The 115,343-nt window shown below is 40.1% G+C and carries 104 protein-coding genes and 1 riboswitch (2 of these 105 running past the window's edge); of the genes, 41 read left to right on the top strand and 63 right to left on the bottom strand.

Features of this window, described 5'->3' with window-relative positions; genetic code table 11:
- The 8 genes from AACZ73_RS16095 to AACZ73_RS16060 all read right to left on the bottom strand — a co-directional run.
- A protein-coding gene (locus AACZ73_RS16095) for a biotin-dependent carboxyltransferase family protein (RefSeq protein ID WP_339879401.1) crosses the window boundary here: on the bottom strand, window positions 1–121 show its 5' portion. Its footprint begins 773 nt before the window's first position; only the first 121 of its 894 coding nucleotides appear in the window; the start codon lies at window positions 119–121; the stop codon falls past the left edge of the window.
- On the bottom strand, window positions 118–813 hold the full coding sequence (gene pxpB, locus AACZ73_RS16090; RefSeq protein ID WP_339879400.1) for a 5-oxoprolinase subunit PxpB: 696 nt from the start codon (window positions 811–813) through the stop codon (window positions 118–120). The genes AACZ73_RS16095 and pxpB overlap by 4 nt, the downstream gene beginning before the upstream one ends.
- Window positions 810–1,529 (bottom strand): LamB/YcsF family protein, encoded by a 720-nt coding sequence (locus tag AACZ73_RS16085; RefSeq protein ID WP_339879399.1) that lies wholly within the window; start codon window positions 1,527–1,529, stop codon window positions 810–812. The genes pxpB and AACZ73_RS16085 overlap by 4 nt, the downstream gene beginning before the upstream one ends.
- A gap of 60 nt (window positions 1,530–1,589) precedes the next feature.
- Window positions 1,590–2,099 (bottom strand): YdeI/OmpD-associated family protein, encoded by a 510-nt coding sequence (locus AACZ73_RS16080; protein ID WP_339879398.1) that lies wholly within the window; start codon window positions 2,097–2,099, stop codon window positions 1,590–1,592.
- Window positions 2,099–3,577, bottom strand: a complete 1,479-nt coding sequence (locus AACZ73_RS16075) for a hypothetical protein (RefSeq protein WP_339879397.1) — start codon at window positions 3,575–3,577, stop codon at window positions 2,099–2,101. Before AACZ73_RS16075 ends, AACZ73_RS16080 begins: the two co-directional genes overlap by 1 nt.
- 101 nt (window positions 3,578–3,678) lie before the next feature.
- Window positions 3,679–5,124: an ATP-binding protein gene (locus AACZ73_RS16070; protein ID WP_339879396.1), complete on the bottom strand. Its 1,446-nt coding sequence runs from the start codon at window positions 5,122–5,124 to the stop codon at window positions 3,679–3,681.
- 9 nt (window positions 5,125–5,133) lie between these two features.
- On the bottom strand, window positions 5,134–5,577 hold the full coding sequence (locus AACZ73_RS16065; RefSeq protein WP_339879395.1) for a response regulator: 444 nt from the start codon (window positions 5,575–5,577) through the stop codon (window positions 5,134–5,136).
- Between the two features lie 100 nt (window positions 5,578–5,677).
- Entirely contained in the window at window positions 5,678–7,117 is a 1,440-nt protein-coding gene (locus AACZ73_RS16060; protein WP_339879393.1) for a CHASE3 domain-containing protein, read from the bottom strand.
- A gap of 188 nt (window positions 7,118–7,305) precedes the next feature.
- Between AACZ73_RS16060 and AACZ73_RS16055 the strand changes: the two genes are divergently transcribed.
- The 5 genes from AACZ73_RS16055 (at window position 7,306) to AACZ73_RS16035 (ending at window position 10,522) form a co-directional block, all read left to right on the top strand.
- Window positions 7,306–7,458: a lmo0937 family membrane protein gene (locus AACZ73_RS16055; protein ID WP_339879391.1), complete on the top strand. Its 153-nt coding sequence runs from the start codon at window positions 7,306–7,308 to the stop codon at window positions 7,456–7,458.
- 68 nt (window positions 7,459–7,526) lie between these two features.
- On the top strand, window positions 7,527–7,778 hold the full coding sequence (locus tag AACZ73_RS16050) for a hypothetical protein (RefSeq protein ID WP_339879389.1): 252 nt from the start codon (window positions 7,527–7,529) through the stop codon (window positions 7,776–7,778).
- Window positions 7,779–7,881: 103 nt separating this feature from the next.
- Window positions 7,882–8,298: a response regulator gene (locus AACZ73_RS16045; RefSeq protein ID WP_339879387.1), complete on the top strand. Its 417-nt coding sequence runs from the start codon at window positions 7,882–7,884 to the stop codon at window positions 8,296–8,298.
- A gap of 4 nt (window positions 8,299–8,302) precedes the next feature.
- Window positions 8,303–9,715, top strand: coding sequence for a sigma-54 dependent transcriptional regulator (locus AACZ73_RS16040; RefSeq protein ID WP_339879385.1), 1,413 nt, complete (start codon window positions 8,303–8,305; stop codon window positions 9,713–9,715).
- 318 nt (window positions 9,716–10,033) lie between these two features.
- The gene (locus tag AACZ73_RS16035) at window positions 10,034–10,522 is read left to right on the top strand and encodes a DNA starvation/stationary phase protection protein (RefSeq protein WP_339879383.1); all 489 of its coding nucleotides are present in this window, start codon (window positions 10,034–10,036) and stop codon (window positions 10,520–10,522) included.
- Window positions 10,523–10,725: 203 nt separating this feature from the next.
- Here the strand turns inward: AACZ73_RS16035 and AACZ73_RS16030 are convergent, their stop codons facing one another.
- The 3 genes from AACZ73_RS16030 to AACZ73_RS16020 all read right to left on the bottom strand — a co-directional run bounded on the left by AACZ73_RS16030 (window position 10,726) and on the right by AACZ73_RS16020 (window position 14,733).
- Entirely contained in the window at window positions 10,726–12,198 is a 1,473-nt protein-coding gene (locus AACZ73_RS16030) for a polysaccharide biosynthesis C-terminal domain-containing protein (RefSeq protein WP_339879382.1), read from the bottom strand.
- Window positions 12,199–12,367: 169 nt separating this feature from the next.
- Window positions 12,368–14,500 carry a ferrous iron transport protein B gene (feoB, locus tag AACZ73_RS16025; RefSeq protein WP_339879380.1) on the bottom strand — a complete coding sequence of 711 codons (2,133 nt, stop codon included), beginning with the start codon at window positions 14,498–14,500 and terminating at the stop codon, window positions 12,368–12,370.
- A gap of 5 nt (window positions 14,501–14,505) precedes the next feature.
- The gene (locus AACZ73_RS16020; RefSeq protein WP_339879379.1) at window positions 14,506–14,733 is read right to left on the bottom strand and encodes a FeoA family protein; all 228 of its coding nucleotides are present in this window, start codon (window positions 14,731–14,733) and stop codon (window positions 14,506–14,508) included.
- A gap of 273 nt (window positions 14,734–15,006) precedes the next feature.
- On the opposite strand from AACZ73_RS16020, the gene AACZ73_RS16015 reads away from it, so the two are divergent.
- On the top strand, window positions 15,007–15,663 hold the full coding sequence (locus AACZ73_RS16015) for a Crp/Fnr family transcriptional regulator (RefSeq protein ID WP_339879377.1): 657 nt from the start codon (window positions 15,007–15,009) through the stop codon (window positions 15,661–15,663).
- Here AACZ73_RS16015 and AACZ73_RS16010 read toward each other — a convergent pair whose 3' ends face one another.
- Window positions 15,664–16,467, bottom strand: a complete 804-nt coding sequence (locus AACZ73_RS16010; protein WP_339879376.1) for a universal stress protein — start codon at window positions 16,465–16,467, stop codon at window positions 15,664–15,666.
- 211 nt (window positions 16,468–16,678) lie between these two features.
- Between AACZ73_RS16010 and AACZ73_RS16005 the strand changes: the two genes are divergently transcribed.
- Together AACZ73_RS16005 and AACZ73_RS16000 are read left to right on the top strand one after the other, a co-directional pair.
- Window positions 16,679–17,485, top strand: a complete 807-nt coding sequence (locus tag AACZ73_RS16005; protein ID WP_339879375.1) for a sulfite exporter TauE/SafE family protein — start codon at window positions 16,679–16,681, stop codon at window positions 17,483–17,485.
- A 134-nt stretch (window positions 17,486–17,619) separates the two neighbouring features.
- A complete protein-coding gene (locus tag AACZ73_RS16000; protein ID WP_339879374.1) occupies window positions 17,620–19,143 on the top strand; it encodes a DUF4394 domain-containing protein in 1,524 nt (507 codons plus the stop codon).
- Window positions 19,144–19,206: 63 nt separating this feature from the next.
- On the opposite strand, the gene AACZ73_RS15995 is transcribed toward AACZ73_RS16000, so the two are convergent.
- On the bottom strand, window positions 19,207–19,857 hold the full coding sequence (locus AACZ73_RS15995; RefSeq protein WP_339879373.1) for a sulfate ABC transporter permease: 651 nt from the start codon (window positions 19,855–19,857) through the stop codon (window positions 19,207–19,209).
- Between the two features lie 79 nt (window positions 19,858–19,936).
- Between AACZ73_RS15995 and AACZ73_RS15990 the strand changes: the two genes are divergently transcribed.
- The 5 genes from AACZ73_RS15990 (at window position 19,937) to AACZ73_RS15970 (ending at window position 25,200) form a co-directional block, all read left to right on the top strand.
- Entirely contained in the window at window positions 19,937–21,130 is a 1,194-nt protein-coding gene (locus tag AACZ73_RS15990) for a tol-pal system protein YbgF (RefSeq protein WP_339879371.1), read from the top strand.
- Window positions 21,131–21,340: 210 nt separating this feature from the next.
- Window positions 21,341–21,823, top strand: a complete 483-nt coding sequence (locus tag AACZ73_RS15985; protein ID WP_283414458.1) for an Lrp/AsnC family transcriptional regulator — start codon at window positions 21,341–21,343, stop codon at window positions 21,821–21,823.
- Window positions 21,824–21,877: 54 nt separating this feature from the next.
- Window positions 21,878–22,420 carry an NUDIX hydrolase gene (locus tag AACZ73_RS15980; protein ID WP_339879370.1) on the top strand — a complete coding sequence of 181 codons (543 nt, stop codon included), beginning with the start codon at window positions 21,878–21,880 and terminating at the stop codon, window positions 22,418–22,420.
- 1 nt (window position 22,421) lies between these two features.
- Window positions 22,422–23,777, top strand: a complete 1,356-nt coding sequence (locus AACZ73_RS15975; protein WP_339879368.1) for an MATE family efflux transporter — start codon at window positions 22,422–22,424, stop codon at window positions 23,775–23,777.
- 70 nt (window positions 23,778–23,847) lie between these two features.
- Entirely contained in the window at window positions 23,848–25,200 is a 1,353-nt protein-coding gene (locus AACZ73_RS15970) for a M24 family metallopeptidase (protein ID WP_339879366.1), read from the top strand.
- A gap of 125 nt (window positions 25,201–25,325) precedes the next feature.
- Here the strand turns inward: AACZ73_RS15970 and AACZ73_RS15965 are convergent, their stop codons facing one another.
- The 3 genes from AACZ73_RS15965 to AACZ73_RS15955 all read right to left on the bottom strand — a co-directional run bounded on the left by AACZ73_RS15965 (window position 25,326) and on the right by AACZ73_RS15955 (window position 28,235).
- On the bottom strand, window positions 25,326–26,501 hold the full coding sequence (locus AACZ73_RS15965) for an MFS transporter (RefSeq protein WP_339879364.1): 1,176 nt from the start codon (window positions 26,499–26,501) through the stop codon (window positions 25,326–25,328).
- Between the two features lie 47 nt (window positions 26,502–26,548).
- Window positions 26,549–27,650 (bottom strand): peptide chain release factor 2 gene (gene prfB / locus AACZ73_RS15960; protein ID WP_339879363.1). Its coding sequence is split into 2 segments (ribosomal slippage): window positions 26,549–27,589 and window positions 27,591–27,650, totalling 1,101 coding nucleotides; the frame shifts between segments, so codons are not numbered across the junction.
- A 66-nt stretch (window positions 27,651–27,716) separates the two neighbouring features.
- Window positions 27,717–28,235, bottom strand: coding sequence for a hypothetical protein (locus AACZ73_RS15955; RefSeq protein WP_339879361.1), 519 nt, complete (start codon window positions 28,233–28,235; stop codon window positions 27,717–27,719).
- A 356-nt stretch (window positions 28,236–28,591) separates the two neighbouring features.
- Here AACZ73_RS15955 and AACZ73_RS15950 point away from each other — a divergent pair, with 356 nt between their 5' ends.
- Together AACZ73_RS15950 and AACZ73_RS15945 are read left to right on the top strand one after the other, a co-directional pair.
- Entirely contained in the window at window positions 28,592–28,924 is a 333-nt protein-coding gene (locus AACZ73_RS15950; protein ID WP_339879360.1) for a hypothetical protein, read from the top strand.
- Between the two features lie 411 nt (window positions 28,925–29,335).
- Window positions 29,336–29,722, top strand: a complete 387-nt coding sequence (locus AACZ73_RS15945) for a GreA/GreB family elongation factor (RefSeq protein WP_339879358.1) — start codon at window positions 29,336–29,338, stop codon at window positions 29,720–29,722.
- Window positions 29,723–29,776: 54 nt separating this feature from the next.
- Here AACZ73_RS15945 and AACZ73_RS15940 read toward each other — a convergent pair whose 3' ends face one another.
- The 8 genes from AACZ73_RS15940 to AACZ73_RS15905 all read right to left on the bottom strand — a co-directional run bounded on the left by AACZ73_RS15940 (window position 29,777) and on the right by AACZ73_RS15905 (window position 37,930).
- Window positions 29,777–30,844, bottom strand: coding sequence for a branched-chain amino acid aminotransferase (locus tag AACZ73_RS15940; protein WP_339879356.1), 1,068 nt, complete (start codon window positions 30,842–30,844; stop codon window positions 29,777–29,779).
- A gap of 37 nt (window positions 30,845–30,881) precedes the next feature.
- A complete protein-coding gene (locus AACZ73_RS15935; RefSeq protein WP_339879354.1) occupies window positions 30,882–31,433 on the bottom strand; it encodes a cob(I)yrinic acid a,c-diamide adenosyltransferase in 552 nt (183 codons plus the stop codon).
- A gap of 60 nt (window positions 31,434–31,493) precedes the next feature.
- Window positions 31,494–32,210, bottom strand: coding sequence for an ABC transporter ATP-binding protein (locus tag AACZ73_RS15930; protein ID WP_339879352.1), 717 nt, complete (start codon window positions 32,208–32,210; stop codon window positions 31,494–31,496).
- Window positions 32,211–32,277: 67 nt separating this feature from the next.
- On the bottom strand, window positions 32,278–35,049 hold the full coding sequence (locus AACZ73_RS15925) for a hypothetical protein (protein ID WP_339879350.1): 2,772 nt from the start codon (window positions 35,047–35,049) through the stop codon (window positions 32,278–32,280).
- Window positions 35,050–35,065: 16 nt separating this feature from the next.
- A complete protein-coding gene (gene gatC / locus AACZ73_RS15920; protein WP_339879348.1) occupies window positions 35,066–35,353 on the bottom strand; it encodes an Asp-tRNA(Asn)/Glu-tRNA(Gln) amidotransferase subunit GatC in 288 nt (95 codons plus the stop codon).
- A 76-nt stretch (window positions 35,354–35,429) separates the two neighbouring features.
- Window positions 35,430–36,173, bottom strand: coding sequence for a lysophospholipid acyltransferase family protein (locus AACZ73_RS15915; protein WP_339879346.1), 744 nt, complete (start codon window positions 36,171–36,173; stop codon window positions 35,430–35,432).
- Complete coding sequence (locus AACZ73_RS15910; RefSeq protein ID WP_339879344.1) at window positions 36,166–36,540, bottom strand: cyanoglobin; 375 nt, start codon at window positions 36,538–36,540, stop codon at window positions 36,166–36,168. Before AACZ73_RS15910 ends, AACZ73_RS15915 begins: the two co-directional genes overlap by 8 nt.
- Before the next feature lie 22 nt (window positions 36,541–36,562).
- A complete protein-coding gene (locus tag AACZ73_RS15905; protein WP_339879342.1) occupies window positions 36,563–37,930 on the bottom strand; it encodes an NfeD family protein in 1,368 nt (455 codons plus the stop codon).
- Between the two features lie 304 nt (window positions 37,931–38,234).
- Here AACZ73_RS15905 and AACZ73_RS15900 point away from each other — a divergent pair, with 304 nt between their 5' ends.
- The 3 genes from AACZ73_RS15900 to AACZ73_RS15890 all read left to right on the top strand — a co-directional run bounded on the left by AACZ73_RS15900 (window position 38,235) and on the right by AACZ73_RS15890 (window position 40,840).
- Window positions 38,235–39,338, top strand: coding sequence for a LysM peptidoglycan-binding domain-containing protein (locus tag AACZ73_RS15900; RefSeq protein WP_339879341.1), 1,104 nt, complete (start codon window positions 38,235–38,237; stop codon window positions 39,336–39,338).
- A 180-nt stretch (window positions 39,339–39,518) separates the two neighbouring features.
- Window positions 39,519–40,073 carry a hypothetical protein gene (locus AACZ73_RS15895; protein ID WP_339879339.1) on the top strand — a complete coding sequence of 185 codons (555 nt, stop codon included), beginning with the start codon at window positions 39,519–39,521 and terminating at the stop codon, window positions 40,071–40,073.
- Window positions 40,073–40,840 carry a TIGR02757 family protein gene (locus tag AACZ73_RS15890; RefSeq protein WP_339879337.1) on the top strand — a complete coding sequence of 256 codons (768 nt, stop codon included), beginning with the start codon at window positions 40,073–40,075 and terminating at the stop codon, window positions 40,838–40,840. The genes AACZ73_RS15895 and AACZ73_RS15890 overlap by 1 nt, the downstream gene beginning before the upstream one ends.
- 9 nt (window positions 40,841–40,849) lie before the next feature.
- On the opposite strand, the gene AACZ73_RS15885 is transcribed toward AACZ73_RS15890, so the two are convergent.
- The 4 genes from AACZ73_RS15885 to aceK form a co-directional block, all read right to left on the bottom strand.
- Entirely contained in the window at window positions 40,850–42,067 is a 1,218-nt protein-coding gene (locus AACZ73_RS15885; protein ID WP_339879335.1) for an ATP-grasp domain-containing protein, read from the bottom strand.
- Between the two features lie 2 nt (window positions 42,068–42,069).
- Window positions 42,070–43,497 carry a leucyl aminopeptidase gene (locus AACZ73_RS15880; RefSeq protein WP_339879334.1) on the bottom strand — a complete coding sequence of 476 codons (1,428 nt, stop codon included), beginning with the start codon at window positions 43,495–43,497 and terminating at the stop codon, window positions 42,070–42,072.
- 20 nt (window positions 43,498–43,517) lie between these two features.
- Window positions 43,518–44,648 carry an alpha/beta hydrolase-fold protein gene (locus tag AACZ73_RS15875; protein WP_339879333.1) on the bottom strand — a complete coding sequence of 377 codons (1,131 nt, stop codon included), beginning with the start codon at window positions 44,646–44,648 and terminating at the stop codon, window positions 43,518–43,520.
- Window positions 44,649–44,726: 78 nt separating this feature from the next.
- Window positions 44,727–46,454 carry a bifunctional isocitrate dehydrogenase kinase/phosphatase gene (aceK, locus tag AACZ73_RS15870; RefSeq protein ID WP_339879332.1) on the bottom strand — a complete coding sequence of 576 codons (1,728 nt, stop codon included), beginning with the start codon at window positions 46,452–46,454 and terminating at the stop codon, window positions 44,727–44,729.
- A gap of 318 nt (window positions 46,455–46,772) precedes the next feature.
- Between aceK and AACZ73_RS15865 the strand changes: the two genes are divergently transcribed.
- Genes AACZ73_RS15865 through AACZ73_RS15850 form a run of 4 tightly spaced genes read left to right on the top strand, consistent with a single transcriptional unit; the run spans window position 46,773 to window position 49,648 of the window.
- The gene (locus AACZ73_RS15865; RefSeq protein ID WP_339879331.1) at window positions 46,773–47,456 is read left to right on the top strand and encodes a hypothetical protein; all 684 of its coding nucleotides are present in this window, start codon (window positions 46,773–46,775) and stop codon (window positions 47,454–47,456) included.
- A 1-nt stretch (window position 47,457) separates the two neighbouring features.
- Window positions 47,458–48,096, top strand: a complete 639-nt coding sequence (locus AACZ73_RS15860) for a CoA pyrophosphatase (protein ID WP_339879330.1) — start codon at window positions 47,458–47,460, stop codon at window positions 48,094–48,096.
- Between the two features lie 56 nt (window positions 48,097–48,152).
- On the top strand, window positions 48,153–49,406 hold the full coding sequence (locus tag AACZ73_RS15855) for a DUF819 family protein (protein ID WP_339879328.1): 1,254 nt from the start codon (window positions 48,153–48,155) through the stop codon (window positions 49,404–49,406).
- Entirely contained in the window at window positions 49,406–49,648 is a 243-nt protein-coding gene (locus AACZ73_RS15850; protein WP_339879326.1) for a (2Fe-2S) ferredoxin domain-containing protein, read from the top strand. Before AACZ73_RS15855 ends, AACZ73_RS15850 begins: the two co-directional genes overlap by 1 nt.
- Before the next feature lie 18 nt (window positions 49,649–49,666).
- Here the strand turns inward: AACZ73_RS15850 and AACZ73_RS15845 are convergent, their stop codons facing one another.
- Window positions 49,667–49,987, bottom strand: a complete 321-nt coding sequence (locus tag AACZ73_RS15845; protein ID WP_339879324.1) for a YbjQ family protein — start codon at window positions 49,985–49,987, stop codon at window positions 49,667–49,669.
- Between the two features lie 413 nt (window positions 49,988–50,400).
- Here AACZ73_RS15845 and AACZ73_RS15840 point away from each other — a divergent pair, with 413 nt between their 5' ends.
- From AACZ73_RS15840 to metF, 5 genes are all read left to right on the top strand, one after another.
- Window positions 50,401–50,814: a response regulator gene (locus AACZ73_RS15840; protein WP_339879323.1), complete on the top strand. Its 414-nt coding sequence runs from the start codon at window positions 50,401–50,403 to the stop codon at window positions 50,812–50,814.
- A gap of 68 nt (window positions 50,815–50,882) precedes the next feature.
- Complete coding sequence (locus tag AACZ73_RS15835; protein WP_339879322.1) at window positions 50,883–52,199, top strand: hypothetical protein; 1,317 nt, start codon at window positions 50,883–50,885, stop codon at window positions 52,197–52,199.
- Between the two features lie 89 nt (window positions 52,200–52,288).
- Window positions 52,289–52,387, top strand: a riboswitch (SAM riboswitch).
- A 65-nt stretch (window positions 52,388–52,452) separates the two neighbouring features.
- On the top strand, window positions 52,453–53,505 hold the full coding sequence (locus AACZ73_RS15830) for a homocysteine S-methyltransferase family protein (RefSeq protein ID WP_339879320.1): 1,053 nt from the start codon (window positions 52,453–52,455) through the stop codon (window positions 53,503–53,505).
- Window positions 53,506–53,509: 4 nt separating this feature from the next.
- Window positions 53,510–56,206 carry a methionine synthase gene (metH, locus tag AACZ73_RS15825; RefSeq protein WP_339879318.1) on the top strand — a complete coding sequence of 899 codons (2,697 nt, stop codon included), beginning with the start codon at window positions 53,510–53,512 and terminating at the stop codon, window positions 56,204–56,206.
- Window positions 56,203–57,156 (top strand): methylenetetrahydrofolate reductase [NAD(P)H], encoded by a 954-nt coding sequence (gene metF, locus AACZ73_RS15820; protein ID WP_339879316.1) that lies wholly within the window; start codon window positions 56,203–56,205, stop codon window positions 57,154–57,156. The genes metH and metF overlap by 4 nt, the downstream gene beginning before the upstream one ends.
- 67 nt (window positions 57,157–57,223) lie before the next feature.
- Here the strand turns inward: metF and AACZ73_RS15815 are convergent, their stop codons facing one another.
- A complete protein-coding gene (locus tag AACZ73_RS15815; protein ID WP_339879314.1) occupies window positions 57,224–57,745 on the bottom strand; it encodes a hypothetical protein in 522 nt (173 codons plus the stop codon).
- 294 nt (window positions 57,746–58,039) lie between these two features.
- Between AACZ73_RS15815 and AACZ73_RS15810 the strand changes: the two genes are divergently transcribed.
- A complete protein-coding gene (locus AACZ73_RS15810; protein WP_339879313.1) occupies window positions 58,040–58,891 on the top strand; it encodes a hydroxymethylglutaryl-CoA lyase in 852 nt (283 codons plus the stop codon).
- An 11-nt stretch (window positions 58,892–58,902) separates the two neighbouring features.
- Here AACZ73_RS15810 and dprA read toward each other — a convergent pair whose 3' ends face one another.
- The 9 genes from dprA to AACZ73_RS15765 form a co-directional block, all read right to left on the bottom strand.
- The gene (dprA, locus tag AACZ73_RS15805) at window positions 58,903–60,021 is read right to left on the bottom strand and encodes a DNA-processing protein DprA (protein ID WP_339879311.1); all 1,119 of its coding nucleotides are present in this window, start codon (window positions 60,019–60,021) and stop codon (window positions 58,903–58,905) included.
- Window positions 60,002–60,355 carry a MerR family transcriptional regulator gene (locus AACZ73_RS15800; RefSeq protein ID WP_339879309.1) on the bottom strand — a complete coding sequence of 118 codons (354 nt, stop codon included), beginning with the start codon at window positions 60,353–60,355 and terminating at the stop codon, window positions 60,002–60,004. The genes dprA and AACZ73_RS15800 overlap by 20 nt, the downstream gene beginning before the upstream one ends.
- An 88-nt stretch (window positions 60,356–60,443) precedes the next feature.
- The gene (locus tag AACZ73_RS15795) at window positions 60,444–61,148 is read right to left on the bottom strand and encodes an RsmE family RNA methyltransferase (protein WP_339879307.1); all 705 of its coding nucleotides are present in this window, start codon (window positions 61,146–61,148) and stop codon (window positions 60,444–60,446) included.
- Between the two features lie 74 nt (window positions 61,149–61,222).
- A complete protein-coding gene (locus AACZ73_RS15790; RefSeq protein WP_339879305.1) occupies window positions 61,223–63,004 on the bottom strand; it encodes a DEAD/DEAH box helicase in 1,782 nt (593 codons plus the stop codon).
- A 326-nt stretch (window positions 63,005–63,330) separates the two neighbouring features.
- Window positions 63,331–64,122 carry a queuosine precursor transporter gene (locus AACZ73_RS15785; protein ID WP_339879304.1) on the bottom strand — a complete coding sequence of 264 codons (792 nt, stop codon included), beginning with the start codon at window positions 64,120–64,122 and terminating at the stop codon, window positions 63,331–63,333.
- Window positions 64,119–65,036, bottom strand: a complete 918-nt coding sequence (locus AACZ73_RS15780; protein WP_339879302.1) for a ribonuclease Z — start codon at window positions 65,034–65,036, stop codon at window positions 64,119–64,121. The genes AACZ73_RS15785 and AACZ73_RS15780 overlap by 4 nt, the downstream gene beginning before the upstream one ends.
- Window positions 65,033–65,413 carry an STAS domain-containing protein gene (locus AACZ73_RS15775; protein ID WP_339879301.1) on the bottom strand — a complete coding sequence of 127 codons (381 nt, stop codon included), beginning with the start codon at window positions 65,411–65,413 and terminating at the stop codon, window positions 65,033–65,035. Before AACZ73_RS15775 ends, AACZ73_RS15780 begins: the two co-directional genes overlap by 4 nt.
- Before the next feature lie 107 nt (window positions 65,414–65,520).
- Window positions 65,521–66,459, bottom strand: a complete 939-nt coding sequence (locus tag AACZ73_RS15770; RefSeq protein ID WP_339879300.1) for a phosphoribosylaminoimidazolesuccinocarboxamide synthase — start codon at window positions 66,457–66,459, stop codon at window positions 65,521–65,523.
- A 59-nt stretch (window positions 66,460–66,518) separates the two neighbouring features.
- A complete protein-coding gene (locus tag AACZ73_RS15765; RefSeq protein WP_339879298.1) occupies window positions 66,519–67,628 on the bottom strand; it encodes a toxin-antitoxin system YwqK family antitoxin in 1,110 nt (369 codons plus the stop codon).
- A gap of 484 nt (window positions 67,629–68,112) precedes the next feature.
- On the opposite strand from AACZ73_RS15765, the gene AACZ73_RS15760 reads away from it, so the two are divergent.
- From AACZ73_RS15760 to AACZ73_RS15750, 3 genes are read left to right on the top strand one after another with little or no spacing between them, the layout of a single operon-like run.
- Window positions 68,113–69,507, top strand: coding sequence for a TolC family protein (locus AACZ73_RS15760; protein ID WP_339879296.1), 1,395 nt, complete (start codon window positions 68,113–68,115; stop codon window positions 69,505–69,507).
- 15 nt (window positions 69,508–69,522) lie between these two features.
- A complete protein-coding gene (locus AACZ73_RS15755) occupies window positions 69,523–72,792 on the top strand; it encodes an efflux RND transporter permease subunit (RefSeq protein WP_339879294.1) in 3,270 nt (1,089 codons plus the stop codon).
- Window positions 72,793–72,839: 47 nt separating this feature from the next.
- Window positions 72,840–73,958 carry an efflux RND transporter periplasmic adaptor subunit gene (locus AACZ73_RS15750; protein ID WP_339879293.1) on the top strand — a complete coding sequence of 373 codons (1,119 nt, stop codon included), beginning with the start codon at window positions 72,840–72,842 and terminating at the stop codon, window positions 73,956–73,958.
- 35 nt (window positions 73,959–73,993) lie between these two features.
- Here the strand turns inward: AACZ73_RS15750 and AACZ73_RS15745 are convergent, their stop codons facing one another.
- The 4 genes from AACZ73_RS15745 to AACZ73_RS15730 form a co-directional block, all read right to left on the bottom strand.
- The gene (locus tag AACZ73_RS15745) at window positions 73,994–75,172 is read right to left on the bottom strand and encodes an acetyl-CoA C-acyltransferase (RefSeq protein WP_339879413.1); all 1,179 of its coding nucleotides are present in this window, start codon (window positions 75,170–75,172) and stop codon (window positions 73,994–73,996) included.
- Window positions 75,173–75,264: 92 nt separating this feature from the next.
- Window positions 75,265–75,894 (bottom strand): hypothetical protein, encoded by a 630-nt coding sequence (locus AACZ73_RS15740; protein ID WP_339879292.1) that lies wholly within the window; start codon window positions 75,892–75,894, stop codon window positions 75,265–75,267.
- On the bottom strand, window positions 75,884–76,528 hold the full coding sequence (locus AACZ73_RS15735) for a hypothetical protein (protein ID WP_339879290.1): 645 nt from the start codon (window positions 76,526–76,528) through the stop codon (window positions 75,884–75,886). Before AACZ73_RS15735 ends, AACZ73_RS15740 begins: the two co-directional genes overlap by 11 nt.
- Entirely contained in the window at window positions 76,529–77,494 is a 966-nt protein-coding gene (locus AACZ73_RS15730; protein ID WP_339879289.1) for a VWA domain-containing protein, read from the bottom strand.
- A gap of 234 nt (window positions 77,495–77,728) precedes the next feature.
- Between AACZ73_RS15730 and AACZ73_RS15725 the strand changes: the two genes are divergently transcribed.
- The 6 genes from AACZ73_RS15725 to AACZ73_RS15700 all read left to right on the top strand — a co-directional run bounded on the left by AACZ73_RS15725 (window position 77,729) and on the right by AACZ73_RS15700 (window position 84,089).
- Entirely contained in the window at window positions 77,729–80,062 is a 2,334-nt protein-coding gene (locus tag AACZ73_RS15725; RefSeq protein ID WP_339879412.1) for a TonB-dependent receptor, read from the top strand.
- A gap of 1 nt (window position 80,063) precedes the next feature.
- Window positions 80,064–80,900 (top strand): DUF4249 domain-containing protein, encoded by an 837-nt coding sequence (locus AACZ73_RS15720; RefSeq protein ID WP_339879288.1) that lies wholly within the window; start codon window positions 80,064–80,066, stop codon window positions 80,898–80,900.
- Between the two features lie 187 nt (window positions 80,901–81,087).
- On the top strand, window positions 81,088–81,459 hold the full coding sequence (locus AACZ73_RS15715) for a BlaI/MecI/CopY family transcriptional regulator (RefSeq protein WP_339879287.1): 372 nt from the start codon (window positions 81,088–81,090) through the stop codon (window positions 81,457–81,459).
- Window positions 81,459–82,796, top strand: coding sequence for a M56 family metallopeptidase (locus tag AACZ73_RS15710; RefSeq protein WP_339879286.1), 1,338 nt, complete (start codon window positions 81,459–81,461; stop codon window positions 82,794–82,796). Before AACZ73_RS15715 ends, AACZ73_RS15710 begins: the two co-directional genes overlap by 1 nt.
- 90 nt (window positions 82,797–82,886) lie before the next feature.
- Complete coding sequence (locus AACZ73_RS15705; RefSeq protein ID WP_339879284.1) at window positions 82,887–83,306, top strand: energy transducer TonB; 420 nt, start codon at window positions 82,887–82,889, stop codon at window positions 83,304–83,306.
- A 345-nt stretch (window positions 83,307–83,651) separates the two neighbouring features.
- Window positions 83,652–84,089: a lipocalin family protein gene (locus AACZ73_RS15700; RefSeq protein ID WP_339879282.1), complete on the top strand. Its 438-nt coding sequence runs from the start codon at window positions 83,652–83,654 to the stop codon at window positions 84,087–84,089.
- A 70-nt stretch (window positions 84,090–84,159) separates the two neighbouring features.
- Here AACZ73_RS15700 and AACZ73_RS15695 read toward each other — a convergent pair whose 3' ends face one another.
- Window positions 84,160–86,709, bottom strand: a complete 2,550-nt coding sequence (locus AACZ73_RS15695; protein WP_339879280.1) for a M14 metallopeptidase family protein — start codon at window positions 86,707–86,709, stop codon at window positions 84,160–84,162.
- A gap of 128 nt (window positions 86,710–86,837) precedes the next feature.
- On the opposite strand from AACZ73_RS15695, the gene AACZ73_RS15690 reads away from it, so the two are divergent.
- Both AACZ73_RS15690 and AACZ73_RS15685 read left to right on the top strand, forming a co-directional pair.
- Window positions 86,838–87,605, top strand: a complete 768-nt coding sequence (locus AACZ73_RS15690) for a DUF1080 domain-containing protein (RefSeq protein WP_339879279.1) — start codon at window positions 86,838–86,840, stop codon at window positions 87,603–87,605.
- Between the two features lie 82 nt (window positions 87,606–87,687).
- Window positions 87,688–89,028 carry a Gfo/Idh/MocA family oxidoreductase gene (locus AACZ73_RS15685; protein WP_339879277.1) on the top strand — a complete coding sequence of 447 codons (1,341 nt, stop codon included), beginning with the start codon at window positions 87,688–87,690 and terminating at the stop codon, window positions 89,026–89,028.
- A gap of 119 nt (window positions 89,029–89,147) precedes the next feature.
- Here the strand turns inward: AACZ73_RS15685 and AACZ73_RS15680 are convergent, their stop codons facing one another.
- From AACZ73_RS15680 to AACZ73_RS15670, 3 genes are all read right to left on the bottom strand, one after another.
- Entirely contained in the window at window positions 89,148–89,561 is a 414-nt protein-coding gene (locus tag AACZ73_RS15680) for a hypothetical protein (RefSeq protein ID WP_339879276.1), read from the bottom strand.
- 260 nt (window positions 89,562–89,821) lie between these two features.
- Complete coding sequence (locus AACZ73_RS15675; protein ID WP_339879274.1) at window positions 89,822–90,319, bottom strand: hypothetical protein; 498 nt, start codon at window positions 90,317–90,319, stop codon at window positions 89,822–89,824.
- 114 nt (window positions 90,320–90,433) lie between these two features.
- Window positions 90,434–91,108 carry a CAP domain-containing protein gene (locus AACZ73_RS15670; protein WP_339879272.1) on the bottom strand — a complete coding sequence of 225 codons (675 nt, stop codon included), beginning with the start codon at window positions 91,106–91,108 and terminating at the stop codon, window positions 90,434–90,436.
- 344 nt (window positions 91,109–91,452) lie between these two features.
- Here AACZ73_RS15670 and AACZ73_RS15665 point away from each other — a divergent pair, with 344 nt between their 5' ends.
- The gene (locus AACZ73_RS15665) at window positions 91,453–94,695 is read left to right on the top strand and encodes a PDZ domain-containing protein (RefSeq protein ID WP_339879271.1); all 3,243 of its coding nucleotides are present in this window, start codon (window positions 91,453–91,455) and stop codon (window positions 94,693–94,695) included.
- Between the two features lie 469 nt (window positions 94,696–95,164).
- Window positions 95,165–100,507: a CHAT domain-containing protein gene (locus AACZ73_RS15660; RefSeq protein WP_339879270.1), complete on the top strand. Its 5,343-nt coding sequence runs from the start codon at window positions 95,165–95,167 to the stop codon at window positions 100,505–100,507.
- 4 nt (window positions 100,508–100,511) lie between these two features.
- On the opposite strand, the gene AACZ73_RS15655 is transcribed toward AACZ73_RS15660, so the two are convergent.
- The 16 genes from AACZ73_RS15655 to AACZ73_RS15580 all read right to left on the bottom strand — a co-directional run.
- Window positions 100,512–102,086 (bottom strand): glycoside hydrolase family 99-like domain-containing protein, encoded by a 1,575-nt coding sequence (locus AACZ73_RS15655; protein WP_339879268.1) that lies wholly within the window; start codon window positions 102,084–102,086, stop codon window positions 100,512–100,514.
- A gap of 82 nt (window positions 102,087–102,168) precedes the next feature.
- A complete protein-coding gene (locus AACZ73_RS15650) occupies window positions 102,169–102,708 on the bottom strand; it encodes a GNAT family N-acetyltransferase (RefSeq protein ID WP_339879267.1) in 540 nt (179 codons plus the stop codon).
- Between the two features lie 223 nt (window positions 102,709–102,931).
- Window positions 102,932–103,900, bottom strand: a complete 969-nt coding sequence (locus AACZ73_RS15645; protein WP_339879266.1) for a transketolase C-terminal domain-containing protein — start codon at window positions 103,898–103,900, stop codon at window positions 102,932–102,934.
- Between the two features lie 36 nt (window positions 103,901–103,936).
- Window positions 103,937–104,788, bottom strand: coding sequence for a transketolase (locus AACZ73_RS15640; protein ID WP_339879265.1), 852 nt, complete (start codon window positions 104,786–104,788; stop codon window positions 103,937–103,939).
- Between the two features lie 11 nt (window positions 104,789–104,799).
- Window positions 104,800–105,249, bottom strand: coding sequence for a thioredoxin-dependent thiol peroxidase (gene bcp, locus AACZ73_RS15635; protein WP_339879263.1), 450 nt, complete (start codon window positions 105,247–105,249; stop codon window positions 104,800–104,802).
- A gap of 24 nt (window positions 105,250–105,273) precedes the next feature.
- A complete protein-coding gene (locus AACZ73_RS15630) occupies window positions 105,274–107,148 on the bottom strand; it encodes a M23 family metallopeptidase (protein ID WP_339879262.1) in 1,875 nt (624 codons plus the stop codon).
- On the bottom strand, window positions 107,135–107,746 hold the full coding sequence (locus AACZ73_RS15625) for a fumarylacetoacetate hydrolase family protein (protein WP_339879261.1): 612 nt from the start codon (window positions 107,744–107,746) through the stop codon (window positions 107,135–107,137). The genes AACZ73_RS15630 and AACZ73_RS15625 overlap by 14 nt, the downstream gene beginning before the upstream one ends.
- 160 nt (window positions 107,747–107,906) lie before the next feature.
- Complete coding sequence (locus AACZ73_RS15620) at window positions 107,907–108,557, bottom strand: DUF4377 domain-containing protein (RefSeq protein ID WP_339879260.1); 651 nt, start codon at window positions 108,555–108,557, stop codon at window positions 107,907–107,909.
- 234 nt (window positions 108,558–108,791) lie between these two features.
- Window positions 108,792–109,520: an SGNH/GDSL hydrolase family protein gene (locus tag AACZ73_RS15615; protein ID WP_339879259.1), complete on the bottom strand. Its 729-nt coding sequence runs from the start codon at window positions 109,518–109,520 to the stop codon at window positions 108,792–108,794.
- 66 nt (window positions 109,521–109,586) lie between these two features.
- Entirely contained in the window at window positions 109,587–110,627 is a 1,041-nt protein-coding gene (locus AACZ73_RS15610; RefSeq protein ID WP_339879257.1) for an LD-carboxypeptidase, read from the bottom strand.
- Between the two features lie 289 nt (window positions 110,628–110,916).
- Window positions 110,917–111,504 (bottom strand): hypothetical protein, encoded by a 588-nt coding sequence (locus AACZ73_RS15605; protein ID WP_339879255.1) that lies wholly within the window; start codon window positions 111,502–111,504, stop codon window positions 110,917–110,919.
- Window positions 111,494–111,997 (bottom strand): sigma-70 family RNA polymerase sigma factor, encoded by a 504-nt coding sequence (locus AACZ73_RS15600; RefSeq protein ID WP_339879253.1) that lies wholly within the window; start codon window positions 111,995–111,997, stop codon window positions 111,494–111,496. Before AACZ73_RS15600 ends, AACZ73_RS15605 begins: the two co-directional genes overlap by 11 nt.
- Window positions 111,994–112,851 (bottom strand): alpha/beta hydrolase, encoded by an 858-nt coding sequence (locus tag AACZ73_RS15595; protein WP_339879251.1) that lies wholly within the window; start codon window positions 112,849–112,851, stop codon window positions 111,994–111,996. The genes AACZ73_RS15600 and AACZ73_RS15595 overlap by 4 nt, the downstream gene beginning before the upstream one ends.
- Before the next feature lie 332 nt (window positions 112,852–113,183).
- A complete protein-coding gene (locus AACZ73_RS15590) occupies window positions 113,184–114,476 on the bottom strand; it encodes a D-alanyl-D-alanine carboxypeptidase (protein ID WP_339879250.1) in 1,293 nt (430 codons plus the stop codon).
- Window positions 114,477–114,478: 2 nt separating this feature from the next.
- Window positions 114,479–114,856 (bottom strand): DUF423 domain-containing protein, encoded by a 378-nt coding sequence (locus AACZ73_RS15585; protein WP_339879248.1) that lies wholly within the window; start codon window positions 114,854–114,856, stop codon window positions 114,479–114,481.
- 216 nt (window positions 114,857–115,072) lie between these two features.
- Window positions 115,073–115,343, bottom strand: the final stretch of a protein-coding gene (locus AACZ73_RS15580) for a GNAT family N-acetyltransferase (protein WP_339879246.1). Its footprint extends 668 nt past the window's final position; only the last 271 of its 939 coding nucleotides appear in the window; its start codon lies beyond the right edge, outside the window; it ends in the stop codon at window positions 115,073–115,075.

The following is a 115,343-nucleotide window of genomic DNA, read 5'->3' as shown; positions in this document are numbered from 1 at the left end:
GGGTATCTACAGCTCCTGAGAATGGCACACCATATTCTGCAAATCCAAATCTGCCCAAATCCTGCACTGATGTTCCTGGTCCGGTTTTCAGTATTTTCAAATATCCTATTTCCTGGCTCATTTAGATGCTGGCATTTGAGGATGTCTTGTCAATCGGTCGAATTCCTTATTGGTGATAGGAAAGAATTCTATTCGTTCTCCTACTGAAGCAAATACAGGATGATTTTGATAGGGATTAAAAAGTGAAATAGGGGTTTGTCCTATCAAGTGCCAACCTCCTGGACTTGGGCTAGGATAGACGCCAGTTTGCGATCCACCTATGGCCACCGAACCCTTTGGTACTGAGCGGTCAGGAATACTTTTTCTAGGAGTATATAAGCTTTCAGAAAGTCCATTTAAATACATAAAACCAGGCAAAAACCCATAGAAATGAAGTCTGTAAAGAGGTCCAGTGTGAACTTCTACTACCTGTTCCTGGCTAAGGTTTTTGTTTTTGGCTAAGACCTCGAGGTCGCGTCCAGTTTCTATGGAATAGCAAACTGGAATTACCCAGATTTTTTCAGGAAGCTGATTGGAAGTTTGTTCCGGAGTAAAAGAGTTGAGCCAATCATGAAGGATAAATGATTCAAAAGCTTTTCGAAATACTATTGAAAGAGTTTTGAAGCCTAACCGAAGTTCGTGAATCTCACTTATGAAAGCTTCCTGAATCTTAGTTTTGAAACTTAATTGATACTGAAGTAATTCATCTGAAACGATAGAATTCCATTCAAACTCATAAATCACTGGGGTGATTTGCCTTACTTTTGGCTTCATGACCAAAACTTTTTTCTGATCGATGGTAAAAAGTCTGCAATTCCTGGATTGTCTCCGTGAAAGCAGATCGTGTCAGCTTTTATTTGAAGTTTCTTGCCCGTATCTGAGAGAAAATATCCATTCTCCACTAAGGTTTTCAAGTGTTGTGAAATATCTATTTCCGAAATCATATGAGATCCAAAAACTGACCTGGGTACCAACTGATAATTTTCCAAATACCGCCGATCTCCAAATACTTCAACTCTATGTTTTAAACCTTTCTGGATTATATATTTTTCCATTTGGGAATGTGGGGGCGCTAGAATTGGCGTGTTATGAAAATATGTGGCCACAAAGTCGGTCAGACTATCAGCTAATTCAGGATTTGCGGCAGCATCATTATAAAGTGCTCCATGAAATTTGATATGATCCATGGGCAGACCAGCTTTTTCAGCCATTTGCTCAAACTTGAGAATTTGAATTAAAATTGATTTTTTCAAATCCTTATCAGCGATTTTCATCGATTTTCTACCAAAGTTTTTCTGGTCAGGATAGGAGGGGTGGGCACCAACTTTCTTTTTTTGCTCTAATGCTAATTGAATGCTTTGACTGATCGTACTTTCGTCGCCAATATGCCCTCCACAGGCGATACTGGCCGTGTCGATCAAAGGAAAAATTAGTTCTTCATTTGGCATGCCTTCACCTAAATCGCAATTTATTTCTGGCAGTTTGTTCATTATTAGGGGAATTGAGTAAATTCTAAAATACAAAATGTCTTTTAGGTCAGCGACTATTCCTTATAAGTTATTGTAATATTTAATAAGTTCATTGAGTTGTTTGTAGTCAAGTTTGCCTTTCACCAGTTTGAGATGATGAATGATGGCAAGAGCTTTTTTCATTCTACTTTCAGGATTTTTTACTTTGGTCACAGTGTAGACCATCATGCGCTGCTTACCTCGAGTGAGAGTTTTGAAATATCGAGCACCTTCTTCATCCTGATCCATTAAGACTTGGAGTTCTTCGGGCATTTCGTGGCCATATTCGCTATGATCACGATCAATTTTTACGGCAAATGAATTCTTTTCATCTAGCTTAAAACGATTTCTGAGTTCCTGATTCACCAAGACATACCAGTAATCCTTCGCTTTCATAAGAGCCATATGAAATGGTCCTTCATCTTTAATCCAAACCAATACCCGGCGATGTGTGTCATCCATCATTTTGCTGGAAATATCCTCAGGTATAGGTATATGGTATTGCCAGTGATTAAATTCAAATGCAGCGATTTTTGCCTGAAACTCGATCATTAAAATTCTTTTGTTGGAGTAATTTTTAATGCTATTTCACCATTTATCAGCGAGACAGGAAATTCTAATTTCCCGTTATTGGTGGTGACATTTCCAAGATATTTAGTTTCACCAGTCAGTGTATCAATGCTCTCAACATTGAAACTAGTATGGTCTTCAGCATGAATGATTACTTGTGAATTGGATTCTCCCGCATCGATGAAATATGCCAGCCAACTTTCATCTTCAGTGCTGAGCATGTATCCGATCATGCCTGGCGCTGCCAATAAATATGACTGGGCCGGCTTAGCACTTTTTAGATCAATAGAATGAAGCGCCTCAGAAAGGATCATAAGTTCTTTCCTCAGAGCTTTGCTTCCCCCTCCCGGAGCCTCATTAGCTCCAGTTCCGTTTTCTTTCCCAGCAAAAAAGGAATAATCCAGGTTGTTAAATAGCCCGCCTCCAGAAAGCATAAACGCCCAAGCTTGCCTGCGATATACCATATCCTCTGAGCCTGCAAATCCTGATTCGTCAAATCCGATAACTCTATTCCAATGGTAATTCCAAGTAGCAGACTCTGGCCAGTTATAATGAAAATTAAGAATAGAGATATGTGGTGATACGGAAGTCAGGGGAGCTTTGAAATTGGAATAATTTTGTGCGATCAGGTGCTTTTTAGGAAGATTAGTCTCTGTACTGGAAATGGTTTCTGCAATAATTTCCTGCCATGCTAAAGATTTTTCATCCGCTACGTCCACTTTTACTTGCCAGTTTGGGCCATCGAGTGCATAGGTATTTGCGATGTTTAAAGCTGTTTGAGGTCTGTCAGACCAAGGTTCATTTTGGATTTCGAAAAAGAAATTGTTGTAGCCATTAAGTTCTTTCACCAAGTTTGAAACATACGTTTTTTGGAGACTCAGTAATTCACCATTCTCTGCGGTATGAACTAGTTCCCTATCCAAGCTAGCGGAATCCCCCAGACGATTTTTGGGATTTTGTGGGTTCATCTCCCAATGATCGTCGTTATAAATGGAGGAAAAAAGAGTGACCTCTACGATGATATCCAGTTTCTGCGCTAGTTCCATGAATTTGTTTAAGCGTTCATAATAGGCTGGATTTGTTGAGTTCCAATCATATTTGATCAAGCCGTTTTCAGCACTTGTCAGCCAAGGAACAGTAATCTTATCCGCTTCTGGAGCGAGTGTGTTGTGCTGTATAGAAAAACTTTTTGAGGGAATTTCAAAATAACTTCCCATAAATATCCGGGTATAGTTCATCCCTTCATCCTTCAGTGTGTGAAGGTATTCTTCATAATTAAAACTCTCATTCAATACAGCACCATAATGCTCTGCGGAGGTGATGAGTGCTAGAGGCTTGCCATTGAATTCAAAATAATGGGGATTTTCTGCTAATAATTTAATGGGTTCATCCTGTGCCATGCAAAGATTCAATGTTGAAAATGCGAAGATTACAATTCCAGTAAAAAGTACAAATTTCATTTGGTTGGGGTTATAGTGGGCATCCGATAGTAAGTAATTAAGGTAAAAAAAATCCCCTCAAATTTTATGTTTGAGGGGATCGAAATTTGTTTTTAGTAATATCAACCTGGTATATTAAAGGTAATCAGGAATGAAGTTCCTTTACCAATTTCGCTTTTCACACGAATTGCCCCGCCATGACTAAGGATAATATTTTGTGTATTAGTAAGTCCAAGTCCTGATCCTGTGGCCTTGCTGGTAAAGAATGGTTCAAATAAGCGCTCTAGATTTTCCTTTGGTATTCCTTCGCCGTTGTCCTTTATCTCAATTCTACATTGATTTCCTTTTGCACTGGTTCTTAGCATAAGTTTTCCAGTCCTTTCAGCCATAGCTTCTATCGCATTAACTATAAGGTTGACAAGTGCAATTTTTACTTTCTCCCCATCTACTTCAATATCACAAATATCAGCTTGATATTGCTTCTGGATGGTTATGCCCTTAAAGTCTATTCGGTCTTTGACATGTTCCAGAGCTTCGTCGAGTAGAGAATTTATAGAATGGATTTTTGCATCCAATTCTGAAAATCTGGTGCTGTCCAAAAGCTGTGTAACGAGGTGATTGATCCGGTCACAGTTTCTTCTGATTACATCGATCAAGTCGCCGCTTTCTTCCAAAACTGCCTCGGGTAACTCCATGTGTAATTGATCAGCCGAAAGTAAAATTGTAGTCAAAGGATTTTTTACTTCATGAGCCAAAAGCCTGGCAATCCTACCGGTAGATGAGAATTTTTTAAGGTTCAATTCTTCTTCTTCCTTGGCCTTGATAGCACTTAGATCTTTTATCAAAACCTGATAGATACTCACATCCTGCTTCACTATGCTGATAAGGCTGTTAATACTGTGACCATTCTCCACTGTCATTAACGATTCCATATCATAAATCTCTTGATTCTTAAAGAATATATCTTCAAGTTCCTGACGGGAGGATTCGTCCGGAAGGAGATTCTTAAAGAAAAAACTTTTGTGGGAATCAGGGTCGAAGGCATTTGTACCAAATTTCCTGAGGAAAGCAGGATTGGCTTCAATTATTTCACCTTCATCATCCATTAACAGAAAAGGATCACTTGCCAATTCAAAGATTGATCTGAATTTGACAGCAGCACTATCCAGTGATTCCATCAAATGGGCGTCCCGGATTGCGTACCGAAGTGTTCTATCTAGGATTTGTGCATCAAAGTCACCCTTGACAAGATAGTCTGAAGCTCCTATGGTAAGGGCTTCTCTATCAATATCTCCTGTACTCATACCGGTAAGCATGATTACAGGGGCATGTTTTCTGATGTTTTTAATTTCGTGAATAAGCTCAAGACCGGTGTCTTTTCCCAATCTATAATCTACCAGAAATACATCGTAGTTTTTGTCTAGCTTAGGAATAGCTTCTTCCAGACTGGTGGCACTTTCTAATTCATAGGTAGTATCAGTGATTCTCTTTAAAAGTGTAGATACCAGAAAGAAATCGTCCGGGTCATCATCTACGTAAAGTATTCGTATTCTTTCTGAACTATTCATGTTTTATAATTATCCTGGTAACAGTACTGTTTTAGACCAGTAATTTTCTATTTCCTCAGTGACTCTAACTAATTCCTCAAAGGATCCTGGCTTAGTGATGTAACTACTGGATCCCATTTTATAAGTAATCTTGATATCATCCACACTATTAGAAGTAGTGAAAATTATTATTGGAATGGATTTAAGCTCGTCAATACTTTTTATTTCTGCCAGAGCTTCCCTGCCATCTTTTCGTGGCATGTTGAGATCAAGAAGAATGATGTCCGGAGTGGGGTATTTGTCCAGATCATTGTAAGGGGAACTCCGTTTTAAATATTTCAAAAGTGCTTCTCCGTCTTCCACACAGGTTACTTTTTCCTTTGGCAGGGTCCTTTCAAAGGCTTTTAGGATTAATAACTTATCATCTTCATCGTCTTCTGCGACTAGGATTTGGATGGGTTTCTCGAAGGACATGAGCATAAAGTCTTTGACTGACAATGGTTGATAATTGATGAAAAGATAAGAATGATTTTGATAATAATAATTTTCCCTTGCTATTTTGGATAATAAGCACTTATGTGCTTATGGATGGTAGGATTATATTAAATGTTGCTCCTTTTCCAGGGCTGCTTTCAGCAAAGATAAGGCCTCCATTCTTTTCTATTATTTTTCTGGTGATAGAAAGACCTATTCCGGTTCCTTCATATTCCTCTTTGCCATGCAACCGTTGAAAGATGGAAAAAATTCTATCCGCATGTTCTTTTTCAAATCCGATTCCATTATCACTTACTTTGATCAAGTAATATTTTTGTGTCGTGTCCAGACTAGGGTATTTTGTTATGAGCTCATTACTTGCTTTTTCAGAAGTAATACTGATTTCCGGCGTGATTTTCTGATTTGAGAACTTTAATGCGTTTGAAACTAGATTTTGAAATACCTGCCGATATTCTGTTTCAGTCCCTTGTACCTTAGGTAATTTACCTAAAGTAATTTTTGCGGATTTATCATGAATAGCCATTTCATAATCATCCAACATATCGGAAACTACCTTGGATAATTTGACCGTTTTGACCTTTTCAATATCAATTCTTCCTGCTCTACTATACTCCAATAGATCAGTAATCAATCGCCTCATTCTTATTGCTGAAGCGGTAATTCTGTTCAGATACAAATCCCCTTCACCTTCCAACTTATCAGCATATTGTTCCTTTAGTAGATCAGAGAACGCCGTTATTTTACGTAATGGTTCTTGTAAATCATGGGAAGCTACATAGGCAAATTGCTCCAATTCTTTATTAGAGTCATCTAGAAGTTTGATTTGGTCTCTTAATTTTTCCTGATACACCGCGATCTCGGCATTGGCTGTGACCTGGGCCTTATTGTATTGGTAGATGGAGAAGAAAGTGATTAATCCTACGGTAATTGAGAATATAGAAATAAGGCCAACGATAAACGGAAGCGCATTAATATTATTAATCAAACTTTGATTTCTTCCCCTAAAAAGATTGTCTTCCACCTTATTGATCCGAAGAACAACCGCTCTAATCATCTTATAGCCGCTGAGTGCACTATTTGTTTTGGATGGATCGAGGAAGCCATCTAAGTCACCATGCTCCTTAATATAATCAATCGTAGCATTGAAGGTCCTTACTCTCGAGTTAATTAGACCTCTGAGTTCCTCTACATTGTTTTGCTGGATTCCGTTATCAACGGTCAACCGCTTAAGCTGTATCAACAGTGCATCTGCGTTCAAATTGGATTGGTGGTACTGAGTAAGAAATTCTTCATTTCCTGTAATGATATATCCTCTGATGTTAGTTTCTCTCTCCAGAATGCTTGAATAAAGCTGATCTGTACATTGAAGCACTTCGGATGTATGTCTTACAGCATCAGTATAAAATTCTATTCTTCCTGCGGTCCAATAGGAGACCCCACTTCCAATGACAATAAGTATAACGGTCACTATCGAATAGATCTTGACCTGACGGATAGAGGGATTTTGTTCGCTTTTCATTTTTATTTTCCCAGAATTGGGGAATTTTATACTCAAAAATCTAAAATTATATGAAATCGTTTTTTTGAAAATTCTAATTATGGCACTATTTGGGGCTGTTAACCCTGATTTGATACTAATATTCTATTTAGGGCATACCTGTTGAACTAACAGATTTAAATAAATCAAACAACCTAAACACCAAAACTATGAGTTCGTTATTGTATTTCATCGCAGTAATTCTTCTAATCGGATGGCTTGTAGGCGTTTTTGCCTATAGTGCTGGAGGATTGATTCACGTATTACTTGTTTTAGCTATCATTGCTGTACTATTCAGATTGATTTCGGGTAGGTCAGTTTAACATTTAAACAATTACTCTACTCATTTTATTATTAAGAATTTAAAATTTAACCACTAAGTACTAAAATCATGACTAAATCAACAATAAATAAAACTATATGGCTGAGCGGATTACTTACCGGAGCCATGGTAGGTGCCTATCTTTATAAGAATAAAGATGATTTTGGCCCCCAGAAAGAAAAACTTAATAGCCTGCTAGGTGATTTTCAATCCCTGATGGGCGACGTTAAGAGTAGACTTTTGGAAGCTAAATCCGAAGGTCTTGAAGCTACAAAGACAGCTCTTCAAGCTGCCAAAGATAAAGTAGATAAAGCGAAATGAAATAGGTTTAGAATAGTTTTGAAAAGGTGTGGCCTTTAGCTGCACCTTTTCTTTGAATCTAATCCTATGTTTTTCATACAAAAACATCCAACCGAAAAAATGAATGTGCCCTAGATTAAATAGAGTAGATGACTACGTGATGAAGAGTAAACTAATTCTAGTAATAGATGATGAACCGGAAATAAGATCCCTTTTATCCAGATTTTTGGGTCGGAAAGGTTATTCTGTAATGTCAGCAGGCACACTCGAAGAGGGTAGAAAGCTATTTAATAATTCCAGCCCAGAGTTGGTTTTTTTGGATGTAAACCTTCCAGACGGAAACGGGTTATCAGAACTTAAGCATATCAACTCAGGTGACAAAAAATTTAAAGTTATAATGATGAGTGCTTTTGATCACAGTGAAGTAAAATTGGAAGCAATTCAATACGGAGCTTTGGATTTTTTAAGCAAGCCATTCAATATTGCTCGACTGGATCAAGTGGTCCAAACCCAACTAATAAACTCAAACAATACTAAATAATATCATGGCGAAGATTCTCGTAATTGATGATAATATCGACATCTGTCAGCTTTTGGATAGATTCCTTACTAAAAAGGGCTATGATGTCGAAACTACAATTTCAGGAAAGAATGGGCTGGATATGGTCAAAAAAACATTTTTTGATCTTATCTTCTGCGATTTCAAGTTGCGCGACATGGAAGGTAGAGATGTGCTGATGAAAGTAAGAGAAATTTCACCTGGTACTCAAGTGGCTATCATTACTGGTTATGCCGACGTAAAGATAGCTGTAGAGGTAATCAAAAACGGTGCATTTGATTATGTAACCAAACCGTTGATTCCTGATGAAATAATTAATCTGATTGAGCGGGCACTTTCAGCTTCTAAAGCGAGCAAATCAAATACTCAAACATTTACCAAAGCTACCCAGCTAAAAAATCAATCTGACAGTAAAACTCAGAAATCCAATTCAAGATTTCTAAAAGGAACTGGACCAGAATCAAAAAAATTATACAAAGAAGTTGCCTTAGTTGCTCCGACAAGTCTAAGTGTAGTAATCTACGGAGAAAGTGGTGCAGGTAAAGAAAATATAGCACGAACAATTCACGATCAAAGTGAGCGTGCAGGAAAACCATTTATAGCGGTAGATTGTGGCGCACTTACCAAAGAACTTGCTGGTAGTGAGCTTTGGGGACACGAGAAAGGATCATTTACGGGAGCTCTGGCTGAGAAGCCAGGTCAGTTTGAGCTGGCCGATGGAGGTACGATCTTTTTGGATGAGATAGCTAACTTATCTTATGAAACCCAAGTCGGACTATTGAGATTGGTTCAAGAGCGTAAGTTGAGAAGGATAGGAGGAGCGAAGGATAAATCCATAGATGTTAGGATCCTGGTGGCTTCCAATGAAGATCTGAGAAAAGCTGTTTCTGATGGCAAATTCAGAGAGGATCTTTATTTTAGATTCAATGAATTTAGCATAACGGTACCACCTTTACGAAATAGAAAAGGGGACATTGAAGCATTTGCATATCATTTCCTTGAGCTCTCCAATGAAGAATTAAATAAAAAAGTATTTGGATTTGATGAGCAGGTAATGGATGTTTTGAAAGAATATCCTTGGCCTGGAAACTTGCGGGAAATGCTTAATGTAATCCGTAGGGCCACTCTTCTGACAGACGGAGGCAAGATGTCAGTCTCTGCACTTCCACCAGAGATAGTTTATTCCAATAAATTTAGTTTCTCTGAATCTGATTCTGAGAGATCAGAGAGTCGATCGAATAAAATGCCTTTAAATTTAAAGGATGCGGCTGCAGAAGCAGAAGCAGAAGTTTTGAAAAAAGTGCTCGAAGAAGTGAAATACAATCGTACTCAGGCTGCTAAGCAACTTGGTATTGACCGTAAAACTCTTTTCAATAAGATGAAACAGTACGATTTATAAGAAAAGTTGACAACACCTAGCCTGGAATTTATTCCAGGCTTTTTTGTGGAAATTTCATATAATCATAGGTTAGCCGTCAAACTTTTTCGCATATTCCTTAATTTAATTTCAACGGTTTGGGGAATTTTTTACTCCGTACTGATTTGGGGTAAATTATCATAAAACCTTCAATACCAATTTAAATTTCATCCTCTAACTATAATTCAAAATACTATTGTCTTGCAAGTGGTAAGAGTCTTGTTTCCTTTTGAATGCAGCATGATGGCACGGCCCTTGGATAATAATGCATATAAATTTTAATCTAAAAAATATATTGATATGACAACCACTAAAGCAACACTCGCAAATCATTTGAAATTGGACAATAAGGCGATGAAAAATGTTTCAGATAAGCTTAATGATTTGCTTTCCGATTACCACATCTATTATCAAAATGTAAGAGGATTTCACTGGAATGTTAAAGGAGAAAATTTCTTTGACCTGCACGTTAAATTTGAAGAACTTTATACACAGCTCTATGAAAATATTGATGAACTGGCAGAGAGAATTGTAACCATTGGTTTTAAACCTTTGCATGCATATTCTGATTATTTAAAAAACACGATTCACAAAGAAATTACTGATGTTTCCAACGGAGACGAATGTGTAAAGCATGTAATAGATGGACTAGGTATTCTAGCCCAGTCGCATAGAAAAGCTGCTAAAGCCGCTGAAGAAGCAGATGATATTGCAACTGCCGATTTGCTTACAAAATTTGTGGGTGACATTGAGAAAAGAATGTGGATGTTTACCATGTTCTCTAAATAAGCATCCCCAATTTTAAACAAGTTTATAAGCCACAGCGAAAGCTGTGGCTTTTTTATTTTATTATAAAATAAAATTTGGATAAGGCTAGGATATTTTATGCTCTCCATTTAAATGTTTTGGCAGGAATTTACTTATCTACCATTACTTTCTACTTTTTTTCAGTGACTGAAACGGGATGAATTCTTTTCCTGAATTGGATTACACTATTTATTAAATTTTAGTCTGCTTTTTACCCATTCCATTTCTTCCTTTCCTGCACCCAGAAGTTTAGATGCAAGAAGGTAAAGTCCAAAAATCAATAAGCTGTTAACTATTATATTAATAATGGGATGAATGTCAAGTGATAGGTAGTTTACTGGTAAAAAGGCTATTGTCGCTACGGAAATTATCTTGATAGTCTCTCTAGAAAATGGCTCAAAGCCTAATTTGATTTTCAAAAATAGGTACTTAACTAGATTGAAAAGAAACATAACTGCCACCGATGCCATGGCCGCTCCTTCTATTCCATAAATGGGGATCATCAAATAGTTCAAGGCTATAATCAAAATACTCATGCCTATGGTAGCTACCAGATTGAAATGGTAGTGCTTAGAGAATACTAATATTTCGCTATTCACCGAAAATGCTACATCCATGAGTTTGCCAAGCCCAATCAGCACAACTACATACTTCCCTGTTTCATAAATTTCACGGTTTGGGATAAAGTGATAAAGTGAATTGAGATTTGACCAGAGTAATATGAAAAGAAGCAAACAGATGTAAAGTTGCCTGTTAGAGACCTGCTTATATAGTGTATTGATTTCCTCGTGATTTCCTTTGGAGAAGTGATCAGCGATGACTGGCATTACCACCTGAGATATGGCTCGGCGCGGCAACTCTATTACCAAAGCCATGCTAAATGCAATGGTATAAATAGCATTTGCTTCTAAACTTATCATAGAACTCACCATGATGCTGTCTATTTTCATAATCAAAGTAGAAGCTGCCGTAGCCAAGAAGGTGACCAGACTGAATTGGATAAATGACGTACGAAATCCTTTTGGGAAGGTATTCCAGCGAAAATCAAGCTTGAGTACGCCGAGCCATAGCAAATATACCAGTACACCTATAAACGCAAATCCATACACTGCTACCAGTCCAAACATTACTTGTTCGAAATTTATCCATTTGAGCAGATATGCTCCAACCAAAATTCCCGTGAGAAGTCGAAGAAACACTTCCCGCATCAATGTAGGAACTGCTACCTTGACGTATGAGCGACTGTAAGCATCCAAAATACTACTCAGCAAGGCGAATAATGTGATCAATAGCACCACTCCAAAAAAGTCTATGACTTCCGGTGAGTTTACCGCAAAGAGATCAATGATTTGTGTTTTAAATCCTAGGAAGACAGTGCTCACTAGAACAAACCCAGCCATGGAAAATGCCAGTCCATAGCTAAGGAATGCCGATTGATTGGATTTGAGCTGAGGAAAATAGCGGGTAATTCCGTGTCCCACACCCAATTGGGCAAAAGGAACAAATAGTAACCCCAAATCCTGAATAGTTCGAAATGCACCTAGCTGCGAGGCATCTAAGGCATATGGGTATAGCCAAAGTACATTGACATATCCTATTACTACGCCCAGATAAGAAAAAATGGTGGTCTGAATACTTTGTTTGGCTACTTTGCCCATGAGCCTAAAAGTATCAAAAAACTGCTAATAAGAGACTGTTGTAGACAATAATCAGGGTTTGGCGCATTTATCACATCCAGCCTCCGTCTTTGATTTGAAGAAGTATTTTCTTACCAAAAAAGCCGTAGCTAACAAAATGATAACACCAACTAGAATTTCCTGCCACATATTACGATAGAATTTGATAGACCAGTAGCGCAGAGAAGTACGCTAAAGCGGTCATGTAAACTGTCTGTATCAACGGCCATTTCCAGCCTTTAGTTTCCCTATACACTACGGCAAGTGTACTCATGCACTGCATAGCAAAGGCGTAAAATACCATTAGGGAAAAGGCAGTGGCTGTATTATATACTTTTTCTCCAGTATCCGGATTGATCTGTTGATTGAGCTTTTGTCTGATAGTCAGCTCATCTTCAGTGTCTCCGCCTATACTATAAATGGTAGCAATCGTTGACACAAATACTTCTCTTGCAGCAAATGATGTAATTAACGCTATTCCTATTTTCCAGTCGTAGCCTAATGGTCTGATCGCGGGCTCGATCGCTCGACCCATGATACCGATGAAGGAATTTTCCAATAAATGTGAAGCTGTTACATTTTCGATTTCTGCTATTTGTTCGTCCGAGGTTGCAGCGTCAAGTTGTGTTTGAGCTTCTGCTCTAATAGCATCCATACGTTCAGGGGGACCGTATGAAGCCAGAACCCATAGAATTACTGAAATTGCTAGAATAACCTTACCCGCTTCAAAGACAAAGGTCTTTGACTTATTATACATTGTAAGTAGGACATCCAGCCATCGAGGCGCGCGATAAGTAGGAAGCTCCACCATCAGGAAGCTTTTCTCATCCGTTTTCAGAATATTCTTTAGAAGTAATGCAGTTAAGAAAACTCCAACGACGCCTAAAAGGTAAAGTCCAAGTAATGAAACTGCCTGAAGGTTAAAGATGCCAAAAACAAATTCATCAGGTACTACTAAACCTATCAATATGATGTAAACAGGCAGACGGGCGGAGCAACTCATCAATGGGGTTACCATGATGGTAATAATCTTTTCTTTCCAATTACCTATGTTTCTTGCGGCCATCACACCTGGTATCGCGCAGGCTACCCCGGATACAAGGGGAACAATACTTTTACCGTGTAATCCAAATGGTCGCATCCAGCGATCCATCAGGAACACAACTCTGGACATATAACCGGTGTCTTCCAATATAGCTAGGAAACCAAATAACATGGCGATCTGAGGGATAAAGATCACCACTCCTCCTATACCTGGGATAATACCTTCTGTAATTAAGCTTGTGAGAGGACCTTCCGGAAGCATGGATGAAACCCAACCGGAAAACTCTGCAAAGAAGCCGTCTATCATATCCATCGGGAAAGACGCCCAAGCGAAGATGGCTTGAAAAATAAGTAGAAGAATAGCTCCGAATATCGCATATCCAAATATTGGATGAAGCAAGATTTTATCTATCCCGGCCTCTTGTTTTGCATCCGGAGTTTTGATCACGGCCTTTTCTACGATTTCTGTAATCAGCCTATAACGAATCTTGGTTTCTTCCAATTGGGCTTTGTCAAGATCTATAGCAGCTATATCTAATTTTTCCTTGATCCAATTTCTGTCTTCTGACGAAAATGCTTTATCCTTTTCCCCAAACCGAAGTAGCTGATATGCCTGATAAGAATTTGAAAGCTGGAATTTATCTTTTACATCATCCAGCAGAGTCGCTGGAACTACTTCTTCGATGTTGATAAAAGATGATTTTTTACTGAAATTTTGCTGATGAATCAGCTCCCGGATTTGTTCCAGCCCTTTTTCTCCCCTTGCATCCGTGCTTAATATCGGGACACCGAGAGCTTTAAATATCTCGAAGCTTTTGATGGCGATATTTTTCCTAGTAGCTATATCCGCCATGTTGAGCACCAAAGCAAGATTTAATCCTAGGTCTATCAGTTGCGTAGCTAAAAATAATCCTCTTGAAAGCTGACAGGAGTCGATGACCATCAAGACAAACTCTGGCCTTTCCTCTTCACTCAATTCGTTCAATACACGATGTGCAATGATTTCATCCTCAGAATTTGGGTAAAGACTATAGGTGCCGGGAAGGTCGATAATCTGATAATCACTTCCATGGTAATGCATCCAGCCCGTCTTCTTATCCACAGTGACCCCAGGGTAATTGCCGATTTTTTGACTCAGACCTGTAAGTTGGTTGAAGATGGTCGACTTGCCAACATTCGGATTTCCGATGATAGCAACTTTTGGTGATTTTACTAAGGAAGGAATAGGGGACTCGGGCATGTAAGTTAAAGCAATTGTACTTCGATGAGAGAAGCTTCGGTTTTTCTTAAAGCAAGAATGGTTTCTTCAAGTTTGAACGCCATAGGGCCTCCCAATGGAGCAGAATGGTGGAGTGTAATGGTTTTTCCTGGTAAAAAGCCAAGTTCCATCAAATTGATTTTTAAGGGAGAATCCAAAATTTCTCGGATAATCGCTGCTCGGGTGACAGGTATTGTATCAGCTGTTATTAACATAGAATAGCATTGGTCTTTTGACCGAATGCAAAAATAGAATTATTTGGAATGAATCTAAAGAAAAATAGAGAAGTTTTTACCTTTCAAGTGAAATCCGCCATATGAAATTCATCTTCTGTACACTTGCTCTGTTTAAATGTAGAATCGTTAATCCAATTAGTTTGACTATTTAACACCTCCCAAATATTTTGAGAGGTATTTTTATGTATTTGTGACATTGATTACAATCGCAAAATTTATTACATCTTAGCTTTGAAGCCAATCCAAAACGATATGAGTATAGAGGAACTTAAGGAAGCATTGCCATTTTTCACTGACACTGAGCTCCTGCAGCAGATTTTGTCAAAGAGTCAGATCATGGATTTAAAAGCCGGAAAAGTATTGATGGAGCCCGGCCAGTTTATTAAGATGGTTCCAATTGTTTTAGAGGGTTCCATTAAAATATCCAGAATAGGTGATGATGGCAGGGAGTTGTTCCTGTATTTCCTGGATGCGGGAGAGACTTGTGCTTTGTCTTTGACTTGCTGCTCCTCCTCAAAGCCCAGTGAGATTAAAGCTGTAGTGGAAGAGGACGCAATCATAATTGGCATACCTATCACATCCATTGATCAATTATCTGATGAATTCAAACAATGGAAAGATTTTATATCGAATACGTACCAAAGACGGTTTCAAGAAATGCTTGTAGCTCTGGATGCTGTGGCTTTCAAGCGAATGGATGAACGGCTTATGAGATACATCGTCACTAAAATGAAGCAACATAAAACCAATGAACTTCATATTACCCATCTAGAAATAGCAAATGAACTTACCACTTCCAGAGAAGTTGTGTCCCGGCTTTTGAAACAGTTGGAGAAAAAGAAGTGGATAGAGCTTGGCAGAAATGTGATCTATATTCGAGATGATTTTGAAGAATTGATCAGCAGATAATCATACCATTACTAATAAAGGGACTTTTGAATGAAAGACCATTTCTATAGTTTGACTTCTGCTAAGGACCTGTTCCCATAGATTTTTGTGTTCATGACACATGACCAAGATTACTTTTTCATTTTCTTCCAAAAACTGATCTAAGCCCTCTACGGGAGTTTTCGCATAAAAAGTATGGATTTTAACAGGTAACCCAGGATGTTGGATTGCTAAAAAATTTTCTAAATTTTTGATTCCTGGTTCTTCCTCGAAATTAGATGAAGTCTGCACATGTACAAATTCCAGCCCGCGATCCCATCTTTTACTCATGTCGATTACCCAATCTATAAATTTTTCCTCGTGGGTGGCGAATTCCAATGCCAGAGCAACTTTCCGGATTTCTCTAGCATTTGATTCGGTAGGGACGACTAGAACTGGAATAGAAGATTCTTTGATCAGATTGATAGTCGTACTGCCTATCAGCGCTACCTTAATTCCACTGCTTCCTTGCGTTCCCATCACAATTAACGTGGCGTTTAATTCTTTAGCAATTCTGGTTACAGAAATAGAAGCAGTCCCCTCTTTGATGATTGTACTAAATTTTAGATTACTGGGCTGATACCTTTCCAGAATATTTTGCATCTCGGATTCTGCATCATCGCGCATGCTTTCCATTGCCACTGCTGCCTGGGATGCGAAGTCAAATACTGCCTCAATTACGTGAACCAATATTATCTCGCCATCTCTTTTTCCGGCAAGAGCTATCGCAAAATCTAGCGCGTTTAGTGAGTTGTCCGAAAAATCTATTGGAAGAATAATTTTCATTAGTTTGGGTTTATATAGTTTAATTTAGGCAATTGGCTGGAAAAAATCAGGTATTTATAGATGTTCTGATATTTAATTTGGAACTAGAGCCTTTAGGATTTTTATGCTTTTAATCTTAAGAGGTTCTTCTGAAAACAACCAATGTAACTTTTGTCACTTCCTAGCTTACAGGTCACACGTACTTTTGTGAGATCAAAAGCGAAATAGTAATATGGAGATTATAGTTTTAGTAGGGTATGCGGCGGCGGTGTTAATTGGAATAAGTTTGGGCTTGATCGGTGGAGGGGGTTCAATTTTGACTGTTCCTGTCCTAGTTTACATACTTGGTATTGACCCTGTTTTGGCTACAGCATATTCACTTTTTGTAGTTGGTAGCACTTCTTTGGTTGGCTCGATTACTTATATGAGAAAGCAGCTGGTGGATTACAGGACAGCACTGGTATTCGCCATTCCTTCATTCATAGCAGTATTCTTAACCAGGAAATTCATTGTTCCGTCACTTCCCGATCCTTTACTTGAGTGGGGCGACTTTGCGTTGACCAAGAGCATCGCAATAATGGTTTTTTTCGCATTTATTATGCTTGCCGCTTCCTATTCTATGATCAAAGAGAATGGTAAAAATGGTTCTGAAGAGAAAAGTGAAGTGAAATTTAATATTCCTTTAATTGCCGTAGAAGGAATTGTGGTAGGATTGATTACAGGAATAGTGGGAGCTGGAGGAGGATTTCTAATCATTCCTGCATTGGTGCTTCTGGCAAAACTACCTATGAAAATGGCTGTTGGCACATCATTATTAATCATTGCAGCAAAATCATTAATAGGTTTTTTAGGAGATATCAGTAATCAACCCATAGATTGGAATATGCTTTTGTTATTTACAGGATTATCGGTTGTTGGTATTTTTATAGGAAGCGCCTTATCCAAAATGATTAATGAAAGGGCTCTGAAGAAAGGATTTGGATGGTTTGTGCTAATAATGGGAGTCTACATTATCACAAAGGAATTAATGCTGATCTGATTTATATTCAGCACAATTTGAAATACAAACTACATCTTAGATACTATTTCTATTGTTTTTTTAAAAATTTAACGAATGTTAAAATCCAGTTGAATAGGTGGCTTCGTAAGTGTGGGAAATCAACTAATCAACTTATGAAAAGATCAACCATTTACCCAACACTGCTCGCCAGTATGATGCTCTCTCTCGTATTTATATCCTGTGATGACAAGGATGATGATATGGGACCGGTAATAGACATGCCAGGCACAGCACCTGAAGTAAGCTTCACGGCTTTGACTTCGGACAATAAAATTTTGATGTACGATGCCCAAAATCTAACGACGCCTACTAGCTCTGTGGATGTTACAGGTCTTGGATCAGGAGAGATGATCGTATCCATTGATTACCGCCCAGCGACTGGCCAGCTTTATGCGCTAAGTTCAATGAGTAGATTGTATCATATCAATGAAAATTCAGGAGCAGCAACTGCACTAGGCACTACAGCTTTCACTCCAGCATATAATGGTGCAAATCCTTCTTTGGACTTTAATCCGACTGTGGATCGTGTAAGATTAGTCACTGAATCCGGTCAAAATTTGAGACTTCATCCTGAGCTGGGTACAGTAGTTGCAATTGATGGATCTATCAATGGTGGTATGAATCCTCGTATTGGAGCTGTAGCTTACTCAAATAGTTTTTCAGGCACCACGACTACTACTCTTTATGATATCGATTTTGAGCAGGACAAATTGTATAAGCAAGTTCCTCCAAATGATGGAGGTTTAGAAGAAGTTGGAGATCTAGGAGTAGATTTCGACGGAATGGGTGATATGGATATCAATCCTGATAATTCTGTTGCATTGGCAGTAAATAGAAGTGATGATGAGACAAGACTATACACTATTGATCTATCTACTGGTGAAGCTATGTGGGTAGGAACTTTCTCTGCTCCAGTAGTTAGTATTGCATTTAAAACAAATCCAATCGCATATGCAACTTGCTTGGATAACAGACTGTACCGTTTTGATCCTACAAGCCCAAGTCCACTTGCAGTAGACATTATGGGATTAAAGGATGGCGAGAAAATCGTTGGTTTGGATTTCCGTCCAGTAAATGGTCAACTACTTGCAGTGTCTAACATGAGTCAATTGTACTCTGTAAATCCTTCAAGTGGAGCAATTACACCAATTGGAGATCCATTTATGCCAGCAGCAATGGGTACATACATTGGCTTTGATTTTAACCCAACTGTAGATAGAATAAGATTGATCACTGATCAAGGTCAAAACCTTAGATTACACCCTGATTTGGGAACAGTGGCTTTTGTGGACGGAAGTCTTAGCCCAGGTACACCAATGGCTAGTGGAGCGGCATATACCAAGAATTTTGCAGGAACAACTTCTACAGCACTTTATGTAGTTGATGCGCAAACAGATATGTTATATCAAGTTTCCCCTCCAAACGACGGTATATTAGTCGAAATCGGCCCACTTGGAATTGATATTACAGATGATAATGGATTTGATGTAGGTGGTACATCTGATATGGCCTATGGAGTATTTACTGTAGGTGGTGCTTCAGGAGTTTATTCAATCAATTTGATGACTGGAGCTGCTACTAAAGTATCTGATCTTAACTTTACGCCAAATTCTATGGCTCTAGGTTTAGGTTTCTAAGCTAAAAAATAAATAAGTTTAAAAGAGGGACCTGCATATTCTGCACGGTCCCTTTTTTCATTCTCAAGCTCTGTACACCATGATATACCAAGAGAGCCAAATAGCCAAAGGAATATAGTAAGACACGAAAACCACTATACTACATTCGCCAAATGGTCTTCGGCTGATCATGTGAAATCCGTACAGCCATACAATTCCGTAAATAATCTCAAAGACATTGAGCGTAGCCATAGCATAATGATATTGCGGAGCCACATTTCCCGGTCCCACTAGAGAGAGCAAGGAGAGCGCCCGAAATTCATCAATTTCAGTATAGGTAACTCCAGACTGTGGAGAGATATAAAGCAAAAGGCGGATCAATTCTGGGAATACAAAAACTACTTCGGCAATCAAGGCAAACTGCCACAGCTCTTTATAAGGGACTTTATAACCGATCAAAAAGGCTCCTAACCAAAATAAAAAGGAGATTACAGTGAATTTCCAAAGCAGTGCAAAAGGAGTCCAGAGATAATTGAGGGCATTAAAAATATGAAAAATCATGAAATCTCCCCTAGCTTCCAAATTATCGTAATCAGGTATAGCTTCGATAATTAATGTATTGGTGAGAAATCTGATTAGCAAAAACAGGAAGACTAATACAAAAAAATAAATCCGCTTGTCGAAATCAATTAGTTCTTTGAGACGTCGTCCTTCTGGAGTTAAAGTTTTAGCCATTTTTAAGATGAATCTGGCTCAAATCTAAAATTTTGTTTGGGAATACCTCTAATTTTGAGGTCTAATTAGATAGAAATATATGTTCAAAAAAATTGCCGTTATTTTAAGTATTTGGTTGGCTGGACTGGGCGTTGCTCAGGCTCAGGTTGCGGAAGAGGACTCTATGATCTTTGCTCCATCCAGATATTTATTGCTAGATCGTGGTTTACAGTTTAGAATTACCAAGGCAATCAATAGCATGTATAATTTTGATTTCCCTACAGCTGAGCATGACTTTGCCGTTTTGGCGCTTCAATATCCAGATCATCCTTTGCCAGAATTCCTTGTTGCGCTGGGTTATTGGTGGAGGATAGAAGTAGATGTTGCTAATGAAAAATACGATGCCACATTTGTAAAATACCTGGACAGAGCTATCGCTAAGGCGGAAGTAATGTTTGATGAAGATGAAACCAACAAAGAAGCTGCCTTTTTTCTGGCTGCGGGATATGGTTTCCAGGCAAGGTTGTACTCAGAAAGAAAAAGCTGGACAAAGGCGGCATGGGCAGGACGCAATGCGCTCAAGTACATGGATCTGAGTAGGGGTGAGGAGGAGTTTAATCCAGAACTTCTTTTAGGAGATGCATTGTTTAATTACTTCTCAGAATGGATTCCTGAAAACTATCCACTTTTAAAGCCAATTATGGCGCTTTTCCCCAAGGGAAATAAGGAGCTAGGCTTAAAACAGTTGGAGCAAGTCGCATCAAATGCTTTTTACACTCGGGTGGAAGCTCAGTACTTTTTATTCAGGTTATATGCCTCTGAGGAAAAGGAACCATTTAAAGCCTTACAAATTTCTGAATATTTGCACACCAAGTTCCCCAATAATCCCTATTTCCATAGATCCTATGCCAGGCATCTTTATACTGTTGGCCGATGGACTGAATCAGTAGAAGAATCAAAGGAAATCCTCGAAAGAATAGATGCAAAGCAAACTGGATATGAATCCAATAGCGGAAGATATGCAGCATTTTATATTGCGCAGTTTAATGAGCGCATGGGTGACCGGGAGGAAGCGAAAAAATATTATCAGAAAACACTTTCTTATGGCGAAGAGTCAGAGTCCCAGGAAAGTGGCTATTATCTCCATGCTTTATTGCAATTAGGAAAGATGGCAACCATCGATAAAAATAAGACCTTGGCAAAGAAGTACTTCAAGGAAGTAAAGAAATATGCAAAGCGTAAACACCCCGCTCATCAAGAAGCCAGAGAATTTATCAAAAAGAATAAACTTTAACTTAAAAAGTGACGTTCTACAAACTAGTCAACAGGAGATAATTTGAATTTGGCCAAGCAAGCATGTGATTTTATAAGGATTGTTTGTTGAAAGGCTTAGAAATATCAAGAAAATTTCGAATGTCAGCTTTAAAATTCTGATGAATGGTTTAAAACAATCATCAATTATATTAACTTTGCACGATATAAAATTTCGTAAATGCAAGAGATCATGGATCATAGCTTAAGAATAAAATTCGATAAAATCGATAGAAAGATTCTGGAAATCCTTCAGGCTAATGCCAAAATAACGAACGCTCAGCTTTCAAAAGATATTGGTCTTTCTCCCGCTCCAACATTGGAGAGAGTGAAGAAGCTCGAGCAATCAGGTATCATCAAAAGCTATCACGCAAAGCTTGATCCTGAAAAGATTGGGTTGGGAGTCAGTACTTTTGTATTAGTTAGTCTGATAGGACACAACAAAGGAAATATTGAAGCTTTTATGAAAGAGATCAATATTATTCCTGAGGTGATCGAATGTCACCACATTACCGGTACTGGTGATTTTATCCTGAAAATTATAGCAAAAGACATTACTTCTTACCAAAACCTGATGTTGGAGAAAGTGTCCGAAATCAAAGAAGTGGATTCCATGCAATCCATGGTAATTTTGTCTACTTTCAAGGATTCTAAAGTAATGCCTATCCCGGCTTAATGAGCCTAAATTATTTGTAAAGGGTGGCGAAAGTCACCCTTTTTTTTTGAGCATATGGAACACAACCCCTGGACTACCAAAAAGATTAATCCGATTTATGAAAATCCTTGGATTAAAGTAGAGCATCATGATGTCTTAAACCCTGCTGGCAAGGAAAGCATTTACGGGAAAGTGCATTTTAAGAATAGGGCCATGGCAATTATTCCAATTGATGAGAGTGGAAATACCTGGCTCATCGGACAATATAGATATCCGCTGGATGAATATTCTTGGGAAATACCAATGGGCGGAGGGCCTATGGCTGAAGATAAATTGGAAAGTGCCAAACGGGAACTGAAAGAAGAGACAGGATTGATAGCTGAAAAGTGGACCGAAATAATGAAAATCCATACTTCCAACTCGGTAACTGACGAGGTGGGTTTTGTTTACTTGGCTGAAGGACTTACTCAAGGTGAAACTGAGTTTGAAGAAACTGAACTATTGAAAATAAAGAAATTGCCTTTTACAAAAGTAGTGGAAATGGTAATGCACGGAGAAATCACAGATGGGATCAGTGTAGCAGCAATTCTCAAAGCTGCCAGGATTCTCAAATTATAGTATGACTATCAAGGATCATTTTAAAACCACTTTTACTCTGGCATTTCCGGTAGTGTTGAGTCAACTGGGTCAGGTATTGGTAGGCGTGGCTGATAGTATGATGGTAGGCCGCACAGGAGCAGTTCCTTTGGCAGCGGCGTCTTTGGGCAATAGTATTTTTTTTGTGATACTGATGTTTGGGATGGGAATCTCGATGGGAATCACTCCCTTAGTATCCGTAGCTGAAGGCAAAGGTAAATTCAAGCGAATCGGGCATCTTTTCCAGCATGGATTGTGGATCAACATCGTAACAGCTCTGCTTTTGACAGTGGTGGTGGTAGGCTTATCACAAGGTTTACATTTCTTAAACCAGCCCGAAGAAGTAGTTACTCTTACTATCCCTTATCTATTTATCATCACTGCATCGCTTTTGCCTTTTATGATTTTCCAATCATTTAAGCAGCTTGCTGAGGGTGTTGCCCAAACTAAGCAGGCGATGTATGTTACCATTTTCTGTAATCTGGTCAATGTATTTCTCAATTGGGTATTGATCTATGGTAACCTTGGTGCTCCGGAATTAGGATTGAACGGAGCAGGACTCGCCACATTGATTTCCCGCATTATGATGCCTATTGCGATGGGACTTTATGTGATGCGTTCCAAAAGATATAGTGTATTTAACCTTAAGCTGGGCATAGGTAAACTCAGGTTTTTACTCCTGAATAGAATACTGAAAATAGGAGTGCCAACAGGTTTTCAATACATATTTGAAGTAAGTGCTTTTAGTACTGCAGCTATAATGATGGGATGGATTGGAGTAAATGCGCTCGCAGCCCATCAGATTGCTATTAATCTAGCCTCAGTAAGTTATATGATGGTGTCAGGTTTGAGTACTGCAGGGATGATTCGTGTGAGTAATCAGGTTGGCAGAGGCAGTTTCAAAACCATGAGAGAAGCTGGAATGGTTGTTTTTGGCATGACATTGATTTTTATGTCAATCACTGGATTGATATTTATCCTCATGAGATCTTATCTTCCAACACTATATATAGACAATGAAGAAGTGGTGTCCCTTTCCGCCTCCTTGTTGATTATTGCTGGTTTGTTCCAACTTTCCGATGGTGTGCAGGTGGCAGGTTTGGGAGTGCTAAGAGGTCTTGAAGATGTGCGTTTTCCTACCTTGATCACATTGGTTGCCTATTGGGTAATAGGACTTCCGCTCGGATATTTCCTTGCTTTTGAACTTGGCTTTGCGGAAAAAGGAATTTGGTATGGTTTGTTAATAGGATTATCAGTGACAGCTGTGGTTTTATTTTACCGTTTTCATAAGTTGAGCCATCGCATGATCGCGGCAAATAAACCGGTGGTCATAGCCTAAGAGTCTTCGGACATTCTTGTGCTTCCAATTATTACTTTTTGTTTTATCTTCAAGCTTAATCCCGCCTAATATGATCAAAAACCTACTCTTTGCATTTTCTTTAGTTACACTATCTAATTGTGCTTTCGCACAAAACCTGGCTGTGCTGACCCAGCGCGATCAAGCTGAGGTAATAGACCGCTGGTTAGAATACCGTATTGAAAATCTTCTCCCGGAACTAATGACCGAAACGGGAATAGATATGTGGGTGGTGATCTCCAGGGAATACAATGAGGATCCGGTGATCCGCACTATGCTTCCTGCCACTTGGCATGCAGCGCGTAGAAGGACGATCTTAGTAATGTATCAACCTTCGGCAAGTGCGCCAGTAGAAACTTATGCAGTAGCTCGATATGATGTAGGAAAATCTTTCAAAAGAGCCTGGGATCTGGAAACACAGCCTGATCAGTGGAAAGCCTTGATGGATTTGATTTCATCCAAAAACCCAAAAAAAATAGGACTGAATTACGCAAAGGATTATGGCCATGCGGATGGCTTGACTACTAATGAGCATCAGGTGTTTTTGGAATATTTGCCTAAAAATCTTCAGCAAAATGTAGTCTCTGCCCAAACACTGGCCGTTCGTTGGCTGGAAACTAGAACTGAGCCTGAAATGGCTACTTACAAGCACATTCAGGAAATTGCCCATTCCATTGTAAGTGAAGGGTTTTCTGAGGCTGTAATCACCCCCGGTGTGACGACCACCGAAGATTTGGTTTGGTGGTACAGGGAGAAAATCAAGGAAATGAAGCTAGATACTTGGTTCCACCCTTCTGTGGACATTCAGCGTGCAGATCCTGCAAATACTGAACAGAATAGAAACTTCGCTACCAAGTCTCCAGAATCAGTGATCATGCCTGGCGATTTACTGCATGTGGATTTTGGAATTACTTATCTCAGATTAAATACCGATACCCAGGAAATGGCTTATGTGCTGAAAGCTGGTGAAACTGAAGTGCCGGAATATTTAAGTAAGGCTTTTGCGCAGGGAAATAGAGTTCAGGATATTTTGACTTCCAATTATGTAGCTGGTAAGACGGGCAATGAAATTCTTCGTGCTTCCCGAAAAGTACTGGACTCGGAAGGAATTCGTGGAAGCATCTACACTCATCCATTGGGTTACTATGGTCATTCTGCCGGACCTACTATCGGGATGTGGGACAATCAGGGAGACACTCCTGGAGCAGGTGATTTTCCTCTTCATGCAAATACCGGTTATGCGATTGAACTGAATGCTGTGGTTTTTGTGCCCGAATGGAATAAGGACGTGAGGATAATGCTGGAAGAAGGAGCTTTTTTTGATGGTCAAAAAGTCACGTATTATAATGGCAGACAAAAAGAGATTTTATCCATTCCGCGGATAAATAAGCACTTGGGAAATTAAATTCCTTTTGGAACGTCCAACTGATAAAGCCGCAGATTAACGCTGATCTTAAGATAACCTCCGATTATCAGACAGAATCTGCGCTTTCAAAACTTTAATAATCTGAGGAAATCTTTTGGAACAGATTATTCCAGTGCCATCCTCCGATTTGTTTTCGCAAAAAGCAAAGCAATAAAGGCCAATCCTGCAATTCCTGCACTGGTTAGAAATACCAAGCGGAAGTTGTCTGCGCTATTTGCAAAAAGAAATCCCGAAGTAAGTGCGCCAATTCCAATACCGGCCTCCAAAGCGATATACATGGTGGCTAGCGCCCTTCCCCGGAATTTGTCCAGCGAAAGATCTACCACCCAGGCTGCAGTAGTTGGACTGTACATTCCTACCGCACATCCGAACAACACGGCAGAACCCATCAAAGCAAATCTGCTCTCAGCATAAGCAATCAATACCATAGCACAAACCAGTGTGGCACTTGCTGCACGCATTACGGGAACACGGCCATATCTATCTGAGGTTTTGCCTGCCAATAATCGGATTCCTAATGAAGACAGCGTAAATACTCCAAAGAAAAGTCCTTTGTTTTCTATACCCAAGTGAGCCGAAAAATCCGGTATAATAGTGAGTATAACCCCGAAGGAAAAGCAGCAAAGGAATAGTATTCCAGAAGGAACCAACACGCGTGTTTCTATGATTTCGTCTCTTTTCAACTGAAGCAACCTCCATGAAATTGGCTTTTTTGGAGGGAGGGTTTCTTTTAGCCTAAATAAAATCAGGATAGACAATATGGCTACGGAAGCGGATACATAGAAAACCGTGTCGATCGTGAATAGCGTCGCTAGCCATCCGCCAATAGCTGGGCCAGCGGCCATTCCCATAGATCCAAAGAGGGAAAACATACCCATTGCTTCACCTCGCTTTTGGTAGGGAACTATGTCTGCGATGTACGCTGATTCTCCCGTGGGGGTGAAACCTGTGGAGAAACCATGAACCAGTCGAAGAAAAAGAAATCCACTTACAAAGCTGAGTAGGGGATATAATATGCCTACCAGAAAGCATACAGAAGCGCCAATCATCATAACGGGTATCCTGCCAATATTGTCGGCAAGCTTTCCACTAAAAGGTCTGGAAATACCCGCTGTCAAGGTAAATAAAGCAATGATCAATCCCTTGTAATCTTCCCCCCCAAGCGAAGTCAAATAAGCTGGTAGCTCCGGAATAATCATATTGAAGGATGAGAAAAACAGAAATGAGCTCAGGCAGAGTAAGGAGAAGTCCAGGGTAAAAAATGATGAACGTGTTTTCATAAAATCTGTAATAGAAAAAAGGCCAGGATTAACGCCTGGCCTAAATATTACTCTTTACTCGCCTGCTCTTCACTCTGTGCGAGTAGGAAGGCTTTCATAAACTCATTTAATCCCCCGTCCAGCACATGTTGTGTATCTGAGGTTTCATGTCCGGTACGGTTGTCCTTCACCAGCTTGTAGGGATGAAGCACATAGTTTCGGATTTGTGATCCAAAATCTACCCGCATCTTGGAAGATTCGATCTTTGCGATTTCCGCATTTCTCTTCTCCAATTCCAGCTGGAACAAGCGGGATTTTAGCATTTGCATTGCTTTCTCCCGGTTGGCAAGTTGAGAACGCTCGATCTGACATACTACCACGATTCCCGTTGGCTTGTGGGTCAACTGAACTTTGGTTTCTACCTTGTTCACGTTTTGTCCACCGGCACCACCTGATCTAGAGGTGTGCAATTCCACATCTGCAGGATTGATCTCGATTTCTATAGAATCATCCACTTCCGGATAGGCATACACCGAGGCAAAAGAGGTATGTCTTCTTCCTCCTGAGTCAAATGGAGAGATTCGGACCAATCGGTGAACACCAGTTTCAGATTTCAAAAATCCATAAGCCAGCGGACCTTCAAATTCCAACGTACAGGATTTGATCCCGGCTACTTCACCAGGTTGCATATCCACTTCCTTCACTTTGTAGCCATTTTTCTCACCCCACATTATGTACATTCTCATAAGGATAGAGGCCCAGTCATTACTTTCTGTTCCTCCGGCTCCCGGGTTGATTTCCAATACGGCGTTGAGCTGATCCTCCTCCGAAGAGAGCATTTTCTTGAGTTCCAACTCCTGTACGGCAGCCTCAGCTTTAACGTACTCAGCTTTCATTTCTTCTTCAGAAACTTCGTCTGCGCTGTAGAATTCAAATAAAACGTCGAGATCTTCGATGGTTTTATTGAGGGATTCAAATGAACCGGTCCAAGCTTTTCGGGCCTGAATCTGCTTCATGCTTTTTTCTGCCTCTTCTGGGTTGTTCCAAAAGTCAGGCTGGGCCGATATGGCCTCTAGGTCTTCTATTTCGGCAATCTTACGATCGTAGTCAAAGATACCTCCTCAAAGCCGATGTGCGGGCTTTCAAGTCTTTCAGTTGTTCTGAAGTCATCTGTCTAGGTTAAAATTTAGGGTGCAAAAGTCCGAAAAAATATCTGCTTATACCAATAAACTTCGATTAATCCATTCTCATTTGGATCAACTGAATCTTATTTCGACCAGTATTTTTAAAGGTTTTATAACGTAAAGGCAGCATCGCAAGGCCAGTTCCCAATAAAATCCCAGAGGTAAGTCCTACACCACTGTCAATGGAGAATTCATTGCCGTGATAAATGCTGTTTATTGATTCGGCTCCTAGTAAGATTATTCCAGCCCCAAGAGTTAATACATTCAAAGCTCTCAGCGTGCCATTCCGGCGATCTTTATACCGGATATCTATTTCGGTGATTGATTCTGGCGAGAGAATATTTTCACTTAGATAGATGAAATTCTGATCTATGCTTTGGATCACATCCGTGACAAAATAGTTTATTTTTGTGCTTTTATAGGTGATTTCTTCCCCTGGATAATATCGGATCTGAGACTTTTGTTTGGTTCCACGCTTCAAAAGTAAAAAGTCGGTTGACTGAGCAAATGCATGATTAGCACTGAAAAAAAGCAGGAGGGAAAAAAGAGTTAAAATTAGAAACTTACTCAATTTTTGAATTTTTGTTTTCGAAAAATATAAAGCAAACATTGTTTTATAGTGACTTAGTTGAACAGCCTATCTTTGTTTTCAATAGGTGAAAATAACACTTTTGAGGTATGAATTTTAAAAGTATAGGTTTACTGGTCTTATTTATCTTTTCATCCGTTGTATTATCCTGCAGTGAGGATCAGTGCCCCGAAAGCATCCCATATTTTTATGTCAGCGGAATAAGCAGTTTGATTCTGAATAACAGATCCCGACAGCCAATCAGCACTTCAAATCCCATGGTTTGGGAAGATATAAGCTATTAAATCTGGCTAGAAACAAAAGGGATTACACAGGGCAACTACTCTCCAAATGGATCTTTGCTCGCACAGGAATGCCATGTTATTGGATATGCAGGATCTAAAAATGGGATATTGGAGTTGGACATAATCAGTAATTCCAATTATTCCAATGAGATCCCAATTGGAGATTCAGCCACAAGTTTATTTGAGGTTGAAGTATCAGATAAAATACTTAGTGTAGAAGAATTTATGTCGATTTATAGGCAAAATTATAATTTCACTGATTTCAGATTGAAATTGTTAGAATCTCCCGCCGAAGGAGGAGAATTGCAAAGCTTTATAATTAAGCTAAAGTTTGTCGACGGTACATCCTTCGAGACAACTACAAGTTCTGTTCGGATTTTGAAATAGAAACAGCAGGAGAAAATTCTCAGATAAATTAATGGGATTGAAACACAATTCAGATCTATAGGCTTGACTAGTAAAAATTCCTACAGAAAATGATTCGGAGTTGCAGAGTATAGATTAACCTTATCCCGGAACTGTCGTAAGAGTATTTGTATTCAGGTAGCGATCAGTCAGAATGGTCGCTATTTTTTTAAATAGCTTCCCTTGAAATCTCAGCTATCACATAAATCCCTCCGTCTTTTTGCTCCAGCTTATGCTGGCAGACCGGACATTTGTGTGTTTTGCCAAAAGAACAAAGACTTTATTTCTTAGCCCTCGGTGATTTCCAATATTACGTAAGGAGGGCAATTTTCAAGATTCTTATCCTTCTATTCCAAGCATTATGACTTGGGTCCACTATTAATTTTCAACAAAATGAAGCCTATACTAACCAAAACGGACTATTCAATTATAAAAGAGTTAATTCTTAATACTCCGTCACCTATGATCACTAAGGAGATTTCTTTGCTGGCAAGGGAAATAGAAAAAGCCAGGAAAGTGACTGATTCTAAAATCGAACCTCAGGTAATCCGGATCAATTCCCATTTCGAAGTTCAGGACGTGGGCTCAGGCCAACTTTTGAAATTTCAACTGACCTTACCTAAAACCGCTAATCTTGCTGAAAAGCGACTTTCTCTTTTTACACCTTTGGGAGTAGCCTTAATAGGTTTTCAGGAAGGAATGGAGATAGAATGGACTCTTCCCGGAGGATTGAAAAAACTTAAAATTCTTAGGGTTCAGAATCCTGTTCATTCAGAATGAAAAAAGGCTGTCTACTAAAGTAGGCAGCCTTTATGCTAATAAGAAGTTCGGTCATTAGATAGATATGATCCAGTCATGAGAATCAGCTACTTGACCATATTTGATACCGTCTAGCTCTGCCAAAACTCTGTGGGAAAATGCATCTGCAGGTTTAGAAGGAAGTGTAAAATCTTTCCCGTTTACATTGATTCGCTCTACATGAGCGATTGTAGCTGCCGTACCTGTCCCAAATGCTTCTTCTAAGGTTCCATCTAATAAAGCAGTTTCCAATTCACCTACAGTCAGGAATCTTTCTTCTAAAGGCTCATTCCAATCTTTTGCCAGTTGGATAACTGAATCTCTGGTGATGCCTTTAAGTATAGTTCCAGTATTAGTTGGTGCAGTGATTAATGTTCCATTGATTTTGAACATTACATTCATTGTACCACTTTCTTCTATTTTGCTATGGCTTCTTCCGTCAGTCCATAGTAGCTGATCGTAGCCTGCCTTTTGAGCTTGACGCGCCGGGTAGAGAGAAGCAGCATAGTTGCCAGCTGTCTTCGCTGCACCTGTTCCACCTTCAGTGGCCCGGGTGAACGTAGTTTCTACTTTTACGCTTACTGGCTTATTGTAATAATTTCCCACCGGGCAGGTAAGAATGATGAATTTGTAGGTATCTGAAGGTCTTACTCCTATGTAATCATCCATGGCAAACATGTAAGGTCTCACGTAAAGTGAAGCTCCTTTTGCAGTGGGAACCCAATCTCTGTCCAAGTCAATCAGTTGAGTTAGTCCTTCCATGAAAATTTCTTCGGGAAGCTCAGGCATACACATGCGCTCAGCGGATTCATTAAGTCGTCTCCAATTTGCATCAGCGCGAAATACCAAAATCTTTCCATCCTCATTTCTGTAGGCCTTCATGCCTTCAAAAATTGATTGTCCGTAGTGAAGAGTTGCGTTAGCAGGATTTATGCTCAGCGGCCCATACGGCTCAATTCTAAGGTCAGTCCATTCACCGTCTTTGTAATCAGCCACAAACATATGATCACTGATCGTGCGTCCAAATACTAGGTTGGAAAAGTCTGTTTCAGGTATTCTAGAGTTCTGAACTTTAGTTACCGGTAGGGCAAGTTGTGTCTTCATTGGTTTTGCCGTTAGTCTGGCTGAGCCAGGTAGCTAATTATTTATTTCTGGGATTCCAGATTACTTCATTTACGTTGAGTTCTTGGGCCATTTTTCTGCATAATACAAAAAGATAGTCCGAAAGCCTGTTTAGATATTGAATCACTAATTCGGATACTTCCTCCATCGCTGCGAGCTCAGTGACTATTCTTTCACATCTCCGGCACACAGTCCTTGCAAGATGGCCAAAAGATATGGATGGGTGACCTCCTGGAAGAATGAAAGAGGTGAGTGGGGCTAGGGGCTTTTCCATTTCATCGATTTGCTTTTCAAGCATCTCAATGTCGGATTCCAATAAATCCGGCTTTTTCACATTTTGTTTGGAGGGATCTGTGGCCAAGTCTGCTCCAATAGTGAAAAGTCTATCCTGAATTTCTTTGAGAATTTCTGCCCTCATCCAGTTGACTTCCTGATCACGAAGCATACCTATATAGGAATTAAGCTCATCCACGGTGCCATAGGCATCGATTCTTACATCAAATTTTGGAACGCGTGTGCCTCCCAAAAGTGATGTTAATCCCTCATCTCCTGTTTTTGTATAGATTTTCATCTCCTTGCCCTGATTCTCTTAGGACAAAAATAACAATCTATTTGTAATAATAAGGTGTGATTATGCGTGCATTGCAATTCCACGGGTAGGATTCGGATTTATAGTATCCGTTTCCACCAAACCATCTCGTAATCTTACGATTCTGTGGGCATAATGGGCGATGTCATCTTCGTGAGTAACCATGATAATGGTATTGCCTTTGGAATGTAACTCATGAAAAAGCTCCATGATATCGTAGGAAGTTTTAGAGTCCAAGTTACCCGTAGGTTCATCGGCAAGAATGATGCTTGGCGTATTCACCAAAGCTCTGGCTATAGCCACACGTTGGCGCTGACCACCTGAAAGCTCGTTTGGACGGTGCTTGGTCCGCTCTCCCAATCCCACATTGCTCAGTGCCTGAAAAGCGATTTCTTCCCGATCAGATTTGGTCATACCTGCATACACTAGCGGAAGAGCTACATTTTCTAAGCAACTTGCTCTAGGAAGAAGATTGAATGTCTGAAAAACAAATCCAATTTCCTTATTTCTGATTTCGGCCAATTCATTCTCTGTCATATCTGACACATCCTTATTGTTCAGTACATAAGTACCTGAAGTAGGTGTGTCCAAACAACCTATGATATTCATCAAGGTTGACTTACCCGAACCAGAAGGTCCCATGAAAGCTACATATTCGCCCTTGTCCACAGATATGGAAACAGATTTTAGCGCTTGAATTACTTCTGAGCCCATTCTGTAGGTTTTGTTGATTTCGTGGGTTTCTATAATTTTCGTCATGGCTAGGGGTTTTGATAAAGTTAATGGTTTGGGTCAATTCCGCCTACACAAAAAACGTTAATAGGAATCAATAGTTCAAGTTCTGAAGCGTTAGAAGTTCATCTTCACTCAGCCATTGTTTTAGAATCTCCAAAGATTCATTCGCATAGGTATCAAGACCACTTTCCCTTGCCGCCTTGATTTTTCTTAGCCAGAGGATTGGATCCTGATTGAATTCAGTAGCTGCATTTAGTATTTCATATTGCGCCAAAGGATCCGAATTAGCAGCTACTGCGCTAATTATCAATGGACTAAGGTATGGATTTGCAGTGAGATCATTATTCGCTTTGATCCAGGAAACGAAGTGATTAACTGATTCTGAATTTGTGACATCAGGGTCGTTTACGAATGCACTAAGTTGTTCCTGCGGACCAATTTTTTCAGTTATAAATTTTTCCAATTCTTGTAAATTCGATTGGATTAGGCCATGAGACTTGTAGGCAACTAGCCTGATTGCTATGTCCGTTTTCAATTCACTTTCCGGTAGTGTTCGCCACTGTGACAATAAGTTTTGAGGGGATTTTTGGTGAAAATTGCTGATGATTTTAAAATACTCCCGAATTGTAGTATCCTCATTCGAAATGTACGCAGGCAAAGAGAATTGGTAGTTTTCTTGGATATCTACCGCTTTATCCGGCATGCCTGCTAATCCAAAAATACTCCAGTGATGGGTAGTGAAACCTTGAAATCCTTTCTCTTCGGCTGCTATAAATTCATTTGCAGCTTTTTGAAAATCCAGATTTTTTGCTAAAATACTTCCGGAAAGCTGAAGGTAATAGGCAGCATCATTAGGGTTTCGGAATGCTAACCCGTTAAGATTTTTCACTGCTTCAATTATTCTTCCAGCTGCTAAACTTCTTATTACTGCAGTCTCCTGAATTGACATAATGTATTCTGTCATTTCCGACTTCTGACCAAGACTATCCAAAAAATCTAAATCTGCGCTGGGATCGTTTGTATTGATCTCTGATAGTATATTTCTCCATCCGGCATTGATAAGCATAGGAGAGGATTCGGATTTGAGGCGTTCCCTGATGGAAGAAAGAAGTGCTGGATCAGGAATATTAGCCAAGGCATTAGACGCCGCGAGCTCATTGACCTGAGAAATCAAATCAGAAGATCCGTCTGAATTTACTTCGGGTTTTCCAAGCTTAGTCTTTAAAGCTGTTAAGTTAGCCTGCAAAACCGGATCAGTACTTTCTATGCTATCCATCAATTTTAAGGCTTCAGCAGACTTATTGACTTTGGTATAAAACAGGCCCAGGTTATTTAACAGGTGCGGTTCATCCGGGAAAATTGAAAGTCCATTTTCGAGGTAATATATTGCTTCAAACACTTTGTTCTCTTGGTGTAAACGATCTGCCAGCAATAGGATATTGTCAACCTGTGGGACTTCAGTAAAGCTTTCTTCCAGATGACTTTTTGCCAAAGTAGGTTGTTTAAGATCTATCAGCAATTGTGCAGCTGTAAACTTGGCCTTTGGGTTTTTGCGATAGCGCATCCATGCATTTTCGTATAGAATGCTTGCTTCCAGTTTTTTACCAATTTTATAATAATATTCTGCCAAAATATTACTTGTCATGGCATTTGCCTGCACTCCAATAATACCTCCGGTGTAGGTGGTCAAAACCAGAATAATTATCAAGCCACCAATCCTAACGTGATAATAAACAAGAGAATAGGGTTTAAATACCACTTTCTCAATTGCCTTTCCCGAATTCATGACAGACATAAAATTTGCCATGAGGTAGATGAAGAAAAACAGGGAGAACCCAAGTTGGGAATAAATAAGCAGGTGCTTGAACAGTTCCTCAGCAGGTTGATTTCCTGACAATTTCATTTTCCAGACTAGCCATAAAGCAAGGCCAAAGCCAATCAAATGCAGGGTCTTGATAACGATGGGAGTGGAGACTAACTCGTCACTTTGCTCTAATTTTTCTCCAATAGAAATCCTGCCGAAAATCCCGATTGGGATGAGTAGGAAAAGAGCCGAAAAGACTGGAAAAGGGAAATTCAAGTCTCCCTGCAAATCCATCAGGATAAAGAAGAGGGTTGATAGGTAGATGATTGCTACCAGAATGATTTGCACCCTGACATTCAGATTGAGATTACGGTTTGCTCTGGCGAGCAAAATGTAAATTCCCGAAAGAACTCCGTGTCCATTCCAAAATACCCAGCTTATTGCTAGCCCAAAACCAATTGTCAAGGTGTGCTCAGCAAGGTATATATCTGGACTTGCTATGGGACTTTGTGTCAAAAGAATAGCGAGTGCAGCAAAGGTTCCTGTGAAAATCCCTACCCATTTTATTGCCAGATGTATTTTTTGGCCCCAGAGGTGGAAGTAAATCAAAGGAATCAATGTGCCGGCAAGAAGAATTATCAAAGGATAATTAGCGCTTTGTCCTCCTATATTGAGCCCATTGAAATTGCTAAAAGTTAGCAGAACGATCCAACCTATTCCCCCAACTATGAAAAAGGTTTTTTTAAATTCAGTTATTAAGGTCAACACTGTGACAACTCCAAGCCATACTAGGATCGCATAGACATAAGATTCTGTCTGATAAAATTTAGGGGCCAAAGTCTTGAATTCTTGAAAGACCAGGTAATTGTCGACTTTGATTGGAAAAGAAATAGGACCAATCTGTACCCAGTCAAATGGAATTGCGATGGTATCGAGAAATGATCCAGCCTGAATATTGACGTAAGGCCGTGGGTCAAAAATTAAGTAATAAAGGGAAAAAAGCCCTCCCGAAACAATGAATAGGAGGGCTATAATTTTAATTAGGGTTGAGTATTTCAATGCGTTATTCAAAAATCTATTCCATTACTTTCGGTACGCGGAAGTATTCTGAGTCTCTTTTAGGCGCATTTTTTAAACCAGCCTCATGATCTAATTGGTGCCCGATTTTATCTTCCCGCATATCATTTACTTCTGAAGACATCGTAGTCAATGGCGCCACATTTTCGGTATCAATTTCATTCAATTTTTCCACCCAGTCCAAAATCTGACTCATGTCTTTTGACATTTTCTCCGCACTGCTTTCGTCAAATTCCAATCGGGCCAAGTGAGCGATTTTCTTGATTGAGTTAGTATCTATTTTCATGTCTTAATTTTTTTGTTTCACTAATTATCCCTCTCAGAAGAAATCTCTTATTATTACTTTTATGAGATACCTTTTGTCATGCTCCACTTGATGAGTTCGAATTATCTAAGTCAAGTTGACGCTGAATCACTTCAAAGCATTTTTCTTTTAAGCTATTTTCGGAAGCATATTGCGCAGGGAGTAGAGGATCGTGAAGCACCATTTTAGCACGCCTCCAATAAAGCAAAAGCTTCCCGTCGTCTGGCAAAATTAGGTGATTATAGGATAAAGTGACAGGTATGATGGGGATTTGTTTGTCATAGGACATCCGGAATGCTCCATTTTTGAAAGGAATCATCTCAGGAGGATTCTTAGTGAAAATCCCTCCTTCCGGAAAAATAATTACACTACTGCCAGATTCCAGTGCATTATCCGTTCGTTTCATTGTTTCAGCCCTACTTTTCAATCTTTCCCTGTCCACTGCTATGTGGAGATTTTTGAAGTAATATCCGAAGAGTGGGGCTTTTCTGATTGATGCTTTTCCCACAAAAAGCACATCTCCGGGAATAAAACCCATCATAGCGATATCTAGGTAGCTAAAGTGATTTGCCAGATAGATATAGGGTTTGCTTTTATCTATCTTTTTAGCTATTTCGATCTTGACTGGAAGAAAAATGCAAAGGAAGTAGCTTCTTGCCCAGTAGCGATTGATTTTTCTGCCAAATTTTTTCCAACCGGGCACCCAGATACAAATCAGGATAAATGGAAATATCAGAAGAAAACTCACTATAAAAATTAGTGCTGCATAAATGGAATACAGCCTTGCAAGCAAATTACGCATGGTTAATCATGTGATTTGCGGCTTTCACAAAATAGCTCATCATTGCTTCGCGTACATTTGCATCCAATGCTATCTGATCTAAAGCTAAGAGCATAGCATTCATCCAATGATCTCGCATTACAGCATCTATTTTCCAACGAGCATGCCGCATCCGAAGTCTTGGATGTCCTCTTTGCTCAGAATAGGTTTCTGGTCCTCCTAATACTTGTTGTAAGAAAAGAAATAACCGCTCCTCGGCAGGTTCCAGATTTTCTGGATACAATTTTTTTAATGCTTCATTTTTGGAGACTTCCTGATAGAAATACTTTGTCAACAAGCGGATCTGTTCTTTGCCGATCAGGTCATATATGGTCTGAGAGGAATTCATGGGGCAAACTTATTAAATTCTACTAAGCCTCATGCTTTTTTACTTTCAGAGAAGTGCCTTCAGTAGATATCACTATGATTTTTTCCCCTTGATCGATAAACTCTCCGCGGGAATAAGCGTCGAAGATATCCCCGTCTATTTCTATTCTTCCACTTGGTCTAAGGCGTGAGTGAACTACGCCAGTTTTTCCATTTAACGTGTCAGCATAGGATGAAGAAGTGTATCCTTCGCTTCTTTGCTGGGTGGAAGCAAGGGTTATGGTTTTAAAGGCACCCCACTCATTGACTTTCGGTGTCAGCCAGAATACTAGACCAACGGAAGCAATGGCGGCCAAAATAACAGTCAGTAAGGCGGCAAAGAGATCACCAGCGGGAACGAACTCGAAGTCAAAATTCTGGTTTGGAATCATTCCCAATACAAGCCCCGCTAAAATGCCAATAATTCCCAGAACTCCGAAAATCCCGAATCCAGGGATGACGAAGAGTTCTACTGCCAGCAATATCACTCCAATAAAAAAGACCAAAATCTCCCAGTTTTCAGCCAAGCCATTTAAGTAATAAGGAATAAAATAGAGTAAAACAGCTACTACCGATGCAAGGATAGGAAATCCTATACCGGGAGTTTGTAACTCAAAGTACAATCCTCCTATTATTATTAAAATCAAAAAACCGCTGACTGCTGGATTTAAGAAAAATGCTATAATCTGCTCAATGGACGCCGGTTCATAAGCAATCAATTGTGAATCACTCATGTTCTGAGCTTCTAGAATTGCCTCGATCGAATCAAATTGTCCTTCACAGAAACCGTATTTCTCTGCCTCTGATACGGAGAAAGTAATGACTGAGCCAGCTTCTGATATTCCTTCAATCTCGATTTTTTCATCTACCATTGCCTCTGCAATTTTCGGATCACGACCTTTGGCTTCAGCAGTACTTCGCATCATCGAGCGCATGTAGGATTGGTATTTGTCTGGTGCTGCAGCTCCATCAGTGTTATTGACCACTGTTGCTGCGCCTATGCTCGCACCTGGAGCCATGTAGATGCTGTCCGTAGCGATAGATATCAGAGCACCTGCTGAAGCTGCATCTTTATTTATAAACACATAAATAGGGATGGTAGAATTTAGAAGCATTGTTCTGATCTCGTCCGCATCATTAACGGCACCACCGTAAGTATCCATTTCAATAATAATGAGATCAGTATCCTGCTTTTCTGCACTTTCCAAAGCCAATTTTACTCGACGAGTCATGGCAGGATCAATGTCTTTATCGATTTTGAAAGTGAAAACTTTTTTGTCAATTCCATTATCCGATTGGGCAAGAACCAGTTGAGAGGAAAATAAGAGGAAAAGAATTAATGAGCTGAAATAGATTTTCATTTTTGATTTCATGTACGAATGATAAAAGATACGAAATACGAGTAAAAACTGATTCATTTGTTTATTTGGCAGCAATAAGAAAAAGTATTTTTCCAGCTTAAATTCCTATTCTTGGACTATTATTCGATCTTTGCGGGGAATGCAAGGATACTCATGGTCCATTTCGATTCTAGCATAATTCTTGCACCCTTGGCCTTTGGAAATTAATCTTGTATTTCTAATTAGTTTACTCCCAACTCAGTACATCTCTATGATTAATAGATCACAATTATTCTGGTCCTTTCTTCTTTTTTTCTCACTTTCTTCTTCAATATCAATGGCTTCCGAGAGAACTTCTGTCGATTCGGTGGGAGTGACACGCATCGGGGATCAATCATATATTCTTCATGAAGTAGATCCAAAAGAGACACTTTTCGGTATATCCCGTCGCTACAAATCTCCCGTAAGTGACATTGTGAATGCAAACCCTGCATTAAAGGAAGGCTTGAAAATTGGCCAGACGATCAAAGTACCTTTTATTTCAATGGCGGAAGTTCCTGCTGGTTCGGTAGTTCATAATGTAGTTCCTGGTGAAACACTTTTCTCGATCTCAAAAAAATATGGCGTATCGGTAGAAAGTGTAATGAAAGAAAATGGACTGAAAGGAAATGATCTCAGTGTAGGTCAGTCCCTCATTATTGAGCCTGCGGTGCCGGTGTCTGTGGCAAAAGAACCTACTCAGGAAGTGGCAGTTGCCAGTAGTCCGGTAGTATCCAATAAAAATGAAGGGAAAGGAAAGCCTGCAAAGAAAGTCGAAGAAACTCCTAAAGTAAAAGCAAAGCCAGAGCCTACTCCAAAAACAGAACCAACAAAGGCTTCAGCCCCGGAACCTGTAGTAGAAACAAGCAAACCGATGGTTCCAGGAGATTGGAAATCACACACAGTTCAGAGCGGTGAAACTCTATTCTCTATCGCAAATCAATATTCCGCTAAAGTTGAAGATTTGATAACCTGGAATGCTTTGACTTCAAACAATCTTCAACAAGGTCAGGTTTTGAAGGTTGGCCGTGGTGCAATGCAGGAATCTACAGTACCTGTGATTGGAGATCCAAGAGTTGTGAACAGCGTAGATGAAATGATGGTAGAGCCTGCAGATGCATCTACATCAGGAGGATTTAAAAATATCAAGGAAACTGGTCAAGCTGAACTGATTGAAGGAACAGGTGGGCATAAGAAATATTTGGTCCTTCATAGAACTGCCCCTGTTGGTACTATCATGAGAGTGAAGAATGAGGAGAACGATGTAACGATTTTTGCCCGGGTAGTCGGAACTCTTCCAGAAACAGGAGATAACAGCAAATTGGTGATTAAGCTTTCTCAGGCCGCTTTCGATCAGCTGAAAGCTGTAAATGGCAGATTCCCGGTAGAAGTAATGTATTAAGTTGAATGGCTAATGTCAGATGTTATCTGATTAATGAATGCCACTTTGCAATCAATAAATGCTCAAAGAAGACCGTCAATTCTGACGGTCTTCTTTCATTTTGAACCTATAGTTTACGCCCTAGGTTTTATCAGGGAATTTTGGTTTCCGCAAAGTCACTACTAATTTTGCGTATACGCTATGAATAAAGTCCAACTCATATTTCATCACATTTTCAGATTCATCTGGAATGTTATTTTTATTGTTTCTTACCCGATCCTGGCGAGTTTTGGATTGCTTTTTATAGGAGTGACTTATGTGTTTTCCTTACTCTCCAGATTTCTCAATAGACTTCGTCCTGAAGGGAAAAAAGTAGTGCTGAAGGAGTCTGAATGGGAGGACTTGCCATACTCAGGTGAATTACTCGAAGCAAAATTGATCAAGCAAATAGTATTTGGCCCATCTGGATTTAAGTTTAGAAGGAAGGACGGTGTCCCTTCTGTGCTTTCTGATTTTGTATTTGGAAATAAAGTACGCGTACTGGAAGAGGGTTATATTTTGGAAAAGTGGAATAGTACAGAAGCAAAGGACTTACCTGATTTCGATATTTGCCTTTATGATCCTGACGAAGATTCTCTTCGATCACTTACGAATATTAAATCCTTTGACTGGCACGTCTCAGATATAGTAGATAATGAATTGTGCTTCAAGTGGTTTGATGGTACTCAGGGCGGAGAAGTTAAAGTCGCGCTTTGATGCAAAACATCAAGGACTTTTTAGACGAAAAGGTAGAGCATTACAATCGTCCAAGCTTTATAACGCTTGATCCAATTTCGATTCCACATCGATTTTCAAAAAAACAAGACATAGAAATTGCAGGTTTTTTTGCTTCAATTTTAGCTTGGGGACAGCGGAAAACAATCATTAATAAATGCATTGAGCTTTTTGATAGAATGGACAATGCTCCACATGACTTTCTACTGAGTCATCAGGAAGATGACCTTAAACCGTTTGTACACTTCAAACATAGAACTTTTAATGATGTGGATACGCTGTACTTTATTCACTTCCTGAGCTGGTTTTACAGGCAGCATGATTCACTTGAAGAAGCCTTTCTCCTTGGACAAACCCATGAAATAGATTCAATGGAATCTATTTTAATCAAGTTCCAGGAGTTTTTCTTTTCTCTTCCAGATTCTCCACACCGCACGCGAAAGCATATTGCAACTCCAAGTCGCAAAGCAGCATGTAAGCGGATCAATATGTATCTACGCTGGATGGTGCGTGATGATGATAAGGGAGTTGATTTTGGGCTATGGAAAAGTATCTCGCCAGCTCAGTTGATTTGCCCATGTGACCTGCACGTGGATAGAGTTGGTAGAAAGCTTGGGATAATTACCAGAAAGCAAACAGATTGGTTGACGGCTTTGGAATTGACCCAAAAACTACGGGAATTTGATGCAGCTGACCCCGTCAAATATGACTTTGCACTTTTTGGGTTGGGAGTGGAAGAGAAGTTCTAAAGTTTTATCTCAATGAAACTTCTTCAGCTCAGGAGCATTAGCCACGGTAGAAAATTCTCTCGCAATTCTTTCTGCATAATCATCCAAAAGCTGCATCACCCGTTGCTGATTTTTAGACTTCACAATCAAACCAGCATGGTATTCCAGCGGAACCCGAAAGTAAACTTCTGGATCATCGAAACTACTCAGATCAGGATGTTCATATTTGGAAAGCGTCAGTAAAATTCCAGCATAGTTTTTGGCAACTTTTGGAAGTTTGTAAGTATAGTTTTTGGCAAGAGAATCTTCGATTTTGGCCCATTCAGCCCAAAGATTGATGTCAGTAGCAGCTTCCACCATTTCTGCCAAATGTGCTCCGCCCACGCGGGAAGATGTTTCCAGGAAGTAGATTTCCCCATCTTCACGGCACTTTATGAATTCCGTATGGGTAGCGCCTGACCTCATTCCAAAGGCTTTCATTATCGCAGCATTTACTTTTTTAATTGCTTTCTCATCTTCCGACCCAAATTTCAAATTAGCAGAACGGAATATTCCACCACCTTGGGAAATTTCCATTGGTGTAGATAGATATCTAGAGACGGAGCAGAAAAGATTTTTCCCGTCGAGCATTAATCCATCAGCATGATAGACATCACCTGGTTTGAATTGCTCTACCAAATAGTAAAGTCTATTGTCGCCTAATTGATGGATATTTTCCCATAAAGATTCCTTGTCGTGGACTTTGATGATTCCATGCGCAGAGGCTTCTGAACGCGGCTTCAAGACCCAAGGTGCAGGGATATGATCAGCAAACTGATTGATGTCGTCGTCATTGAATAACGGTGCAAAAGCCGGGACTTTTATGTCTGAGTCATGAGCTTTGATACGCATGGCCAGCTTGTCACGGAAAAAGCGACCAGTGGTCTGGCCCATTCCAGGAATTCTTAGGTTTTCGCGGAGATAGGTAGCTTTTTCCACGTCATAATCATCGAGTGCTACTATGCTTTCGATCTTATGACTCTTCATCAAACCCCCGACGCCCTTCATCAAAAGGTCTAGGTCCCAGTCCAAATCCTGACCAGGCATGTAAAAAATCTCATCTATGTATTCGAAGGCCCAAGGCTTGTTTTTTAACTTTTCAGAGGTGATCAGAAAAACCCGATTGCCCTGCTTTTTCAACTGGGTTAAAAAAGCATTCCCTTTGAAAAAATTGGAAATGCAAAGAAAAGTCTTGCCCTGATCATCCATAATTACAATTGATTTTCGATGAATTTAAGTAATAATTGAACTCCAAATGCAGTTCCTGATTTGGTTTTTGAAAATTCACTGTCTCCAAATGCTACTCCTGCAATATCCAGATGTGCCCATGAAGGATGATCATGGATAAAAGCTTCCAAAAATTTCGCCGCAGTGATAGCTCCGGCAATTGGTTTACCATGGTAATTTTTGATATCGGCGATTTCAGAATCCATTTCAGACCGGTAGCTTTCCCACATAGGAAGAGGCCATACTTTTTCCCCTGACTGCATTCCAGCTTCGCGAAGGGAGTCTGAAATTGCGTCAGAATTGGAGAAAAGAGCTCCGCATTCGTAACCGAAGGTTCCCACACTACTACCAGTCAACGTAGCCAAATCTATAAGTTGATCAACCTGATAATTTTTTACAAGGTAGGAGAGACCATCTGCCAGAATTAAACGTCCTTCCGCATCGGTGTCAATCACTTCTATACTTAATCCCGCATGTGATCCAATTACTTCTGAAGGTAGATAAGCATCTTTATCAACTGAGTTTTCTACTGCAGGGACAATGGAAGTGAGGTTAATCGGTAACTCAAGGGAGGCGATCAGTTGGGTGGCAGCTAGAACAGCCGCCGCACCTCCCATGTCTGACTTCATATAAACCATCCCTTGGGTTTTGATATTCAGTCCCCCTGTGTCAAACGTAACTCCTTTACCAACCAAGCCTAAATTAAATTTGGCCTCAGGATGTCTGTATTCCATGATGATAAACTTTGGCGCTTTTGCACTGCCACGTGCTACAGCCAAAAAAGCATCAAGACCTTCATCTTTGGCTTTTTCTTCGTCTAAAATAGTAACGCCAAAGGCGTGTTGTGCACCTTGCATTACTGCCCAGTTCGCCAGGTATTCTGGAGTGATAACATTTGGGGGAAGATCAACTAATTTGAATCCTTCAGTCTTTGCTTCTGCAATTTTAGTTGCTCGATCTATCGTTTTTGCAAGGTCAGTGGTTGCAGCAGTCACATTGACTGTCAGATTTTCAAAATTCTTTTGATCCTCCTTTTTTTGCTTGAAAAATCCAATTGAATACGCGCCAAGTTGAAAACCTATAAGGGCACTTTCGATTAATTCAGCCGTAAAATCCTCTGGAAAATCTATGGTGACAGCATTTTCAACCAATCCAGCATTTTTCGAAAGAACTCTTCGAAAAGACTTTTCAATGCTGGAAACATCCGGTTTCTCTCCCAATCCAATCAGTAAAATCAATCTTCCGTTGATTTCAAATTGATATGAAGTATCCTTTTTTCCCGAGAAAAGGGCAGAGTTTACAGTGAAGCCGTCAAGCTTGTTCTTAATAATTTCCTCGGAGTTGTTATTTATAACAGGAATGATAAGAAGTCCTGTGTTTTCGTCTGCTTCTTTTTGAGTATTGAATTGCATATAATATGGCTTTCGCTCTTTTAATCCTCTTTAGAACTGAAAAATAGCCATTCTATGGCTTTTGGGAACTCATCACTCCAATAAGTCTCATTGTGTCTGCCTTCTTCATTGATGCTGAGATGAACCTTCATTTTTCCCTTCAAACTCTCTCTTTTGAGTAAGCGCTTCCGAAATTTGGTTACATGCTCGACCATGGTTTCACCTTCATCACCGCCTGCATACATATAAAGTCTAGTATCCTGAGGTTCGAAAATATCCAGGAATCCAAGTTTGATTTTAGGAATCACCCAAAGGGAGGGAGAAAAAACCATTAGCTTTCCGAAGACCTCTGGATAAATCAATCCCGAGAATATACTTACCAAACCTCCCATGGAGCTACCGCCTATTCCGGTGAATTCCCGCTCAGGTTTTGTCCTATAAGTTTTGTCCACGAATGGTTTCAGGGTATCGGTGATAAAACGTATGTATTTCTTCCCACTTCCTACTCCTAAGACAGTTTTACCTACATTATACTCTTGCAATCTCTCAGATTCCCCATGTTCTATGGCGATGATGATGATCTTGCCAATGCCATAATCTGACATTACAGCCAGTTTTTTATCTATCTGCCAGCTTCCAAATGGAGCGTTTTCATCGAAAAGGTTCTGTGCATCCTGCAGATATAATACCGGATAAGATTCGTCGCTGTTATTATAATCATGCGGCAGAAGTGCCCAGACTTTCCTGGTTTTATTGAGTTGGGGTATTTCAAATTCCTCGGAGATCAGTCGTATAATGGGAAGCTGGCTGGGGCGATATGGAAGCCAGTTTTTGCGCCATTTTGCTACTTTTTCAATTTTGATGGCATTGTCGTCATTCCAATGTCTGTTCGGAGTTCTATTACCGTATCGGTCTATTTCTACCTCAGACCAATCTCCTTTGGTAAACTTATAGATTAGCTCTTTATTAAATTCTTCGCCTTGGGGAAATGTGAATTCATATTTTCCTTTAGCTGTTTTTTTCATCTGAAAACGACGGTCCTGTGTAGTCCAATTATTAAAATTGCCCGAGATGTAGACTGGTCTTTCGTCATCAAGGGGTGTATTCAGAATTATAGTTTTAGTCTTGATCTCAGGGTTGGGTGATATATTCGATGTTGATTCAGAAGTCATTCTAATGGGTGATTATGGGATAAACCCAGATTGCAAAAATAACTCTTGCAGCCATAGCAAAGAAATAAACTTCTAATCTTAAATAGTTTCCTCTGGCCTAAACCTGATTTCATCCGGATATGGAAAGGCATGAATGAGTTCACCTGAAGTAATTCTCTCTTGGACTTCTTGCCAATAAAGAGGGTCAAAAAGATCTTTATGATATTCCAGAAAATGATCTTTGAGGTCTTTTCTTCCAATCATCCATCTCTTGAAATCTTCCGGAAACACATCGTTTTTGGCAATGGAATACCAAGGTTCTGAAGCATAGATTTGCTCGTAGGTTTCAGCTTTTGGCTTTACACGGAAATTCATATCAGTCAGAAACTCGATCTCATCGTAGTCGTAAAAGATCACCCGTTTTTGCCTCGTCAAGCCGAAATTTTTGGTCATCATATCACCAGGGAAAATATTAGCCTGTGCCAGTTGGAGGATGGATCTCCCGTAATCCTCTGTTGCTCTCATTCCTTCCTCTGTGCTACAGTGCTCCAAGAATAGATTTAAAGGTTCCATTCTCCTTTCTGTATATAAGTGTTTGATTATTAGGTGTGAATTTGTGATTTTCAAAAGTGAATTAGTGGTCTTTCGAAGTTCAATCATCAACTCTGGACTAATTCGCTCAATGGGAATCTTGAAATATTCAAACTCGTGTGTATCTGCCATTCTTCCCACGCGATCATGAAGAGAAACCAACTTATATTTTTCACGGACTTCCTGTCTAGTCATGGTTTTTGGAGGTTCAAAATGATCCTTAATCATCTTGAAAACTATATTTAAGGAAGGCAAAGTAAACACAGTCATTACCATTCCTTTGATTCCTGGCGCTACTTCAAACTGATCATTGCTGGCATCCAGATGGTGTAGGAAATCCCGGTAGAATAAAGTTTTACCATGCTTGTTAAAGCCAATAGCATTATATAGCTCATGGATTTTCTTGTGAGGAATCACGGAATTCAAAAAGCCCACAACCTGAGATGGAACTTCAGCTTCGACCATAAAATAAGATCGGGTGAAGCTAAACATGCTGCTCATCAAGTTTGGATCAAAAATAAGTGTATCTACAAATACTCCATTTTTCCCGTGCAGCACGGGTATAATGAAAGGCATCCATTTGTGACCCAAAAAAGTCCTTCCAATTAAGTATGCCGCCTTATTTCTATAAAATACAGATTTCAAAATCTGTGTTTTGGAATCGTCTCCAGCTCTGTACCTAGTCAAGATTACTTTCTTTACACTGGAGATCAAAAATTTAATATCCTGCTCTTTATCCATAAAGGGAGCGCCGAAATCATAATCGTCGAGAATTTGTCGGATATTTTTTTCTAGCCCAAGGAAGGAAGGGTAAGTTCTTAGCAATTTATCTGACTCTAATACTGCACAGGAATCAAAACCTTCCATGACAAACATCAAATCTTCCTCAATAGTCAGTTTCGGAAAAGCTTTCCGGATCACCGAGTTGAAAAAAGTTTCAGCCAGTTCCAGATCTGGTCTCATGGCTATAAGCGAATGATATTCAGACTTTATCTGCATCCAACTCTCGAAATCTGTCGATTTTTCACTTAGGATTTCTGAACATTCCTTTGCCAACGGGAAGAGCAGATCCTTATACAGCCGGAGGCGCTGCTTATTGTTCAACTGCGTAGCATGCCATGCTTTTTCGCTGAAATATTTTGGAGCCAATCGAGTGTAAGTATTAAAAAGCTCCATATAAGTTATGAAGCCAGTTTCTATTTTTTTAGCAAGTTGTTGCGGAAGTGTCAAGGGCATAAAATTTTATTGGCTCAAACCTTAAAGTAAAGTTAAATTTTGAGTGAAAATATTTTTGGTGCATGTTAAGATATAATTTCATTGATTTTTAGCACTTTATCATATAAAACGGTAGGGGAAATATAATTTTGAAAATCTTTCGCAATCGATTGTTTGGAGTATATGAAAACATTTTATAATTTTCGCAGGTATTCATAAAACGAATATCTACAATAGGTTTAATAGGTTTGAGAGCAGGAAAAGGTTGGGTCAATGTCCCAACCTTTTTTGATTTTTAGTCGTCCTGACTTAGCTTAACCTTCTCAATTCAAAACTTCCATGAGGAGCCCAAAATTATCATCTACGTATTTGCCAGTCATATGCTTTCTAGTGCTTTCCATCTTTGGTTGCGAAAGTGGGGAAAAACTGGGAGAAGAGCGAATAGAAAGTGCTTCGGCTAATGAAGAAGAACTTAATAGGAATAGAGCCCAGATTGATTTGGCACTTGCCCAAAATAAAAGTTGGTATACACACTGGAGCAGTGATGTAGGAATGTTTGATGCCTCGCAATTTGAATTGATGATGACAGATTCCATAGATCCTATGGAAATGCCTGAGCGAAACCCTATTCTTGAAGGCGATCCTCTTTTTCCATATCAGATTTCCCATCCTACGGGCAACGGAACTATGGATATTTACAGTTATAAAGTGGAGGCGCAGGAAGCAATTGATACTCCTTTTCTAAATCCGGATTCTGAAGTGATCTGGTACAAGGAAGATGGGATGAAGGAACGCCTGCTTTTTATGGGGCCTTCCGGCATGTTTGAAGAGGGACTCTGGCTAAATGATAAGGAATTTTTAGTATTTGGTTTTTTTCAGGAAGAGGCAGGGTATAGACCCATGGCATGGCTTATCGATGTGGAAAAGCATTTATTGAAGCAATTTCAACTTAATAAATTATCCCGGGATTACGAGTCGACTTCTTATCTCAATTCTAAAATCAAGCAGGTAGATTTAATTTGATATGGATTTTAAGGAAGTGTTGAGCTTGTTGGAAAAAGGGATGAAGCATCCACTTCCCGGCAAGGAAGCGCAGCTCTCCATGTCACCAAATCCACAAGATCTCCGAAGATTTGATACTAAACTCCCTCTTAATCATAGAAAAAGTGCAGTCCTGATTCTTTTTTACCCCAATGAGGACAAAGCTTTTTTTCCGTTGATCAAACGGCCGGTATATCCTGGTGTTCATAGTGGACAGATTGCGTTGCCGGGAGGGAAAATGGAAGAAGAAGATCAGGATGTAATAGATACTGCGCTCAGGGAAGCATGGGAAGAAGTAGGAGTTCTTCCGCAGCAAGTGAAATTGATCGGCAAAATGAGTGATTTATTTATCCCTGCAAGTAATTTTCTAGTAAGTCCTATTTTGGGCTATTCTGAGGAAATGCCCGATTTTGTGCCTGAGGAAAAAGAGGTTGCTAGGATTATTGAAACTGCCGTCAGCACACTATATGAACCAACTATTAGAAAGAAAAAGATTTTGGAATTCAGTAATAATTTTCGGCTAGACACTCCATATTTCGAAGTGGACAAAGAAATGGTTTGGGGAGCTACCGCAATGATATTAAGTGAGCTGCTACAGATTTTGGAAAACGGGAAGTATTAGATTCTGGGCTTTTTGGACAATTGTTGGTATTGTTGCAGTCGGTTAACCCAGATATAATGGAAGAAAATATCCCTTTGCTTACAAATGATGCCGTGGTATTTGGATTGCTTATGGCGATCCTTGCAGTAATTTTTGCCACTTCAGCTAGTGATAGACCTTTTTGGAAGAAATTCTATGGAATAGTACCCACTGTTTTGCTGTGCTATTTTATACCTGCGCTTGCCAATTCATTTGGATTGATCTCTGGAGAAAGTTCCTCCCTTTATCAGGTAGCTAGTAGGTATTTGCTTCCGGCTTCTTTGGTTCTTTTTACCATCAGTATAGACATTAAGGGGATTTTAAAACTGGGGCCAAAAGCCCTGACTATGTTTTTGGCCGGTACAGTTGGAATAATGTTAGGAGGACCACTTGCACTGTTGACAGTCGGAACATTTTTTCCGGATCTGTTGGGAGGGAGTGGACCAGATGAAGTTTGGAGAGGGTTATCGACTATAGCGGGCTCGTGGATCGGAGGTGGTGCAAATCAGACCGCAATGCTGGAAGTATTTGGACCAAGTCCTGAACTTTTTAGTCAGATGATTGCCGTCGATGTACTGGTGGCAAACCTATGGATGGCTTTCTTGCTTTACTGGGCAGCCAAACCGGAGAAAATTGATAAATTTTTCAAAGCGGATAGTACCAAAATCTATGAGTTAAGAGATAAAATTGAAGAATTTAGAAAAGGGATTATGAAGATCCCAACTTTATCAGATACTATGATCATTCTTGGAGTAGGCTTTGGAGTGACTGGATTTTCCCATTTAATTGCGGATTATGTTGCTCCGTTTATTAGTGATAACTATCCTAACTTGAAACAATATTCCTTGGACTCAGCCTTCTTTTGGATTGTGGTGATAGCCACTACTGCAGGGCTACTTTTATCCTTTACCAAAGTAAGAAAACTGGAAGGTGCTGGAGCTTCCCGCATGGGAAGTGTTCTGTTATATGTGCTGGTAGCTACCATCGGAATGCAAATGGATCTCGGAGCGGTTCTTGACAATCCACTTTTGTTCGTTGTGGGGATTGTATGGATGATTTTTCACATCATTATCATGCTCATCGTCGCATTTATTATCAAAGCACCATTTTTTTATGTAGCGGTAGGATCTCAGGCAAATGTAGGCGGGGCGGCATCAGCACCAATAGTTGCGGCTGCTTTTGATGCATCACTAGCTCCTGTTGGCGTACTTTTGGCAGTGCTTGGATATGCTGCTGGAACTTATGGTGCGTATCTTTGTGGCTTAATGATGCAGGCTATTTCGGGAGGATAATGAAACATAAAAGGAAATTAGTTTTTATTTGCAATGGTTCCGACTGTAAAAAATCCGGAGCCAAAAAATTGTATAAAGAACTAAAAGGAGCTACTGATGAGCCTTCGTTAAGGGGCAGTTGCAAATTCATCAAGACCAAGTGTATGGACATGTGCAAAACGGCTCCCAATATAATCGTAGGAGATCATTTCTGTAAGAAAACTAGTGTTGAGAAAGTTTTGACTGAAATAAAAAAGTCCTGATCTACAGGACTTTTAAGTTTAATTCTTGAGAACTTTTACTGCCGTTCCACTTGCGGTCACCATCAGCATCCCATCCCGAATTGTTTCATAATCCAGATCAATTCCTATTACGGCATTTGCTCCGAATGCCCTTGCCTGCATTTCCATCTCAGTCATTGCAGTTGCCTTTGCCTCACGAAGTACGCGCTCATAGGCAGAAGATCTTCCACCGACTATGTCGGTTATACTGGCAAAAAAGTCCTTAAATACATTAGCTCCAATAATGGTTTCCCCGGAAACGATTCCTAAGTATTGCTCCACAGTGTAGCCATCAAGTGTGTTCGTGGTAGTTACGATCATTTTAAATAGTAATAGTTTTGGAATGAATAGTTTTAACTGACTTCACTAATTTACATATCAAATGGTTTTTATGGAAATGGAGACAGTTTTCTTTCGAAGTAAATTATTTGACCCTCAGGAATGACATCAATAATCTTATCTATTTTTCTAGCTACCCGTCAAAAATCTGGAATGGTCTAAATTGTTGGATGTAACAATTTATATAAACCACTATTTGATTTTCTGGAGCATGTGCATTGGAATTGTTAATGCATCCGGAAAATTGGAGAAACCGAAATGAGGTTAGTATTTTTAAAAAGATAAGTAGAACTTAATGGGTCGATTATCCAGAGATCTCATAGTTGAATGGAGAATATGTTTTTGAGCTAAAATAGAATTCTGTGGAATCACAACGTAAAGCCAACCCAAAACAGGTGGAAAATATTGATAGTACTCTGATTACTGCATCAATCCTAGTGGCAGAAGATAATTTGGTCAATCAGATCTTGATTAAGAAATTTTTAAAGAAATGGCATATCGGAAAACTTGTAATTGCATCAGATGGGCAGGAGGCCTTAGAGGAGTTTGAGAAATCTGATTTTGATGTGGTTCTCTTGGATATCCAAATGCCTGAATTGGACGGTTTTTCTGTAGCAAAAATGATTCGTGAAAATAAGTTTTCACGCAATCAGGATGTCCCAATTTTGGTATTGTCAGCTTCGACATACGAAGAAATTAAGAGCGATATGGATAAGCATGGGATTAATGATTTTATAGAAAAACCTTTTACTCCCGAAGATTTATATATAAAAATAGCAGCCTATCTTAGTCCAAAAGATCGCAATTGATATTGGTTTAGCATTAATTTTGCCTGTCAGCTGTGGGTTTTACCCATTTCAAACAAACCAACCATTCAATGCCCCTTTTTAATAGAATCTTAGTTCTGCTTATTGTTTTTTTTATAGCTGCAGATATTCATGCGCAGCAACTAATGACTAAGAGGTCCACTTTCTATGCCTTGATGGGTACTTCAGGTGGTAGGCTCAATCAATTTGATGAAATGCTGGCAGACCGTGGACTGACTGGCTTGAGAAATAGATATCAAACTATTGGACTGGGATACCAGGCAAGGATTAATGACTTTGTTATCGGAATGGATGTTTTCCATAATAGAGGAGGAGTTAGTGAGCTAGATGATTTTAGAATGAATTATCGGACATCCAGAGCATTGCTGAATGTTGGATATGCTTTTACGGAGGAGTCGAGATTTCAGCTAATTCATTACATGTCCATAGGAGTAGGATTCCTTAATTTTCAGATGTTACCGTCTGAGCAGTCGAAGGATTTGGATTCATTTTTATCCGATCCTGAGCAAGGTTTTATATTGAGGGAAAAGGATATTCAAAAGGGGACATTTCACTATGGAAATTTTCTAACTGAAATTGGATTTCAACTTAGCTATGATTTTGATTTACCCGGTAGACCGGAAGCACTTCAAGTCATGACCAAATTAGGTTATTCTTTCAGTCCGTTGGAAGGAAAGTGGAATATGAATGGGATATCTTTTGATAATGCACAAAGTGGGGCTTTTATTAGGGTTGGTGCAGGAATTTCACTTCCCGACAGGAATTTTTTCTATAAGGACGCTAGTGTAGAAATATCCCTGATCAGAGGTATTCACTTTACTTCGGCTTCAAGTTTCAATAAGCAATTAGAGAATGCAGGTCTGAATCCATTGATTGGTTCTCCTTCCAATTGGGGATTAAGAATTTTAGGTAATACAGAGCGAATACTTTATGGAGTAGAACTTTATAATCTTGCTCTGCATGGGGATGCAAATGCTGAAAAAACTCATTCACTAAATAGCTTAAGAGTCTATGGCAACCTTGGCTACAACCTGATAGAATATAGGAATTTTGGATTAGGGGCTCTTGCAGCACTTGGTTATGGTAATATTCGTTATACTTTGACATCTAATGGGAAACCTGATTTTCCTGAGCTTTTTGAGCAGAGAGAATTTGATGGGTATCTGAAAAATAGCGGTCTAATGGTTAAACCGGAGGTTTTCGCCGAATATGGAATACCAATGACTAAGCGCAAACTTTTTGATTTGGTATTTACAGCTGCGGCTGGTTATGAATTGCCTTTGGCTAATTATAAACTTGGAGATTTTAGCATGTCCAGCTTTATGGCAGGCCCCTATTTGAGTTTTGGAGTAGGTGTAAGGCCATAGTCTATCAATTTGTCAATCTAAATGAGTTTTAGTGTAGTCCTTTTAGGTTATTCTACTGTTTTATTGCCAAAATGCTATTAACTTTGTGTTGCTTATCGAGAAAGACTGAGGGAAGGGCCCGACGACGTCTTAGCAACCTGGAAATAAGGTGCTAACTCCCATCCCGATACTTCGGGAACAGATGAGCGGATCGGTACTTTGTACTATATTCCGTGTGTTGCTCGATAAGCTTTTTGATTAACAAAAGACTAGTATGCAAAACAGAACGGAATCCCTGCTTCAACAACTTTCTCAACGAATATTGATTCTCGATGGAGCCATGGGTACCATGATTCAGCGATACACGTTGACTGAGGAGGATTTTAGAACTCCTGAGCTAGCGTCTCACCCAAAATCATTGAAGGGGAATAATGATCTCTTATCTCTGAGCAAACCTCAGATCATTAAGGAAATTCACTCTGAATATTTCAAAGCAGGAGCGGATATTATAGAAACCAATACCTTCTCGGCAACTACTATCGCTCAGGCAGATTATGACCTTTCACATCTGGCATATCAGATCAATTTTGAGTCAGCAAAACTGGCTCGAGAGGTAGCGGATGAATTCACAGCAAAGAATCCAGATAAGCCTCGATTTGTAGCAGGAGCTATAGGACCAACCAATAGAACGGCCTCACTTTCTCCCGATGTAAATGACCCTGGGTACCGGGCTGTTACATTTGATCAATTGGCAGAAGCGTATTCAGAGCAAGTAAATGGACTTTTGGACGGAGGAGCAGATATTATTTTGGTAGAGACAATTTTCGATACGCTAAATGCTAAGGCGGCTCTATATGCGATTCAAGAGGTATATGAAAAGCGGAATATTCCCTTGGATCCTAAAGAAGGTGGTATTCCGATTATGATTTCGGGTACAATCACAGATGCGTCTGGACGTACACTTTCCGGTCAGACTACAGAAGCGTTCTTGATTTCTATTTCTCATGTGCCTTTACTTTCAGTAGGATTGAATTGTGCTCTGGGAGCTAAAGAGTTGAGACCATATTTGAAAGTCTTGGCGAATAAAGCACCATTCTTTGTCAGTGCTTATCCGAATGCCGGGCTGCCAAATGAATTTGGGCAATACGATCAAGGCGCAAATGAGATGGCCGATCAGGTTAGAGACTTTTTGAAAGAAGGAATGCTAAATATCCTAGGTGGATGCTGTGGCACTACACCTGAACACATTGCTGCTTTGGCACATATGGCTGCTAATTTTCAGCCTAGAAAATTACAAGAAGAAGAATTAGAAGAAACGTTGGACTGAGTAGATGGCAAAAAATAACTATATGAAACTCTCGGGCTTAGAGCCCTTGGTATTTACCCCAGAAATCAATTTTGTCAATGTTGGCGAGAGAACCAATATCACAGGTTCAAAGAAATTTGCCCGCTTGATATTGAATGGGAATTACGATGAAGCCTTGGAAGTGGCTTTGGATCAGGTACGTGGAGGAGCTCAGGTGCTGGATGTGTGTATGGACGAAGGGATGCTTGATGGGGAATTTGCTATGGTCAAATTTTTAAACCTGATTGCTTCTGAACCTGAGATTTCCAGAATTCCAATTATGATCGATAGTTCCAAATGGAAGATTATCGTTGCTGGATTGAAGTGTGTGCAGGGTAAAGGAATAGTGAATTCCATCTCATTGAAAAATGGGGAGGAGGAATTTATCTCTCAAGCCAAAACAGTGAAGAAATTCGGTGCGGCAATAGTCGTGATGGCTTTTGATGAGGACGGACAAGCGGATACCTATGAGAGAAGAATAGAGATCTGTGAGAGAAGCTACCGAATCCTGGTGGATCAGGTGAAGTTTAATCCTCAGGATATCATTTTCGATCCAAATATTTTCCCCGTTGCTACCGGAATGGATGAGCATCGGAAGAATGCGTTAGACTTTTTCAATGCTACAAAATGGATTAAAGCAAACCTTCCTGGTGCAAAAGTCAGTGGAGGCGTAAGTAATGTGAGTTTTTCATTCAGAGGAAATAATCCTGTGAGAGAAGCTATGCATGCGGCATTTCTTTACCATGCGATTAAAAGTGGGATGGATATGGGTATCGTAAACCCAACGATGTTGGAGATTTACGATGATATCCCAAAGGACTTGCTGGAAAGAGTAGAGGATGTACTTTTTGATAGAAGAGAGGATGCCACTGAGCGTATGCTTGATTTTGCAGAAACTGTAAAGTCATCAGATAAGAAAGAGGTTGTGAATGAAGCGTGGCGTTCTGACCCTGTGGCCAAGCGTATGGAACATGCATTGGTTAAAGGGATTTTGGACTTCATCATAGAAGATACTGAGGAAGCTAGAATTGAGCTTAAGAATCCATTGAAAGTCATCGAAGGTCCATTAATGGATGGGATGAACGTGGTAGGTGATCTCTTTGGAGAAGGGAAAATGTTCCTTCCGCAAGTGGTGAAATCTGCCCGTGTAATGAAGAAAGCTGTTGCTTATCTAGAGCCCTTTATGCCTCTTCCTGAGGAGGGGCAGGAAGCTTCTTCTTTGAAAAAGATTCTTTTGGCAACTGTAAAAGGTGATGTCCATGATATAGGAAAAAATATCGTGGGTGTTGTATTGGCTTGCAACAGCTACCAAATCATTGATTTGGGAGTAATGGTGGATGCCCAGAAAATAATAGATGAAGCGGTAAAGAATAAGGTAGATATTATCGGACTCAGTGGTTTGATTACGCCTTCATTGGATGAAATGGTGAATGTAGCTTCAGAAATGGAGCGCCAGGGTATTAAGATTCCTTTGCTGATAGGTGGGGCGACTACCTCAAGAATACACACGGCAGTGAAAATAGATCCTGTGTATAGCGGGACGGTAATCCATGTGATGGATGCAAGTAAGTCTGTGCCCATCGCAGGAGAGGCTATTTCTGAAGAAACCAAAGAAGATTATAGACTAAAATACAAGGAAATATACCGACAACTGAGAGTAGAGCATGAGTCGAAACAGTCCTTGAAACAATTAGTGAGCTATGAAGAGGCAAAAGCTAATCCTGTAGAAATTGACTGGAGTTCCTATGTGCCTGTAGTTCCAAAGAAATTAGGGAGAACTGTACTTAAAGATCTGGACCTTACTATTATTCGAAAGTACATCGATTGGACTCCGTTCTTCAGTACTTGGATGCTTAGTGGGAAATTTCCTAAAATATTCTCCGATCCTGTAGTGGGTATTGAAGCCAAGAAAGTTTATGATGAAGCCAACGCTATGCTTGACAAAGCGATTGCTGAGAAGTGGCTTTCTGCGAATGCTGTTTTTGGACTTTATACTGTGCAGAGAAATGAGGATGATGCTGTAGTTTTCGATGAAAATGGAAATCAATCAGCTTCCTTTCACTTTTTGCGTCAGCAAGGGAAAAAGGGCAGGGGAGTGCCAAATCGCTCATTAGCTGATTATTTGCATCCCTCAGACACGGATTATGTGGGTTGCTTTGCAGTCACTTCAGGAATTGGGATGGAAGAAAAGCTTTCTGAATTTCAGAAAGATGGCGATGATTACAATGATATTATGTTCAAGTCAGTGGCAGATCGTCTAGCTGAAGCTGCTGCAGAATATATCCATGAATTGGTGAGAAAGGAATATTGGGGCTATTCTCCTGAGGAAAATCTGGAAAATGACTCTTTGGTTCGGGAAGAGTATCTCGGAATCAGACCTGCACCAGGATACCCTGCCTGTCCTGAGCATTCGGAGAAGATCACAATCTCACAGCTATTGGATATGGAAAAGGAAATTGGAATAGAACTGACGTCTAGTTTTGCGATGTATCCAACCTCATCGGTTTCAGGATATTTCTTTGGACACCCTGAGAGCAAATATTTTGGGCTGGGCAAAATAGGAGAGGATCAAGTGGCAAGCTATGCCGAGCGAAAAGGAATTTCACTTAAAGATGCAGAGCGCTTACTTTCTCCAAACCTCGCTTATCAACCTAATTTAACCTTAGTAGAACCTACCACATGAAGATTACCGAACACTTAGGGAATGCGAAAAGTACGCTATTTTCCTTCGAAATACTGCCCCCATTAAAAGGGCAAAGTTTAAAAGAATTGCTTGAAGGAATCTCTCCTCTTATGGATTTCAAGCCACCTTTTGTAGATGTCACTTACCACAGAGAGGAATTTATTTATAAGAAGCATCCAAATGGATTGTTAGAAAAAATCAGTACCAAGAAGCGTCCAGGAACAGTAGGGATTTGTGCTGCAATTATGAATAGATTCCACATAGATGCAGTACCTCATTTGCTTTGTGGTGGATTTACGAAGGAAGAAACTGAAAATGCACTCATTGACCTCAATTTCATTGGTGTAGAGAACGTGCTTGCCTTACGAGGGGATGCCCCCAAAACTGAAGGTAAATTTGTGAAAGAGCCTGAGGGTCATGGTTATGCAAGTGAATTGGTGGAGCAGATCGTGCTCATGAATCAGGGTAGATATCTACACGAAGAAACTGAAATTGGTTTTCAAACTGATTTCTGCGTGGGTGCAGCTGGATATCCTGAGAAGCACTTTGAGGCCCCTTCAATGAAATTTGACTTGAAATATCTGAAGGAGAAAGTTGATAAGGGAGCTGAATATATAGTAACTCAGATGTTTTTTGACAATCAAAAATACTTTGATTTTGTAGACCAAGTGCGGGCTGCGGGAATTACTGTTCCTATTATTCCTGGAATTAAACCGATAACAACTTTGGGTCAAATAACTATGCTACCGAGAACATTCTTTTTGGACTTACCGGATCCGCTGATGGATGAGTTAGAAAAATGTAAATCAAATGCTGAAGTCAAAGAAGTAGGGATAGAATGGTCAATTCAGCAATGTAAAGAATTGGTGAAAGCTAATGTTCCTTCCTTGCATTTCTATACCATGAGCAAGGCAGATACGACTTATAAAATTGCGAAGGAAATTTTCTAATTTCTACTTGCTATAAAATAAAAAAGCCCTTCAGAATACTATTCGGGAGGGCTTTTTGGTTGATTGATTAATCCTTGTTAAGTTTCATGGAAATCTCTTCATATTTCTTTTTAGACTCATCACCTAATTTATCGAAGTTTTTCTCTAGCCAATCAAGACTTTCCTGAGTTGCATCTTCAATATCGTCAGCTGTATTTTTGGTGCCTTTCTCCATATCTGCTTCAGTTTTATCCCACCAAGTTTCCACATTATTCATGTGCATTTCAGCAGTTCTTTCAAAGTTCTCTGATTCAGCTTTAGCATTTTTTATAACTGTTTCGTAGCGATCTTCAAGCATTTCAAGGTTGTCGTCTTCAATATCAAGATCGGTATAAACCTTCTCTGCACGAGAGTCTAAACTATCGTAACGTTCGTCGATTACGGACCAATTGTGAACCGGAACAACCTTAACAGCATTTTCCACACTGTCTACATAATTCTCAAGATTAGTAGTTGCTTGAACTCGGTCTTCTTCCGTGTAATTTTTTGTTTCACATGAAGTGATAGCCAATACGGCTGCTCCAATAAGTAGTGTTGCTTGCGTTTTCATTTCTTTTTTAGATTGGTTAGTAATAATACTTTGGTTTTTAGTGGTTAATTCCATTCATAGCAATGCAATACTTTCACCAAATTGCATTATAAATGTTAAATAACTGATAATGAGTTATTTAATCTCTATTCTTCATGTTTTTCAAAAACATTACCATAATTGGAATTACACGTAACATGAAATTTATTGCCCAGTTTTACCCAATCTAAGTAAAGAGTGATCGAACATTTTCCTGATATATTGGGAATTTGGAAGAAAGTATAGCCTATAAATCCAAGGTTTGTAACTTGTAACATGATTAAATTGATAGAATGTCCTAGGGATGCAATGCAGGGTTTGCCTGAATTTATTGATACAGCAATCAAAGCTGCCTATATCAATCAATTACTTGAGGTAGGCTTTGATACCATTGATTTTGGGAGCTTTGTAAGTCCAAAGGCAATTCCTCAGATGCGCGATACTGCCGAGGTCTTGAGTTTATTAGACCTGCATAATGCTAAGAGTAAATTACTTGCAATTGTTGCCAATGTAAGAGGGGCTGAAGATGCAATGGATTTTCCTGAAATTGATTACCTAGGCTTTCCACTTTCAGTATCTGAGACTTTTCAGCGAAGAAATACAAATGCAAGTATTGAGCAGGCTTTGATTACAGTAGGGGAGATTCAGAATCTCTGTGAGGTAAAAGGAAAAACCTTGGTGACTTATCTAAGTATGGGATTTGGAAATCCCTATGGAGATGCGTATTCCCCCGAATTGATTGCTGACTTTGTAGAGAAGCTAGATGCTTTAGGAGTGAAAATCATTTCTTTATCGGATACGATTGGAGTGGCAGATCCTACTTTGATTACTAGCTTATTAAGCCTTCAAATCTCTGCCTTTCCGCACATAGAGTTTGGGGCACATTTACATAGTAGGCCTGAAAATATAGCGGAAAAGGTTAAAGCAGGAATGAAGGCAGGTTGTAAAAGATTTGATGGAGCCCTTAAAGGATATGGAGGTTGCCCTATGGCCGATGATGAACTAGTAGGCAATATTGCTACGGAAGTAATGATTGATACTTTGGAGGCTGAAGGCTATGATCTTAAATTGAATAAATTGGAATTTGGAGAAGCTATGAAGTTGGCAAACTTCGTATTCAATTCATAGAGTAGCCTTAGCTAAACCAACAATCTATACTTTTTCCCAGGCAAGGATTTTACAATTCCCTCAAACTCTAAGGATAGTAGTTTCGAAGAGAGTAATCCCAGTGCTATATCTGTGGATAGACTTAAAGTGTCTATTTCCATTTCTCCCTTTTCCTGTAACAGTTTTAAAATTGCAACTTCATCAGATTCCCGATTTGTAAAGTCAAGTATAGGTTTTTGGGTTTTGGATTCTCCAGGTTTGCTCCAAAACAGGGCTTCTGCCACATCGTTAGGACCTGTGTAGATGTTGGCTTTCATTTTCTTGATCAATAAATTACAGCCTTCACTATATTGTGATTGCAGATTTCCCGGCACAGCAAATACATCCTTATCGTAACTATATGCTATTTCTGCTGTGATCAAGGCGCCACCTTTTTCTGCAGCCTCTACTACAATGAGTGCGTCCGATAGGCTGGCAATTATTCGATTTCTAGCAGGAAAGTTGCCAGGCACCATGGCGCTATCAGGTGCATACTCACTGATCACTGCGCCATTATCTAAAATTGCCTCAGCAGTTTTCTTGTGAACTGCGGGATAAATCCTCCCTATTGGAGAGCCAAGTACCGCAATTGTCGGGAGTCCTAGTCCAAGTGCTGTTCGATGGGCTTCAATATCTATTCCGTACGCCAATCCAGAAATAATCACGGGTTTGTAAATTGCCAAATCTTCAATGATTTTTCTAGTAGCAGATTTACCATAGCTTGTCGCACTTCTTGTACCTACGATTCCCACGCTTCGCGAAAAATTGAGATCAGCATTTCCCTGGGTAAAAATTACTACAGGTGAATCTTCCTGCATTTTAAACCGATGGGGGAAATCCGGATGCAGTGGGGTAAGTATGGTAAAATGCTTTTTTGAGCAATCATTAAGCAGTTCATCGGCTTTGCGAAGCAATTCATTCTCTTGATTTCGGAGATCTAACAGTTTATCGCCTACCTTCGGAGTTTTGGCAACCTTACCTTTCGGTAGTTTGAAAAAATTTGTAGCTGAACCAGAGTATGCAATAATAGCCTTAAATACTCCGGGCCCAACCTTCGGAGCAAGAGCTAACGCTAGGAAATAACGTAAATCCTCATGCTCCTGATTTTGCATTGAATTCGTCCCGGATATTAATTAAAAAGTCTTTGATTTCCTGTAGCCTTTGAACAGCCTGAACTTTATCAAACCCCTGTTCCTTACCACCTTTGATCACTTCCTGGGCGCCTTGTAGGGTATATCCCTTTTCCTTTACCAGATGATAAATATATTTGATTTTTTGAATATCAATTTTGGTATAGCGACGGTTGCCTTTTCTATCTTTCTTCGGGCGGATTATATCAAACTCTCCTTCCCAATACCTAATCAGAGAAGGTGCAACTTTGAACATCTGAGCTACTTCCCCGATGGAATGATATTTCTTTTCTATTTCTCGTTCTTTGTACGGCACGGTAAAAATTATCTTTGATTCTAAATTAATGAAAATGCAATAGTATATTCAACAACTGCTTTAACTGATCAAGAAAAAAACGAATATTTTATCTGTTTAGTGTTTGAAGCATCTGAACAGCAGCCAATCCAGCAGTTTCTGTTCTAAGTCTCGCCTCACCCAATGATACGGGCTTAAATCCTGATGCTAGCGCTTTTTTAATTTCCACGGGATCAAAATCACCTTCTGGACCAATTAGAATCAGGTATTTTCCATTTGGATCTGCGCTATCAAATAAGTGATGATCATGATTTTCATCCACGTATGCGATGAATTTTTGATAACCTGCAAATTCTTCAGAATCTAGGATTTCATCCAGTTTGGAAATTGAATGAAGAGTAGGTATTCTGTATTTCAAACTTTGCTTGCAGGCAGAAATGATTTTTTTCTCCAGTCGGTCAGTTTTCAGATAAATCCTTTCAGAGTTCATAGTTTCTAAAAGCGTGATTTCATGAAAACCAATTTCTGTAATTTTCTCCACCATCCATTCCATACGATCCGGACTTTTGGTAGGAGCTATTGCTAGATGAATGTGGAAATTATCTGGTTCTACTTCTGTTGTATTGAGAACTTTGAGGCTTGTCTTTTTTGGATTGGCTTCCAGAATCACACATTCAAATAGTGTCCCTTCTCCATTTGTGACGAATACATGATCGCCCTGTTTTTTGCGCAGCACTCTGCAGAGATGCTTAGACTCATCAGGCTCAAGAGTGATTAGAGGGGGAGATATGTTTTCCTGAAAAAAGAGTTGCATTGATATTACTAAGACACAAAAAAAGCACATTTCCTTAAGAAATGTGCCTTAGTACCATATAAACCTTATACCTATTATCCTTTAGAAACTTCCATGCTGACAGACTTGCCTTTGATGGTGTTGTTCTTCATTCCGTTGATTACTTGATCAGCATCTTTAGAAGGAACATCTACAAAAGAGAAGTTGTCATATATATCGATACCTCCAATGCTACGACCTGGTACGCCCGTTTCACCAGCAATTGCACCTACGATATCATTTGGACGAATTCTGTCTTTTTTTCCAAGATTCAAGAATAGACGAGTCATGTTAGCTTCGCGAGCTCTTTCTGGTCTTTTACCACCGTCTCTAGAGCCACCGTCACGAGATCCGAATTCTCTTCTTCTCTCACCACCGCGTTCTCCACCTCTTTCATTTCTTCCACCTCGTTCGCTACGCTCACCTCTTTCAAATCTACCGCTACGTTCGCCTCTTCCGCCGTCACGTCCGCCTTCTCTTCTTCTATCTCCACCACCGTAAGTATCGATGCTAAAGTTCTGCTCACTCATTTCTTTCACTGAGTCGCCCATTACTATTTTGATCAGACCTACAGCCACTTGATCTATGGTTAGACCTTCTGCAAGCATCTGTCCGATAGTTGCTTCGAAGATTTGATTGTCTCCTTCTTTCTGAACTTGCTCAGTTACATCTTTCACAAATTGAGCTTTTTTCAACTCAATTAATTCTGAAGCAGTAGGAGGTGACATTTTCGTGATAGTAGCTTTGGTATATCTTTCCAAATCTCTCATCTTGAAGTTATCTCTTCTGCCTGTTACGAAGTTGATAGCTTTACCATCTCTACCTGCACGACCAGTACGACCGATACGGTGTACGTAATATTCTTCGTCTAATGGAAGGTCATAGTTGAATACAGCCTCTACATTATCTACGTCAATTCCTCTTGCAGCTACATCCGTTGCAACAAGCACTTTGCAATGTCCTTTACGGAACTTGCCCATTACTTTGTCACGCTGAGCTTGAGAAAGGTCACCGTGTAGTGCATCAGCAGCAATTCCTCTAGAGATCAAGCCTTCAGTAACTTCATCTACCATACGCTTAGTATTACAGAATACTACACTAAGGTTGATGTTGTGAACATTCATCAAACGAGCCATCAATTCCAATTTCAATGGATTCTTAACTTCGTAATAAGTTTGCTCAATATTAGAAACAGTTAATTCCTTCTTATCGATTTTTACAATCTCAGGATTAGTCTGATACTTTCTAGTCAAGTCCATGATAGGTCTTGCCATAGTAGCAGAGAAGAAAACTGTTTGTCTTTCTTCCGGCATTTCCTGAAGGATAGCCTCGATATCATCTCTGAAGCCCATGTCTAGCATCTCATCAGCCTCATCCAATACTAGGATGCCTACTGAGTCAAGCTTCAAAGTGCCACGATTGATGTGATCTTGCACACGGCCTGGAGTACCTACGACGATCTGAACTCCTTTACGAAGAACTCTGATCTGACGATCGATAGACTCACCACCATAAATAGCAACAGAATTTATCTGTCTATGATATTTAGCAAGTTTTTGAATTTCTCCTTCTACCTGAACTGCAAGTTCACGAGTAGGGCAAAGAATAATTGCCTGTGGCTTGTTGAAATCCGAATCGACAAGGTCGATAATTGGAATAGCAAAAGCTGCTGTTTTACCAGTACCGGTTTGAGCTTGTCCAATGACATCTCTACCCTGTAGGATAAAAGGAATTGATTGTGATTGAATTGGGGAAGGTTGGGTGTAGCCCATCTCTTCCACTGACTTAAGAATTTCCGCAGAAATTCCCAAGTCTGAGAACTTGAGTGTTTGATCCATGATGTTTCCTTAATTTCCCTGCCATTCGGTCCTAATAAATATCCCGACAAGCAACAGTAAGGAATTCACGGCACGAAAAATTGTTATTTGTCTTATTGACGGTGCAAAAGTATGATTAATAATTTGGAATACCAAACTGTATCTGAAAGTATTTAGAATATTCCTTAAAAATTGACGGTATTTGGAGATAAATATTTGGTTGGAGGGAGATAGGGCTATTCTTTAAGAATAATAATTTGTTAAGAAGTCGATTAGATTAATTGAAAATGCCTTTGGAAGCAATTTTTAATTCTGATTCTCAAAACTTATCAATCATCCAATATCATTTATAGAAACGACTTATTCTCACTTGCCTCTTCAATCATTTCCTCAGCAAGATCTTTACCTAGGTATTTATCAATAATGCCATGGGCAACGTAAAGTAAGGGAGTGAGTACTATCGCAACGGTCATTTTATAGATGTAATTCATGATCCCTACCGCGATAATTTGACTGAGACTCCAGTTTCCAAAAACGTAAAAAGCTATTCCCAATACGACGAATGAATCAATGAATTGACTGACCAGGGTGGATCCTGTAGCTCTAAGCCATATTTTGTTTTCTCCTGTGACAGATCTTAGCTTTTGGAAAACATAAACATCGATCAACTGTCCAAGTAAGAATGCGGTGAGGGAACCGATGATAATTCCCAGTCCTTGGCGGAAGATTGTATTGAAGGCATAGCTTATGTTGAAGCTCTCCCCATCTGGGGTCGTCGCATTTACATCCAACCAAAAATCTGCAGGTGTCAATGCTGTGACTACACTAATCACTATGAATGCATAGGCTATCAGTCCAGCAGTCAAAAATGAAATTTTCTTTACTCCTTTTTTGCCGAAGTACTCATTGATAATATCAGTAGTAATAAAAACCACTGGCCAAATTACAGCCCCAGCAGTCAAATTGAAGTCCAATAAATACTCTCCAAAGAAGGTCCAATTTACAGGATCAAAACCAAGTGTTTTCTCAGCGGAGAAGATCTTCACTCCGATGATTTCAGCTAAAATCGCATTGGTCAGGAAGATGCTTCCAAGGATTATAAAAAGATTAGTCTTTCTGGAGTTTTGAGACTTGTTCATAGTTCATAAGTTGAGCCTTCTTCACTTAAGATGGAATTTTCAAAAATCGTTTTAGCTTCCTCCAATAAAGGCTCAAGATCCAAATAGCGAGAAGAGAAGTGTCCGAGTAACAACTTTTTCACTTGACTCATTTTTGCTATTTCTGCTGCTTGCTTTGCAGTACTGTGAAAAGTCACTGCTGCCCTTTCTAAATTGTCATCCATAAAGGTGGACTCATGATATAGCAGGTCCACATTTTTGATGTATTGCTTCAGTTCAGGATTGTAGATCGTATCCGAACAATAGGCGTAGGATCGGAGTGGGGGCAAAGGGTGAGTATATGCTTTTACCGTGTAGAGTTTTCCTTTCTCATCTCGATAATCTTGTCCTTTGCGAAGTGACTGAATCGCAGCAAGCGGAACTTCATTCTGCTCAAGCTTTTCTTTAATCATACTTTTCAATCCATGTTTTTCTTTAACCAGAAAACCTGTAGTAGGTATCCTGTGCTTCAATGGAAAGCTAAATACTTGGTAACTGGAAGTTTCCAGAAGTAAGTTTAGACCGTCGTCATGTGTTTCCACGAAATTCAGTGGATAGGGCAATTTTGTATTGCTATACCTGAAATTGGTGGTGATGATTTCGTCCAATCCCTTTGGTCCATAAATGGTCAGGGGTGAAGTACGCTTTCCTAAACTATAGCTGGAAAGCAATCCAATTAGGCCGTAATAATGGTCTCCATGAAGATGTGAAATAAAAATATTTGAGATTTTGGAGACTTTAACTTTAAAAGCACGAGCTTGTAGCTGCATGGCTTCTCCGCAATCCAGCAGTAAAAAATCCTGCCCAAATCTAACGACTTGGGCAGTATGATGTCTTCCATGCACAGGGATGGAAGATGTGTTTCCTAATATGGTGACTTCAAAGTCCGGGATCAACCTTCTTCCTCCTCTTCTTCGCCGTTTTCGATTGCATGCATAAAGATGGCCTCGCTAGCCTCTTCAAGAGAGCTTACCAAATTTAGTTTTTTATCCAGCATAGATATTTTCAACAGCTTCATTACATGATCCTGCACGCCAGAAATGATGAAAACACCACCGTTTTTACCAAACTCACGATCCCCAACCAGCAATGCACTAAGCCCGGAAGAATCTACATATTTCACTTCGCTCATATCTAAAACTAGATTTTCGAAGCCTTCAGCATGAATCGTCAGCAATTCAGACTTTAAAACTGGAGCAAGTAAAGAATCCAATTTTTCTTCCTGTGGAGTGAAGATGACGTACTGTTCTTTTTTATCAATTGAATATTTCATTTGTTTATAATTGTTTTTTAGCGGTCATATGGAATGCCCTAAATAATCATTCCCCTGTGTGAGACTTTTCTCATGGGCATTTCATGTGTTTATTGATTTTTATTCTATTAGCCTAGGTGTGAAAGTATTGCGTTTTCAATTCTAGACTCAATTTCTGTTGTGTTTGCTTTTTGGAATTTCTCTCCGGTAATTTTTTCGAAGAGCTCAATATAGCGATCAGAGATACTTTCTACAATTTCATCCGTCATTTCTGGCACAGTTTGTCCATCCTTGCCTTGAAAGCCGTTGGAAATCAACCATTGTCTAACAAATTCCTTGGAAAGTTGTTTCTGTGCGATTCCCTTAGCCTGATTTTCTTCGTAGCCATCAGCATAGAAATAGCGGGAAGAATCCGGGGTATGGATTTCATCAATCAGGAGAATTTTATCTCCGACTTTTCCAAATTCATATTTTGTGTCCACCAATATCAATCCCATCTCATTAGCCATTTCCTGACCTCTTTGGAATAAAGCTCTAGTGTACTTTTCTAATTGAATATAATCCGCTTCACTTACGATTCCTTGCTTGAGAATTTCTTCTCTAGAAATATCTTCATCGTGCCCTGCATCAGCTTTAGTGGTTGGCGTGATGATAGGTTCTGGAAATGGATCATTTTCACGCATATACTCAGGCATGGCTACTCCACATAGAGTTCGCTTCCCAGCTTTATGTTCTCTGGCAGCATGGCCAGACATGTATCCGCGGATGACCATTTCCACCTTAAATGGTTCGCAACGAGTCCCAATTGTGACGTTTGGATCTGGGATAGAAGTCACCCAATTAGGTACGATATCGGAAGTAGCATTAAGAAATTTGGCTGCGATCTGATTCAAAACCTGCCCTTTGTAAGGAATTGGCTTAGGAAGGACCACGTCAAAAGCTGAAATCCTGTCGGATGCTACCACAACCAATTCTTTGTCAAACATATAGACATCACGAACCTTGCCTTTGTAAAATCCTTGCTGTCCCGGGAATTGAAAATGGGTTTCTTTTATTGCGTTACTCATCCTTATTTCGTTTCGGCAAAAATAGAAAAAGCTTTTCCTTTCTGCTCTTGCCGGGTCTATTATTTATTGATTTTGTTACCGTTTTCGTAGTATTCTGTGTTGATCAACTTTTCATTCTCGTCAAAAAACTCCCGTTTACCGGTCATTTTTCCATCCTGGAATCTTCTGATTTCCTCCAATGAACCATCTTCCCTATATATTCTTACTTCCCCCTGGACTAGATTGTTTTGATAGTTGATGGCAAAGTAAACTTGCCCATTTTCGAAATAGTTGATTTCTAAAACGGGATTTCCAAGTTTATCAAAAGTTCTTTTCTGTTCAAGTTTTCCCGAAGGATAATACTTTTCAGTTGGTTGGGTTGGAATTCCTTTTTTGAAAACTGATTTTTCTCTCAACTTTCCATTTTCGTGAAAAGATAGAAACTCCCCGTCTTCATAGCCCTTTTTATAATTTCCCCGTCTTTCGGGAGATCCATCTGGATAATTCAGTTCATAAACCCCATCCAGTACTCCGTCGGAATAGTCTATGACTGATAATACTTGGCCATCTTCATAATATTGAGATTCTCTTCCATCTAAATTTCCATCGGAATAGGTGGCAGAAACCATCAGTTGCCCGTTTTCATAAAACTCCTGAAAAAGTCCGTCATAGCGACCTGCTGAGAAATATACTTTCGAGGCTTGCTTTCCAGACTCATAAAAGGTTTCGCTGAGGCCATTTGGTTTATTTGCAGAAAAGTTAGTTTTGTCACTCACCTGACCAGATTCAAAGTAAGTTATTACTTCACCTTCAATCTGATTATCTAAATAGGTGGAAGTCTGCTTTAGCTTTCCTTCAGGGAAAAAACTTTTAGCCTCTCCGGATCTCACATTATCCACAAAAGGAATAATCCTCAAGGTATCGCCAGTTTCTGGGTCCAGATCTATAAATAGGCCATCTCTCTGGTCTCCTTTCAGATTCCCGATCTGTACTAGATTTCCTTCCTCATCGAAACGTTTGATTTCACCATAAGCTTTTCCATTCCTTAAAGTGAAGATTTCTTTCAGTAAGGTTTCTTCTTCATCATAATAGGTTTTAAGCGTATCCTGAGCCCACAAGGGGTTAATCACAAAAAATAATAAAATAAGAAAACCTAAGCGCACGATGACAGGAGTTGTTTGGAATTGCAAGTTGCTAAATGTCAGGTAATATTTGAATACTTTTAGAAAATCTCAACTATTGGGTTTAAAAACCTACCGTGATATATGAAATTGGTTGGATTTTAGAAATCCTTGAAGGCTGCCAATCAAAAGTTTTTCTGAATTTCTTTCATGGATCAAATTCCCCTTTTGTAAAAAAGTTAGGCAAGGCTATCAATGAATTTGTGATATAAAACCAATATGGTAGTAACATGCAAGAGGAATGGATGTATATACACCGATAGAAATTATTATGGTGGTATTTCCATTTCAGAATCCATTAGCAATGGAAAATATACCAACCCAATAAGCCCATTTTTAACTCAGCTTCTTAAGAGAACCTACTTGGTATGAATTCAAGCTTTAACTCATTTCATTTATCATGTAGCTCTTCGAAGCATATTACTGTCAAACACAAGTTGGTAAGACTGTCACATTTTCGTCTTTCCATCCTGCTAGAATGAAAATGTCACCTATGAATAAACTCTTACTAACTGGTCTCTTTGCATATTTCCTTTTTGGAAATCAGATGGTGCATGTTCAGGCTCAGGACGTACTTACAATAAAGGAAGCGGTGCAAATTGGCATTGAGAATTATGGTGCAGTGCGTGCAAAAGGGTTTTATGCAGAGTCTTCCAACGTGCTTGCAGACAAGGAAAGGAGGGAGTACCTCCCTGACTTCACGCTATCTGCTCAACAGGATTACGGCACTGTAAACGGAATCATTAGTCCTTTATGGGGTTTTGGAGGCTATGGAGTTTCTTCTTCTGGCTTGCCTCGTGGCGAGCAAAACTGGGATGCGGCGTTTGGGGCTTCTTATGTGGCTAATATCAACTGGGAAGTATTTGCTTTTGGCAGAGCCAAAAAAAGAATTCAAACTGCTGAAGCTGTAGCCTATCGGGATGAAAAGGATCTCACTCAAGAAATATTTCAGCATCAGGTGAAAGTGGCGAGCGCATATCTGGATGGTGTAGCGGCCCATAAGCTTACGGCATCCTTCGAGAGAAATATGGAACGTGCTGAGACTTTCCAGAAGATAGTCAAGGTAAAAGCAAGGAATGGTTTGATTGCAGGAGTGGATTCTTCCCAGGCAGACGCAGAGTATTCCAATGCTAAAATTGCCTATCTCCAATCTCTTGACAGGGAATTGGAAGCACAAAATAAGTTGATGAATTTACTTGGGATTGTGGATCGAGAGTACGTACTGGATACTTTATTCCTTTCCCAAGCTCCGGAACAATTTATGGCAGATACCAGTATTGCCAATCATCCTATTTTAGAATGGTACCGGGCCCGTGTAAATCTAAATGAGCAACAGACGGCTTATTTTCGGACTTTCAATTATCCTTCCATCTCTATGGTTGGAATCGTCCAAACCCGGGCATCTGGCTTTGGTCCAACCTATAATGTGGATAATACCGACTTCTCACATTCGTATTGGAATGGGATTAATCCCACCAGATCAAACTACCTGATCGGAATGGGGATAACGTGGAATCTTTCCCAGATTCTCAGAACCTCCAAGCAGGTTCAATCACAGAAATTAATAAATGCTGGGCTTTTGGAGGAATACAAACAAGCCGAACAGCAAATAATCTTACAGGGGAATTTGTCAGACAAAAAGCTACAAAATGCATTGGAAAGCGCAGTGGAAGCCCCGATTCAAGTTCAGGCAGCATCTCAGGCATACCAGAGTCAACTTGCTTTATATGACAATGGACTTACCGATTTAGTAAATGTCACACAAGCTTTTTATCTCTTGATCCGCGCAGAAACTGACCAAGCTATCGCAACAAACAATGTGTGGCAGGCTTTGCTGTTTAAAGCTGCTGCAGCGGGAGATTACAGCTTATTCGAAGACCAACTTTAAACCACAGAGATTAAAATGGAATTGATACGTTTCGCCTTAAGAAAACCGATTACAATTTTAGTGGTTGTTGTGGGACTTTTGTTCTTTGGTTTCAAGGCTGTCAACACAATTAAGATTGATATCTTCCCTCAATTGGATCTTCCTGTACTGTATCTGTCGCACCCCCATGGTGGATATATGCCTGAGCAAATGGAGGCGTTTTATGGGAAGCGTTATGTAAATATTTTCCTCTTTGTCAATGGTATAAAGCAAATCACCACGAAAAATATTCAAGGTCTTACCTTGATGAAAATAGAGTTTTATCCGGGAACAGATATGGCTCAGGCAGCCGCGGAGATCAGCGCATTTTCCAATAGGATACAGGCAGCTTTCCCCCCTGGATCAAATCCGCCATTTATCATACGATTCGATGCTTCCACTTTACCGGTGGGTCAATTGGTACTCAGCTCCGATACCAGAAGCAACAATGAGTTGCTGGACATCGCAAACATCAATGTCCGCTCAACCTTTACAGATATTCCTGGTCTTGTCTCATCACCACCTTTTGGAGGAAGTTCCAGAACGGTAGTAATCAAAGTAGATCCACAAAAGCTTCGTGAGCATAACCTTACTCCGGATCAGCTAGTTGAAGCTATGCGCGTGAATAATATCACTACCCCTTCTGGTAATGTTAGGATAGGTGATGTGAACTATCTTACTCCTGCGAATACCATTTTAAGCACTGTGGAAGAATTTGAAGATATCCCGCTTTTCAAAGAAGGAATACATAATCTCTACATGAAAGATGTGGCTGTGGTAGAAGATGGGGCAGATATCGCTTCAGGATATGCATTGGTAAATGGTAGGAGATCAGTATACCTGAGTATTGCAAAAAGCGCGGATGCATCTACTTGGGAGGTAGTTCAAAACTTGAAAAAATCCATTCCAAGCATACAGGATCAACTTCCCGAGGATGTGAAGCTTACTTTTGAATTTGATCAGTCACAATATGTAATCAATTCTGTGGATAGTTTGATGCATGAAGGGATCATAGGTGCAATACTCACAGGATTGATGGTACTGTTGTTTCTCGGAGATGCCCGCGGCGCTTTGATTGTGATTTTGACGATTCCTGCATCCATTATCACTTCTGTGTTGTTTTTGAATTTGTTTGGCCAGACCATCAATATCATGACTCTTAGCGGACTTGCTTTGGCTATCGGGATTTTGGTGGATGAAAGTACAGTGACAATTGAAAACATTCACCAGCACTTTGATATGGGAAAACCAAAAGCTTTGGCTATCTGGCATGCATGTTCGGAGATAGCTTTCCCAAAACTCCTGATTTTACTTTGTATTCTGGCAGTATTCGCCCCAGCATTTACCATGGGCGGTATTCCCGGTTCACTTTTCCTTCCACTCGCTCTGGCAATTGGATTTAGTATGATAGCTTCCTATTTTCTTTCGCAGACATTTGTACCCGTATTGGCAAACTGGCTGATGAAAGTAAAACATCACATCAAGCCTGATGGAACTCAAATGACGGACCGGGAGGAAATGGAGTTAGCAGGATTGGATACTTCTATGGCAAGTAGCCATGAGCAGAAAGTGTTGCTAGCTGAAAGGATAGATGTAAACAAAGATGGGAAGGTGAGCTTTTTCGAACGATTTAGAAGAAGATATCTGGCGTTGATTGATTCATTGATTCCTTATCGCAAACCTGTTTTGATCATTTACTTGATAGTCAGTATTGGGATGGTCGCATTATTGGTGAATAGTATAGGAAGGGATGTGCTACCAAGAGTTGATGGGAGTCAGTTTCAGCTGAGAATGAAACTGCCGGATGGTACCAGAATGGAAACTACCGAAGCTGAAACCATTAAATTACTTGCAGGAATAGATGAAATAGTAGGGAAGGAAAATGTCTCAGTTACTTCTGCCTATGTAGGGCTACATCCTCAGCTTTATTCTATCAATCCTGTGTTCCTATGGATGTCCGGTCCTCACGAGGCAGTGCTTCAGGTAGCTTTGAAAAGTGAATATGAGGTGAATTTGGATGAACTGAAGGATGCAATCCGTGAAAAGGCCCATGCAATCAATTCACAGATGAGTTTGTCTTTTGAGCCAATTGAATTAACTGATAAAATTCTTAGTCAAGGGTCTCCGACGCCCGTGGAAGTTCGCTTCGTAGGCAGGAATAAGGCTCAAAATAGAGAATACGCCAGGAAATTAATGGATAAGTTGAAAACCATTGAATACCTCAGGGATATTCAGATCGGACAATCTGTCAACTATCCAACTATCAATATCAAAATAGATAGGCTACGTGCAGCACAGCTAGGAGTGGATATCAGTGATGTGTCCCGTTCTCTAATTGCCTCTACTTCCTCTTCGAGATTTACCGAAAAGAATGTTTGGGTGGATAAACCGAATGGCAATACGTACAATGTCCAAATTCAGGTGCCGGAAGGGCAAATGAATAGCATAGAGGAAATCGGGCAGATTCCTGTCAAAAGAAATTCCGCACGTCCTGTATTAAGCGACATAGCGACATTCGAAGAAGGGAGAACTGAAGGTGAAGTGGATAATCTTGGAGCAAATCCTATGCAGACTGTTACCGCCAATGTCAATGATACGGATCTGGCGACAGCTGCGGCAGATGTACAGGAAGCAATAGCTTCGCTTGGAGAATTGCCTAGAGGACTCACTATAGAATTGATAGGAATGAGCGCAACACTTATTGAAACACTGGATAGTTTGGAAGGCGGTCTATTGGTGGCCATAGTTGTTATCTTCTTGATGCTTGCGGCAAATTTCCAATCCTTCAAAGTCTCAGGTGTAGTGTTAGTGACTGTCCCTGCAGTATTGATGGGCTCCTTGCTTTTACTTATTGCTACAGGGTCCACACTCAATCTTCAGTCTTACATGGGCATAATCATGTCAGTAGGGGTTTCGATTTCCAATGCTGTTCTGCTCATTACCAATGCGGAAGAACTTCGTCTGAAAAATGCAGATGCAACCAAGTCAGCATTAGAAGCTGCTTCTTTGAGAGTCAGGCCTATTGTGATGACTGCCATGGCAATGGTAGTAGGAATGATTCCAATGGCAATTGGAATGGGAGAGGGCTCAGAGCAAACCTCGCCATTAGGAAGGGCTGTAATTGGTGGCTTGATTGCTTCCACTGTCGCTGCTTTAGTCATCCTTCCAATTGCTTTCGCTTGGGCTCAGGCAAAAACTTCAACCCAAAGTGTCTCTCTAGATCCCGAGGATGATCAAAGTATCCATTATGTGCCAACATCCAATTAATCCATTCCACTGTTTTGAATATGATTGATAATCTAATTACCCGAAAAATGATTACTACTCGATATAGAAAGTTTGCGATTCCTCTTTGTATTGTGGTTGGGCTGGCTTTGCAAAGCTGTAAATCTGAGGGAAAAAAAATGGATGAAAACAATTCGGAAACGGCCGTTTTGACTCATCAAGGCTTTCTTTTAAAAAAGGGCGAGGTTTCATCCACCTTCAGAATTCCTGGGGAATTGATAGCAAATCAGCAGGTAGATCTCTACGCTAAGGTCAGTAGTTTTGTGGATAAACTGCTAGTTGACGTTGGGTCTGAAGTGAAGCAAGGTCAACTTTTAGTTACCTTGGAAGCGCCGGAGATCAGCTCGCAGCTTGCAGGAGCAGAGTCACGATTGAAATCCTTTGAAGCCGTTTACCTAGCAAGCAAAGCTCATTACGATCGTCTGGTGAAAACCAGCAAGACTCCTGGTACTATTTCCCAAAATGATCTGGATATGGCTTTTGCCAATGAGCAATCGGATATGGCTAAATGGGAATCTGCTAAAGCTGCTTTCCGTGAAATCGCTGATACCAAAAATTATCTGGAAATAAGAGCTCCATTCTCTGGAGTAATCACCTCTAGAAATGTAAGTCCTGGAGCATACGTAGGTCCATCAGGAAGAGGATCTGAAATGCCTCTTTTCACCCTTTTGGAACAGAAAAAGCTACGTCTCGTAGTCAACGTACCTGAGCTATATGCAGCAAGTCTGAATAAAAGTGATAGCGTAGAATTTACAGTGCGCTCATTTCCGGGAAAGATATTCAGTGCAGAAGTTTCTCGTTTGGCCGGAGCTTTGGACGATCGTTTGAGATCTGAGAGAGTCGAAATGGATGTGGATAATACTGAGGGTGAGCTTTTGCCAAAAATGGTGGCAGATGTCACGATTCCAGTGAATACAAACGGAAGTAGTTTTGCTGTCCCTCAATCGGCTATTCTCAATTCTACATTAGGCATGTTTGTGATTAAAGTAGAGAATGACAGTTCGGTTTGGGTTCCGGTAAGCGTAGGTAGGAGTGGAGGAAACATTACCGAAGTCTTTGGAGAATTAACCGATGGCGATGTTTTATTAAAAAGTGTTTCCGAAGAAATAAGAGACAAAGCTCCTATAAAAGTAGAAATCACCGAGTGATTACTCGGTGATTCTAAATCATGATTTCAATTTGATTACATTTTTTCAATAACCATAGCCGAAGCACCGCCGCCACCATTACAAATTCCAGCTACGCCTATCTTGCCGTTTTTCTGATGCAAGACAGAATTTAAGGTAGAGATAATTCTGGCACCAGACGCTCCGAGCGGGTGTCCCAAAGAAACAGCTCCGCCAAATACGTTTACTTTATCGTTATCCAGGTTTAACTCTTTTTGATTGGCAAGCGCTACAGCCGAGAAAGCTTCATTGATTTCATAGAAATCTATGTCTTCCGAAGTTAAGCCAGCATGTTGAATTGCTTTTGGGATGGCAAGAGCAGGAGCGGTGGTGAACCAGAGTGGGTCAGTTGCCGCATCGGCAAATCCTCTGATTTTTGCCAAAGGCTTCAAGCCCAATTCCTCTGCTTTTTCCTTGCTCACCAAAACTAAAGCAGAAGCTCCATCATTCATGGTAGAAGCATTGGCGGCAGTTACAGTTCCTTCTTTGTCAAACACCGGCCTAAGTGAAGGTATTTTATCAAACATTACATTTTTATATTCCTCATCCTCATCTATAAGGATACTTTCTCCTTTTCTCCCTATAATCTCTACCGGAATGACCTCATCTTTGAAATAGCCTTTTGCCCAGGAATCTGCAGAGCGCTGATAGGATTGTATAGCATATGCATCCTGAGCTTCTCTGCTAATATTCATTTCCTTTGCGGTATTGTCGGCGCAGTTTCCCATCGGGAATTTATAATAAACTTCGAAAAGCCCATCTTTTACAAGTCCGTCCACAAATTCTGCATTGCCATATTTGTAGCCAAATCTCGCTTTAGGTACGTAGTAAGGAACATTCGACATACTCTCCATACCACCGGCCACCACTACATCATTGATTCCGAGCATAATGGACTGGGCTCCGAACATGACGGCTTTCATCCCTGAAGCACATACTTTATTCACGGTAGTACATGGTACGTTATAAGGAATTCCAGCGGCTATGGCTGCCTGACGTGCAGGAGCTTGTCCAAGATTAGCGGAAATCACATTTCCCATAAAAACTTCCTGAACAGATTCTGATTTTACGCTGGCTTTTTCAAGTGCACCTTTAATGGCGGTGCTGCCTAATTCTATTGCTGTCAATCCAGCCAGTTTTCCGCCGAAACTTCCTAAAGGTGTTCTCACAGCGGAAACAATATATACTTCTTTAATCATAGTTATTTGGGTTTAGTTATTGTTTGGTGACCGATGTAAAATGTCCGATGTATTGCTCATCGGTCATCGGTCATCCAACATCAGACATTTTACCAGTCAGGAATCCCTCTCTTTGGTCTCTCTGTGGCTTTTTTCTTGTTTTGCTGTATGTATCGCAACTCAGCGGCGTTCATGCTTTCCAGGATCTGTGCAGCTTGCTCAGGAGTTAAGTTCATGGCTTTCAGCTTTTCCTTAAATTCCTCCATAGCCTTTTGCTTATCAGCCAGATTAGCATCCATCTGATCATTGGCATTTTCTCCTGGCTTGTCATCGCTTTGCTCAGAAGGATCTCCAGCTTGGGATTCTTTTGCTTTATCCTCATTGGTTTTGTCTCCGTCCTCTTTGGACTCCTGCTGCTCTCCCTCTTCGCCCTGACTCTTTTGATCTTCTTGCTGTTGCTTTTCTTCCTGATTCTGCTGGTCTTGATTCTGTTTGTTTTCCTGATCTTGCTTCTCCTGCTCTTCCTGTTCTTTTTCAAGCTTTTCTTTCAACGCCTGAAGCTTAGAATCCCCAGGATATTTAGACAGACCATCGTTTACCGTTGCGAGAGCTTGATCTTTTTCGGTTTTGACATAGGAGCGTGCTGCCCGGTTAAAATACTCACCGGAAGATTGTGCTAGGGCGAAGGATGTACTTAATGTGAAAGCAAACCCCAGAATTATAAGAATTTTATTGCTCATCGATTTCAGTGATTTCTTGAAGACTGGTCATAAATTCTTGATATGCGGCAACTGTTTCATCCTGTTGCAACGCATCATTCATAATGGTCAACGCATCTTTGAAGCGGAATTGTTCCACCAGCCGATCCGCTTCTGCTTTTTTGCGCTTCGCAAATTCAGATGGCTCGGGCTTATCGTTTTCCTGATTTTTACGCTCTTCATCCCGCTGCAGCCACCTTGCCAGCAATTCATAGTTGTAGCGTGCGACCTCATTATTTGGATCCTGAATCAGAGCTGATTTAAACTTGCTCAATGCGGGCTCGTATTCCTTTTTGTCTCCTAATAATACTCCTCCCTGATTGAAGGAAAAAGAAGCTAAAGTCTTGTCTGCAGCTGTGGAAGCCTTGTCATAATACCCAGCGGCCTCATCCGGCTTTTCCGAATATTGATTGCTCAAGCCTAGGTTGTAATCTAATTGAGGAGATGCATATCCAAATTCATCTATGAGTAGTTGATGATTTGCGATGGATTGCTCGTATTCGGTTTTGGCGTAAGATTCTTCAGCCAGATCAATAGCGGAATTCAATCTGGAAACTCTAGTCCAAGATGCAGGAATCAGAAGAAAAACTGCTAAGGTTAGCTTACTCCAGCTCATTTATAATTTGATAGTTTTGATCGGTAACATCATGTCCAGCAAAGAAAGAACCAAGCCGGCAAGAAGAAAATAAAAATATTTATTGGCAGAAGCTTCCACGATTCTGGATCCGGTCACTCCGCCTTCCACTCGCTCCAATGCAGCAGTTAAATCGCCAATTTCCTGAACTTCGTCAGAAATCTCGAAATATTGGCCATTGGTCTCAGCAGCTATTTGCTGCAAAGGGCCTCGGTCCAAGACTGTCTGCGCCGGTTTACCTGTTTGCGGATCAATCACCAACCCATTTCCTCTAGGAATACTGCTTCCTCCCTCAGTACCAATTCCAAGAGAGAAGACTTTAATCCCTTCGCTATTCAGACGGGAACCAATATCTTCCAGGTCATCCCCGAAATTTTCTCCATCGGAAATCAGAATAATTGATTTTGATTTCACTTCGTTGCTTTCGTCATTCATAAATCTCTCTTCAGCCATTCTTAGAGGTCCATTCAGGTCAGTTCCAAAATTGGGAACCAACCCGGTATTCAAGCCATCAATGTATAACTGAAGTACACTCTGATCGAATGTGAGAGGGCACTGCATGAAGGCTTCCGAGCTGAAAATGATCAACCCAATTCTATCTGATGGGAAGCTTTTGGTAAGGTTTTTTAATTCAAACTTGATGCGCTGAAGTCGGCTGGGACCAATATCTGAGGCATTCATCGACTGTGACAGATCTACTGCGATGAAAATATCTTTACCTTCTTCCTGAATTTCTTTCATGGAAGTACCTATGGAAGGTCCTGCAAAAGCAATCAGGAAAAGCACAAAATAGACAGTTCTGATCACCACTTTGGTAAATAACCTGCGCTTCTGTACTTCCAGCTTACGGTTGATTTTCCAATAGCGAAACAGATAAATAAAATACAGCAAGCCGAAAATGCCGGCAAGCAAGAGGGTGAGTTTTACGTCCGGATATGCCCAAATCATGACCTGAAATTATAAAATAAAGATTACTTTGAAAGGGAGAATTATATAAGCAGTACCGCTAATTTCAAATGATCGTGAAAATTAACAAACATTAATTGTTCTGAATCGTCTAGTTTTGGAACCCTAGTCTTTTACTTCTGGAGTTATCCTTCTAAATCATACCGTATGAGGCCATCCACGAAGATGCGCAAATTCAGCCTACTCTTACTTTTTATTTTATCATTTACCAATGTAATGGCCCAGGAAACTAGCTTTTACAGTGCGGAAGTGCTGGATGCGAGTAATTCTTTGCCACTAGCTGGTGCTAGCGTTTATTGGGAAAATGATCAGGGCTCTGGGGTAATTTCAGGAGAGGATGGTTCTTTTCAGATTAAGAGTAAATCCCTGCCTATGCGTCTGATCGTTTCTTTTGTGGGATTTGAAACCTCGTCACGTCTGATCACTGCAAAAGACCTTGGTAAGCCTCAGCGATTTTTTCTTAAGCCTTCCGATGTTTCTTTGGATGAAATAATAGTTCAGGAGAGAAAGGCTGGTGAGCAAGTGAAAAGTATGGAAATGGGAAAAGCATCTGTGCCGATGGAAACCATAAAAAACATTCCTGCGCTTTTTGGTGAAGTAGATTTGCTTAGAAGTTTACAGTTGCTGCCAGGAGTGCAGACTGCAGGTGAGGGGACCACTGGCTTATTTGTCAGAGGTGGTTCGGCAGATCAAAATCTGGTGCAGCTGGACGGCGCTCCCATTTATAATCCTTCACATTTTTTCGGATTCTTTTCGGTCTTTAATCCTGACGGGCTTGATCGGGTGGAGCTATATAAAGGTAATATGCCCGCCTCTTTTGGGGGAAGGCTTTCGGCCTTGGTCGATGTGTCATTGAGAGAAGGAAACAATTCACAGATACATGGAGAGGGCGGAATAGGGAGCATTTCATCGAGATTGACACTTGAGGGACCTCTTTTTTCGGATAAATCCACTTTTATTATTTCCGGAAGGAGAACCTATGCCGATGTGTTTTTAAAACTTTCAAATGATGAGGATATCAAAAATAATAAACTCAATTTCCATGATTTGAGTGGGAAACTGGCGTTTGTCTTGGGAGAAAAAGATAAGCTTACTATATCCAGCTATGAGGGGAGTGATTATTTGGGTTTGGATGATGAGTTTGGTTTGGGATGGAGAAATTGGATTTCTTCAGCTCAGTGGAGTAGGACGAGTAGTGAGAGATTGTTTTTTGATCTTCAGGCATACCACTCGAGATACAATTACCGAGTAGAATTTGATGATCCGGATACAGGGTTTGAATGGAGAAACAAACTTTCTGAAACGGGTCTAAAAGCAGTTTGGACCTATTTGCCAAGTGATAAATTTCAAAGTTATTGGGGATTTCAAAATCAGTTGTATCATTTTGCCCCTATAGAATTAAACCCAGCATCCGATAGCAGCATAGAGCCAATTACCACCAATCCCAAAAACGGTTTGTTGAATAGTGCTTTTATAGGTGCTACCTATGAAATCACTCCAAAGCTCAGTACTGAAGCAGGTCTTCGATGGGGGTTTTTCAATCAAATAGGCAAAGGAGTGGAATATATTTACGAGGGAAACGAAGTAAATCCAGATGCCCGCATCACAGACACTTTAAATTATGAGGCGGGAGAAAATATTAAGTTCTACCAAGGACTGGAACCTAGGATTGCATTTCGGTATTTGATCAATGATAATTTATCATTAAAAGCTGCCTACAACCGCAATTTTCAATACGTACAAATAGCCTCTAATAGCTCCGCGGGACTTCCGGTGGATCGCTGGATTCTTGGCGGGACTTATGTTCCCCCCGTCAGGTCCGATCAGGTTTCCCTTGGCATATTTCAAAATATCAATGATAGCCGCTGGGAAGTTTCTGTGGAAGGGTATTACAAAGATCTAAGGAATGTAATCGACCTGAGAAATGGCGCACAGGTATTGTTCACTGACAATGTGGAAACAGAACTGCTCACAGGAAATGGGTGGTCATATGGAGCTGAGTTTTTGCTTAGGAAAAACATGGGCAAAACCACCGGATGGTTGGCGTATACGTATTCCCGGACGTGGAGGAAGATTTCTGGTATTTCCTTGGGACAAAAATATAATCCCCGGTTTGACAGACCTCATGATGTTACTCTGGTGCTAAATCACGAATTCTCTCCTTCATGGTCAGCAGGATTGACTTTTATATATACCACAGGTCAGGCGGTTTCTTTTCCTATAGGTGTGTATGACCTGGATTATCAATCGGTTCCATTGTATTCAGATTTTAGGAATAGAGATAGATTTCCGGACTACCACAGAATGGATGCATCGGTGACTTGGAAAAATGCCGACAAAGGGCGCAAGTGGAAGGGAAGCTGGAACTTCTCAATATATAATTTGTATGGGCGTAAAAATCCATTTGCCTATGAGTTTAGAGAAATTTACAACGATGACTTCAGATACGACAGTGATGATGATGGACCTGTGGTGTCCACCAGGCAAGGAATAGTTATGACGTATTTGTTTACCTTCCTACCATCTATCACCTATAATTTTCAATTTTGATATGAGGAGATTTTGGATTGTGATATTAGCCTTAGCGGCATTTTCCTGCCAGGAAGAAGTAAATCTTCCACTGGCAACTATTGACGATGAAATTCCTGTAATTGAAGCTACCTGGACAGATGATTCCTATTACAATCAGGTAAATATTTCTCTGGCTAGAAATTACTTTGATTCGGTAGATACTAAAGTGGTCTCAGATGCTCAGGTTTATATCAGTGTACCGGGATCATCAGTTCAGATTCCTTTTGTATTCAATAATACATCTAAAAACTATGTGCCGATCTATTCAAATGATGTGGCAAAAGTCGGAGAGTCTTATCAGTTACATGTATTATGGAATGATAACGAGTTTACATCTTCCGGTACACTTTTACCCCCGCCAACTGTTGACAGTGTCACATATGAATATCAGGAAGATAGGCTCTTCCGGGATGAAGGTTATTACATAAAGGTGTATGGTGAGATTCCTTTTGATGAAAATAACTACTACAGAATAAGAGTGATTGAGAATGATACTCTGAAAAACGACCGTGATGATTACCTGCTTTTTGACGATACGTTTGGCTTGAAATTTTTTGAAGAAGGTCTGGAATTGAATTATTCATTTGATGAAGGAGATAAAGTGCGGCTGGAGCTCTTCAGAATGAATGAAAGCTCCTATGAGTACCTTTCACAACTGGTTAATTTACTTTATAATGACGGTGGACTATTTTCCCCGCCACCACAAAACCCCGACTCAAATATTAAGGTAATCAATGGAGACTCGGATGTCTTGGGATTTTTCAATGTTTCATCAGTTCTTAGCCGAACTGTTTTTATAGAACCCAATGAGGATTAGCTCAAGAAATCTTTTAGTAAGTAGCCTCTCTATGTTTGTGTTATAAGAAGTCGTTTTCGTTTTAGGATTTTAATCTCAGCATTCTATAAGTCGCAATCGAAGACTTTATTAAGCTAAATAATCTGTAGATTTTAATATTTACGAAAAATTCGTAGAATTATTAAAAATTCGTTACTATATTGGAGGTATGAACGAATTGAACAGCAACGAAGAAAGGATAATGCGGATTTTTTGGAGACTTGAAAAAGCGCTTGTCCGGGATGTACTTGAAGAACTTCCTGATCCAAAGCCCCCTTACACTACACTGGCTTCTTCTATTAAACTATTGGAGAAAAAAGGCTATCTGGATCATAAAGCTTACGGCACCACACACCAGTATTTTCCATTGATTTCCCAGGCTGAATACAGCAAAAAGAGCGTGAATCAATTGGTGAAACATTATTTCGAGGGTTCGGTGGGGAATTTTCTTTCATTCATGGTGAAGGAAAATAAGATTTCCGATAAGGAAATTGAAGATTTACAGAAGATTATCGATGACATGGACAAACCCACAGAGTAATGAATGCAATCTTAATTTATTTGGCCGAAGCAAGCTGTTGCGTTGCTATCACGGTGCTTTTCTACCGACTTGTTTTGAGTGAACTCACATTCTTCACATTGAATCGGGTGATCCTGATCAGTATGCTTGTGCTTTCCTTTATCATTCCTATGCTGTCTTTTAATTTTGGACTTATTTCCACTGGTATAGGGGAGGTAGTGCTTCCGGAATTTTTGGTAGGGAATGACGTAGCAGAAGAAGTAACTGTATTCACATGGCAAGAAGTGCTGTTCTACGCTTATTTGGCTGGAGTGGTAGTGATGACTGTTCACTTAATTCTGGGCTTTTTCACTTCGCAGAGATTGCTTGGCAAGTCCCGACTGATGCAATATCAGGATTATTGGATTGCTGTGCATCCTAAGTTTATCCCAGCTTCATTTTTCAGTTACATTCTACTACCGGATTATGATCCCAATAGATCTGAGCAAAAGCAAATTATCCTTCACGAATCTATGCATGTTCGATTGAAGCACAGTTGGGATTTGTTGATGGTGCAATTTGCCAAAATCATTTTCTGGTTCAATCCACTTATTTACCTATTTGAAAAATCCCTGAGGGAAGTGCACGAATATCAGGCTGATCAGGGAGTCACTTCTTCCTATTCAAAAAAAGAATATTCCGGGCTATTACTACAGATGATCACAGGAGGACAAGGCTGGCACTTCATGAATAATTTTAATCAATTTCAAACAAAAAAGAGAATTATTATGATGAGTAAACCACAATCCCAAAGAAAGGAAATGCGCAGGTTTTTGCTTGCAATTCCGGTATTGGCAGCTTTGTTTTTTGTTTTCTCCTGCGAAATTACGCCGGAAGAAGACATAGAAGGGCCGACTATGGCTGGTGAATCTAAAGAAGTGAAAATAGGTCCTGCTGATTTAAATGCAAGAAAATTAGCTAAGGATGGCCAACAAATTTTTGACGTAGTAGAAGATCAACCCGAGCCTCCAGGGGGAATGAAAGGTTGGAATATGTACCTGAGTAGAAATTTGTCTTACCCAGCGGAAGCTAGATCAATGGGCGTTGAAGGAACTGTAATCGTAGTCTTTGTTGTGAATTCTAATGGGGCAATTTCTGATGTAGAAATTCTTAGAGGGATTGGTGCAGGTGCTGATGAAGAGGCAATTAAAGTGGTAGAAAATGCTCCTGATTGGATTCCTGGTAAGCAAAATGGTGAGGCAATAAATACACGAATGAGGCTGCCTATACGATTTAAGTTGGACGGGAGTGAGAAAAAGGAAGAGCCTATTGCTTCAGCTCCAAACGACGTTGATAAAATAGTGGTTGTCGGATATTAAATCATAATTGCATCTGACAAAATCTCCATAAATCAATGTATCACGGGATATGGAGAGTTTAATAAAACACTTCCAAACTAAAAACTAAATATGAAACTATCTAGCATAAATTTCTCACAAAAAGCAGTGACTCTCTTTGTCATAGCCTTGCTTTATTTTGCTGCTCTTCCCAATCAAGCTGCTTTTGCGCAAAATAATATTGTGTATGAAGAAGTAGATAAGATGCCGGTACCACATGGTGGAATGGAAGGGTTAATGTCCTATTTAGGACAAAACATAAAGTATCCGAAGGCAGCTAAGAAAAAAGGTATTGAAGGAAAGGTGTTTGTGGATTTCGTGGTCAAAGAAGATGGATCCATCAGTGACGTTTCGATTTTACGGGGCATCGGTGGTGGATGCGATGAAGAAGCATTTCGGGTAGTTTCGGATTCTCCTCAATGGACTCCCGGAGAGATAGACGGAAAGCGAGTCAGCACCAGAATGAAGTTACCAATCGAGTTTAAATTATAAGTAGTTAAGTTTAGTCAGAAAAACGCCTGAGGATTCCTTAGGTGTTTTTTTTTGTTTCTTTTGAAAATAGTTTGCTTCCACGACGAACAGCATGTTTTTGATAGAATTAATGTTTCTTCAAACATATTAAGTCGCAGTCTGGATAATTCTCGTAATTTCAATTTATGATGAGTAATTCTCCTATGCATTAATAATGAGAATTTCACATTATAGGATTAGTTTATTTATTCTATATGAAAAACTTCTAGTGATGATAGGAGAGAAAATGGGAGTTAAACCGTGGGATTTCATACCGGAATGGCCTTCTGATATCATTAATTATAAATCAAATAAGCAATTATCGCTATGAACTCTAAACTTAATAAGGGCTATTTTTTTTCTGGCTTTCTACTCGTGCTTTTGTGTGCTAGTTTTTTTTCGTGTAACGGGGGGCTTGAGGATACATTAATTGGTTCTTGGAGTGGAAGTGATTTTCTTTTTCAGAGAACTGAGGGTCCGGATTTGGTTGCCACTGTAAATGGTGGCTTGGATCAACATCTTCATAGCAAATTCATAATCAAGGATGATGGTACCTATGAGAAATTGGTCGATGATTATGACAATGGTAATGGAATTTGGGAATTGCGGAATGACAGTTTGATTATTCGAAGTGATAATGGAAACCAATTAAAATATAAACTTTTAAAAGTCACCGAGAAGGAGTTGGTAACAGTCCATGATGTGACTTTTAGCACCCCGCCGGGAGAGATTAAAGGTAAAATTACTCTCACCTATACCCGATAATTCGTTGTAAAATCAAAAGCCATCCACGATTTTCGGGATGGCTTTTGATTTTATTAATCTAAAAGAAACTTTAATTCATTAAGTCTCCAAAGAAAATTGCATTTAGAAACAGCTTGTTTGTTCCGAACCAAGCTCCTCTGAAATTAGGACTATCAAAAAAATTGATAACTCTGCCACGTCCTACAGGAGATATAATTACACTCGCGCTTTGGGTTAATTTATTTAGGTTGCTTTTGGAAATGTAACCACCCAAGTGGGGATTTTCAGAATATCGGATAGGAGTGAGGTATTTGTTTTCACTAGGTTTCATAAAGATGCTGCTATTTCTATAAACGGGAAGTTCCTCCCGACGATATCCATATGCTATAGGGTGGGTCAAATCCAACTTAGCCATATAGATACTTCCACCCACTGACTTAGCTCCCTCATAGTCCCGCTCCAACGCAAATGCAAGATTTTTTGGCTCTTCTGCTTTTTCTTCCTCACTGATTTCTACAAGTGATTCTTTGATTATCCCTTTTTGATTTAGCCAGAGACTGGCAGATTTCATAGAAATCACGGTTCCACCCCGCGAAATCCAATCTTTCAGATGTGCAATGGTGCCTTCTGAGAAAGAGTTGTAGTTTCCACTCGGTAAGATCAAAGTTGTATAATCATATAGGTTTACTCTGCCCATATCATCTGAATTAACTTTTGATATAGGCATACCGAGCTGAGAATCCATGAGGTACCATATCTCACCAGCTTCGTAGCTAGATACCCCATCTCCTACAATCATGATTACTTTTGGTTGAGTTACTGCGCCTACCAGATTAGATCCCAAATCAATTCCTTCCACATTCATTCCAGAGGTAGTGGCATAGATCTTTTGATTGTTTTCTTTGGCTAGCTTTTCAACTGTGGATTTTACATCGTCGCCGTCTAATTTTTGAAAACCTGTAGGAATCATCAGTGTTCCTGCGGAAAACTGAATTTCTCCGTCCTGGGTGTTTGATGTGAAAGGACGATTAATTATTTCAACATGAACGCCCGCTTCCAATAGATCAAAAAGCATCTTTGGAGCATAGTGATCTGACCAATCGATCAGGTAAGCATAAGCTCTTTCAGTAGGAAAATCGAAAATGTTAAGTGTTGCTTCTGTAATCTTATCACCGGTTTTGACAGAAGCCGATGGGGCAAATGGCATTCCGTAAGCTCGGGCCATGGTCCAGGCTGATGCATCGTAAAATACTGAATCAGCAAATTCTTTCACATCTTCAAACATGGTCCGAACCATTCTATACTGCGGCTGGGAAGTAGGTACGATCCAGGATTTGCCGGCTTTGAAATCATAACCTCCTGAGCTGATGTTGGCTGTGTTTTGATACACATCGATTTTGTGATCCAATAGAAATTTTACAAATAGCCTATTGCGGCTCTCGTCGTATTCATCTCCGAAAACGTAATTTTCTACAGGATCTTTGGCTCCCTCTGATACAGCAGTTTCAAAGAATTCGCGCAAGTAGTCATGCATATACACTCTGTTGTCCAGTCCTGCTTCCATGGTAGCAATGGAGCTTTTTACATGGTTTCTAATGGTAAAAGCAAAACTGATATTCCCCCGCTGACTGGACTGAAGATGTCCGCGGCTACTTGCCTGCTCAAATACCAAACCTAATCCGCCCTGTATATCAGGATAAGTGGAGCCGTAGCCTGGGTAGCTATTATCAAACACTTCTTTGGTCCAGTACAAGCTTCCGATTTCATCTAGGTATTTTGCGAAGTATTCCGCAAAACGAACGTTAATATCATCGTAGTTTTTTCGTGGCACTACCGGATTTTCGCTGCCATAAGGCTTCGTAGGTTCAAAAAAGTAGGTGCCGTCAGTTCCCATTTCATGAAAATCGGTCGTCACATTTGGGTACCACTCATGATACCATGCTATTTTAACCTGAGATTCTGGATGTGCCAAAGGAAGCCAATCTCTATTCAGGTCAAACCAATAGTGGTTCGTTCTTCCACCTGGCCAGGCTTCGTTATGTTCACGATCTAGGGGATCAGACACAGGAGGAAAGCCCTTGTTGCTGTTTGCCCATAGGCTATGGCGATCACGGCCGTCAGGATTGACAGTAGGGTCGAAATGAACAACGGAATTTTCACGGAGATTTTTCGCCAGCTCACTTTGTGAAGCAAGCAACCAATAAGCGGACAGCATCGCTGCTTCGGCTGAGGAAGGTTCATTTCCATGTACCCCGTATCCCAGATGAATGATTGCCGGCATAGCACTTACATCCGGTTTTGGCTGACTTGGATCCGCCAGCTGAACTTGAGTTTTTCTGATTTCTTCCAAATTACTCATGTGATCAGCGGAAGCAATGGTCAGGATGACTTTAGGACGGTGCTCATGCGTGTAGCCAATGGTTTTTAATTCCGCAAGCTCACTGATTTCGTCCAATTTTTCAAAATATTTTACAATTAGGTCATATCGGGTATGCCAGTCACCTATGGGATATCCGAGGAATTCTTCAGGAGAGGGAATGCTGGGGTCAAAGCTTTCTTCCGGAAAATAATAGGCTGACTGAGTAAAGCCTGAAAGGGAAATAAAAAATGTTGCAAAAAGGCTAAGTAATGGTTTTTTCATAGATTTTTGGTTTGTGGAAAATACTAAAGAGAATCCGCATGACAACTTAAAATCCACCAATGGTTTTATGTTTAGTCTGATTTGACTTAATTTATCAGCTTTAATAATAAATCCTAAAAGTCTATTGTATGAAAAATAGAATATTGGCACTGGCAGTGACTGCAAGTGCATTGAGCATTAGTTCTTTAGCAATTGCGCAAGAAAAAACACCACCCCCAATGAAGCCTGAGGCAACTGAGTTTTATACTCCTGTTCCTCCTAAAGTAACTCCAGGAGCAAACAATACTGCACCTCCTTCGGATGCAATAGTTCTTTTTGACGGTACTAGCTTAAATGGTTTTGTGAGTGCGAAGGAAGGCAATGGTCCAGCTGAATGGACCATTGAAAATGGTGAATTGGTAGTCACCAAAGGTAAAGGGGACATTCAAAGTAAGATACCGTTTGGTGATGCACAATACCATTTAGAATGGTCTGCACCTACAGAGATTGTGGGTGAAGGTCAGGGACGTGGTAATTCAGGTTTCTTCTTGATGGGACTGTATGAAGTACAGGTGTTGGACAGCTATGAAAGCAAGACCTATACTAATGGACAGGCAGGAAGTATCTACAAGCAGCATCCTCCTTTGGCAATGGCGCTAAGACCGGCCGGGGAATGGAACTACTACGATATCATTTTCAAAGCTCCTCGCTTTAACAAAGATGGTATTTTAACTTCTCCAGCCACAGTTACCTTGCTTATGAACGGAGTCTTGGTTCAAAACAATGTGATCCTAAAAGGTCCAACCGAGTATATCGGTATTCCAAACTACAAGGAGCATCCTGAGAAATTGCCTATCAAAATTCAGGATCATGGAAACCCAGTAAGATTTAGAAATATCTGGGTTCGGGAACTGTAAAATAGTCTAATGCAAAAAGAGTAGTTATTTAATTAGCTACTCTTTTTTTGTACCTTTTTCAATAAACAATAACCCAAAAGATATGTCATCAAGAAGAAGATTTATCCAAAACACCATGCTGGTCGGAGCGGGACTTAGCTTGCCAAGTATGTTGACCGCGGCTGATTTTGGAAGATTTACCAGAAAAGTAAGACCATCTGATCAACTGAATTATGGTCTAATTGGCTGTAAAGGAATGGGATGGTCCAACATGAGTGCACATTTGAAATTGCCTGAAGTGAATTGTGTGGCTTTGGCAGATGTTGATCAGAGCGTGCTAGAACAGCGTACCGAAGATGTTTTTAAACTCCGAGGGACCAGGCCAAAACAATACAAAGATTACCGAAAGCTCTTAGAAGATCCTGACATTGATATAGTAATCGTCGGAACTCCGGACCATTGGCATTGCCTGATAATGTGTGATGCTGTTTCTGCCGGTAAAAACGTGTATGTAGAAAAACCTATCGCCAACACGATTGAGGAATGCCAACTGATGGTGAAAGCCCAGGAGCGTTACGGAAAAGTGGTTCAAGTAGGACAGTGGCAAAGATCTGGATCGCAATATGCCCAGGCGATTGATTATGTGAAGTCAGGGAAGTTGGGGCAAATTAGGTTGGTAAAATGCTGGGCTTATCAAGGCTGGATGAAGCCTGTTCCTGTACTGCCAAACGGGCCAGCTCCAGCTGGAGTGGATTATAAGATGTGGCTTGGGCCAGCACCTGAGAGACCATTTAATCCAAACCGTTTCCATTTTAACTTCAGATGGTTTTGGGACTATGCAGGAGGTCTGATGACTGACTGGGGAGTACATGAGATAGATATTGCATTGTTTGCAATGGGAGTGTCTGCACCAAAATCGGTAATGGCTTCCGGAGGTAAATTTGCATACCCAGATGACGCCTCCGAGACCCCAGATACCCTTCAGACTGTTTATGAATACGATGGGTTCAACATGCTTTGGGAACATGCCACAGGTATAGATGGTGGGAATTATGGTACTACAGAAGGAATAGCATTTATCGGAAACAATGCAACTTTGGTAGTGAATAGAGGAGGATGGAAGGTGATACCTGAAACGGAGACAATTGATGGTAAACGCGTTCCTAAAGTGGAGGAAGTGGCTCACACTCCTGGGGTAGGAAATGCACTTGATCATCATGCGAAGAACTTTATAGAGGCAGTGAAAGCAAATGATCCAAGCATATTAAACTGTGCTATCCAAACAGGCAGTATTGCTGCGATCAATGCACAGATGGGAAATATCGCTTATAAGACCGGCAAGAAAGTCTATTGGGATGCTGGTAAAAATCAGTTTACGGATTCTGAAGCGAATCAATTGATCAAAGCGCATTACCATAATGGATGGGAATTACCAAAAGTGTAAGGATATTTCAATTTTGATTTAAAATCTGCGAGCCATTCGGAGAGGTTTGAAGGGTTTTTATAAATGGAAAAAGCCATGGAATCATCTTCCATGGCTTTACTTTTTCAAGTGAAAATCCTTTAAAAAGCTAACGCAGCTAGCCCAAGTTTACTTTTGAGTGGACCGATTGATTTTAGAATCTGTCCTGAATATTTTCTGAATAAATCGTTTCCTAATAAGCTAGTAAGGAACTTAGTTCTGTCGTTCTTCAAACCAAGAAATGCAGCTTTCTTATCTTCATCAGACTTTCCGCTTTTGCTGATGTCCATCATTTGATCTACGAAGCTTGAATTGTCCTTAGTTAGCTTGTCTTTCTGGTCAGAATTAAGTTCAAGATCATCTGTGTTATTGAGGATTCCCAATACTTGAGAGGATAAATCCACCTCGGGAATGTTCATTTTAGGAGATTTAACGGATGGAATAGTCTGTGCATTCAAATTTACGGATAGCACCAATAACAGCACGAAACCTAGGATAAATTTTAATTTGCTCATGATTAGTGTAGTTGATGTATAATTGATTAGAGGTCAAATTTTGACGGTGTATATTTTCGTCTTAATGGTCCTGTCTGTTTCTTTATTTACTTACGGTAGGCATTCACAGTGTCTTCGCCAAGAATACTTTCAAAAGCAGACAATTGTTCTTTTCCTAGTCATGTGATCTTGGCAATCTTTTTATCGTCCGATTTATCTCCTCCAGCTATTTTGATTACATTATCGAGAAAAGAGGTATTACTTTTCTTCAATTGAAAAATTTATTTAAATAAGCTCTTTCCCAAGTCCATTAATCCTCCTAAATCCGATCCACCCTTTCCTCCGCCAAGCAGAGAACCTAGAAGATCACCAGTATTAATTCTTCCTTGTCCACCTTGTAAGGAAGAAATTACAGAAGATAGGATATCGTTATTATCCTGAGGAGCATCATTCACCCGCTTGTTGAAGAAGTTCATAATCATGGGAAGTGCAGCTGCAGCTATTCCCATTGCCTGTTCTTTGGATATACCTAGCTTATCCATCAAGCCTGTTGAAACATCGCCTTGTAAATTATTGATCACAGGAGCATTTGGTGAAGTTTCTTTCCCAGAAAACATCTCCTTTATAGCGGAAAGGTCGCCAGATGCAACTTGCTTTTGTACAGTTGATGTGATGGTTTCCTTTAATGCTGAGGCAGATGACCCGGCCTTGTTTTGATTCATTCCGGCGAGCATTTCCTGAAGCGGCCCTTCTGCCATAGTTAACAGTTGATCTAACATCATAATAAAGTTTGTTTGATGTAATTTCCTGAAATTGATAAGGGAATACAATAAAAAACCCAATTACTTACATCATTTACAAACTTCAGTTTCAATTAGAAATTGAATTGCATCTTACTTTGCACTTCCAAAGCACTGAACACCCATAAAATAGGGGACGTTTTGAGACTCCCGATTATTATATACTTGAGCTCCACAACCTAGCTCATCAAAATTAGGATTCAATATGCTTTTTCTGTGTGAAGGGGAATTCATCCAAAGTAACACAACCTCTCTGGCGTAGCTTAAATAGGTGTGAGGAAGTATTACTTCCCTTTTGGCGTTTGCATAAGTATACATGCCTCCGCTTTTTGGTATATTTATCTGCCTTCCATTTTGATATTGTAAGCCTATACTAGAACTGATATTTTCTCCTATCAGCATTCGTTTTATTCCCTCGAGAGCAAATCGCTCACCGATGGTCTTTTTGCCCTTTACTCTACTGACATGTGAATAAAAGTTATAAACGACCATGTCATTTGCATGCTCAGAGGCTACTTTTTCTATTGTGTTTGAATAGTTAAAGGGTTTAAGCCCAAATTTTATCCGCTCTTCATTGGTCACGTAGAACATAGCGGCTTGCAATAAACCCCGATCAAGTTTTTTGTAATTGATGGTTTGATTTACAGCTGCAAGCTGAAAAAACTGCTGTGGAGTGAAACGATTATAATCTGATGGAATCCAGGTTTGCGACAGAGTAACAGTACTTTTAAGGAAAAGGAAAACTATCGGGAGAATTCGTAAAGCCAAGATGCTGGAGTTAATAAGATCTGATAAATTATTCTGAATTCTAGACGAAGAAGTTGCTCGAATATTTTATCTGTTTGTAATCATTGATTGAATACGGACATAATTAGTGTTCACTATTGAGACATATAGTTTTTAGATTCTATATTTTACCTTACTTTAAATCAATCACTTAAAAGGATTCTGTATCGGTGGTACTGTTTTTTCTATATTTAAAACTAGACCTCATTAATTTTCTGGCCGATAAATAATTTTCGTAAAGACTGGAAGTCAAGTGAATTTAGGCCGGAAACATATTTGCTCAATGCATTTAAACTTTTGAATAATTAATCCAAGTAATAATGAATATGAGAAAACTTATTTTTGGTTTGTCATTATTGACAGTTCCTGTATTTAGCCAAGCACAGACAGATGCCAGACTCATGCAGCTTCCTGATGTGTCTGAATCCCAAATCACGTTCACTTATGGAGATGATATCTGGGTGGTGCCAAAGCAAGGAGGAGTCGCTCAGAGACTCACTTCACCTGTGGGGCCGGAAATGTATCCTAGATTTTCGCCGGATGGTACGCAGATCGCTTTTTCGGCAAATTATAATGGTAACTATGACGTCTATATAATGCCCACCTCAGGTGGAGTTCCTACACGCCTTACCTATCATGGTATGCCGGATTATGTGCAGGGCTGGACACCTGATGGCAAAGCTGTTCTTTTTACCTCAGGTCGCGAAAGCGGAAAAGAGCGTTTTTCACAATTTTATACCGTACCAGTTACCGGAGGACTGCCTACCAAACTTCCGGTTCCCTACGGGGAGTTTGCTTCCTATTCACCTGACGGCAAACGATTTGCCTATACCGATAGAAGCCGGGTAAATAGAAACTGGAAAAGATATAGAGGGGGTACGGCGCCGGATATCCTGCTTTTTGACTTGGAAGGTTATAAAACTGAAAATATTACGACCAATGCCGCAAACGATGAACTCCCGATGTGGATTGGTGATGCTGTATATTATATGTCAGACAATGGACCTGAGGGAAGAAACAATCTTTGGAAATATGATCTGAAAACCAAGCAGAACACGCAACTCACCGAGTTTAAGGATTTTGATATCACTTTTCCTTCCAACAGCGAAAAGGAAATAGTTTTTGAAGCAGGGGGGAGCTTGTACCTATATGACATTTCATCTGGGCAATCTAAAAGAGTAGAAGTACAGATTATCTCAGATCAGAAGGCAAAGCTTCCTAAAATCGTGAGCGTAGAGTCAGACATGATGTCAGCTAGCATTTCTCCTGATGGTAATCGGGTAATTGCTAATGCTCGTGGAGAGATTTTTAATTTGCCTGCCAAGAAAGGTTTTGTAACCAATCTTACCAACACATCCGGGTTAGCCGAGCGCTATCCAGAGATTGCTCCCGATGGAAAAAAGATCGCTTACTGGTCTGATGCCACAGGAGAATATCAGCTAACCACAAAGACTTTAGGGGTAGATAATCAGATTAAAACGCTTACCAAATTCCAGAATGGATTTGGCTATAACATCTTCTGGTCACCGGATAGTAAAAAGATTGTGACTGTAAATCAGGCAATGGAAGTGATGCTTATCGATGTTACTTCAGGTGCAGTCTCCGTTGTTGATCAAGGCAAGTATATGTTTGAGGGTGATCTCCAGAGTTTTACTGTAAGTTGGTCATCGGATAGCAGATACTTTTCTTATAGTCTGTCTAAGAATAACCGAGCCACTTCAGCACTGTATCTTTATGACATAAAGCAGAATAAGGCAGTTCAGATCACTTCAGGATTCTACTCGGATCAAAGTCCGACCTTCAGCGAAGATGGAAACTACCTCTTCTTCACCACAAACCGTAATTTCGATCCCCAATATTCAGATATAGACAATACGTTTATCTATTCCAATACTACCGGAATTGCAGTAGGTACGCTGAATCAGTCAATTTCTCCCCTGTTTTCTTTGCAAAATGATGAGATCAAAGTAGAAGAGGAAAAAACAGATAAGGAAGGGGAGAAGAAAGAGGAGAAAAAAGATGAGACGTTAAAAGAAGTTGATTTTGAAACGTTGTCCTTTGAAAACAGAATAGAAATGCTGGATATCCCTACCGGAAATATTGGCAGTTTGGCATCTCTAGAAGGGAAACTGCTCTACGTACGATATCCAAATACAGGCGCAGGCGATGACTCTAAAAGTAGCCTTCAGGTATATGATTTTGAAGAGAAAGAATCGAAGACGGTGATAGATGGAATAGGAGGATTTTCCCTTTCCGCTGATCGTAGTAAAGTGATGGTTTTCTCCCAGGGGAAACTTGCTGTGATCGATCCTGCACCTGGACAAAAGATAGAGGACACAGTTCCACTTGGAGATATGCAGATGACGGTGGTCCCTGCGGAAGAATGGAAGCAGATCTTCAATGATGTCTGGAGATTCGAACGGGATTACTTTTATGACCCGAATATGCATGGAGTGGATTGGGATTTGATGCGCAAACGCTATGGTGACTTAGTGGAGCAGGCAGGATCAAGACGTGATGTTAATATCATCATCGGAGATTTGATCGCTGAGCTGAACGCTTCGCATACTTATAACAACGGGGGAGATTTGGATTCTGGACCTTCCTTATCCGTAGGATATTTGGGAGCTAATTTCAAACTTGAAAATGGCGCTTATAGAATCGAAAAAATAATTCAGGGTGCTCCTTGGGATGTAGAAGTTAGATCTCCACTGCTTAAATCTGGTGTGGAAATTAAAGAAGGTGACTATATTTTAGCAATTAACGGTCAGCCAATTGATCCAAATATATCAATCTATGCAGCACTTCAGGGTTTGGCGGGCAAGACAGTACAGCTCACAGTGAATAGCTCCGCTTCTATGTCTGGCGCAAAGACCTATTTGGTAGAACCATTGGGATCTGAAGCCAGGCTAAGAAACCTTGCATGGATCAACGATTTCCGAAAAAGAGTGGAGGAAGCTACTGAAGGTAGAATAGGTTACATTTTCGTGCCAAGTACCGGAGTCGATGGGCAGAATGAGCTTTTCCGTCAGTTCTACGGACAGATGGAAAAAGAAGGGATGATCATCGATGAGCGATTTAACAATGGTGGTCAGATTCCGGATCGCTTCGTGGAATTGCTTGACCGCGAGCCTCTGGCATTTTGGGCAGTGAGAGACGGACAGGATTGGGCTTGGCCTCCGTCTGGTAACTTCGGGCCAAAGGTGATGCTGATTAATGGCTTTGCCGGTTCCGGGGGCGATGCATTCCCGGACTACTTCCGTAAGCGTGAGATTGGTCCATTGATCGGAACGCGTACATGGGGAGGATTGATAGGTATATCAGGAGCACCTAGCCTAATAGATGGTGGGTCAGTGACAGTACCAACTTTTAGGATGTATGATCCGGATGGCACTTGGTTTAAAGAGGGTCATGGTGTAGACCCGGACATTGAAGTAGTTGAAGATTTCGAAAGCCTCGCTAAGGGAACCGATGCTCAATTGGAAGCGGCGATAAAAGAAGTGATGAGGTTACTCAATAGTAGCGATCGCTTTAAAGTACCTGCGAGACCTGCTTACGAGAAAAGATAAAATTATCTTCCAATACTAATAAAAACTCCCCTTGGATTAAATTTTAAGGGGAGTTTGTTTTTAAGTAATTATGTAGAGCATTTGATCTGGTGATTTTGAATCTTGCTTCTTCCGCCTTTTTATTTACAGGAATTTTTTGATAACACTAAGAAAGATGTCCTTGTCGTTTTAGTGTGTTACTGCTAGATGTGAATAGCAATTCAGTTAGTCGTTCTCTGGCTAATTTCTCTTAAGTCCCAGATTATTTGGGGTTAATGATTTTTTTTCAGTCAATAAATTTTAATTTGTAGAGAGTTTTCACATTGAATCGACTTGATTTTTAGTCTTTGATTTGAAAACGTTTTTGGAAATTTTGAGGTGTTTTTTTTCACATCTCATGTCAATTTTATCCAGTTGACGCATTAATTTTTAAATGGTGTCACTGTGATTTTTAATGAAAAGTTTACCCATAACCTAATAATTTTTAACCATGGCCATTTTAAAACTTAAACTTAAAGGACAGGATCATTCTTCATTTCATAAAAATGACGACAGTGGATTTGAACTCTACAGATTTGATCAGGCATATACAATAGAAAGCCCCACAAGAGGAGATGTACCTGAGCAGGTCCTCGAACTGGATGAAAACCACATTATCGAGTTTGATTTTGAAGATGAAACCGTCTGGATGGGTGATAATGAGACCATCAAAACACTTTTTCCGCTAGAAGTAAAGCGCTCTGCGGGTGGAGATGAACTCTATCTGCCGCATGAGTTGGAATCAGATGTGCAGGATCGAGGAGTATTTAATAAGATAGGAATTAAGCTGTTAAAAGTCTTTGTGAAAGAGAAGGTTATCCAACCTAAAATTCGGGATTTAGCCAGAAATCTTGAAGATAAGCAGTTAGCTTTTACCGGCGAGAATTTCAAGAACGTCCAGCATGGTTTATTGACTGCCTGCTCCCCTGAAATAGAGCTTCGGCCTCTAAAGTTCAATAGCGACAAAGAAGCTGTATTAGATGTGAATAGTAGACATTTACTTTTGCTTCATGGCACAGGATCATCTACTGCCAGTTCATTTGGTGAGTTAAGGGACTCTGAAGAATGGAAGAAGTTGATCAAAAAGTATGGGGAACAGCATCTCATTGCTTTTCAGCATAGGACTTTGACTTCAAGTCCACTGGAAAATATTCTTGAACTGGTCCAGAGCCTTCCATCGGGAATACAACTGGACCTTTTGAGCCATTCGAGAGGCGGATTGTTAGCGGATTTATTGGCCAGATTTTCAACGAATGCAGAAGGATTTGATGAAGTGGAGAAAGCCCTTTTGGATAAGCATGAACGGGATTCCGACTTAGATACAATCAAACAGATCAGAGACGTTCTTCAAGCAAAAAAAATCGCAGTGAGAACTATGGTGCGTGTGGCTAGCCCAGCCAATGGCACTACGCTGGCCTCAAACCGACTCAATATTTTTTTAAACGTTACCTTCAATTTGCTGGGTCTATCAGTGGGACATGTGGGTAATCCGATTTTTGTAGCGTTCAAGGAGTTTATTATGGAGGCTGTAGCCTGCAAAGACGATATAGATGTCTTGCCTGGCTTGGAAGCTATGAATCCCAATTCGCCTTTTATCAAAGCGATAAACTATCAGGCTTCTAATATTGAAATCAATTTTCCACTTTTTGTGGTGGGAGGAAGCAGTGAATTAAGCATGAGTTTTAAGACGCTGGTGGTCATACTCGGTAAGTTTTTCTTTATGAAGAAAAATGACTTGGTAGTAGATACTGAAAGTATGAAATGGGGAGCTAGACGTTCCTCTGGCAATGTAGCGGTGTACATTCAGAAGAGTGGTGTTATTAATCACTTTAAATACTTCTCTAATCCAGATACTGTCAAGGCATTGGTGTCGGGATTGGCAGCCGAGGTGGGCGATGTTCCGGATAGTTTTGAACTGAAACTGGGTGATAAAGACAGGGGCGCTATAGAAATTGGGGTTTATAAAAAAGACAAGGTTTCTGGAAATCGCCCGATCGCTATCATCATTCCTGGAATCATGGGATCAAATATCGGGGAAAAGGACGAACTGCTATGGATAAACTATTGGCGTTTCCTGAAAGGAGAATTAAAAAATTTAGCGTATGATTCTACTATTAAGAGTAATCTCTCTGCCCATTCTTTAATTAAAACCTCTTATGGCAAACTTGGCGATAAACTATCCGAGACATATGATATAGTCACCTTTCAGTTTGACTGGAGAATTTCCTTAAAGCAAAGTGCTGAAGATTTCAGTAATAAAATTGAAGAACTTTTAAGCTTTAACCAGCCGATTAAAATCGTTGCCCATAGCATGGGAGGTGTTTTGGTACGGGATTTTATAGTTTATCACGGAGATACATGGAAGAAACTAAATAACTCCGTAGGATTTAGGGCAGTGTTTTTAGGTTCTCCTCTTGGGGGATCTTACCGAATTCCTTACGTGCTATTTGGCAAGGATAGCCTGATACGGCTACTTGGCAAAATAGACATCCGACATTCTACCAAAGAGCTTCTGGAGGTCTTCTGTAATTTCCCAGGTATTCTAAATCTCCTACCTATCAGTAATAATAGCAGACATGATTTCTCTGACCGAAAACTGTGGGAGCGAATGCGTGCTGCATCTGGAGATGAATCTTGGCCGATCCCTTCTTCCAAAGTGCTGGATGAATTTGGGAAGCATCAGCAGCAAGTTTTGGAAAAGGCAGATTCAATAGACTATTCTAATATTACTTACATAGCCGGACAGAGTGGAAAGAAAAGTTTTACCATTTCCAATCTTGATATTGAAGATGGGGAGTTGGTTTTTTACGCTACGAATGCAGGGGATGAAAGTGTGACTTGGATGTCTGGGATTCCAAAGGCATTTCATGACAAGAATCAAGTATACTATGCAAATGTGTCTCACGGTGGCCTTTCCAAGGAGCAGAATCTATTTGCAGGCATAGAAGATTTGCTGATATATGGTAAAACTAAGAGGTTGCAAAATAGCCTTCCAAAGACACGTGGGGAAGAAAAGGATTTTGCACCTACAGAAACTGAAGTGTTTGATATCAGCGAAGAGAATGTATTGAACACCATTTTGGGAGTGGAAGAGGTGGAGGAAAAATGGCAGGAAGTAAAGCCAATTCTTGTCACCGTAAGCCATGGAGATTTAAAATATGCAAAATATCCGGTGCTTGCCGGCCACTTCGAGTTTGATGCTATTCTCACTACAGAACTTGCTATAGACAGGCAACTGGATGGAGAGCTATCCAGATTACATGGCTTAGGTTTATATCCAGGTCCTATAGGAACCAACCAAATAGTTTTAAATGAAAACTTTACTAAATCTTCTTTCAAAGGTGGCTTGATCATAGGTCTGGGAGTTCCCGGGGAATTGTCAGGATTCGCTTTGATGAGTTCCGTCGAAAAAGGGGTAGCAAGATATCTCACTATTAAAAAAGGGAATACAAATGTAGCAGTAGATGGGTCTTATGCTCCAACTACCGGGATTTCAGTAATTGCTATTGCAAATGCTTATGGAGGACTTTCTACAGAGAGTTCTATTCGTGCGATTATACTGGGAGTTCAGCTGGCAAATAAAAACATTCAGTCAGTATATAAAGGTAAAATCAAAGGAATAGAAGAGATAGAGATTATTGAAATATTCAATGATAAAGCCTTGTCTATTTTGAAATCCATTCAGCGGTTGGAAGTGGACGACAGCAAGGAATTTAATCTGACTTTCAAGGATAAGGGGCTTCATTACAAACTAGGTAGACGTTGGAGAATTCCTTATGATAATACACAGGACTGGTGGACTAGAATAAGTGTATGTCATGAGTTAAAAGTCAAGGATACCGAAGAAGTGGAGGAAGCAATCCGTATGTCTATCGCTTCCAATGGAGCCAGCGAGAAGGTTGAGTTTATGCCTGCAAATGATAAGACTTTAGAAGTCTTGCTCCAGCGAATGACATTGGAAAATCAATACTCCCCGCAGATAGCCAAAACTATGTTTGAGCTTTTGATTCCATATGAGTTCAAAGAAGAAGTAAAACGCCTAAATAATGTTTCCTGGATATTGGATCTGCCTTCTGCGGAATATCCTTGGGAGATGATACAGGAAGATGTGGACGCTGTTCCACTTTGTGTACACACCGGAATGATTCGCCAGTTAAGTACCATGCAATTCCGTAAAAAAATAGCTAGAGTTACCGAACGTTCAGCTTTAGTGGTGGGAGATCCTATGCTTGATAAGTTCTTTCCTCAACTTCCAGGTGCAAAGCGTGAAGCTGAAACGGTGTCTATGATTCTTAGAAAAAACAACTATCAGATCGAGAGTTTAATTAGTAGCACGGCCTCAGATATTATCCTTAAACTTTTTTCCAGGAATTATAAAATCATTCATCTCGCTGGTCATGGCGTTTTTAAGTACGGCCCTAATCGGTCAATCGGAATGGTTATTGGCAATGACACCTTTTTAACTCCTGCACAGATTGCTGGCATGAGTTCGTCTGCGGAAATGGTCTTTGTCAATTGTTGCTATTTGGGACTAATGGATAGGGAATCGGAAGAAAGAAGTCAGTATAGGAATAAATTTGCGGCAAATATTGGTACCCAATTAATTAACAATGGGGCAAGGGCAGTAATTGTGGCTGGATGGGCAGTGGACGATGCAGCAGCCCTTGAGTTTTCTAAGCAGTTCTATGAAAATATGTTTGAAGGATTAGGATTTGGAGAAGCTGTGAAGCGAGCCAGAAAAGCAATCTATCAAGAATTTGGACGCAGAACCAATACTTGGGGAGCCTTCCAATGTTACGGTGATCCATTTTACAGGATATCTGAAGAGGGGACATGGGGAGGTAATGATGATGAACTGTTGGTTTGTGAGGAGGTAGAATTAGAATTGCAGAATACCCTAGAATCAATGGATGCCAATGAATATAACCCTAATGGCGTGCTTGCAAGACTTGATTCTATTTTTGAAAAAATGAGTAACAGAGATATGCTTACGGACAAAATCCATGAGCTTTCAGCTAATATATATGCTGGCTTACAGGAATATGAGAAATCATGTAATTGCTACGAGCAGGTCTTTAAATCCAGGAAATCAGAATTTACCATCAAAAGCTTTGAAAGGTATTGCAACACCCTTACTAAACTTACTGTTCAGCAGTATGGCTTGAGGAAAATCAATACCAAAGAGGCTGAGAAAATCCTTGATAAAGTCATCGGAGATCTAGTTGGTTTGGGTAAGCATTTTGGAGAAAGCACTGAGCGCTGGAGTTTGATTGGAAGTGCTTACAAACGGAAAATGCACATTCTACGGGATGCTCCGGTAAAGCAATTGATGGACACCATGATGGAATCCATCAATGCGTATAAGCAGGCAAGTAAGTTTTCCGGTTTTAAGGATGCATATCCACTTACCAACTGGTTAATATTAACTAGGCTTAATCTACTGCTTCAGGAGAAAACTGGCTTAAAAGATATTGATTTGGAAGGTAGGAGAGCCTTACAGAAAATCTTTGAGGAGTTAAAAGGCAATGACTTAAAGTCAGATGATTTCTGGAAGATGGCTCATTTCGTCAATATCATGTTAACACAATTCCTGATGGGAATTTCAGATGCTAAAAAAGAAGATATCGTCAATGAATACCTAAAGCTATGGCAATTAGCTGGCAACAAAGGACAAAAGATAGCTGAACTGGAGCATTTTGAGATTATTAGCTCAGTGCTGGATAAAGTCAAGTTGGAAGATAAAATGAAAACTGATTTTAAGGAAATCATCAAAAAGCTACAGGAAGCGCTATGAAAATTTAATTTCCGAAAACGGATTTAATTGCCTCCAGGTAATCAAACCCGTGCCCTTCAGTTGGCTCTATATAATTTCCTTCCAGATACTCGTTCCAGCAGCAGATCATTACCGTATTTCCGTTGCTGGAACGATATTTTTTTGATACTTGCTGAGCATCTTTCAGCATAGCTGTGAAAGAGCGTTTATCACTGTGGACTTTGTCTTTTTGTGGTTCGCTTGGGAATCCTGATGGCTGTGGCCAAGTTCCTCCGGCAGGTCTCATATCCCAACCCATAGCTGTAGGAACCTGATATTCAAAATCCGGGTCATTTTTAAATTTCTCACTCCACATATTCCAATGCCCCTTGTAAGTTTCACGCATATCGGCAAACGACTTATTGTCTTTATTCATGAAGTTGTGATATACATATGCAGTCATTCCTTCAAATCCCATGCTTTTCAGGCGTGGGACATATTCCTGAAGCAATTGGCGATTTTGATATTCTCCACCTTGCCAGGGCTTATCGGGATTTGTGGCTTTCCACTTCGTGGGAAGTCCGTAGATACGCTCATTCTCCAGCATTGGTCCGGAAGCCACAGCTATAAATTTGATTCCTGGAAGACCTGATTTCTTTGCAGTTTTCTGTGAAAGATCTAGTAAATCTTTGAGTTTAAGACCATAATAAGCTGCCCTAGATTCAGCATCCTGCGGAAAGTAGAAATAGACAATTGGCTTACCCTCTTTGCTTTTTAAATAATCTCCTCGGCTAAAGTATTCATCAATCCAAAGTTGGGTGATTTTCTCATGAACTTTCAGGTATAGATTCTTATCAGGTTTTTCGCCTTCGTAGTTTGCTTTGCGGGCCATTTCCTCCGGTGCTCCTACTTTAAGCCAAAGCTTCCATCGCTCATCACTGTCATCACACCAGTTGATTGCCCATTTCATTTGCTTTTCATTTGGCAGGCTGGCATTTACTTCCAGTAATACTTTCAGTTGGTCTCCCCATTCCACCAAGCCGGGAACTTCCACTCTTCCATCTCTATTGTTGTTACTCTTCCATCCTTTTGGATAGTAGATCTTGGACTGTGGTCCAAAATTCAAATGATAAAAATAATGTCTTCCAAAAAACCAATTGTAAGCAAAAAAATCAATGCCATAGCTCTTCATGTATTCCAATTGCTTTTTTACCACTTCAGGATCATCCCGTTTGTAAAAACCTTTCAGTTCTTTGATCGGCTTTTTATCAAGATACGGTCCTTCGTAAGGATATTTAGCATTATAGATCCTTCCTTTTGGCCCCCAGATCCCTGTGTTTTGAAGACTTGAACAATCTCCTCTTCCGGTAAGACAGGACCAAAAACTATCCCTGTCCACTGATGGGTCCGGCGAGGTATTCCAGGAAGGCATGAAATATACTCCGACCAATTCTTCCTTTTCCATCTTTACTATTGGTGAGGAAAAGGAGGCTAGACTTGCAAAGTTTTGGTCCTTACTAGATTTGAGAGAAGACTTTTCCTGACCTTCCTTGCAGAAATACAGAACTATCGAAGAAACTACAACAATTACAAAAAGTGAATATAGTGCTGATTTTAGCATGTCGCTTTTTTCTAAAAATAGTTGATCGAAGCTTTATTTAAAAATAATGCCCTAATCAGGTGATCTGAAACATACGGCTAAATCAACTTAAGGTCTTTCTTAATATCTGGATTCCACGATATTTTGGAAGTAACTTTTTGTATTCTAAGTGGTAAGTGAAAATCCACTCAAACCCCATCTTTCTATAAAAACGCTGAGCCTGCAATTGTGTATCCATCACTTCCAGCCACATGTATTTAAGTCCGCGTTCTCTTGAGATCGATTCCACCATTTTCATGAGTTGGGCAGCAATGCCTTTTCCCTGATATTCTTTGCTGATATAAATTCTGTGCAGATGTAATGAATTTGGAAAATTAATCAAAGCAGGAGATTCAGGATAGCTATATTTTAAAATGCCAATTTTCCACCCTTCATAAATCACAAAATAATAATGGCTGTTTGGATTGTCCAAGTCATTTTGAAAAGTAGTAGGATTATACATTTGTTCTAGGTACCATTCACCCGTGTCAGACCAAATGTGCTTGTAGGATGGGATATAGATTTCCCGCATCAGTTCTATCAACTCAGGTTGATCTTCATAAGTTAATTTTTGAATACTTATGTCTTTAGTAAGCTTTATCATTTGAAATAGGCGAGGGTAGTGGGAGGAATAAACATCACTTTTGGGTGTGTAAAGCTAGTTAATTCTTATTCAAAGAAATGCAATTCAATTGTCTGACCAAAATAAATGTCCGATCCTTTCTTCTTCTATTTTTAACAAATAATAGCAAAAACCACAGCATCCTTAAAAGCTGTGGTTTCTTGTATGGCAAACTGCTTTTTCAGAAGCAGCTTTAATAATAATCTTACTTTCTCGCTAATACTTTCTTAGCAGCTGCTACAATATTTGCAGCATCAAGTCCGTATTTATCCAATAATTCCGTAGGAGTGCCAGACTCACCAAAGCTATCATTTACGCCTACATATTCTACCGGAGCAGGATTGTGTCTTGCCAATGTTTGAGCCACACTATCTCCAAGACCACCATTGTATTGGTGTTCTTCTGCAGTTACAGCACATCCAGTTTTAGCTACTGAATCTAGAATTGCTTCCTCGTCAAGAGGCTTGATTGTATGGATGTTGATCACTTCAGCAGAAATACCTTCAGATCTTAACATTGCTTCAGCAACCACCGCTTCCCAAACCAAGTGGCCAGTAGCAAAAATGGTTACATCAGTTCCTTCGATCATCTTCCAAGCTTTTCCTATCTCAAATTTCTGAGCAGGATCGGTGAAAATAGGCCAGGAAGGACGGCCGAATCTGAGGTAAACAGGACCTTCATAATCAGCAATTGCAATGGTAGCAGCTTTCGTCTGATTGTAATCGCAAGGATTAATTACAGTCATATGAGGAAGCATTTTCATCATGCCCATGTCCTCTAGAATCTGGTGCGTAGCTCCATCTTCTCCCAATGTCAATCCTGCGTGGGAAGCACAGATTTTCACATTTTTGCCAGAGTATGCGATAGATTGGCGAATTTGATCGTAAACACGTCCGGTAGAGAAGTTAGCGAAAGTGCCTGTAAACGGGATTTTGCCATTGATAGTCATACCAGCGGCGATGCCCATCATGTTAGCTTCTGCGATACCTGTCTGGAAGAATCTTTCCGGGAATTCCTTTTGGAATGCTCCCATTTTCAATGAACCTATCAAATCGGCACAAAGTCCTACCACATTTGGGTTTTTGCGGCCAGCTTCCAGGAAGCCATCACCGAAACCCGAACGTGTATCTTTTTTTTCTGTATAGTTGAATTTTAAATCCAATGTCTTTTCCATGATTTTTTTTGAGTAAATGGTCTAAAAATGCGTGGATTAAAAATCCCCAATGGTTTCCGGTAATTGATCCAAAGCACTTACAAGTTGCTCGTCACTTGGTGCAACACCATGCCATTTATGCGTGCCAACCATAAAATCGACTCCATAACCCATTTCGGTATGAAGCAAATTCATCACTGGCTTACCCTGACGGGTTAGATTTTTAGCTTTCTCGAGGCCTTCAATCACCGACTTCATATCATTGCCTTGATGTGTATCTACCACTTCCCAGCCAAATGACTCATATTTTGCTCTTAAGTCAATCAAGTTCATGATCTCAGCTGTAGGCCCATCGATCTGCTGTCTGTTAAGATCTATGGTCGCAATTAGATTGTCCACTTTCCAGTGGGCAGCATACATTGCAGCTTCCCATACCTGACCTTCTTCCTGTTCTCCGTCACCCATCAATACATATACTGTGCTGTCATCTCCGTCAATTTTCTTAGCCTGAGCAGCTCCGATTGCTACAGACATCCCTTGTCCAAGAGATCCGGATGCAATTCTGATTCCCGGAAGCCCTTCTTCCGTGGCAGGGTGACCTTGCAGTCTGGAATTCAGTTTTCTGAAGGAATCCATTTCTTCTGGTTGGAAATATCCTGATCTGGATAATACGCTATACCAAACTGGTGAGATATGGCCGTTGGAGAGGAAAAACAGGTCTTCACCTTTTCCTTCCATTTTAAAACTAGGATCGTGATTCAGCTGGTTGAAATATAGTGCTACGAAGAACTCCGTACAACCAAGTGAAGCGCCAGGATGTCCTGACTGAACCGCATGCACCATGCGAAGAATGTCTCTACGTACCTGTGAAGCGGTACTTTCGAGTTGTTCGATTGTTTGTTTTTCCATTTCGGATAGGTCTATTTAAGGATTTGAGAGGTATGGTCTTTTGTATTTACTTTTTCTATTATTTCAGAGATTTTGCCTTCTTCATCGATGACAAAAGTTGTTCTGACGGTTCCCATATAGGTTTTACCAAATGTATTCTTTTCCTGCCAAGTGCCATAAGCTTCGTGTACTTTTAGATCAGTGTCAGCGATCAGAGAAAAAGGAAGTTCCTGCTTTTTCTTGAACTTTACATGTGATTTCTCAGGATCTGAACTGATGCCAAAAACCACATATCCGGCTTTTTGTAAGTCTTCGTAGTTATCCCTCAGATTACATGCTTGCGCAGTACATCCTGGAGTAGCATCTTTAGGATAAAAATAGAGGACCACTTTTTTCCCTCGATAGTCAGAAAGCTTGATCGTTTCTCCTGTTTCAATTTTCGCTTCGAAATCTGGGGCCATTTGGCCTTCTTGTAGTAGCATATTCTTTTGTTTAAAGCGCCTAATTTAATTAATCGTTCCTTTCCATTCAGCAGTATTTCCAGCTTTATCGGAAACTTTTAGCAAAACTTCTCCTTTGAAAGGCACATTTTCGAGTTTTTCTGACCAAATGACTGATTGCTTATACTCGTATCTCATCAGCACCCATTTGCCATTTACATAGGCTTCGTAGCTGTCAATGCCTGATAAATCATCGCGAATTATAAAGCGTAAGTCGGAAGAATTTGCTTTGATTACTTGGATCGTTGGCTTATTATTATCCTGCAAAATTGAAATTTCGCCTAAATATCTAGATCCAAAATTCAAAGTATCCCCATCCCAAGTTCCTCCTAGAAAGGATTTTCCACCCCCAGATGTATAATAGGCATGCGAGCGATCTTTGTTTCCTGTGTATTCTGGCACATTCCACAGAATATTTACTGCATTCCAAAGATATTCCCGGTTGTCGTTTACTATGAGTTTCGGTACGCTGGCAGATCCAGCCTTAGTAACTCTCAGAAATAGATCATCTAAAACTGTCTCATGATTGAAGTTCATCTGGACAAGATTGTCATAGTAAGAGGTTTCTTTGCCTGCGGCTATGAGAGCAGTAATGCCTGGATCCAGAATTTCTGAACAGATATCGATCTTCTCAGGAATTCCAAATTCCATATCCCATAGATAGGTACGACTGTTGCCATCCTGGTAAGCAGGTAGCATTTCAAAGGAATTTGCTCCGACCTGAAACTTGGCCAATCCACCTTTTGGAGAAATAGGGGCTTTGATCTTTAAAATATTATTTATGTAATCCAGTGTTGCTTTGGAAGGAGCTGAACCATCATTTACGTTTGTTTCCAGATCTTGACCTTGCAATGTAAAGCTGATCATCCGCTCATTTCCATGTGCGTCACGCAGCTTTAGCTTATAGTCTTTCTTTACTCCAGGCTCCAGTGCCAAATGACCAGCATCCTCAGAATTTGGAGTCATAAATTCGAACTTTAAATTCTTCTGATAATAAAGTCTGGTAAAACGGTTTTGATATGTATGCTGTAGAAATTGCCTTGTAAAGTTGAAATCAACTTTGTCAACTGTCAAATCAAAAACTTTGCCTTTGTCATCTGTCAGTTCAAAAGTCGGAAAGCCATTTTTGTTACTCGCACCATCCAATTGATCGTAGCTCCGGATTTCTAGACCGACTTTCCCTGTGATTTTGATGTCATTGGGAAGACGATAGTTTGATCCGCTAGCCACTGGTGTTACTTCCAGTCTGGCAAATTTGCCATTGACTCGGGAGTCAATATCCAGTGGGACAATGGCTATACTCTGAGGAACGGGAGCAGTTTTATCCAAGATTTCTGGAAAGCCAAATAGGAGAGGATCCATCGCTCTTTCCAAACTATCACGGATCTCAAAATGTAAATGTGGTCCACCTGATCCGCCTGTATTTCCGCTATCTGCTATTCTCTGGCCTTGCTTCACTGGAAGCTCACCTGGGGCTGGATATACTTCCAGATCAGTTGCTTTTGCTTCATACATTTTCTTCCGCATGTAATTGCTAAGCTCTGTATTGAAATTTCTCAAGTGCCCATAAAGCGTGATTTTGCCATTTGGATGCTTAAGGTAAATCACATTGCCATATCCGAAAGAAGAAACTTTGATTCTATAAACCCAGCCATCGGCTGCAGCCAAAATTGGAACACCTTCCTGGCCGCCCGTTTTAAAATCTAATCCTGTGTGAAAGTGATTTGGTCTTAACTCGGCAAAATTGCCAGCGAGATAATTTCTGGTCCCTGGACTGATTGGGTTTTTGAAATATCCTTTGTCTACTTCCTGGGCATCCAGAATAAGCGTATTCAACAATCCAAGAAATAAGAAAGCGTATCTTAAATTACTTAACCTCAAAATCCAACAGTTTTTCCGTACCAATAAATCCTTCCAACTTATCGCCAATCTGCACTGGGCCAACGCCTGCAGGAGTGCCAGTATAGATAAGGTCTCCTTTTTTCAGCATGAAAAACTGGGATACATATTCTATGATGGTGCCAAAGTCAAACAGCATGAGTGATGTGTTGCCTTTTTGACGGGTTTCACCGTTGATAGTTAAGTGAAAGTCTATATTTTTTTGATCCTCAAAATCATCTGCAGGCTTAAACCCTCCAATAGGTGCCGCGCCGTTAAATCCTTTTGCTATTTCCCATGGCAAGCCTTTCGCTTTGCATTGATCCTGTAGATCTCTTGCGGTGAAGTCAATCCCAATTCCAATCTCATCGTAGTAGCGATGTGCGAATTTCTTCTGAATGTATTTCCCCTGCTTCGAAATCTTCAAAACCAACTCAGCTTCATGATGGATGTTTTTGGAGAAATCCGGGTAGAAAAATGGCGCTCCATCTTTTAAAAGTGCTGTATCAGGTTTTAGGAAAACTACCGGATTACCCGGAGTTTCATTTTTTAATTCCTCTATATGTGCCGCGTAGTTTCGGCCAATGCAAATGATCTTCATTTTTTTAATTATAATAAATACCTGTTCTCGAGCGCTTTCTAATAATTGTTAATTCGGGTTAACGGTAAAATTAAGGCTACTTTCTTTACCTTTCTATTGTCACATTTCCTGCCATACTAATAATTTCTAAAGAAATCTTTTACGGAAGGTAAGTATGACTCTAATCTACAGCTTGGAAAGTCATTAAAGTTTCCCCTGCCTCATTCAAAAGGTAAAGTTGGTTGTTTTCAAGTGTATATCCACGCGTATCAGTGAGCGCTTTAGTAATTGCCTGTTCAGCAGACATATCCGGACAAGCCATTCTGGTAGAAGCTCCAGGGCCTAAAACTAATTTCTCCCCATTGTTTTCGGTGATTTCCCCACGCACAGAGTTGCAACCCATATTTCCTACATAAGTTCTTTTAGAAGCATCAAACTCAAATGTCAACGCTTCCTTATTTTTAAAACCGGTCGGGTTTTCAATACCTCCTACTTTTACGATTTTCCAGATATTTGTCAAACGTAATGAAGGGTCTGATTCCTTGCTCAGAATTTCTTCCAATTCATAATTTTTTGACGAAGCATCAGCAGGAACTGGTGCCTCTTTATCTGTTATTTTCACCTTTATCCGATAGATATGACCCGGTTCATAATCAAAGCCTTTGATAGAACTGTAAAATAATTGCCACTCTTCATCTCCAAGTTTTTCACCTTTCTGAATTTGGTAGCATGTCATAGGTCCTACACCGACACAATCCACCCGGACACTATTGATCCACCAAGTTTCAGTTTGCGTTTCCCCTTCTTTTTCGCAGCTCGTTGCTACTGCCATTATCGTACTGATTAAAAAAAATAGAATACTTTTCATATGTTATTACTTGTTTTTCAGCTGCCATATAGAAATCTCGCTCAGGCTAGTCAATCATATAATTCGGCTTGTGGACGGCTCGATTTAATGTGATAATAATTGTTTCTTAGTAAGCAATATTCTGTTTACAACCTTAAAATATTAAGAGGTAATGAATTGTTTTTCTTCATTTTTGAATTTACCGATCGTAGATATTCTTTAATAAACTGTCTTGACTTCATCAAATAGTTTTTGAGTCCATCTCTCATACATTTTAGCGCTCGGATGTAAACCGTCTTCAGCAAGCATCTCGGGCTGTGCTCCTACTGCACGATAGTCCTGAGTAATATCAATGTATTTTACATCGTGCTTCTCACATATTTTAGCCTTTATGCGGTTATAAGCATCGATTTCGTCGGCTATCTTGCCTTTATCTCTGCCGCTTTGGTTGGCGAAAGGAGTAACCCCCCAGTCAGGAATAGAAACAACGATCACATGATTGGAATTCACTCCGGCAAATCGGATAGCCCGTAAAAGAATGTTTTCAAATTCTTCCTCAAATTTTGAAATAGGATAGCCTCTGTATTGATTATTTACTCCAATCAAAAGTGTGACTAAATCATAGGTGTTTCCCTCAACATCTGCCCGGTTGATTCCTTTCTCCAATTCATCGACAGTCCAACCAGTTTGCGCAATTACCTTAGGCATTGCCCATTCCTTATTAGTTTCTTTATTTAGTCGGTCTACCAATTGAACAGGATATCTTCCTGCGTCGCTTACACCTTCACCTATGGTATAGCTATCTCCAAGAGCCAGATAACTGAGCTGATTGCTATCATTTGCAGGGTTTTCTGTCATCGGATTGTCTGAGTCGTCAGGTTGCATATTTTTGGTGCTGTTGCAGGAAAATATTCCAAGGATAGCCAATGTGAGAATTGTAAATTTCATGTGTTTCAAAATGATGGTTATGGACACATAGAATTTTGGATTAAACTTATTCTAAAATGAGTCCTTTTACTGAAATACGGACTCGAGTAGTGAAATGGTTCCCTGGTCTGCATCAATGGCAACTTTCCCGCCTACCGGAATAATAAATTGCTTTGAAATGTGCCCAATCATCGCGCCAGAATACGCTGGAATATTCAACGGTAAAATATAATCATCCAGCACCTGATCCAAGGTAAGGGATCCATATCCGCCACCGGGCTCACATTCAGAGCATTGCCCAAAAACAAAGCCTTTGATTTGATCCAGCGTGCCGTTAAGTTTCAATGTGCTCATCATCCGGTCCATTCTGTAAGGATCTTCCCCAACGTCTTCAATAAATAGAATAGCGTTTTTGAAATCAGGATAATAAGGAGAACCCGAGATCGCAGTTAAAACAGTCAGATTACCACCCAAAATTTTCCCTTCAGCTTTTCCACCTTTTAGCGTTTGAATACGATTTGTTTTGATTACCAAATCATCACTTTCGGGATGGATATTCTGATAGGTAATTTTCTCCTGATTAAAGAAGACTTTTTCAAATTGCTCCACATTAAAGCTATTCCAACTTCCGGAACCCATTGGCCCATGAAAAGTAATTAATCCCGTTTGGGCATGAATAGCACAGTGTAATGCCGTGATATCAGAATATCCCAATAGTGGCTTTGGATTTTTGGAGATGGACTTGTAATCGATCAAAGGAAGAATTCTGGCAGCACCGGATCCACCCCGGATGCTCACAATTGCTTTCACATCTTTGTCAGCAAACATTTCATTTAAGTCACCCGCTCGTTCAGCATCCGTTCCCGCCAGGTGCCCATAGCGGTTCATCAGGCTCTTACCCAGTTTCACTTCAAATCCCAGAGCTTCCAATGCCTCCTTCGCAAATGTGAATTGCATTCTGTCAGCCGTGGCAGCTGAAGGGGAAATCAAACCTACCGTATCTCCTTTTTTGATCGCCTTAGGCAAAAGAGTTTTTGGATCATAAGCAGGGTGGGCTGAATCCCAGGAAACAAGTGGGAGTGAAGCTGAAAGAAGTCCTAGTGATTTGAGGAAAGCGCGTTTTTGCATCAAAGAAGGGTGTTAATTCTAAGACGTGAAAATAAGGCTTTTTTATTTTCTTAACCTTTGAGGTTTTTAGAAGTGTGAATGTTTATTTGTTGGATGCATATGTAGGGGCGAAAAATCTTTCGATCTAAGCTATTTAGTGCTTTGATGTAATAGGCTACATCAAATAGTTGAGACTTTTTATTAAAGACTGATTCAATTGCAGTCTAAAGATTGCATTAAAAAAGGTCCAAATCTGAAGACTTGAACCCATTTTGAGCTACCTTTTTCCATTTTCCATGAGTTTCATTACTTAATCCACTTTCCTCTCCAGCATTCCCTCCATCTGATGTATTAGCGGCTTCAGTTCCTTATCGTATTTTTTCACCTTTTTCTTTATTTGCCAAAACATAAATCCGCCCACAATGAGAGTTAAGGCAAGATGTATTCCTATTCTTGAGATGGCGCTTAAAGGTTCAAGTAAAATGTAATAGCAAATGTTGAGTGCTAGCAAAAGCAAAAAGGTGTAACCATGCATATACTTCTTGGCAATCTCATATCTGAAGTGCAGCTTTTTGATCTGTGTCTTTAAATAGTCCTCATTGCTGAAACGCTCACTGGAGTCATTTTTACTCACCTTAGATCTTAGTGCCATAACCAATACCCAGATCATGGCAAATGCGATGATGTACAAACTGATTTCAATTCCACGGCTTTCCTTCCATGGCATAGACCAAAAAAGAAATCCTATTGTCAGCGGAGTGATGATTAGCATGGAGATCAACTCTCTTTTTTGCTTTGCTTCAGTCTTTTTAAGTCCGGATATCAAGCCGGTCAGGTCAAATTCCACAGGCTTCTGCGCCTGCCAAAGTTTTTGCATGTCTTCGAAATTATTTTCCATGGGGATTGAGCATTTGAGTAAGTGAGGATTTGATGCGGTTTACCTTTACCGCCACATAGTTTTCGGAGATTCCCGTCACCTCAGCGATTGTTTTGTAAGCAGTGTTTTCCAAAAGCAGCGTAGCAATTACCCTGTCAGTTTCTGCAAGTGAATTGATAGCTTCATAAAGTTTTTGAAGCTGTAGTTCCTTTTCCTGACTATGGTTTTCAGGTTCGGCGAGATCCATTCCTTTAGGAAGATCGGATTGTTCTGGCTTGTTTTTTTCTTTGGCTGAAAATGTAATGGCGGTGTTGTACGCAATCCTATAAATCCAGGTGCTGATGTCGCTTTGGTTTCGAAAGCTTTCCAGATGCCGCCAGATTTTTATCAGTATCTCCTGAAATAGGTCATGAGCCAGTTCTGGATCCTTTACAAAACCCAGACAAAGTCGAAAGATCTTGTCTTTATGGGATTTGTAAAGGCTTTCGAACGCTAGTTCCTTACTGTGCTTCATTTGACGAAGTTCTGAATTTGATCCATAAACCATTCAGGATTGTCCCACATTATAAAGTGATGAGCTGTAGGAGCCATTTCGATCTGTACATTTTCTGCAAATTGATATTGCTGTTCAAAATTGGTTTTGACAGATTCTGAGGTCAACCCATAGTCCTTTGCAGAATACCAAGCTCCCAAAACAAGTATAGGAGTCTTGAGGGTGCTAAGGTTTTTTCTATAATCCGTAGTCATCAATTCGTAGATCGCTTGCCCGATGGTATTTCGGTCACTTTTGGTTGACCATTCTGTCAACTCAGGAATTCTGGATGCTGTGGAAGTCATGATGGGCATATTTGCTGCCTGTTGCGCATTAAAATCTGCGTCACTTGCGGTTGCTATCATAGACTTTGTTTGCTTTGCCATGGGCTCAATGGATTCTACACTGGCCGATGGGTTCATAGCTGCAGAATAGAATGGGTAGGAGTCTACAATGACTGCTTTTGAAATTAAATCGGGATGCTCGTTGGCAAGCTGAAGGGATAAAAAACCTCCCAGGCTATGGCCTATTAGTATGACTGGCTCGTCGAGCTGCCCGATGTAAGCAGCAATCTCCTTTTTAATTGTTGGAAGAAATCCTGTGCTCACATCAGTGGCTGGCTGTCCCGCGAAACCAGGTAGGGTAAGCACATGGCAAGTGTTTGTTTTGCTAAGTTCGGCTACTGTTTCCTTCCAAACATTACCTGAGGAAGCTAGTCCAGGGATTAAAATAATAGCCGGGCCAGATCCGGAGACTTTGGCGTCAAAAGAGTTTTGGGAATAAGAGAGGGTGATAAATCCGAAAAAGAGAATGTAAAGAATCAGAGATTTTTTCATGTTGTAAGTTTTTTATTCTTTAGACCATGAAATGTCTGATTCCTTACAGATTTTTTAAAAAAAATATAATCATCCGCTATGATGCCAGTTGTTAAAGAATGAATCTAGAAAGTCCCGGATAATCATCAACAGATGACAGTCCACTTTCAATAGTAGGCTAGAGGAACTTCACACTCTTTTCTCATTAGCTATTGGTAAGAAAAAGGATATTTATAAAAAAGTTTTTTGTTTTTCAATTGACAAAAAAACAAAAAGAAAATAAGACCTAAAAACTGTCCAATTCCCTACAGCGCTTTTCCGTAAATCGTAAATCGTAAATCGTAAATCGTAAATCAAATCATATCTCTGATTATCACCATCACTTTTTCCATTTCCCTTCTCACCTCAGAAGCTTTCCATGGGTAGTTTGAGTTCATAAAAGCAAAGCTATAGTAGCGGCCACTTTTTCCCCTGATAAGTCCGACAAGGCTATGGTTATTGGACATCGTACCGGTCTTTGCAAAAATGTAGGGTTGCTCTGCTTTGTAGCTGTTTTCCAAAGTACCTGATTTACCACCTATAGGTAATAGTTCAAAAAGCTGATGATCAGGAACCATTCGGTATATCTTTTCAAACAGGGCTACCATCGTGCGGGGAGTAATTAAGTCATGTCTGCTCAGGCCGGATCCATCAACCCATTGAGGTTTGTCCGGCAGGTCATAAAGGTAGGTTTTGAGCATGTATTCTATCGCCCGTTCAGTATCCAATCGCTGGAAAAGTCTATCCGAAACCATCAGCATTAATTGCTCTGCAAGGAAATTGTCACTCTCCAACATCATTTCCTTCAAAATAGGAAAAAGTGGTGCCCCTCTCCATTCTTGATGAATTGCAGGTAAACTGTCCGCTTGGTAGCTCCAGTCCTTGTTGATCACATCAGCTGCCAGTTTGATAAAAAGGTCCGGTGAAGTGATGAAGGGGATAAATTCTTCCCGGGCTCTGAAGTTGTTGGGATTGTAATAGAATTTATTACTGTGGAAGTCCCGCTCCAGTTCCCGAATCGAGCGGTTTGTAGGAAATACATCAGGCTGAAAACTTGGAGGGAAAACAGTAGGAGCATTGCCCACTTTTTTCACCTGAACCAGATTACCATAAATAGGCAATGAAGTTCTCTCAGCTGAGTAATTGTAATAATAATCATCCCATTGCCAACCATATCCAAAAGCCGGAGACATCATATTGGCATCTGAAAAAATCACATGCTCATAGGGAGCCAAAAAAGCTTGAAAATCCGGTTGATAAAGGGTTTTATATTTCCAACTTGGATCCCCTGACCCCCATATTTTTATAGTATTTCCTTCTGTGACGTAGCGCAAAGTTTGTGTGCTGTCGTTTAGAACAATCAGTGAAGAAAAGAGTGTAAGCAGCTTGGTAGTGGAAGCTGGAATAAATCGTTGATGACTGTTTTTCTCATAAAGCACCGTCTGTGAGTCCAAATCATACAGCATAAAACCTGTCAAATGCCCACTGAAAAAACTTCCATCACCTAAGGCTGATTCCAGTTTTAAGTATTGATCCCGATTGAGTTGGGCAAAAACACGTGAATAAAAGCTTACTGTAAGCAGTAGTAAAATGAGCAGTTTACGCATACTTATTTTTTTGAAGCTGCTAAAAATACCAATACCCAGCCAGCTATAAAGGCCACTCCACCTAGCGGGGTAATCGCTCCTAGCCACGTGATACCAGTCAGGGATAGCATATACAGTGAACCTGAGAAAATGAGAATCCCAACTGCCATTAAGATTGCTGCAGTTCTTAGTTGTTTCCAATCGGGTTTTATTATGGCTAAAATGCCAATTAGGAAAATGGATAGGGAATGGTAAAAATGGTACTTAACCCCAGTTTCAAAAGTATCGACTCTACCAGTTTCAGCAAGTACTGCCTTTAATCCATGAGCTCCGAAGGCTCCAATTCCAACTGCAAGCGCACCAAGGATAGCTGCCAACTTTATAATTTGTTTTCCAGTCATGCTACTACTTCAAAATTCTATAGTTCTTATCGTCATTCGAAATTAATGCATCTGTTTCTTTAATGAAGACTTTTGAAGCTTTATATAACTTTTATAATGTTGTTTTCTTATTCAGAATCTTTTAAGGCCTGAGAGTAGGGGCAACTGATAGGGTAATTATCTGTTATTAGTATGAAGGAAGATAAAATGCAGTTTGCGGTCTTTTAGCGGAGAGAATTAAAAAACCTCCAAATCACCTAAACTCCAAGCCCATGGCATTTTAACAGGATCTCCTACTGAAGACACTTTTCTCAGAGTTACTTCAGGACCTATAGAGAGCACTGGCGAAATCCCAAGTTTAATGGGTGAATTTTTGTGTATTCTTAAGCCTGAAAAGGAAGTGAACCTGACCTTTTGAATTTTTTGAATAGTTTTTAGTCGAATATTCAATTGCTTTTTCTCATTGATCCCAAATCCTGGAAGTTCGTAGAAGTCCACAATTCTAAGT

The organism is uncultured Algoriphagus sp. (assembly GCF_963974835.1).
GTDB lineage: Bacteria > Bacteroidota > Bacteroidia > Cytophagales > Cyclobacteriaceae > Algoriphagus.
The sequence above is the reverse complement of the archived record's forward strand: the minus strand, read 5'-3'. Positions and strand labels throughout refer to the sequence as shown.

Excerpts from the sequence above, each read along its gene's own strand:
- pxpB (WP_339879400.1), bottom strand. The coding sequence starts at position 813 with ATGAAGCCAAAAGTAAGGCAAATCACCCCAGTGATTTATGAGTTTGAA.
- AACZ73_RS16085 (WP_339879399.1), bottom strand. The coding sequence starts at position 1,529 with ATGAACAAACTGCCAGAAATAAATTGCGATTTAGGTGAAGGCATGCCA.
- AACZ73_RS16080 (WP_339879398.1), bottom strand. The coding sequence starts at position 2,099 with ATGATCGAGTTTCAGGCAAAAATCGCTGCATTTGAATTTAATCACTGG.
- AACZ73_RS16075 (WP_339879397.1), bottom strand. The coding sequence starts at position 3,577 with ATGAAATTTGTACTTTTTACTGGAATTGTAATCTTCGCATTTTCAACA.
- AACZ73_RS16070 (WP_339879396.1), bottom strand. The coding sequence starts at position 5,124 with ATGAATAGTTCAGAAAGAATACGAATACTTTACGTAGATGATGACCCG.
- AACZ73_RS16065 (WP_339879395.1), bottom strand. The coding sequence starts at position 5,577 with ATGTCCTTCGAGAAACCCATCCAAATCCTAGTCGCAGAAGACGATGAA.
- AACZ73_RS16060 (WP_339879393.1), bottom strand. The coding sequence starts at position 7,117 with ATGAAAAGCGAACAAAATCCCTCTATCCGTCAGGTCAAGATCTATTCG.
- AACZ73_RS16055 (WP_339879391.1), top strand. The coding sequence starts at position 7,306 with ATGAGTTCGTTATTGTATTTCATCGCAGTAATTCTTCTAATCGGATGG.
- AACZ73_RS16050 (WP_339879389.1), top strand. The coding sequence starts at position 7,527 with ATGACTAAATCAACAATAAATAAAACTATATGGCTGAGCGGATTACTT.
- AACZ73_RS16045 (WP_339879387.1), top strand. The coding sequence starts at position 7,882 with ATGTGCCCTAGATTAAATAGAGTAGATGACTACGTGATGAAGAGTAAA.
- AACZ73_RS16040 (WP_339879385.1), top strand. The coding sequence starts at position 8,303 with ATGGCGAAGATTCTCGTAATTGATGATAATATCGACATCTGTCAGCTT.
- AACZ73_RS16035 (WP_339879383.1), top strand. The coding sequence starts at position 10,034 with ATGACAACCACTAAAGCAACACTCGCAAATCATTTGAAATTGGACAAT.
- AACZ73_RS16030 (WP_339879382.1), bottom strand. The coding sequence starts at position 12,198 with ATGGGCAAAGTAGCCAAACAAAGTATTCAGACCACCATTTTTTCTTAT.
- feoB (WP_339879380.1), bottom strand. The coding sequence starts at position 14,500 with ATGCCCGAGTCCCCTATTCCTTCCTTAGTAAAATCACCAAAAGTTGCT.
- AACZ73_RS16020 (WP_339879379.1), bottom strand. The coding sequence starts at position 14,733 with ATGTTAATAACAGCTGATACAATACCTGTCACCCGAGCAGCGATTATC.
- AACZ73_RS16015 (WP_339879377.1), top strand. The coding sequence starts at position 15,007 with ATGAGTATAGAGGAACTTAAGGAAGCATTGCCATTTTTCACTGACACT.
- AACZ73_RS16010 (WP_339879376.1), bottom strand. The coding sequence starts at position 16,467 with ATGAAAATTATTCTTCCAATAGATTTTTCGGACAACTCACTAAACGCG.
- AACZ73_RS16005 (WP_339879375.1), top strand. The coding sequence starts at position 16,679 with ATGGAGATTATAGTTTTAGTAGGGTATGCGGCGGCGGTGTTAATTGGA.
- AACZ73_RS16000 (WP_339879374.1), top strand. The coding sequence starts at position 17,620 with ATGAAAAGATCAACCATTTACCCAACACTGCTCGCCAGTATGATGCTC.
- AACZ73_RS15995 (WP_339879373.1), bottom strand. The coding sequence starts at position 19,857 with ATGGCTAAAACTTTAACTCCAGAAGGACGACGTCTCAAAGAACTAATT.
- AACZ73_RS15990 (WP_339879371.1), top strand. The coding sequence starts at position 19,937 with ATGTTCAAAAAAATTGCCGTTATTTTAAGTATTTGGTTGGCTGGACTG.
- AACZ73_RS15985 (WP_283414458.1), top strand. The coding sequence starts at position 21,341 with ATGGATCATAGCTTAAGAATAAAATTCGATAAAATCGATAGAAAGATT.
- AACZ73_RS15980 (WP_339879370.1), top strand. The coding sequence starts at position 21,878 with ATGGAACACAACCCCTGGACTACCAAAAAGATTAATCCGATTTATGAA.
- AACZ73_RS15975 (WP_339879368.1), top strand. The coding sequence starts at position 22,422 with ATGACTATCAAGGATCATTTTAAAACCACTTTTACTCTGGCATTTCCG.
- AACZ73_RS15970 (WP_339879366.1), top strand. The coding sequence starts at position 23,848 with ATGATCAAAAACCTACTCTTTGCATTTTCTTTAGTTACACTATCTAAT.
- AACZ73_RS15965 (WP_339879364.1), bottom strand. The coding sequence starts at position 26,501 with ATGAAAACACGTTCATCATTTTTTACCCTGGACTTCTCCTTACTCTGC.
- AACZ73_RS15945 (WP_339879358.1), top strand. The coding sequence starts at position 29,336 with ATGAAGCCTATACTAACCAAAACGGACTATTCAATTATAAAAGAGTTA.
- AACZ73_RS15940 (WP_339879356.1), bottom strand. The coding sequence starts at position 30,844 with ATGAAGACACAACTTGCCCTACCGGTAACTAAAGTTCAGAACTCTAGA.
- AACZ73_RS15935 (WP_339879354.1), bottom strand. The coding sequence starts at position 31,433 with ATGAAAATCTATACAAAAACAGGAGATGAGGGATTAACATCACTTTTG.
- AACZ73_RS15930 (WP_339879352.1), bottom strand. The coding sequence starts at position 32,210 with ATGACGAAAATTATAGAAACCCACGAAATCAACAAAACCTACAGAATG.
- gatC (WP_339879348.1), bottom strand. The coding sequence starts at position 35,353 with ATGAAAATAGATACTAACTCAATCAAGAAAATCGCTCACTTGGCCCGA.
- AACZ73_RS15915 (WP_339879346.1), bottom strand. The coding sequence starts at position 36,173 with ATGCGTAATTTGCTTGCAAGGCTGTATTCCATTTATGCAGCACTAATT.
- AACZ73_RS15910 (WP_339879344.1), bottom strand. The coding sequence starts at position 36,540 with ATGAATTCCTCTCAGACCATATATGACCTGATCGGCAAAGAACAGATC.
- AACZ73_RS15905 (WP_339879342.1), bottom strand. The coding sequence starts at position 37,930 with ATGAAATCAAAAATGAAAATCTATTTCAGCTCATTAATTCTTTTCCTC.
- AACZ73_RS15900 (WP_339879341.1), top strand. The coding sequence starts at position 38,235 with ATGGCTTCCGAGAGAACTTCTGTCGATTCGGTGGGAGTGACACGCATC.
- AACZ73_RS15895 (WP_339879339.1), top strand. The coding sequence starts at position 39,519 with ATGAATAAAGTCCAACTCATATTTCATCACATTTTCAGATTCATCTGG.
- AACZ73_RS15890 (WP_339879337.1), top strand. The coding sequence starts at position 40,073 with ATGCAAAACATCAAGGACTTTTTAGACGAAAAGGTAGAGCATTACAAT.
- AACZ73_RS15885 (WP_339879335.1), bottom strand. The coding sequence starts at position 42,067 with ATGGATGATCAGGGCAAGACTTTTCTTTGCATTTCCAATTTTTTCAAA.
- AACZ73_RS15880 (WP_339879334.1), bottom strand. The coding sequence starts at position 43,497 with ATGCAATTCAATACTCAAAAAGAAGCAGACGAAAACACAGGACTTCTT.
- AACZ73_RS15875 (WP_339879333.1), bottom strand. The coding sequence starts at position 44,648 with ATGACTTCTGAATCAACATCGAATATATCACCCAACCCTGAGATCAAG.
- aceK (WP_339879332.1), bottom strand. The coding sequence starts at position 46,454 with ATGCCCTTGACACTTCCGCAACAACTTGCTAAAAAAATAGAAACTGGC.
- AACZ73_RS15865 (WP_339879331.1), top strand. The coding sequence starts at position 46,773 with ATGAGGAGCCCAAAATTATCATCTACGTATTTGCCAGTCATATGCTTT.
- AACZ73_RS15860 (WP_339879330.1), top strand. The coding sequence starts at position 47,458 with ATGGATTTTAAGGAAGTGTTGAGCTTGTTGGAAAAAGGGATGAAGCAT.
- AACZ73_RS15855 (WP_339879328.1), top strand. The coding sequence starts at position 48,153 with ATGGAAGAAAATATCCCTTTGCTTACAAATGATGCCGTGGTATTTGGA.
- AACZ73_RS15850 (WP_339879326.1), top strand. The coding sequence starts at position 49,406 with ATGAAACATAAAAGGAAATTAGTTTTTATTTGCAATGGTTCCGACTGT.
- AACZ73_RS15845 (WP_339879324.1), bottom strand. The coding sequence starts at position 49,987 with ATGATCGTAACTACCACGAACACACTTGATGGCTACACTGTGGAGCAA.
- AACZ73_RS15835 (WP_339879322.1), top strand. The coding sequence starts at position 50,883 with ATGCCCCTTTTTAATAGAATCTTAGTTCTGCTTATTGTTTTTTTTATA.
- AACZ73_RS15830 (WP_339879320.1), top strand. The coding sequence starts at position 52,453 with ATGCAAAACAGAACGGAATCCCTGCTTCAACAACTTTCTCAACGAATA.
- metH (WP_339879318.1), top strand. The coding sequence starts at position 53,510 with ATGGCAAAAAATAACTATATGAAACTCTCGGGCTTAGAGCCCTTGGTA.
- metF (WP_339879316.1), top strand. The coding sequence starts at position 56,203 with ATGAAGATTACCGAACACTTAGGGAATGCGAAAAGTACGCTATTTTCC.
- AACZ73_RS15815 (WP_339879314.1), bottom strand. The coding sequence starts at position 57,745 with ATGAAAACGCAAGCAACACTACTTATTGGAGCAGCCGTATTGGCTATC.
- AACZ73_RS15810 (WP_339879313.1), top strand. The coding sequence starts at position 58,040 with ATGATTAAATTGATAGAATGTCCTAGGGATGCAATGCAGGGTTTGCCT.
- dprA (WP_339879311.1), bottom strand. The coding sequence starts at position 60,021 with ATGCAAAATCAGGAGCATGAGGATTTACGTTATTTCCTAGCGTTAGCT.
- AACZ73_RS15795 (WP_339879307.1), bottom strand. The coding sequence starts at position 61,148 with ATGCAACTCTTTTTTCAGGAAAACATATCTCCCCCTCTAATCACTCTT.
- AACZ73_RS15790 (WP_339879305.1), bottom strand. The coding sequence starts at position 63,004 with ATGGATCAAACACTCAAGTTCTCAGACTTGGGAATTTCTGCGGAAATT.
- AACZ73_RS15785 (WP_339879304.1), bottom strand. The coding sequence starts at position 64,122 with ATGAACAAGTCTCAAAACTCCAGAAAGACTAATCTTTTTATAATCCTT.
- AACZ73_RS15775 (WP_339879301.1), bottom strand. The coding sequence starts at position 65,413 with ATGAAATATTCAATTGATAAAAAAGAACAGTACGTCATCTTCACTCCA.
- AACZ73_RS15770 (WP_339879300.1), bottom strand. The coding sequence starts at position 66,459 with ATGAGTAACGCAATAAAAGAAACCCATTTTCAATTCCCGGGACAGCAA.
- AACZ73_RS15760 (WP_339879296.1), top strand. The coding sequence starts at position 68,113 with ATGAATAAACTCTTACTAACTGGTCTCTTTGCATATTTCCTTTTTGGA.
- AACZ73_RS15755 (WP_339879294.1), top strand. The coding sequence starts at position 69,523 with ATGGAATTGATACGTTTCGCCTTAAGAAAACCGATTACAATTTTAGTG.
- AACZ73_RS15750 (WP_339879293.1), top strand. The coding sequence starts at position 72,840 with ATGATTACTACTCGATATAGAAAGTTTGCGATTCCTCTTTGTATTGTG.
- AACZ73_RS15740 (WP_339879292.1), bottom strand. The coding sequence starts at position 75,894 with ATGAGCAATAAAATTCTTATAATTCTGGGGTTTGCTTTCACATTAAGT.
- AACZ73_RS15735 (WP_339879290.1), bottom strand. The coding sequence starts at position 76,528 with ATGAGCTGGAGTAAGCTAACCTTAGCAGTTTTTCTTCTGATTCCTGCA.
- AACZ73_RS15730 (WP_339879289.1), bottom strand. The coding sequence starts at position 77,494 with ATGATTTGGGCATATCCGGACGTAAAACTCACCCTCTTGCTTGCCGGC.
- AACZ73_RS15725 (WP_339879412.1), top strand. The coding sequence starts at position 77,729 with ATGGCCCAGGAAACTAGCTTTTACAGTGCGGAAGTGCTGGATGCGAGT.
- AACZ73_RS15720 (WP_339879288.1), top strand. The coding sequence starts at position 80,064 with ATGAGGAGATTTTGGATTGTGATATTAGCCTTAGCGGCATTTTCCTGC.
- AACZ73_RS15715 (WP_339879287.1), top strand. The coding sequence starts at position 81,088 with ATGAACGAATTGAACAGCAACGAAGAAAGGATAATGCGGATTTTTTGG.
- AACZ73_RS15710 (WP_339879286.1), top strand. The coding sequence starts at position 81,459 with ATGAATGCAATCTTAATTTATTTGGCCGAAGCAAGCTGTTGCGTTGCT.
- AACZ73_RS15705 (WP_339879284.1), top strand. The coding sequence starts at position 82,887 with ATGAAACTATCTAGCATAAATTTCTCACAAAAAGCAGTGACTCTCTTT.
- AACZ73_RS15700 (WP_339879282.1), top strand. The coding sequence starts at position 83,652 with ATGAACTCTAAACTTAATAAGGGCTATTTTTTTTCTGGCTTTCTACTC.
- AACZ73_RS15695 (WP_339879280.1), bottom strand. The coding sequence starts at position 86,709 with ATGAAAAAACCATTACTTAGCCTTTTTGCAACATTTTTTATTTCCCTT.
- AACZ73_RS15690 (WP_339879279.1), top strand. The coding sequence starts at position 86,838 with ATGAAAAATAGAATATTGGCACTGGCAGTGACTGCAAGTGCATTGAGC.
- AACZ73_RS15685 (WP_339879277.1), top strand. The coding sequence starts at position 87,688 with ATGTCATCAAGAAGAAGATTTATCCAAAACACCATGCTGGTCGGAGCG.
- AACZ73_RS15680 (WP_339879276.1), bottom strand. The coding sequence starts at position 89,561 with ATGAGCAAATTAAAATTTATCCTAGGTTTCGTGCTGTTATTGGTGCTA.
- AACZ73_RS15675 (WP_339879274.1), bottom strand. The coding sequence starts at position 90,319 with ATGTTAGATCAACTGTTAACTATGGCAGAAGGGCCGCTTCAGGAAATG.
- AACZ73_RS15665 (WP_339879271.1), top strand. The coding sequence starts at position 91,453 with ATGAGAAAACTTATTTTTGGTTTGTCATTATTGACAGTTCCTGTATTT.
- AACZ73_RS15660 (WP_339879270.1), top strand. The coding sequence starts at position 95,165 with ATGGCCATTTTAAAACTTAAACTTAAAGGACAGGATCATTCTTCATTT.
- AACZ73_RS15655 (WP_339879268.1), bottom strand. The coding sequence starts at position 102,086 with ATGCTAAAATCAGCACTATATTCACTTTTTGTAATTGTTGTAGTTTCT.
- AACZ73_RS15650 (WP_339879267.1), bottom strand. The coding sequence starts at position 102,708 with ATGATAAAGCTTACTAAAGACATAAGTATTCAAAAATTAACTTATGAA.
- AACZ73_RS15645 (WP_339879266.1), bottom strand. The coding sequence starts at position 103,900 with ATGGAAAAGACATTGGATTTAAAATTCAACTATACAGAAAAAAAAGAT.
- AACZ73_RS15640 (WP_339879265.1), bottom strand. The coding sequence starts at position 104,788 with ATGGAAAAACAAACAATCGAACAACTCGAAAGTACCGCTTCACAGGTA.
- bcp (WP_339879263.1), bottom strand. The coding sequence starts at position 105,249 with ATGCTACTACAAGAAGGCCAAATGGCCCCAGATTTCGAAGCGAAAATT.
- AACZ73_RS15625 (WP_339879261.1), bottom strand. The coding sequence starts at position 107,746 with ATGAAGATCATTTGCATTGGCCGAAACTACGCGGCACATATAGAGGAA.
- AACZ73_RS15620 (WP_339879260.1), bottom strand. The coding sequence starts at position 108,557 with ATGGCAGTAGCAACGAGCTGCGAAAAAGAAGGGGAAACGCAAACTGAA.
- AACZ73_RS15615 (WP_339879259.1), bottom strand. The coding sequence starts at position 109,520 with ATGAAATTTACAATTCTCACATTGGCTATCCTTGGAATATTTTCCTGC.
- AACZ73_RS15610 (WP_339879257.1), bottom strand. The coding sequence starts at position 110,627 with ATGCAAAAACGCGCTTTCCTCAAATCACTAGGACTTCTTTCAGCTTCA.
- AACZ73_RS15605 (WP_339879255.1), bottom strand. The coding sequence starts at position 111,504 with ATGGAAAATAATTTCGAAGACATGCAAAAACTTTGGCAGGCGCAGAAG.
- AACZ73_RS15600 (WP_339879253.1), bottom strand. The coding sequence starts at position 111,997 with ATGAAGCACAGTAAGGAACTAGCGTTCGAAAGCCTTTACAAATCCCAT.
- AACZ73_RS15595 (WP_339879251.1), bottom strand. The coding sequence starts at position 112,851 with ATGAAAAAATCTCTGATTCTTTACATTCTCTTTTTCGGATTTATCACC.
- AACZ73_RS15590 (WP_339879250.1), bottom strand. The coding sequence starts at position 114,476 with ATGCGTAAACTGCTCATTTTACTACTGCTTACAGTAAGCTTTTATTCA.
- AACZ73_RS15585 (WP_339879248.1), bottom strand. The coding sequence starts at position 114,856 with ATGACTGGAAAACAAATTATAAAGTTGGCAGCTATCCTTGGTGCGCTT.